General features: G+C 43.0%; 74 protein-coding genes and 1 other RNA gene. 26 read left to right on the top strand and 49 right to left on the bottom strand.

Features of this window, described 5'->3' with window-relative positions; genetic code table 11:
- Positions 1–107 precede the first annotated feature (107 nt).
- Both G8O23_RS07190 and G8O23_RS07195 read right to left on the bottom strand, forming a co-directional pair.
- A complete protein-coding gene (locus tag G8O23_RS07190) occupies positions 108–2,651 on the bottom strand; it encodes a M1 family metallopeptidase (RefSeq protein ID WP_166363242.1) in 2,544 nt (847 codons plus the stop codon).
- Positions 2,652–2,743: 92 nt separating this feature from the next.
- Positions 2,744–3,637, bottom strand: coding sequence for a DMT family transporter (locus G8O23_RS07195; RefSeq protein WP_166363244.1), 894 nt, complete (start codon positions 3,635–3,637; stop codon positions 2,744–2,746).
- A gap of 115 nt (positions 3,638–3,752) precedes the next feature.
- Here G8O23_RS07195 and G8O23_RS07200 point away from each other — a divergent pair, with 115 nt between their 5' ends.
- From G8O23_RS07200 to G8O23_RS07220, 5 genes are all read left to right on the top strand, one after another.
- Positions 3,753–7,799, top strand: a complete 4,047-nt coding sequence (locus tag G8O23_RS07200; RefSeq protein ID WP_166363246.1) for a sensor histidine kinase — start codon at positions 3,753–3,755, stop codon at positions 7,797–7,799.
- A complete protein-coding gene (locus tag G8O23_RS07205) occupies positions 7,792–8,547 on the top strand; it encodes a LytR/AlgR family response regulator transcription factor (protein WP_166363248.1) in 756 nt (251 codons plus the stop codon). Before G8O23_RS07200 ends, G8O23_RS07205 begins: the two co-directional genes overlap by 8 nt.
- Before the next feature lie 145 nt (positions 8,548–8,692).
- The gene (locus G8O23_RS07210; RefSeq protein WP_166363250.1) at positions 8,693–9,187 is read left to right on the top strand and encodes a LytTR family DNA-binding domain-containing protein; all 495 of its coding nucleotides are present in this window, start codon (positions 8,693–8,695) and stop codon (positions 9,185–9,187) included.
- A gap of 28 nt (positions 9,188–9,215) precedes the next feature.
- Entirely contained in the window at positions 9,216–13,049 is a 3,834-nt protein-coding gene (locus tag G8O23_RS07215) for an InlB B-repeat-containing protein (RefSeq protein ID WP_166363252.1), read from the top strand.
- Between the two features lie 87 nt (positions 13,050–13,136).
- On the top strand, positions 13,137–13,817 hold the full coding sequence (locus G8O23_RS07220; protein ID WP_166363254.1) for a hypothetical protein: 681 nt from the start codon (positions 13,137–13,139) through the stop codon (positions 13,815–13,817).
- A gap of 398 nt (positions 13,818–14,215) precedes the next feature.
- Here the strand turns inward: G8O23_RS07220 and G8O23_RS07225 are convergent, their stop codons facing one another.
- On the bottom strand, positions 14,216–15,754 hold the full coding sequence (locus tag G8O23_RS07225) for a DUF4301 family protein (protein WP_166363256.1): 1,539 nt from the start codon (positions 15,752–15,754) through the stop codon (positions 14,216–14,218).
- A gap of 109 nt (positions 15,755–15,863) precedes the next feature.
- Here G8O23_RS07225 and rimO point away from each other — a divergent pair, with 109 nt between their 5' ends.
- Positions 15,864–17,177, top strand: a complete 1,314-nt coding sequence (gene rimO, locus G8O23_RS07230) for a 30S ribosomal protein S12 methylthiotransferase RimO (RefSeq protein ID WP_166363258.1) — start codon at positions 15,864–15,866, stop codon at positions 17,175–17,177.
- Between the two features lie 118 nt (positions 17,178–17,295).
- Here rimO and tpx read toward each other — a convergent pair whose 3' ends face one another.
- Positions 17,296–17,802, bottom strand: coding sequence for a thiol peroxidase (gene tpx, locus G8O23_RS07235; protein WP_166363260.1), 507 nt, complete (start codon positions 17,800–17,802; stop codon positions 17,296–17,298).
- Between the two features lie 120 nt (positions 17,803–17,922).
- Entirely contained in the window at positions 17,923–20,463 is a 2,541-nt protein-coding gene (locus G8O23_RS07240; RefSeq protein WP_166363263.1) for an ATP-dependent Clp protease ATP-binding subunit, read from the bottom strand.
- A gap of 319 nt (positions 20,464–20,782) precedes the next feature.
- Between G8O23_RS07240 and gyrA the strand changes: the two genes are divergently transcribed.
- From gyrA to G8O23_RS07255, 3 genes are all read left to right on the top strand, one after another.
- Positions 20,783–23,278 (top strand): DNA gyrase subunit A, encoded by a 2,496-nt coding sequence (gene gyrA / locus G8O23_RS07245; protein WP_166363265.1) that lies wholly within the window; start codon positions 20,783–20,785, stop codon positions 23,276–23,278.
- 64 nt (positions 23,279–23,342) lie between these two features.
- The gene (locus tag G8O23_RS07250; protein WP_166363267.1) at positions 23,343–24,659 is read left to right on the top strand and encodes a tetratricopeptide repeat protein; all 1,317 of its coding nucleotides are present in this window, start codon (positions 23,343–23,345) and stop codon (positions 24,657–24,659) included.
- 298 nt (positions 24,660–24,957) lie between these two features.
- Complete coding sequence (locus tag G8O23_RS07255) at positions 24,958–25,281, top strand: hypothetical protein (RefSeq protein ID WP_166363269.1); 324 nt, start codon at positions 24,958–24,960, stop codon at positions 25,279–25,281.
- On the opposite strand, the gene G8O23_RS07260 is transcribed toward G8O23_RS07255, so the two are convergent.
- The 5 genes from G8O23_RS07260 to G8O23_RS07280 form a co-directional block, all read right to left on the bottom strand.
- A complete protein-coding gene (locus G8O23_RS07260; protein WP_166363271.1) occupies positions 25,278–26,180 on the bottom strand; it encodes a hypothetical protein in 903 nt (300 codons plus the stop codon). The genes G8O23_RS07255 and G8O23_RS07260 overlap by 4 nt on opposite strands.
- Positions 26,181–26,200: 20 nt before the next feature.
- On the bottom strand, positions 26,201–27,232 hold the full coding sequence (locus G8O23_RS07265; RefSeq protein ID WP_166363273.1) for a quinone-dependent dihydroorotate dehydrogenase: 1,032 nt from the start codon (positions 27,230–27,232) through the stop codon (positions 26,201–26,203).
- A 60-nt stretch (positions 27,233–27,292) separates the two neighbouring features.
- A complete protein-coding gene (locus G8O23_RS07270; protein ID WP_166363275.1) occupies positions 27,293–27,700 on the bottom strand; it encodes a helix-turn-helix domain-containing protein in 408 nt (135 codons plus the stop codon).
- A gap of 1,047 nt (positions 27,701–28,747) precedes the next feature.
- Positions 28,748–29,141, bottom strand: an RNA gene (gene rnpB, locus G8O23_RS07275) — RNase P RNA component class A.
- Positions 29,142–29,181: 40 nt separating this feature from the next.
- Positions 29,182–30,279 carry a Smr/MutS family protein gene (locus G8O23_RS07280; RefSeq protein WP_166363277.1) on the bottom strand — a complete coding sequence of 366 codons (1,098 nt, stop codon included), beginning with the start codon at positions 30,277–30,279 and terminating at the stop codon, positions 29,182–29,184.
- A 63-nt stretch (positions 30,280–30,342) separates the two neighbouring features.
- Here G8O23_RS07280 and G8O23_RS07285 point away from each other — a divergent pair, with 63 nt between their 5' ends.
- Together G8O23_RS07285 and G8O23_RS07290 are read left to right on the top strand one after the other, a co-directional pair.
- Complete coding sequence (locus G8O23_RS07285; protein ID WP_166363278.1) at positions 30,343–31,560, top strand: S-adenosylmethionine:tRNA ribosyltransferase-isomerase; 1,218 nt, start codon at positions 30,343–30,345, stop codon at positions 31,558–31,560.
- A gap of 41 nt (positions 31,561–31,601) precedes the next feature.
- A complete protein-coding gene (locus G8O23_RS07290) occupies positions 31,602–33,392 on the top strand; it encodes a YgiQ family radical SAM protein (RefSeq protein WP_166363280.1) in 1,791 nt (596 codons plus the stop codon).
- A 54-nt stretch (positions 33,393–33,446) separates the two neighbouring features.
- On the opposite strand, the gene G8O23_RS07295 is transcribed toward G8O23_RS07290, so the two are convergent.
- Positions 33,447–34,982, bottom strand: coding sequence for a M20/M25/M40 family metallo-hydrolase (locus G8O23_RS07295; protein WP_166363282.1), 1,536 nt, complete (start codon positions 34,980–34,982; stop codon positions 33,447–33,449).
- A 186-nt stretch (positions 34,983–35,168) separates the two neighbouring features.
- Between G8O23_RS07295 and G8O23_RS07300 the strand changes: the two genes are divergently transcribed.
- Entirely contained in the window at positions 35,169–37,496 is a 2,328-nt protein-coding gene (locus G8O23_RS07300; protein WP_166363284.1) for a GAF domain-containing protein, read from the top strand.
- Between the two features lie 76 nt (positions 37,497–37,572).
- On the opposite strand, the gene G8O23_RS07305 is transcribed toward G8O23_RS07300, so the two are convergent.
- Positions 37,573–38,610 (bottom strand): DUF6588 family protein, encoded by a 1,038-nt coding sequence (locus G8O23_RS07305; protein WP_166363286.1) that lies wholly within the window; start codon positions 38,608–38,610, stop codon positions 37,573–37,575.
- Between the two features lie 179 nt (positions 38,611–38,789).
- On the opposite strand from G8O23_RS07305, the gene G8O23_RS07310 reads away from it, so the two are divergent.
- Positions 38,790–40,064 carry a replication-associated recombination protein A gene (locus G8O23_RS07310; protein ID WP_166363288.1) on the top strand — a complete coding sequence of 425 codons (1,275 nt, stop codon included), beginning with the start codon at positions 38,790–38,792 and terminating at the stop codon, positions 40,062–40,064.
- Positions 40,065–40,097: 33 nt separating this feature from the next.
- The gene (gene kdsA, locus G8O23_RS07315; protein ID WP_317168999.1) at positions 40,098–40,919 is read left to right on the top strand and encodes a 3-deoxy-8-phosphooctulonate synthase; all 822 of its coding nucleotides are present in this window, start codon (positions 40,098–40,100) and stop codon (positions 40,917–40,919) included.
- Here kdsA and G8O23_RS07320 read toward each other — a convergent pair.
- The 10 genes from G8O23_RS07320 to G8O23_RS07365 form a co-directional block, all read right to left on the bottom strand.
- Positions 40,906–42,465 carry an ATP-binding protein gene (locus tag G8O23_RS07320; RefSeq protein ID WP_166363290.1) on the bottom strand — a complete coding sequence of 520 codons (1,560 nt, stop codon included), beginning with the start codon at positions 42,463–42,465 and terminating at the stop codon, positions 40,906–40,908. The two genes, kdsA and G8O23_RS07320, sit on opposite strands and share 14 nt — an antisense overlap.
- A gap of 167 nt (positions 42,466–42,632) precedes the next feature.
- Entirely contained in the window at positions 42,633–43,313 is a 681-nt protein-coding gene (locus G8O23_RS07325; RefSeq protein WP_166363292.1) for a porin family protein, read from the bottom strand.
- A gap of 97 nt (positions 43,314–43,410) precedes the next feature.
- Positions 43,411–44,886, bottom strand: a complete 1,476-nt coding sequence (gene cls / locus G8O23_RS07330) for a cardiolipin synthase (protein WP_166363294.1) — start codon at positions 44,884–44,886, stop codon at positions 43,411–43,413.
- Positions 44,887–44,996: 110 nt separating this feature from the next.
- On the bottom strand, positions 44,997–45,536 hold the full coding sequence (locus tag G8O23_RS07335; RefSeq protein WP_166363296.1) for a DUF4252 domain-containing protein: 540 nt from the start codon (positions 45,534–45,536) through the stop codon (positions 44,997–44,999).
- 16 nt (positions 45,537–45,552) lie between these two features.
- The gene (locus G8O23_RS07340; protein ID WP_166363384.1) at positions 45,553–45,933 is read right to left on the bottom strand and encodes a thioesterase family protein; all 381 of its coding nucleotides are present in this window, start codon (positions 45,931–45,933) and stop codon (positions 45,553–45,555) included.
- Positions 45,934–46,116: 183 nt separating this feature from the next.
- Positions 46,117–46,917 carry an ABC transporter permease gene (locus G8O23_RS07345; RefSeq protein WP_166363298.1) on the bottom strand — a complete coding sequence of 267 codons (801 nt, stop codon included), beginning with the start codon at positions 46,915–46,917 and terminating at the stop codon, positions 46,117–46,119.
- Complete coding sequence (locus tag G8O23_RS07350) at positions 46,914–47,507, bottom strand: ABC transporter ATP-binding protein (RefSeq protein WP_166363300.1); 594 nt, start codon at positions 47,505–47,507, stop codon at positions 46,914–46,916. Before G8O23_RS07350 ends, G8O23_RS07345 begins: the two co-directional genes overlap by 4 nt.
- A 21-nt stretch (positions 47,508–47,528) precedes the next feature.
- Entirely contained in the window at positions 47,529–47,876 is a 348-nt protein-coding gene (locus G8O23_RS07355) for an acyl-CoA thioesterase (protein WP_166363302.1), read from the bottom strand.
- Between the two features lie 104 nt (positions 47,877–47,980).
- Entirely contained in the window at positions 47,981–49,066 is a 1,086-nt protein-coding gene (locus G8O23_RS07360) for an alanine racemase (protein ID WP_166363304.1), read from the bottom strand.
- A gap of 3 nt (positions 49,067–49,069) precedes the next feature.
- The gene (locus tag G8O23_RS07365; RefSeq protein ID WP_166363306.1) at positions 49,070–49,516 is read right to left on the bottom strand and encodes a GNAT family N-acetyltransferase; all 447 of its coding nucleotides are present in this window, start codon (positions 49,514–49,516) and stop codon (positions 49,070–49,072) included.
- Positions 49,517–49,789: 273 nt separating this feature from the next.
- Between G8O23_RS07365 and G8O23_RS07370 the strand changes: the two genes are divergently transcribed.
- Entirely contained in the window at positions 49,790–50,260 is a 471-nt protein-coding gene (locus tag G8O23_RS07370) for a hypothetical protein (RefSeq protein WP_166363308.1), read from the top strand.
- Positions 50,261–50,274: 14 nt separating this feature from the next.
- Here G8O23_RS07370 and G8O23_RS17690 read toward each other — a convergent pair whose 3' ends face one another.
- From G8O23_RS17690 to G8O23_RS07400, 6 genes are all read right to left on the bottom strand, one after another.
- On the bottom strand, positions 50,275–50,511 hold the full coding sequence (locus G8O23_RS17690) for a VF530 family protein (RefSeq protein ID WP_166363310.1): 237 nt from the start codon (positions 50,509–50,511) through the stop codon (positions 50,275–50,277).
- Positions 50,512–50,527: 16 nt separating this feature from the next.
- Positions 50,528–51,877, bottom strand: a complete 1,350-nt coding sequence (locus G8O23_RS07380; protein WP_166363312.1) for a DEAD/DEAH box helicase — start codon at positions 51,875–51,877, stop codon at positions 50,528–50,530.
- A 310-nt stretch (positions 51,878–52,187) separates the two neighbouring features.
- Positions 52,188–53,441, bottom strand: a complete 1,254-nt coding sequence (locus G8O23_RS07385) for a DEAD/DEAH box helicase (protein ID WP_166363314.1) — start codon at positions 53,439–53,441, stop codon at positions 52,188–52,190.
- 68 nt (positions 53,442–53,509) lie between these two features.
- On the bottom strand, positions 53,510–53,956 hold the full coding sequence (locus G8O23_RS07390; RefSeq protein ID WP_166363316.1) for a PIN domain-containing protein: 447 nt from the start codon (positions 53,954–53,956) through the stop codon (positions 53,510–53,512).
- A complete protein-coding gene (locus G8O23_RS07395; RefSeq protein WP_166363318.1) occupies positions 53,956–54,156 on the bottom strand; it encodes a hypothetical protein in 201 nt (66 codons plus the stop codon). Before G8O23_RS07395 ends, G8O23_RS07390 begins: the two co-directional genes overlap by 1 nt.
- A gap of 180 nt (positions 54,157–54,336) precedes the next feature.
- A complete protein-coding gene (locus G8O23_RS07400; protein WP_235942264.1) occupies positions 54,337–56,445 on the bottom strand; it encodes a M3 family metallopeptidase in 2,109 nt (702 codons plus the stop codon).
- Positions 56,446–56,681: 236 nt separating this feature from the next.
- Between G8O23_RS07400 and G8O23_RS07405 the strand changes: the two genes are divergently transcribed.
- The 3 genes from G8O23_RS07405 to G8O23_RS07415 are packed head-to-tail and all read left to right on the top strand — an operon-like array spanning position 56,682 to position 60,574.
- Positions 56,682–58,871 carry a KamA family radical SAM protein gene (locus tag G8O23_RS07405; RefSeq protein ID WP_166363320.1) on the top strand — a complete coding sequence of 730 codons (2,190 nt, stop codon included), beginning with the start codon at positions 56,682–56,684 and terminating at the stop codon, positions 58,869–58,871.
- 43 nt (positions 58,872–58,914) lie between these two features.
- Complete coding sequence (locus tag G8O23_RS07410) at positions 58,915–59,973, top strand: AOC03_06830 family ribosome hibernation factor (RefSeq protein ID WP_166363322.1); 1,059 nt, start codon at positions 58,915–58,917, stop codon at positions 59,971–59,973.
- Between the two features lie 46 nt (positions 59,974–60,019).
- A complete protein-coding gene (locus G8O23_RS07415; protein WP_166363324.1) occupies positions 60,020–60,574 on the top strand; it encodes an HdeD family acid-resistance protein in 555 nt (184 codons plus the stop codon).
- A gap of 74 nt (positions 60,575–60,648) precedes the next feature.
- Here G8O23_RS07415 and G8O23_RS07420 read toward each other — a convergent pair whose 3' ends face one another.
- Positions 60,649–61,089 carry a hypothetical protein gene (locus tag G8O23_RS07420; RefSeq protein ID WP_166363326.1) on the bottom strand — a complete coding sequence of 147 codons (441 nt, stop codon included), beginning with the start codon at positions 61,087–61,089 and terminating at the stop codon, positions 60,649–60,651.
- 265 nt (positions 61,090–61,354) lie between these two features.
- On the opposite strand from G8O23_RS07420, the gene G8O23_RS07425 reads away from it, so the two are divergent.
- Positions 61,355–63,808, top strand: coding sequence for an RICIN domain-containing protein (locus tag G8O23_RS07425; RefSeq protein WP_166363328.1), 2,454 nt, complete (start codon positions 61,355–61,357; stop codon positions 63,806–63,808).
- Between the two features lie 71 nt (positions 63,809–63,879).
- On the opposite strand, the gene xerD is transcribed toward G8O23_RS07425, so the two are convergent.
- Complete coding sequence (gene xerD, locus G8O23_RS07430; protein ID WP_166363330.1) at positions 63,880–64,782, bottom strand: site-specific tyrosine recombinase XerD; 903 nt, start codon at positions 64,780–64,782, stop codon at positions 63,880–63,882.
- A gap of 153 nt (positions 64,783–64,935) precedes the next feature.
- Between xerD and pyk the strand changes: the two genes are divergently transcribed.
- Both pyk and G8O23_RS07440 read left to right on the top strand, forming a co-directional pair.
- The gene (gene pyk / locus G8O23_RS07435; RefSeq protein ID WP_166363332.1) at positions 64,936–66,354 is read left to right on the top strand and encodes a pyruvate kinase; all 1,419 of its coding nucleotides are present in this window, start codon (positions 64,936–64,938) and stop codon (positions 66,352–66,354) included.
- Positions 66,355–66,416: 62 nt separating this feature from the next.
- Positions 66,417–67,619 carry a tetratricopeptide repeat protein gene (locus tag G8O23_RS07440; protein WP_166363334.1) on the top strand — a complete coding sequence of 401 codons (1,203 nt, stop codon included), beginning with the start codon at positions 66,417–66,419 and terminating at the stop codon, positions 67,617–67,619.
- Positions 67,620–67,621: 2 nt separating this feature from the next.
- On the opposite strand, the gene G8O23_RS07445 is transcribed toward G8O23_RS07440, so the two are convergent.
- The 16 genes from G8O23_RS07445 to G8O23_RS07520 all read right to left on the bottom strand — a co-directional run bounded on the left by G8O23_RS07445 (position 67,622) and on the right by G8O23_RS07520 (position 84,249).
- Positions 67,622–68,380, bottom strand: a complete 759-nt coding sequence (locus tag G8O23_RS07445; RefSeq protein WP_166363336.1) for a tetratricopeptide repeat protein — start codon at positions 68,378–68,380, stop codon at positions 67,622–67,624.
- 36 nt (positions 68,381–68,416) lie between these two features.
- A complete protein-coding gene (locus G8O23_RS07450; protein WP_166363338.1) occupies positions 68,417–70,231 on the bottom strand; it encodes a BatD family protein in 1,815 nt (604 codons plus the stop codon).
- A gap of 12 nt (positions 70,232–70,243) precedes the next feature.
- Positions 70,244–70,951, bottom strand: coding sequence for a tetratricopeptide repeat protein (locus G8O23_RS07455; protein WP_166363340.1), 708 nt, complete (start codon positions 70,949–70,951; stop codon positions 70,244–70,246).
- Between the two features lie 53 nt (positions 70,952–71,004).
- The gene (locus G8O23_RS07460) at positions 71,005–72,045 is read right to left on the bottom strand and encodes a vWA domain-containing protein (RefSeq protein WP_166363342.1); all 1,041 of its coding nucleotides are present in this window, start codon (positions 72,043–72,045) and stop codon (positions 71,005–71,007) included.
- A 49-nt stretch (positions 72,046–72,094) separates the two neighbouring features.
- A complete protein-coding gene (locus G8O23_RS07465) occupies positions 72,095–73,078 on the bottom strand; it encodes a vWA domain-containing protein (RefSeq protein WP_394351919.1) in 984 nt (327 codons plus the stop codon).
- A 5-nt stretch (positions 73,079–73,083) separates the two neighbouring features.
- Entirely contained in the window at positions 73,084–74,124 is a 1,041-nt protein-coding gene (locus G8O23_RS07470; RefSeq protein WP_166363346.1) for a hypothetical protein, read from the bottom strand.
- A gap of 21 nt (positions 74,125–74,145) precedes the next feature.
- Positions 74,146–75,033 (bottom strand): DUF58 domain-containing protein, encoded by an 888-nt coding sequence (locus G8O23_RS07475; RefSeq protein ID WP_166363348.1) that lies wholly within the window; start codon positions 75,031–75,033, stop codon positions 74,146–74,148.
- 18 nt (positions 75,034–75,051) lie between these two features.
- The gene (locus G8O23_RS07480; RefSeq protein ID WP_166363350.1) at positions 75,052–75,480 is read right to left on the bottom strand and encodes a hypothetical protein; all 429 of its coding nucleotides are present in this window, start codon (positions 75,478–75,480) and stop codon (positions 75,052–75,054) included.
- Positions 75,481–76,482, bottom strand: a complete 1,002-nt coding sequence (locus G8O23_RS07485; RefSeq protein ID WP_166363352.1) for an AAA family ATPase — start codon at positions 76,480–76,482, stop codon at positions 75,481–75,483.
- Positions 76,483–76,730: 248 nt separating this feature from the next.
- On the bottom strand, positions 76,731–77,180 hold the full coding sequence (locus G8O23_RS07490; RefSeq protein WP_166363354.1) for a V-type ATP synthase subunit K: 450 nt from the start codon (positions 77,178–77,180) through the stop codon (positions 76,731–76,733).
- Between the two features lie 58 nt (positions 77,181–77,238).
- Complete coding sequence (locus tag G8O23_RS07495) at positions 77,239–79,044, bottom strand: V-type ATP synthase subunit I (protein ID WP_166363356.1); 1,806 nt, start codon at positions 79,042–79,044, stop codon at positions 77,239–77,241.
- The gene (locus G8O23_RS07500; RefSeq protein ID WP_166363358.1) at positions 79,041–79,643 is read right to left on the bottom strand and encodes a V-type ATP synthase subunit D; all 603 of its coding nucleotides are present in this window, start codon (positions 79,641–79,643) and stop codon (positions 79,041–79,043) included. The genes G8O23_RS07495 and G8O23_RS07500 overlap by 4 nt, the downstream gene beginning before the upstream one ends.
- Before the next feature lie 12 nt (positions 79,644–79,655).
- Positions 79,656–80,981 (bottom strand): V-type ATP synthase subunit B, encoded by a 1,326-nt coding sequence (locus G8O23_RS07505; RefSeq protein ID WP_166363360.1) that lies wholly within the window; start codon positions 80,979–80,981, stop codon positions 79,656–79,658.
- Positions 80,981–82,738, bottom strand: coding sequence for a V-type ATP synthase subunit A (locus tag G8O23_RS07510; RefSeq protein WP_166363362.1), 1,758 nt, complete (start codon positions 82,736–82,738; stop codon positions 80,981–80,983). The genes G8O23_RS07505 and G8O23_RS07510 overlap by 1 nt, the downstream gene beginning before the upstream one ends.
- Before the next feature lie 31 nt (positions 82,739–82,769).
- The gene (locus G8O23_RS07515; RefSeq protein ID WP_166363364.1) at positions 82,770–83,630 is read right to left on the bottom strand and encodes a DUF2764 family protein; all 861 of its coding nucleotides are present in this window, start codon (positions 83,628–83,630) and stop codon (positions 82,770–82,772) included.
- Position 83,631: 1 nt separating this feature from the next.
- Positions 83,632–84,249, bottom strand: a complete 618-nt coding sequence (locus tag G8O23_RS07520; protein WP_166363366.1) for a V-type ATP synthase subunit E — start codon at positions 84,247–84,249, stop codon at positions 83,632–83,634.
- 442 nt (positions 84,250–84,691) lie between these two features.
- On the opposite strand from G8O23_RS07520, the gene G8O23_RS07525 reads away from it, so the two are divergent.
- From G8O23_RS07525 to G8O23_RS07535, 3 genes are all read left to right on the top strand, one after another.
- Positions 84,692–85,579 (top strand): universal stress protein, encoded by an 888-nt coding sequence (locus G8O23_RS07525; RefSeq protein WP_166363368.1) that lies wholly within the window; start codon positions 84,692–84,694, stop codon positions 85,577–85,579.
- 77 nt (positions 85,580–85,656) lie between these two features.
- The gene (locus G8O23_RS07530) at positions 85,657–88,767 is read left to right on the top strand and encodes an ATP-binding cassette domain-containing protein (protein ID WP_166363370.1); all 3,111 of its coding nucleotides are present in this window, start codon (positions 85,657–85,659) and stop codon (positions 88,765–88,767) included.
- 110 nt (positions 88,768–88,877) lie between these two features.
- Positions 88,878–89,336: a hypothetical protein gene (locus G8O23_RS07535; RefSeq protein ID WP_166363372.1), complete on the top strand. Its 459-nt coding sequence runs from the start codon at positions 88,878–88,880 to the stop codon at positions 89,334–89,336.
- A 22-nt stretch (positions 89,337–89,358) separates the two neighbouring features.
- Here G8O23_RS07535 and G8O23_RS07540 read toward each other — a convergent pair whose 3' ends face one another.
- Both G8O23_RS07540 and ung read right to left on the bottom strand, forming a co-directional pair.
- The gene (locus tag G8O23_RS07540) at positions 89,359–90,555 is read right to left on the bottom strand and encodes an alpha/beta hydrolase family protein (protein WP_166363374.1); all 1,197 of its coding nucleotides are present in this window, start codon (positions 90,553–90,555) and stop codon (positions 89,359–89,361) included.
- A gap of 51 nt (positions 90,556–90,606) precedes the next feature.
- A complete protein-coding gene (gene ung, locus G8O23_RS07545) occupies positions 90,607–91,278 on the bottom strand; it encodes a uracil-DNA glycosylase (protein WP_166363388.1) in 672 nt (223 codons plus the stop codon).
- Positions 91,279–91,441: 163 nt separating this feature from the next.
- On the opposite strand from ung, the gene G8O23_RS07550 reads away from it, so the two are divergent.
- Positions 91,442–93,817, top strand: coding sequence for a TonB-dependent receptor plug domain-containing protein (locus G8O23_RS07550; protein ID WP_166363376.1), 2,376 nt, complete (start codon positions 91,442–91,444; stop codon positions 93,815–93,817).
- Positions 93,818–96,436, top strand: coding sequence for a tetratricopeptide repeat protein (locus tag G8O23_RS07555; RefSeq protein WP_166363378.1), 2,619 nt, complete (start codon positions 93,818–93,820; stop codon positions 96,434–96,436).
- 109 nt (positions 96,437–96,545) lie between these two features.
- Here G8O23_RS07555 and G8O23_RS07560 read toward each other — a convergent pair whose 3' ends face one another.
- Complete coding sequence (locus G8O23_RS07560) at positions 96,546–98,126, bottom strand: peptide chain release factor 3 (RefSeq protein ID WP_166363380.1); 1,581 nt, start codon at positions 98,124–98,126, stop codon at positions 96,546–96,548.
- Positions 98,127–98,465: the final 339 nt, after the last annotated feature.

The raw sequence follows: 98,465 nt of genomic DNA on the forward strand, positions 1-98,465 counted from the left end.
AAAGAAGGCAAATAATGAATTTGGTGCTAGTTCAAGTGAAATTCTAAAACGACAAGACTTTATAAATAAAAAAGAGGGTGCCAGTTTATGGACACCCTCGTTTCGTATTACTCACTTTGCCTATTGTTTGCCCTATAAAGCATATCGGCCGATTGGAGTAGCTTCATTTTTAGATTAGGCGAAAGGTTGGGGTTTGCCTCAAGCCAACTTTCAACCACCTCTAGTGCTTCGGGCGATGAGTGTCCCCATAGGGTGGCATCGAGCCAACTCTTAGGGAAGAATATATCGCCCGTGCGCTGGATTTCGGGAAGCATATTGAGCGAGGGCTCAATAAACCGAATGCCAAAATCGGAGCGTAGGGGATGATGTAACCACCTGAGCGCTTCGGCAACCCAAGGTTCGGGCTTTCGGTTTGCAGGATCTGCCAATTTTTCGAAAAAATCGACCCTATGGCTTGGGTTGGGCGAAACGGCATTGAGAGTAAAATCAAACTGCGCCACCCTGTCGGGATTGTTTATACGTTCAATTTCGCCAAACGCAATGGTATGGTAAAGATCGGGTTTGCGTATCATTAGCTCGTAAGCAAGACGGGTACGCTCATTCTCGCTTAGCGGAATGCTGCACACCTTTTGCTGAGCCCACCCCGAGTATAACCTGCTAAACGATTCATTGGATGTAAAAACCGAAAACAGAGTCGATAGGGCTGCTCTGCGTTGCTCTATAGGCTGTTTACTGTTAACCATACTCCAAAGCATTTCTTCAATACTATCGGCCAAATTGTCGCGAATCTCCTGATTTGTGAAGCGCCAGAATACGTTGGGTAGCACGTTAAGCAGGTAGTTTTGTATCTGTGGCTCAGTCTCGGTTTTAATACAAGCAGTAACCATACGGATGTATTTATCAACATCGATATGACCATCGAGCAGCATCTCGTGTAACGATAGGTGCTGAGCTGCTCGTGCAACAGCATTTGCCGAAAACAACCCTTTCTGCAGCATCTTGATTAGCGTTAAGCTGTCGGGCATAAAGTACCCGTAGGCCATTCCACCGCTATTCACTGTTAATGCAATTGGCCTGTCAGCCGGCGGCTCAACCTGTATCGAGGCAGGTAGTTCCTGCAGCCAAAGCTGCTGGGTTTGCTCCACTTTGTTGCCAAAACAAATATCTATATGCATGGGAGGGAGGGGGGTAGCATTTAAGGCCTCAAATCTTAAAATATTTGAGTTGTTTGCTAGCGAGTAGTATGCTGCAGGGCGACCAACCCTTTCAGTCCATATTTGAGCCCAATCCTTCAAATTTATATCAGTGTACTTGTCAAGTATATCCACAAGCTCACTCCAGCTGGCATTGCCCATCTGGTACGATTTAAGGTAGTCCTGCACCCCTCTTTGGAAAGGTTCGTGCCCCATGAGCATCACCAGCTGCTGCATCATTATAGGCGCTTTATGATATATTATATCGCCGTAAAGGGTGCCGGCATTAAGCATATTGTCGAGCTGCTGCACAATGGGGTTTGCCCCTTTAGTTCTATCCACAGAGTAGGCACTGGGAAAATGCGATAGCATAAAGCTTAGCTCATGGTTAATTGATGGGTACTGTGGGTTGACTATTTGATCGGCCATAAAGCCTGCAAAAACCTCCTTAAGCCACACGTCGTTGAACCATCGCATGGTAACCAGATTACCAAACCATTGGTGTGCCACCTCGTGTGCAATTAGATTGGCCTGCCTAAGTTTCTGGCTCTCGGAGGGGTGCTCATCGAGCAGCAACCGACTATCGCGGTAGTAAATTGCTCCGGGGTGCTCCATTCCGCTGTACTGAAATCCGGGAATAAGGATAAAGTCGAGCTTTTCGTATGGATATTTAATGCCGGTGTACTCCTCGAGCCAGCCGAGCGATTGTGCGTGCAAATCGAACAGTATGGGCAAATTTCTGTCCAATTTTTGCTGATCGGTTTCGCGATGATACACAGTAAATTCATAACCACCAACTGATCTGGTCACGTAACCAAAATTTCCAACGGCAAAAGCAAAAAGGTATGTGCTAATAGGCTTATTGTTAGCAAACTGAACGTTCTTAATCTCTTCATTTACATTTTCAACATTATGAATTGTCCCATTCGATAGTGCGTTCCAGGCAGAAGGAATGTTTAGGGAAAGGTTAAAAGTTGCCTTTAGGTCGGGCTGATCGAAGCAAGGAAATACTGTTGATGCCCTATCGGGAACCAACAGCGTGTATAAAAAATCGTTACGCCTATTAAGCGACCCATCGTTGGAGATAAATTTAACTCGGTAGGTATTTATACCAGCATCAACATGCTTTTTGGGAATTATAATATGCCCGTTCCGAAACCTATACTCAATGGCTTTACCCTTAAGCATAACCGATTTAACCATAGATTTTTTGGCTCTAAAATCAAGTACTATGGGAATTGCTTTAACCGTTTCGAACGATATTTCTACCTCTCCAACAACGCTATCGGATATCTCACTTGGGATATCGAAGTGAAGCTTATACTCTATGTTACTAATGGAGGATTTGCGTTCTTGAGCAAGGCTTAACGATACACCTTCCTCAATTTCGATGGATGAGCATGCACTAAATAGAACCATTGCCACCCCGCAGAGGATAATACTTATCTTTTGTACCATGTTTTATCTTTTTAGGCAAGTTAACTAAATTGATAGACATAAAATGCTGGAGCCAAAAAAGATTAACGAGATAGATATGCCGTAGGTTTCTTCTATACTCTTTTCACCCTTTGCCTTCGGTTTACCATGTAAACGCCCAGCAGAACGATTATGATGCCAAGGATTTGTACAAAGTTTACCGTTTCTCCATCGGAAATGCCCCACAGAATGGCAAAGAAAGGGATGATGTAGGTTACCGAGCTGGCAAAAAGCGCATTGGTGTAACGAATTAGATTGTTGAATACGAATAGCGATAGCACCGAGCCAAAAGCCGATAATGCTAGCACCGCCCCAAGGCTTTGCCAAAAATAGGGCGATTCCCATGCTGTCCCTAAATCGGTAAATAGTAGGATTACCCCAGCAACTGGCCCAACCGTTAGGAACGATAAGCTGGTGATTTGAATACCATTCATATTGGGCAGCTTAAACTTTACCTCGTTCACATTAATGCCATAGCCAATGGTTGCAATTATTACGTATAGCGCATAGGAGTTGGTGCCAAAAATGGCGCTAAAGTCTCCACCCGTTATCAATGCTAATGCACCAATAAAACCAATTATTACACCTACTACTTGGTTTAGGGTTGGCTTATTCTTGTAAAATAGTATACCCACAATTAGCGCAAAAAGGGTTGCTGAGCTGTTTAGCATACCCGATAGGGCGCTAGTGATATGGGTTTGCGCAAGCGCAAAGAGGAATGCTGGAAAGAATATGCCAGCGTACCCCACAATGGAAATGTTCTTTAGGTTTGCCTTGTTAATTTTACCCAAATGCCTATAGATTACAGGAAGCAGTAGTACAAACCCAAAGAAAACCCTGATGGCGGCAACCTGTGTAAAAGAGAAAGCAACCAACCCCTTCTTCATGAGGATAAACGAACTTCCCCATATAAGGGCCAGTGCAAGCATGGCAATCCATTGCCATAATTTCTTATTTAAGTCTATCATACTTTTTTGGTTGCGCAAGGTGCTCAAAAGTAGCAATTTGTTGTTTTGCCTAACTATCTAAAGATGATTTTTAGATAAAAAAGCTTAATTTGGCAAAGGATTTAATTCTTTTGCAATGATCTCTCCCCGAATCAAGGCCTTTTTAGCCATATTGTTAGCTTTCACATCAACAGCTTTCACACAGCAAGTTGATGTTGATAGATTTTCGCGTTTTGCTAATTATACTGTCCAGGATGGTCTTAGCCATAATACTGTTAACGATATTATTCAGGATAAGAATGGGTTCATGTGGTTTGCGACCGAGAATGGTTTGTCGCGCTACGATGGCTATTCGTTTGTAAACTTTTTTCATAATCCCGAAAATCCAAACAGCATACCTGGGAACTCAGTGCTAACTTTAGCCATTGACAGCCAAGACTTTCTGTGGATTGGAACCACGGATGGGCTATGCCGATTGAGCTTTGACCATGGAAATATCCAACATTTCCAAGCTACTATAGGCGATCCAAACTCACCCCGTACAAACCATATCCGTAAGCTATACTTTTCAGCTAAATCTAATACATTGTGGATTGAAACCCTGGGTGGGGTTCTATCATCTTTTGATATAAAAACAGAGAAATGGAAACACTACTCACACATAGCCAGTGCCCAACCTTACTACCGCTATCATACCATTTTTGAGGACAGCCATGGAGATATTTGGGTTGGCGGCAGGAATACACCAATCATAAAACTTAACAAAAGGAATGAAACAATACACAATATCTACTCAGGTGATATAAATACAGGTGGTAAGCGCGAAAACGATTTGGCCGACATTTACGAAACTTCAAAAGGTAAATGGTATGTGATGGGGCTTGATGGAATTTACGAGTTTTTCCCCTATACTGAAAAATTTAATAGGATCCATTCCTCATCGAGCTACTCAGCGGTTGAAGATACCGCAGGTGCTTTATGGTTTGGCTCTGGATTTGGTTTACTAAAATACGATGATGCAAAAAATCAATTTGTAGCATACAGGAATAATAAAAACAACCCCAAGTCAATTGTTCATAATCATATTAATAAGGTTTATATCGATAAGGCGGGCAATATCTGGGCAGGGACACGCGAAGGGGTAAGCCTGCTTAGCCAGCGTTCCAAAAATTTTAGCTACTATTTTCATATCCCTGGAGATGATAAAAGTCTGTCGGACAATAACGTGACTGCCATTGCCCAGGATACTGATGGAACGCTATACGTTGGTACAGCACACCATGGACTTAGCATTCTCGAGCCTGGACATAGTGAATTCAAGCAGATTCAAGGGAAGCGAGGAAGCGACAATTGGCTTTCGTCGGAGCGTATTTCATCGCTTTACTTCGATTCGGAGGGTATTCTATGGATTGGTTTATGGTCCGGAGTGGGCTTCAATAGCTACAATCCTAAAACAAAGACATTTAAACGATATGCCCTCGAGCAAAATACGTTGCGCTCCGACTGGTACAATGCGTTTCTCGAAGATTCTGAGGGTAATTTTATTGCTGGCCTTTGGGGAGCAAGAGGAGTAATGTATTTCGATAGGGATAAGGGAATGTTTACGGGAGACCATTACATAACCTACAATAAGCCATACAATTTACCCGTAGAAAAAATTATGCATGACGGAACGGGTAACTACTTTATGCTATCGAGGCCTACCACAGGTTATCTTTATCACTATTCCGATGATAATAGCAGGTATAAGTCATATGCCTTCAGCCCACATCCGGAACGGGGCGACGTGTCGAATAGGGTTAGCAAAACGAACTTGCCATTTTCATATACCACCCTAAATGGTATGGCTAATAACGGAAGGGGGCTATCTGTTTTCAGCACAAATTCGGGACTATTCACCTGGGATCAAGGAAATGGTTTTCAATCGTTTTATGAAAAAAACATTGAGCCCATTGATGTCAAAATATCAAGCCAAAACAGGGTGTTGCTGCTAGAACATGAGCAGTTAACAATTTTCGACAGCTCTGGCAGCGTTGTGTTTACCTCACAGTTGCCTCCTGGCAGGATAAAACAACTAGAGTTAATAAGTTCCGATACCCTTGTGCTTATTGGCGAAAAGGAACTTTACATTGGAACTATTGATTACCAAAAGCCTCTCGACTCATACCAAAGAATTCTATTCGATGAGTTTGGGCCCATAAACCACATTGAAGTGGTTAAAGGTGATCTATGGCTTTCAACATCAAGCGGTTTGCTTCGGGTTAAACTCAATGAGATTAAAGTCTCTGATTCGGGTCGTTGGGAAGGTGACTTGGCGCTTAGCGTACCTGTTACATCAACACTAACTATGAACGATAAGCAGCTTGTGGTATTTAGCCCGCTGGGGATATACAAATACAACCCTACCACAGGCACAAGTAGCCCTATACAATTTAGTAATGTCCCCGAGGGCTTTAGAACGTCCATACAGTCGGCTACGCTGTATAACAATAGCACAATTTGGGTTGTGGGGGAAGTGGGCCATTACCAAGTAAACATTAATACAGGTGAAATAATCAATACAAACCTTCCCGATTCCGATAGGTTAAGCTCTCATCTCACCTCATCGTTAATGGAGGATGCTAATGGCGATATTTGGGTTGGAACAACTAATATGGGGCTAAATAGGATAAGCAGATCCACCGGTATTATTAAGCATTTTTATGAGCCCGAGATTCCCAGCAACTATGTTAATACAACCCTGGAGGCAACCGACGGGAAGATTTGGGTAGCCACCCGTAATGGGCTGTGCTATATTGTTGATGATTTTGTTATAAACATCTCGAATATTCCATCAGGGCTCGATATCCGATCGCTGGTTGAAGACCATAAAGGCAATGTATGGGCAGGTACCAACAATGGTCTTCTGGTTGTAAACCCATCAACCTTTAGTTTTGATGTTTATAACGTATTTAATGGCTTTCCATCTACCAATTTTTCTAAGGCCTGCGTCAAGCTAAACGACAACAGGTTTGCTTTTGGCACCTCGGAGGGGGTGGTGGTATTCAACCCAAATCAAATTTTAACTGTAAACAACACCTCTACGAATGTTGCTTTTACTCATTTCGATTTGTTTGGGATCCCTCAGAACTTCTTTATGGTAAGCAACGATACAATCCAGCTTACTCATACGCAAAACTTTTTCACAATTAACTTCTCGGCGGCCGATTTTGGCTTTGGAGACGGAACAACATACTCTTACAAACTACAAGGTGTTGATCCAACCTGGACACTTACTCAGTCGTCTAGCGTGTCCTACACCAATGTAAGGCCCGGAAGATACCTTTTTCAGGTTGCACAGCTAATGCCCAATGGGAAAATATCCGATAAGAGCTCAACCCTAATAATACGGATTAAACCTGCCCTTTGGCAAACACTTGGGTTTAAGCTGGCCATAGTGTTCCTGGTTCTTGGAGGCATTGGCGCCTATGCTTTCACGTACATTCGACAGCTAAAGGCTGCAAGGCTAAACGTGGAGCTGGAGCAACGCCTGCTAATATCACAAATGAACCCCCATTTCATATTCAACAGCCTTTCGGCTATTCAAAGCTTCATGTACCGCAATCAGCCCGAGGAGGCGGGGAATTACCTCTCTTCATTCTCGCGATTAGTGCGCTTAATACTTGAGAATTCCCGATCCGCTTTTATATCGCTAGGGCAAGAGGTACAAACGCTAGAGCTTTACCTCACATTGCAAAAGTTGCGTTTCCCTAATAAGATTGATTACGCCATTGAAGTTGACCCTAATCTTTTGGGGGCTGACTTATGGCTACCCCCAATGCTAGCCCAACCCTTTATCGAAAATAGCATTGAGCACGGTATTATGCATAAGGAAGGGAGTGGAAATATTCAGGTACGTTTTATGGCCGAGGGTAGCAACATTATGATTGTTGTAGAGGATGATGGCGTTGGGCTTGTTAAATCAAAAGAAATCAATAAAAGCAAACGGATGTCGCATACTAGCTACGCCACATCAATTACACGCGATAGAATTAAGGGCTTTGCAGGTAAATATGGAAAAAGCGCAGGGGTAAATATTATTGACCTCAGTGACCATGGCAGCCAAGGCACACGTGTGGAAATAACCATACCAATTGTAGACCATAAGATTAGTAACAATAATAATAGAGTTAGCAATGATTAAAGCATTACTGGTTGATGACGAACCAAGGGCTAGGGAAACGCTAAGGGCAATACTTGAACGCTTTTTTCCTGATGTTTCTGTGTTGGGTGAGGCTTCGGGGGTTGAAGAAGCATTTGTCGCCATTACTAACCTTAAGCCTAACACTGTTTTTCTAGATATCAATATGCCCGACGGCACAGGATTCGATTTGCTAAAGATGTTCGATAACGAAATGGACTTTAAGGTGGTATTTGTTACGGCCTTCGAAGAGCATGCCTTGGAGGCCATTAAGTTTAGCGCTTTCGACTATATCCTAAAGCCCATAAACACCAATGAGCTAAGGGCTGCCATTGAGAAGCTAAGTACTACCCTCGAGGAGTCCGATGAAATATCGGTAAAGCTAAAAGCTTTTTTCGAGAACGTTGAAACACCCAGTCAGGGCAAAAAGAAGATAGTGCTCAAAACCAACGAGAGCATCCATCTGGTGCCCATTCAAAGCATTGTTCGGTGCGAGGCCGATGGCAACTACACCAAGGTACTTCTCGATAATCAGCCCAAGCTGCTGATATCAAAATCACTGAAATACTTTGAAGACATGCTGCAAGAGTTTGGTTTTGTGAGGGTACACCAAAGCCATTTGGTTAACATTAACCATATAGTACGAGTTGATAAAATAGATGGGGGAGTACTGGCGTTTGCCGATGGTGCACAGGTGCCCATATCAGTTCGTAAGCGCGAACAGCTGCTAAAGATGCTTAGCAACTTGTAATTATACCTACTTGAGCAGCATAATGGCTTCCATTCAAAAATCAAATAATAAATATATCCTAGCGAATAATAGCTCAACCCAGCCAAATAATAGCTACCCCTTTTTTTAGCAAACCGTTACTGCTACTTTGTGCAAAATTTAGCTTATGCCCAAAGTTATACTTGCAGCACAAACGGGTATTGATGCCACTTGCGAAGATGTCAATACTTTGACATTACTGCTGTGGTTCGATGCTGATGTGAAAGCAGTTAGCACCCTACCGCTGCACAGGTGTAACAGCGATACCCCATTGCTCTTTCACTCCAACCAAAAAACAGAGGTTTTAACCAGAGGATGCGTGTATAGCGTACTTTCAATCAGCAATGTAGTACGTGTTGAGTGCGTTGGTAAGGAATGCACGTTTCATCTCGATACGGGTTTGTTCCTAACTGCCAGCATATCCATAGAAACTCTTGCAGAGGCTTTGAGTGATTATAGTTTTATCCGAACACATCCTTCGCACCTAATCAATATAGCATACTTAAAAACCTACGTTAATTGCAACGCATTTGTTACCCTTAGCAATTCCGATGCAGTACCAGTAAGCCAAGGGAACAACCAGCTAATTATCGACTTTTTAAATTCACAAACCCTACTATAAATCAAGCAAAATACTAGGAGGAATAATTATGAAAAAAACTCTACTCACAATTGTAGCCTTAGCATTTCTTCTCATAACAATTGGAAGCAGTGCGCAAACAGCCAAAAATACAGATTGGTGGATTCCAAATACCTCAGTAGGTCATATTGTAAGCGATGACACCTACACCTATATTGGTGGTGATTTTACTTATATAGGGCCAAAAACAAGAGGTGGTACTACAGTTAACATAAATACAGGTTTAGTTGCAACCGATTTACCTGAAGTAAACGGATTTGTTCGTATAGCAGTGCCTGACGGCAATGGCGGTTGGTATATAGGTGGCCACTTTACAAGCGTTGGGGGGATATCGCGAAACCACATAGCACATATAAAGTCCGATAAAACCGTTAACTTAGATTGGGCTCCGAATGCAAATTTCAGTCATGAGTACGATATACCCGAAATTTATACAATCGCCATTTCTGGTGATGATATTTATGTGGGTGGAAGCTTTAGCTCTATCGGGGGACAAAGTAGGAACGGTATTGCAAAACTTAATAAAACCAACGGAAATGCTGATGAAACATGGAACCCAAATGCAAGTAGCTCAGTATATACAATTCTTGTGTCTGGCGACGATATTTATGTAGGTGGATACTTTACCTCTATTGGCGGACAACCCCGAAACCGAATCGCCAAGCTTAATAATACCAACGGTGATGCTGATGAAACCTGGAACCCAGATCCAAACAATGGAGTTTCCTCAATCGCTATCACTGGTGACGATATCTACGTAGGGGGGTATTTTACCACTATCGGCGGACAGTCCAGAAACAGAATAGCTAAACTCAATAAATCCAACGGGAATGCCGATGAAACTTGGAATCCCAATGCTAATGCTGGAGTAAATACAATCGCTATATCTGGTGAGGATATATACGTAGGTGGGGGGTTCACCTCTATTGGTGGTAAAAGTAGAAACCGAATAGCAAGGCTCAATACCACCAACGGAGATGCCGATGCTACCTGGAACCCGAATTCAAATCAATGGGTTTCAATAATCGCAGTTTCTGACGATAATATATATGTAGGCGGAGGCTTTACAACTATTGGTGGACAAAACCGAAACCGAATTGCAAAGCTCAATAAAACCAACGGGAATGCCGATGAAACCTGGGATCCAAATGCTAACGGAGGTGTAAGTGCGATTGCAATAACCAGCGAAAATATATTCGTAGGTGGGGATTTTTCCTCTATCGGAGGATTAACCCGAAACCATATAGCTCGCTTTCGCAATTTGGACGGAACTCTCGATGAAACATGGAACCCGGATGCAAATAGCAGGGTTTCTACAATTGCCTTGTTTGGTGACGATATATTAGTAGGGGGTCTGTTTACATCTATTGGTGGGCAACCCAGAAACCATATTGCCAAACTTAATAAAATTGATGGAGCGGCTGATGCTACCTGGAACCCAAATGCAAACAATTCAGTTTCAGTAATCTTAATTAATGGCGACGAAATTTATGTAGGCGGATCGTTTTACGGAACAAATAGTATCGGCGGGCAAACCCGAAATCGAATAGCTAGACTCAATAACACTGATGGTGCCGCAGATCCTTCGTGGAATCCAAATGCCAGTGGAGCAGTAACCACAATTGCTATATCTGGCAACGATATTTATGTAGGTGGATTGTTTAACGGAACAAATAGTATTGGCGGACAAACCCGAAATCGAATTGCCAAACTCAATAAGACTGATGGTACTGCAGATGCTACATGGAACCCAAATGCAAACGCAACAGTAAATACAATCGCTATTTTAGGTAGCGATATTTATGTTGGGGGGTGGTTTTACGGAACAAATAGTATTGGTGGGCAAACCCGTAATCGAATTGCCAAACTAAATAATACCAACGGAAATGCCGATGCTTCCTGGGATCCTAATGCAGAGTATTATGTTACTACATTGGCCATTTCTGGCAGCGACATATATGTAGGAGGGGGGTTTAAAATTATTGGCGGAGAAAACCGAAACGGTATTGCCAAACTCAATATTACCACTGGAGTTGCAGATGAAACTTGGAACCCAAACCCTAACTATGCTGGTGTTAGTTCAATAGCCATATCTGGTTATGATCTTTATGTAGCAGGAACTTTCCATTCTATAGGAGGGGAAAATCGACCTTATATTGCTGTTTTTGACAATCCATCACCAATACTTGTTTGTACTGACAAGTTAACACCATTTACAACCCTAGCAGGTACAGCTTCTAATGCAGAAACTTTTTCATTATCAGCCAGAAATTTAACTACCGATGCAACTATTACCGCTCCAACCCATTTTGAGGTTTCATTAGATGGTAACACTTATGCACAGAGCTTAACGGTATCTCACACTGGTGGAGTTATCGCTGATCAAATAATTTATGTACGAATTGCCGCTTCGGCAAGTTTAGGTGATCATTCTGGGAAAATTACCGTTGAAAGTGCAGGTGCTTCAACACAAAACATAGCAGTTAGTGGTTCGGTATTGCAGCTTTATACAATAACCTACCATGCAGACGGCGGAACACACGCCAATCCTGCCACCTTCACCATAGAGGATTTGGACATTACCCTTGCGAATGCCACCAAGGATGGCTACACCTTTGCGGGTTGGTTCGATAATGCAGAACTAACAGGCGATGCCGTAACGCAAATCACAGAGATTGGGAATGTGGAGCTGTGGGCCAGCTTTGAGGCCATTGAGTACACCATCACCTACCATGCAGACGGCGGAACGCACGCCAATCCCGCCACCTTCACCATAGAGGATCTGGACATTACCCTTGCGAATGCCACCAAGGATGGCTACACCTTTGCGGGCTGGTTCGGCAATGCCGAGCTAACGGGCGAGGCCGTAACCCAAATTACCGAGATAGGCGACGTGGAGCTGTGGGCCAGCTTTGAGGTCATCGAGTACACCATCACCTACCATGCAGACGGCGGAACGCACGCCAATCCTGAGAACTTCACCATAGAGGATTTGGACATTACCCTTGTGGATGCCACTAAGAATGGCTACACCTTTGCTGGTTGGTTCGATAATGCAGAACTAACAGGCGATGCCGTAACGCAAATCACAGAGATTGGGAATGTGGAGCTGTGGGCTAAGTTTGAAGCGATTGTTTATAACATTACTTACCATGCAGACGGCGGAACGCACGCCAATCCCGCCACCTTCACCATAGAGGATTTGGACATTACCCTTTCAGATGCCACCAAGGATGGCTACACCTTTGCGGGTTGGTTCAATAATGCCGAACTAACGGGCAATGCTGTAACCCAAATTACTGAGATAGGAAACGTGGAACTGTGGGCTGGCTTTGAGGTAATTGAGTACATTATCACTGCAAGCACAGGTGATAACGGAGGCATAAGCCCTGAAGGCAATGTAGTGGTTGAGCACGGAAACTCACAATCCTTTGTGATTACACCCAATGAGGGATATGTAATTGCAACATTAAGCGTTGATGGAAATCAAATAAATTTGGAAAATGATGAAAACTGGGATGCTGAAACCTTAACCTACGAATTCGTTTCGGTTACTTCAAACCATACGGTTCATGTGGAGTTCGATACTGCTTCTGCAACTACTTTTACTCAAGCTGTAAAACCAAGAGCTTATCCAAATCCATTTTCAAATCATATTTCAATTAGTGATGCCGAAGGGAACGAGCGTGTTGTAATAACAAACATTGCAGGACAGCGAGTTGTTGATATATTTTTAAATGGGAATACCACTATTAGTACATCTACACTTAAATCAGGAGTGTATATTCTAAGCATTACGAATTCTAAGGGTGATACTTTTGTTTCAAGGATAGTTAAGAATTAAAAGTAACAACTTAATAATAAAGAGTATATGTGTCATAAACAAACAAATAACACTTAATAACCTAACAAATCACAGGAGGATTTAACTATGAAACGAATTACATTACTACTAGTAGCATCTATTTACTTTGGCCTATCGGCTGGATATGCACAGCTTTTTCCTCAGGTCGACAGACCCACTGGGGACGATATGAGCCTTCTTGTACTGCAATTTGGTCGCGAGAAGGCCGATGGCAGTGGCTACGAAATTGTGCTTAACAACAATGCCACCGGCTGGGCACCGGTTGTTAAGGGGCCTGATGGTGAAATTATCCCCTTTAGGAAGTACGATTCGGCGGCCGATGTGAACAACATCTTCTATTCGGAAAATTTAACGGCTGGGGAGTACACATTGGTGGGTTTTTACCACGTTTACGTTGACTATGGTAAGCTCGAGGAGTATAAAAAGGAGATTAATAACCCTAACTTTATAATGAGCTACGAACCGTTTGCCAACAATTCTTACCATATAAAGCAGCTGGTTGAACTTGACGAGCCCGTTAAGATTAATCTCGAAGCAGGTACCGTTAAATCGCTGGGTAACTACGCCGTTAAGTTCGAGTGGATAGCTGGCGGATTTGGTTCAACCGACGATCGTTGGAAAGCAAAGGACGGGGTGAAAATTGTTCTAGCCGAACCTCTCGACGAGTACATTGCCCGCTACATTAAAACCTGGAGAACTCGCTCTTGGAGGCCTTGGAACGAAAGAAATCCCAGCAGCGCTTTGTAACACTATTCCTGTTATAAACGCTAACCAACAAACCAACCCATATTGAGTAAGGGCTGCCGTTCTCGGCAGCCCTTATTTTTATCATCCTACAGTAGATCGCTCTCCCGTAAAAGTATTTGGACAAGTATTGCAAGCTTTGCTTTCAACCTTTTGTATCTAGGCAAGCAGGTTAGAGTAGCTAACCACTCGCAACTCGCAACTTGTCACCCGTGACCGTTTAAGTCACAATTCAATCACCCAATCACCCAATCACTCAATCATTCAACCTGCCCGCTCTACCCTGCCTACCGCAGACAGGCTGTAGGTAGACAGGCCACTGGCAGGTCAATCAATCATCCAGCCTGCTAGTCCGCCCTCTGGATGCTAACATATCCACAACCCGCTTCTCGTAACTCGCTTTACCCCTGATGCTCCTCACGAAGCAAATCGTTCACCGTTTTTACAGGGTTAAAGGTGATTAATGGAACCTCTACAAATATGGTAATCCAGTTGCTCATGGCGCCATTCCATAGTCCTGGCAACTCCTGAGCTTTTAGTGGCCTGCCATCCTTGCTTTTTAGGGAGATAAAACCCGTATTGGGGTCGCGAAACTTAAGCAGATCAAACTTTTCTCCATCCACATCAACTATTCCGCAAATAAGGTCAACTGGGTTAAAGTGGGTTGATGATTCAAAAATGTTTTTTTTCTGAGGATCACCCATATCAATCTGTGACGATTCCACAATTTGTAGCGAGATGGATCCATCGGGGTTTGCAGCCCAGAAAGGCCCACCACCTGGTTCGCCCACGTTTTTAACCATTCCGCATACGCGGATAGGCCTATTGAGTTTTTCGGTAAGGTAGGAGTGAAGCGCCATAGTATCGGATAGGTTTAAGCCAGTGGGTGGCAATATACATAGCTCCTCAATGGTAAAGTCGAGCACCTCATGCAGAAACTCTTCCGATGGAGTTTCCTGTTCCTGTAGCTGGCTTAGGTAGTCGAAAACAAGACTTTGGTAACTTACCAACAGTCCCGCCAAAGCCTTTTTGTAAAGCACCGTTTGTGGTTTAAGCCTATCGGGAACCACATTATCAATATTCTTAATAAAAACTAGCTCCGTTTCTAACTCGTTCAAATTTTCGATTAGCGCCCCGTGGCCACCCGGACGAAACACCAGCCCGCCATCCCCATTGCGGAAAGGGTTATTGTCCTCTTCGGCTGCAATGGTATCTGTAGATTGTTTTTGTTCGGAGAACTGAATGGTAAAGTTTACGCCATGAACCTCTTGATATCGAGGCAATACCTCTGAAACCAATTTTTCAAATCCAGCTCTATGCTCTGGCGAAACGGTGAGGTGAATATCTACATCGCCATTGGGCATACGGGCGTACTGTGCGCCTTCAACTATATGTTCCTCAAGGGCTGTGCGTGTGTAGTTGGGGTAGTTGTGAAACTTAATTAAACCCTTAGGCAAATTTCCATAGTTCAAGGCGTAGGGCTGGAGCAAGGCTTTTACTATTGTGGTATAGTCCTTGTGCTCAATAAGCTCATCAATATTATATTTATTCTTTACTAGCTCTGCTTTTAAATCGGAATAAAAAGCAAATTTTCTGATATTCTCAAAAAAGTTCCAGGTTGAGTCAAAGCCCTTATCTTCAAAACATTCTTCTTGTTTTTCGGGATACTCATCAATAAACTCGAAAAGATGCTTAAACATCCTTGTGGCTGCACCCGAGGCGGGCACAAACTTGGTTAGCTTCCCCTCGTAGCTTTTAAAGAGGTCCGCTAAATCGTCGACCTCGCTACACTCCAAGCGGATTATGCCATCACCCACCACGGCAGGCTTTATAATATCGAGGAATGGGAATCCCTTTACAAAGTTGTTAAGCTGCTGCTCAACCGTCTCTTTAGATATACCTGTTTTCTGAAGCTGCTCAATGTCCTTTGTCGATAGCATAGCTGATTTTTTTGGTTTATATGGATTTTCGTGGGTAAATATCGTTATTTTTTAACTATTCTTACCTTTGCATTTTGTTTTTCGCAGCATAAATAGCAAATAAACATATATGGGTAATAGAAAGATAAATGTAGTTACCATGGGCTGTTCAAAGAACGTGGTAGACTCGGAATATCTGATGAAGCAGCTGGAGGTTGGGGGCTGGGAGGTGGTTTTCGATTCTAACGACACCTCTGCAAGGGTTGTTGTTATTAATACCTGTGGATTTATTGCCGATGCCAAGGAGGAGTCAATCGACACCATTCTATCGTTTGTAGAGGCAAAAAAGCAACACCAAATCGATAAGGTTTTTGTTATGGGATGCCTATCGCAACGCTACAGGGAGGAGCTAGCAGAGGAAATTCCCGAGGTTGATGGCTTTTTTGGAGTTACCGATATGCCAGAAATCCTAAGAAGTTTGAATACCAGCATTAGTGATAAGCATCTAAACCAAAGGCATATAACCACACCAAGCCATTATGCATTTCTAAAGATATCCGAGGGATGTTCTTGGGGCTGCTCATACTGTGCCATTCCACTAATTCGGGGTAAGCACGTATCTAAACCAATTCCTGATCTGGTGGAGGAGGCCCAATTTCTGGTTAACCAAGGAGTTAAGGAGATTATGCTAATTGCCCAAGATTCAACATTTTATGGAAAAGATATTTATGGGGAAAGAAAGCTCCCCGAGCTTATAACTGAGCTGAGTAAGGTAGATGGGTTAGAGTGGATTAGAGTCCATTATGCATACCCAACGGGTTTCCCAATGGAGCTGCTTACCGTGATGCGGAGCAATCCCAAGGTTTGCAAGTATATCGATATCCCTTTTCAGCACATTAGCACCAACGTGCTAAAGGCAATGCGACGTGGAATAAACCGCGATGAAACACTCCAATTCATCGAAAGACTGCGAAAAGAAGTTCCCGAAGTGGCCATTCGAACAACACTACTAGTAGGGCATCCAGGGGAGAGTGAGGATGATTTTAACGAGCTGCTTGAGTTTGTTAGAGTGATGAAGTTCGATAGGCTTGGCGTATTTGCCTACTCCGAGGAGGAGGGAACCCATTCGGCAACCTTACCCGATGATGTTCCTGAGGAGGTAAAGCAGAGTAGAGTTGAACAAATTATGGACTTACAACAGCAAATATCGTTAGAAAACAATAGGTTAAGGCTCGGTAAAATATTCAGGGTAATTGTTGATAGGGAAGAGGCTGATTACTATGTCGGACGCACCGAATTCGACTCGCCCGAGGTGGATCAGGAGGTACTTATTGCTAAAAACCAATCGGTTATATTAAAATCTGGCGATTTTGTAAGCTGCAGAATTGTGGATGTAGCCGACTACGATCTCTACGGCGAATTAGTCTCTTATTGCATCCTATAAAGCACGAAAGGCTGATGAAAACTCATAACTCATCAGCCTTTTGCTTTCAATAAATCAATCCTTTATTAGCAAACTGGATCAATGCACATTGATACCATATAACACTGCATACTAAAGGCTAAACCAACTCCTTAAGCTTGCCAATGGCAGCATCGTAGTTGGGCTCATTGCCAATTTCAGGAACTATTTCAACGTATTGAATCACATCGTTAGCATCAATAATAACAACTCCTCTGGCCAGAAGCCTTAGCTCGCTGATGTGAAAACCATAGTTCTTTCCAAAATCCATCTCGCGATGATCCGAAAGGGCTACAAGGTTGTTAATACCTTCTGCTCCGCAGAAACGCTTTAGCGCAAAGGGTAAATCGGCCGAAATGGCCAGAAATGCTACCTTGTCGCCAAACTGGGCTGCCTCTTGATTAAACTTGCGGGTCTGCATTGAGCAAACGCCTGTGTCAATGGATGGGAATATGGAAAGCAACTTAACCTTACCTTTGTAATCATTTAGATTTGAGGGCTTAAGCGCATCATTAAGCAGGTTAAAACCTGGAGCCTTATCGCCAACCTTAATCTCGTTCCCAGTTAGGGTAACCGGGTTGCCTCCGAATGTAATTTTCTTACTCATAGCTGTATCTCGTTTTTAAGTGTGTTATTGATTTTTGTTTTACAAACGCCATACTGCATTCGTTTGTTCAGCGTTTATACAAAAAAACGCCCTAAAAAGGGCGTTTAAGCATAAAAGATTCTAGTTAGTCGACTCAGGATCAGGTTTTACCTCTTTAGGGTTCTCATTTTTCTTTATTTTGATTACAATCTCATCCTCCTTCTTGTTGTAATCAACGCAAATGGTATCGCCAACCTTAATCTCGCTCTTTATAATTACCTCAGCCATCTCATCCTCAAGGTATTTTTGTATTGCGCGTTTCAATGGTCTGGCTCCATACTGCACATCGTAACCTTTTTCGGCCACAAAATCCTTAGCGGTTTTTGTCAGCTCAATGATATATCCCAAATTATGTATCCTTTCGAATAGTCCCTTAAGCTCAATATCGATAATCTTGTGTATATCATTACGAGTAAGCGAGTTGAACATAATAACATCATCAATCCTGTTAAGGAATTCGGGAGCAAACGCTTTCTTAAGGGCCTTTTGAATTATGCTCTTGGCATAATCGTTATTGGCCGACTCGCTAGTGTTGGTTTTGAAACCTACACCCTGACCAAAATCTTTCAGCTCTCGGGTACCAATATTTGAGGTCATGATGATGATGGTATTCTTAAAGTCCACCCTGCGCCCCAAGCTATCGGTTAGCTGACCTTCATCGAGCACCTGAAGCAGAATATGGAACACATCGGGGTGTGCTTTTTCAATCTCATCGAGAAGAACTACGGAGTAGGGCTTACGCCTAACCTTTTCGGTAAGCTGGCCACCTTCCTCATAACCCACATAGCCTGGAGGCGCTCCAATAAGGCGCGATACAGAGAATTTCTCCATATACTCACTCATATCTATGCGGATAAGGTTATCGGTGGTATCGAACAAATATTTTGCAAGCACCTTAGCCAGCTGGGTTTTACCAACACCCGTTGGCCCAAGGAAAACAAAGGTTCCAATGGGTTTATTGGGATCCTTAAGCCCAGCACGGTTACGCTGAATCGATTTTACTATCTTTCCGATGGCCTCATCCTGCCCAATAACCGAGTCCTTTAGCTCTTCGCCCATCTTTAGCAATCGTGTACCCTCGGCTTGGGCAATGCGCTGAACCGGAACACCGGTCATCATGGCAACCACCTCGGCCACCTTTTCGTCATCTACTATCTCACGATGCTTAACCAGCTCACGCTCCCAACGCTGCTGCTCACGCTCGAGTTGCTCTAGGAACTGCTTCTCGCGATCCCTGAAGCTGGCAGCCGATTCAAAATCTTGATTCTTTACAGCCTTAAGTTTCTCGGCCTTAGCCTCTTCTATCTGCTTTTCTAAAGCAATTATTTTCTCAGGAACCTTGATGTTTGAGATATGTACTCGCGACCCCGACTCGTCTAGGGCGTCAATGGCCTTATCGGGCAGGTGCCTATCGGAAATGTAGCGCATGGTGAGCTTAACGCAGGCATCAATGGCCTCTGGTGTGTAAGAAACATTATGGTGATCCTCGTATCGTTCCTTAATCTTGTTGAGAATTTCAACGGTTTCATCTGGCGAGGTTGGCTCAACCATTACCTTTTGAAAACGACGCTCTAAGGCACCATCCTTCTCAATGTGCTCACGGTACTCGTCGAGGGTAGTTGCCCCAATGCATTGCAGCTCGCCACGGGCAAGCGCTGGTTTAAGCATATTGGCAGCATCCAACGATCCTGTGGCACCTCCAGCACCAACAATGGTATGAATTTCATCGATGAAAAGGATAACATCCTGGGTTTTTGAGAGCTCGTTTAGAATGGCCTTCATCCGCTCCTCAAACTGACCACGATACTTAGTACCTGCAACTATTGAGGCCAAGTCGAGGGTTACCACGCGCTTGTTAAACAGTACGCGAGATACTTTACGCTTGGCTATTCGCATAGCTAACCCCTCGGCAATGGCCGATTTACCAACACCTGGCTCCCCTATAAGTATTGGATTATTCTTCTTTCTACGGCTAAGAATTTGGGCAATGCGTTCAATCTCCTTTTCGCGCCCAACAATAGGGTCGAGCCTATTCTCCTCTGCGGCCTTGGTTAAATCAATGCCAAAGTTATCTAGAACAGGTGTATCGCTAGCAGGTTTTCCGGGGGTGGGCTGTGGCCCTCTGGGTGTTCCTCCAAACGATCGCTCATCGTCCTCATCGGAGAATTCTGCTTTTGTTTCAATAATCTCAGGTTTCATCTCTGCTTTAACAGTATAGTAATCAATATTTTTTTCATCAAGCATCTGTGTTACCAGGCTATTCTCGTCTTTAAGTATAGCAAGTAAAAGATGCGCTGTATTAATATTTTCAGTTTTGAGCTCCCGGGCAACTAGTGTTACCAGTTTAAGCACTCTTTCGGCTGATTTGAAAAGCGGGAGGCTATCGGGATCGACTAGAGGAGAGGATTGTTCTGCCCCCCTAATCTTGGTTTCTATTTGATCCTTGGCTTCGGAAAGGTTGATTCCAAGCTCAAGCAAGATATTAATGGCCATACCCTCACCATCGCGAAGGATACCCAAAAACAGATGTTCTGTTCCAATGCTCGAGTTTCCTAGTCTTACAGCCTCTTCGCGGCTATAGCTCAACACCTCTTTAATCTTATTTGAAAATTTGTAGTCCATTTATTCATTAAATTTTTCCGATACTAAAGTAATACAGTATAACAGATTTACCAACTCTATGTTGCCAAATTGAGCTAACATTTCGTAAAATATTTCTTTATCAAAAACCAAACTTATTGCTTACCATTGAAATAGCTCGCTGCTTAGCTCATATGATTTTCAGAGAAAATTAAGCATAAAAACCAGCAACGGAGTAGCCTGTAAATATGTTGATAAATAGTGTGTAGCTTGGGCTGTTTTATAAGATAAAATTGGTACATTAGCGGGTTTTAAATTTGGTATGAAGTAAACCGTTTTTATTAAAGTAATACTTTTATAAATGACTGGAGAAGATAAAATTAAAGTGGTTAACATCGAGGAGGAGATGAAGACTGCCTACATTGATTACTCAATGTCGGTAATTGTATCAAGAGCATTGCCCGATGTTAGAGATGGATTAAAACCAGTTCACCGCCGCGTTTTGTTTGGTATGACGGGGTTAGGGTTATCATCAGGAAAATCCTACAAGAAATCGGCCCGTATTGTGGGTGAGGTTTTAGGTAAGTATCACCCTCATGGCGACTCGTCGGTATACGATGCTATGGTTAGGATGGCTCAAATTTGGTCGCTTCGATACCCACTGGTTGAGGGGCAAGGTAACTTCGGGTCAATTGATGGGGACAGCCCCGCAGCAATGCGTTACACGGAAGCGCGCTTGCAAAAGATATCGGATGATGTCCTGGCCGATTTGGATAAGAACACAGTCGATTTTAGGCTAAACTTCGATGACTCGTTGGAGGAGCCTACTGTTCTACCCACACGAATACCCTTATTGCTTGTTAACGGCACCTCTGGTATTGCAGTGGGAATGGCTACCAATATGCCTCCACATAACCTGTCGGAGGTGGTAGACGCAACCTGTGCATATATCGATAACAAGGATATTGATATTGAAGATCTTATCAAGTATCTGCACGGACCCGATTTCCCAACTGGAGGTATTATTTACGGTATTCAGGGCATCAAGGATGCATACCGCACCGGCAAGGGTAGGGTTGTTATTCGCTCTGCCACCGAGATTGAGCAAACCGAGTCGGGGCGTGCAAAAATTATAGTAACCGAAACCCCATACATGGTGAATAAGGCCGATATGATCAAAAAGATCGCCGACCTTATTAACGAGAAGAAGATTGAGGGGATCAGCTACATCAATGACGAATCGGACAGGAACGGAACACGAGTTGTAATAATACTTAAGAGGGAGGCTGTTGCCAATGTTGTGCTGAACAACTTGTTCAAACAATCTCAGCTACAATCCTCTTTCTCAATAAACAACATAGCCCTGGTTGATGGAAGGCCTAAGCTGCTAAACCTTAAGGATCTCATCAGGTTGTTCGTGAGCCATCGACATGATGTTATCATTCGTCGTACACATTACGAGCTCGATCAGGCGCAGAAACGTGCTCATATCCTTGAGGGTTTACTAATTGCCATCGACAACATCGATGAGGTAATTGCAATTATCCGCGCAGCACAAACCCCCGAGGAGGCTCGTGAGAAATTAATGGAGCGCTTTGACCTGTCGGATCTACAGGCCCGTGCCATCATCGATATGAGGCTAAGAAGCCTAACCGGTCTTGAGCGCGATAAGGTGAAGGAGGAACACGCCGAGCTAATGAAAATGATTGAGTACTACAATCAGGTTCTCCAGGACGAAACACTCCAGATGAAAATAATAAAGGATGAACTGCTCGAGGTGAAGGCTAAGTATGGTGATGCTCGAAGAACACAAATAGTTCCCGATGCCGAGGAGTTTAACCCAGAGGATTTTTATGCTGATGAGGATGTAGTAATTACCATTTCGCATCTCGGGTACATTAAGCGTACTCCGCTTACTGAGTACAGGTTACAGGCAAGGGGAGGGGTAGGCACCAAAGGTGTAGCAGCTCGCGATGAGGACTTTATAGAGCACCTTTTTGTTGCCTCAATGCACAACACCATGCTTTTCTTTACCGAGAATGGGAAGTGCTTCTGGCTCAAGGTGTACGAGATTCCCGAAGGCGCCAAATCATCTAAAGGTCGCGCAATCCAAAACCTTATCAATATTGAGCCAGAGGATAAGGTTAAGGCTTACATCAACGTAAAAACTTTGAATGATCCCGAGTATGTGAGTAAAAATTTCATCATTTTGGGAACAAAGAAGGGCATAATTAAGAAAACCTCGCTTGAGGCTTATAGCCGTCCACGACAAAATGGTGTAATTGCCATCACCGTAAAGGATGGTGATCAGCTGCTGGAGGCATGCTTAACCGATGGCAACTGCCATATGATGCTTGCTGCAAAGAATGGCAAAGCCATTAAGTTCCCCGAGAACCTTGTTCGAGCCATAGGAAGAACTGGAGGAGGAGTGAGGGGAATATCCATAAGCCCCGATGACGAGGTGATTGGCATGGTTTGTGTTAACAATGAAGAAAAGGTTGATATTCTGGTGGTTTCAGAGAAGGGGTATGGCAAACGTTCAAGTTTTGATGATTATCGAATTACCAATAGAGGTGGAAAAGGAGTAAAGACCATCAATATCACCGAAAAAACTGGTAAGCTAATTGCTGTTAAGGCTGCTTCGGACAGTAACGACCTGATGATTATCAACAAAAGCGGCATAACCATTAGGCTTGCAGTTTCCGATGTTAGACTTGCTGGTAGAGCAACACAAGGCGTTAAGCTAATAAACCTTAGGAATGGCGACACCATTGCAGCAGTAACAAAGGTAGATGCAGCTCCAGAAGTGGATCAAGACCAAGCTGTTAATGAAGTACAAGATGAGAGTGAAAACTAACCATTACTTTACATAGTATTGTACTAGAACAATAAATTGATTATTAATCATAAACCAAAACATGATGAAACGAATAATTTTATTTTTATCTGTAGTTGTTATGGCGAGCAGCGTGTTTGCCCAAACATCAAAGCAGGTTAACTTCAGCTCATTAGAGAGAAAAATCGAAAAAAGTAATAGTAACCTTGAGCACGAGAAACGCAGCACAAGGTACAAAACATGGCTTTCGCATGGCGAACTTATGTTTGATATATACGATGCAATGACATTAAGTGCCACAACAGGTATGTCGATTAGTGAATTTAACATAATTGTTGGAACGCCCAAGGAGGAAACTGAAAAGGAAATTGATGGCCAAATGGTTACTGAGTACAAAATGGATAGGGTTAATTTCTACTTCATTAATGGAGTGCTCGAGTACTGGACTTTCACCGACGAGCTAGTAGAAAATCCACTTAGGGTAGCCTACGACAGCTTCCTAAAAGCAAAAGAGCTCGACGATAAGGGAAGGGCAGACAAAAGCCTTTCTGAAAATCTTAACAAGCTTAAGTACATGTATGTAACCGAAGGAACAAGCAACTATACCAAGAAAAATTACCTGAAATCTGCGGAGTACTTTGAGATTGCAGTGGAAATAGGTGAGCATCCTCTTGTTAACTATGTTGATACTGTTGTTATATACTATGCTGGACTATCGGCCCAGGTTGGTGGCGATAATGAAAAGGCTATTAGACTATACAAGAAAGCCTTAGAATATAATTATGGTACCGATGGCAACATATATTACAATATATTTGAAGCTTACTCTCAACTTGGTAAAGCCAAGGAGGGAGTTGAGTACCTTAAGGAAGGGTTTGTAAAATATCCTAAGAACCAAGCAGTTTTGTATGGTCTAATTAACTACTACATTGCACAGGGTGATGACCCACAGCTAGTGCTCGAGTATATCCATCAGGCAATGGAGACCGACCCCAATGAGCCATCGCTTCATTTTGCTGAGGGGACACTTCACGATAAACTAGATAATACCGATAAGGCTATGGCTGCTTACATTAAGGCAATTGAGCTTAATCCAGAGTTTTTTGATGCACAGTACAACCTTGCAGCCCTTTACTTCAACCAGGGGGTAAAACTGCTGGAGGAAGCCAATAAGGTTCCAGCCAGAGAAGTTGACAGATATGACGAGGTTATGGCTAAGGCAAATGCTGAGTTTAAGAAAAGTATTAAACCCATGGAAAAGGCTTACAAGCTAAATCCAAGCAGCCCTGAGGTTGTTGAGACCCTTAGAAACCTTTATTTCCGGTTCCGTAATGAGGATGAAAGTTTCCAGAAGAAATACGAAGAGATGAATGAAATTCATCAGAGTATGAAAGAGCAGTAGAGGTTAACTTTATCATAATGGGGCTAGCATTAATTTGCTGGCCTTTTTTTTTATAGCGTAAACCCAAGTAATAGAATAGGGTAATAGCGAAATCATCTATTTAACATAATATGGATTATGTAACAATAAAGGAATTGCAATAAATAATTAAAATCATTGAAAATGATTTCTCACAATAGCTTTTATAATTATTGAAAATACTTATTTTTGGCAAGCAATCTGTTTGAAAAAATCCATTGCGTGTATACTCTGTTTTAATAATTAATGTATTATTGTAATATAAATATCATATCTATCTATGAACAAGAAGAAACTGGTAATCAGCTACAAAAACCTTTCTCCAGAGATTTTGGCATTAGTTAAGAAGAAGTATCCATACGGATATCAGGATCACGTTATTAAGGTGACAAAACCAAACAACGAGTTTTTTTATGCCATCACGCTCGATACTGAAGATGCAAGCTATTTGATTAAGGTAAATGTAAAGATTGATACCAAGCCAAAGGACGATGACGATGAGAAAGGATTCTTTAGCGATTCCGATAGCATTGGAACGGATAATGATTCATTCCCTGATGATGTTGAGGATGAGCAGGATGACGATTACTCCGATGATGACTAATCGATAAATTCGAGCTTAGGTTTCCCTTTTCTAAACCCTACAACCCGGCACTTTAGTCGGGTTTTGCTTTTTGCCTCACTCGCAATACGTTCGGTAAGCTTTATACCACAGCGTTTGCCCGAGATATCAATTAGAGTGAGAACATCACTTCCTACATCATATCCTTTATCTGAATAGGTGTTGGTTTTTGCTATTTCGAATTCGTAAGTCTCACCAGTCTTGTAAAAGGGATTCTCAGGCTCAACTCTAAGTTCACCAAGCCCAGTGTAGCCATAAACCTCACATTTGATGGTGTCGCCAACTTCGAAGCCGTAACTACTAAAATGCTTAACTTTTAGGGATGCTTTGTAGCCACTTTGGCTCTTCAATATGTATAGTTCATCACTTTCAGGCATTTTATCCACCTTAATTATATTAAACACCATTTCCTGTCCCATAAGATCGCTTAATGCATCAGGTATTTGATCGCCTTTGCAATATAGTTCAGGAATCCCCTTCCGTACACGTGCAACTACTAGTCGAATTTTCGCCTTCTTGTAAGGATCGTTGCAGGCACATAGGACAGATATTGTATTCCGAAATACATCCTTAACAAGCAAAATGCTTCCCACCTGCCCCCCCTCTACAGCCTGTTCTCCAATGCAATCGAATTCGTATTCTTTTCCCTCTGTATAAACAGGATGCAAGGGCTCTAGGTAAACCTTTCCGGTACAGCTAACCTTGTCAACCTTACAATTGACGGTAGTTCCAGGTTCAATACCGTAGAATGTATATGGCTTCTCGGGTATAAGAAGTCGTCTACCCGATTGATGTCTTAGAAGGAAAAACTCTCCCTCCTCGGGAATTAAAGTTTTTTTGAGTACCTGAAACGGATACACTTCACCTTCTATTAACTTCATATTCTATTACTTAATCCGTATTATCTCAACAGTTTATTGCAGATACGCTTTACTAACGCGGGACCTTCATAAATAAAGCCTGTGTATAGCTGAACCAAGCTGGCTCCAGCCTCTAACTTATCGAGAGCATCTTTCTCCGACATAATCCCTCCCACCCCAATAATGGGCATTTTTCCTTGTGTCTTACCATGGATATACCTTATAACCTCGGTGGATCTGTCTCGTATTGGAGCACCACTTAAACCTCCATTACCAATCTGGCTAACAGTTGTTTCGCTTGTTTTAAGCCCTTCCCTGCTGGTTGTAGTATTAGTTGCAACAAAACCATCCAGCTGCAGCTCTACAGCTATGTCGATATTACTGTCCAGCTGTTCTTTACTTAGGTCGGGCGATACTTTTAAAAGTACTGGCTTGTGCTGTGGCTGTTGTTTTCGGTGATCTGTTATTGCTATTAAAATGGCCCTTAAATTATCGGTGTCCTGCAAAGCCTTAAGATCCTTAATATTAGGACAACTAACGTTAACCACAAAATAATCAACAAAGGGATATAACTCGGTAAAGCACTTAAGGTAATCGCCTACAGCCTCCTGATTGGGCGTTAGCGTATTTTTACCAATATTCCCCCCAACAACTACGTTACGGTTAGCTCTTCGGGCCAGCCTATTTCGCGCCTCAATAACCCCCTTGTTATTAAAGCCCATACGATTTATTAGGGCTTTGTCCTTTTTAAGGCGGAAAGAGCGTGGTTTGGGGTTACCCGGCTGGGGTTTTGGTGTTACGGTACCAATCTCAATAAATGAGAAGCCAAATGCATCAAAATGATCAAACAGTTCGGCATTCTTATCGAACCCTGCGGCTAAACCTATGGGGTTTTTAAAATCTATCCCAAATACTTTTCGAGTGAGATTCGGATTCGACTTTGTGAATATCTTTTTAACTATGAATTTGACTCCAGGTAAAGCAAAAAATACCTTAATAAGGTTCACTACCAAGGAGTGAACTGCTTCAGGAGAAATAAGAAAGAGGATAGGACGAACAATATACTTGTACATAAAATTTTTTCGCAAAACTAATGCATTGCGAACTACTAACAAAACATTTAACCAATAATGCTACTTTGGGTGGTACTCTGTAAACGTCTTGTCGCAGTAAAATACGATCACCCGTTCAACATTCCTCTCGGATATCGCATTCTCAGAGGGTTTATCTTCAGGAGTGCTTTGCGAGATGGCAACTTGTTCGGCTGGAATGTCTTTAGGTGCATTAAGTTTGGGTGGTTCTGATGAGTCGAAAAGTGAGGTTTGTACCACTTTCCGGTACATATCACCGGTTCCCATTATTAGCCAGTCAGGATTGAGCTTAGGGAATTTGGCCAATATACTTTGCACCATATCAAATGAGGGTTTGTTTCTCCCTGATAGAATATGAGATATAGAACTGCGCTGAACCCCAACGATTTCAGCAAAACGAGTGGGTGCAATACCCTCTTTTGTCAGCAATTTTTGCAATCGATCCTTCATACGCCAAAGGTTTTTACAAATGTAAATATTAATGTTAACATACGCAAACACTGTAAGTTTACAGGTGGCAACTTCTCGTGTTTACGGATGTAGCGCCTGTTGTGTTGTTGTGTTTTGTTTTATCGGTAATTAGTTAGTGGCTAATTGGTAGTGAGTTCTTATTGGGTAATGCTACTTAAAGACGTGAAGGACTTTGTTAGGCATATTGAACCTATGGGTTGAGTCCTTTCACTTCAGGTGTCGTTAATAAGCAGGTTGCTGTCCATATTTTCAACTTGCAGACAATTAATTATTCGGGTTATAAGCTGCCATATTAGTTGAGATATCATAAATCAAACGAATATTATACCCTTGCATTACTTTCCGTCCAATTTAGCCCTATTTAACGCCTACTAGTTAAGGTTAAACATCCCGGTATTGCATCGTTTATCTAAAATCGGATGTTTTTTTAAGATTAACCTATGTTTTAACCCTTGTTTACAACTACTTACAGGTTAGTTCAGCATATTTAAGGATGCTTCAACAAAAACCCTTTCGATTACTGTACTGTAATTAGAAGCCCTGTAATTACAAGGTCTAGGGCGATGAATTATCCATATTGCCACACAAATAAAAAACACATTTAAATTTACCAGTTAGGTAATCCCCCTATATTACTGGATATATGAATTATAAACATAACCAAAACGCTTAAAGGTTAAAAATAGTACGTAAATGCTCGAGTATAGTTAAATAATATGTGTATTTAAATATCGTATAGCACTGATATACAGTTATTAAAACGTATTAAATTATAGTATTTGATGTGTCATACAATAGTATGTCTCTAATCGCTGGTTTCAGTCGTGTTGTGTTCACATTTGTACCTTTAGCCTGTGGGTAATTTCACATAATGGCGTTTACTAGTGTGTACTCTGTGTAATGGTGTCTGAATACAAGTTTACGGATGTAACTTAATGCGGATGGTGTAAATCAAAACTAGCCCAAAGGCACCTTTAGGCTAGTTAACATAATTAATACGGTATCTGAAAGGAAATTGTAGTTGTAAAAGTCAGCAGATCTGTAAGCCGGGTTCTGTATAACTAGCAAAGCTAGCCAATCTACCATTTATCTAGGCAGTGTGTCGCCACACTGCTCATGCGACCTACCCCTCGCAACTCTCCAAAGAGATCAGAGCGAGCAGCCCTGTAGCTAGGTTGCCCTAGCAATTACGATGTACATGGTCTTGCACCCCATTAGGCGTACGGCTTCCTTTGTCGCCAAAGGAACCGGTAGGCTCTTACCCCACCTTTTCACCCTTATCGCGTTAGCAACTAACGAGACGGTTATTTTCTGTTACGCTACTATACCCTCACGGGTATCTTCCCGTTAGGAAGAATGGCGCTCTGCGGTGCCCGGACTTTCCTCATCACCAAGGTGACGCGGTAGAACGATCTGCTGACTATTTAAAGGACGATTAATCGAAAATATGTTTAGGCTTACTACTTAATAGCCTTAAAGAAAACAATGGTAGCACCGTATCCATACTCCTTGAATGAAGCATCCTGATAGCGGAGCTTTGGATAGTTTTTATCTAACTCCTTACGCAATTCAAGCTTAAGTTTACCATTACCCACACCATGTATAAAAACCATTTTTGTTGCCTTCGATTTGAGGCCACCCTCAAGTGCAACCTTAAACCTTGCTAGCTGCATTTCAATAATTTGCCCGGCTGTAAAATCATTCGGATTGTCAACCAGCTCCTGGATATGAAGGTCAATCTCCTCCACATCATGCTCTACTCTTTTACTCGTAGATTCTTGATGTTTTAAATCTTTTTGTTTAATAACATTGTCTATATTACTATCAGTCAATGTTTTTAGTAATTCTTCCTTTTGCGAATCGGCTATCGAGTATATGATTGCTCTCTCCTCAAAAAAATCATTGTCGGCAAAGCTACCTGCCCGGAAAAACTTGGTTGGATTAATGCGTAAATCGTAGTACTCTGGTTGTTGTGGAGAAAAATCAATGTTTTTAAAGAATATACACTGAATGTTTAGGGTGATATCAGCATTTAGACTCTCCCTGTCAAACTCCTTCACCAACTCCTTTGAGTCGGGATAAAGGAATCCGGCCCTTAGCGGTTTTACTACACTTCCCTCCCAACGCGAAATGCTGTAGAAGGCTCTGTATGGGCTATCGTTGATAATGTAAAGTTCCTGAGGCGAATCAACTACTTTTGCCTGATCAGCAGGTACAAATGCGAGGTGTAATCCCAGCATATCGCCCACAGCATCCTTATCATCATCTAAAAAATCAATCGAGGCCAAATCCTCATAGTCCAAATTTGGTTGGATTTCAGACTCCTTAATTGTTCCGCCTTGACTATGATTTGTCGTCAGACCTGTATCACTGCTGCTAGAATCTCCGGAATATCTCGATTCCGTAGACTGGTTAACAACTATAATATCATTTATTAACGCAGGAACTTCAAAGCCATTCGCATCGAGCACGTACACTGTGTTCTTCACAATACGAGTAACCTTTCCACCTCCCACATCGTTAAGGAATCTCACCTTATCGCCAACTTTACACTTCATCTTAAATCAATTAAATTGTATTACTTTTGCCCGCAAAGTTAATCATTTTAAAGTAGAATTAGTTTGGACGCTTCATATAAGCATATAGCAATATCGGAATACGAATATGGGCTAGATGAAAATAGGATTGCTAAGTTCCCTCTTAGTCAACGCGATTCATCTAAACTATTAGTATATAAAGGTAAAGAGATATACAATTCAACCTTTACTTCAATTTTAGATGAAATTTCAGCTGATGACCTGATGGTTTTTAATAACACCAAGGTTGTTCAGGCAAGGCTTAGGTTTACAAAGGAAACGGGCGCAAGTATCGAAATATTTTTGTTGAATCCTGTAAACCCAAACGACTACCAGCTGTCGTTTATGCAAACTCACACATGCCGATGGAACTGTATTGTGGGTAATATCAAGCGCTGGAAGGGTGAAGTGCTTAGGTTAGTAATTCATGATCTGGGTATTAGCCTAAGCGCCCGAATGGTTGAAAGAACAGATGATGGCGCTTTGGTTGAGTTCTGCTGGGATGAACAAGAAGTAACCTTTGCTCAGGTAGTTGAGCACGCCGGAGAGGTTCCTATTCCACCATACTTAAACCGCAGCCCCGAGGCCGACGATAAGATGCGATACCAAACGGTTTACGCCAAACCCGAAGGCTCAGTGGCCGCTCCTACCGCAGGACTCCATTTTACTGATAGCGTACTGTCAATGCTTAAGCAAAAAGGGGTGCAACTTGCTGAAACCACGCTCCACGTTGGTGCAGGTACTTTTAAGCCTGTGAAAAGCCCAACCATTGAGGAGCATGAAATGCATACCGAGCGTATCTACATTACTATTGATATAGTAGATAGCATTTTGCAAAGGAAGGGCGATGTAATTGCGGTTGGTACAACATCTTTACGCACAATTGAGAGCATGTACTGGCTTGGTGTAAAGGTATTAGAGAATAAACTCGAGGATAATGTCTACAAGGTTGACCAATGGGATCCATACACCCTAAGTCAAAGGTATACCCTAAACGAAGCGCTAAAGGCTCTTAAAGAACGTATTCTCGAGCAAAAACAGGGATATCTAAGTGCAAGTACCCAGATGCTAATTGTACCTGGGTACCAGTTTAAGGTGGCAAAACGACTGGTGACCAACTTTCATCAACCGCGTAGCACCCTGCTGCTTCTTGTAGCTGCCTTTATTGGCGACGATTGGAAAAGGGTATATCAGTATGCCCTGGAGAACGGCTTCAGATTCCTTAGCTATGGAGATAGTTCCATACTTACCCGAAAAGATTAGTAGAATAATAATTTGGCAATCCATCATTCAAAACAAATATGATGAATAAACAAAGTACAGGTAGTTTCCTACCCACGTCAAAAAAAGAGATGGATGCCTTGGGGTGGTCTCAGGCAGATGTAATTCTGTTTACAGGCGATGCCTACATCGATCACCCCTCCTTTGGGGCAGCTGTGGTTGGGCGGGTTTTGGAAAATGCTGGCTACAAAGTGGCCATTGTGCCACAGCCCAACTGGCGCGATGATTTACGTGATTTTCGTAAGCTCGGCGAGCCTCGGCTTTTCTTTGCCGCAACATCGGGCAATATGGACTCGATGGTGAACCATTACACGGCGAATAAACGACTGAGAAGCGATGATGCCTTTACTGCAGGTGGGCAATCGGGATTTCGACCCGACTACGCTGTTAAAGTTTACTCACAGATTATAAAGAAGTTATTCCCTGATATCCCATTGGTTATTGGTGGTGTTGAGGCTTCGTTGCGCCGCCTAACGTACTACGATTACTGGGCCGACAAGCTTCTGCCCAGCATCCTGTTCGAAAGCAAAGCAGATATGCTGATTTATGGAATGGGCGAAAGACCCATTGTGGAGCTTGCCCGTAGGGTTGAAAATGGCGAAAAGATTAGCAGCATCACCAATTTACCACAAACTGCATTTATTTCTAACGAAACCTATAGTGCTAATAGTGAAACCATTATACTACACAGCTACAACGATTGCTTAAAGAATCCCTCCAAGCTTGCAGAAAACTTTAAAATTATTGAGGAGGAGTCGAATAAAATGGCTCCGTGCAAGTTGATTGAACCGATTGACGGCAGTAGCATAGTAGTAAATTCGCCCTACCCCATAGCCACCTCAAAAGAGATGGATGCATGGTGGAACTTACCCTATGTAAGAGCACCACACCACAGGTACAAAGGAAAAAAGATACCCGCCTGGGAGATGATAAAATTCTCGGTAAATATTCACCGTGGTTGTTTTGGTGGTTGTAGCTTTTGCACCATATCGGCGCATCAGGGAAAGTTCGTATCAAGTCGTTCGGAGGAGTCAATTCTAAAGGAGGTTGATAGAATTACGCAAGATCCAGAGTTCAAAGGTTACCTCAGTGACCTAGGTGGGCCATCGGCCAATATGTACCGAATGCAGGGCAAAAACCTTAGTATATGCGCAAGGTGTAAGAAGCCCTCGTGCATTTACCCGTCGATTTGTAACAATCTGGATACGAACCATGAACCACTCCTTAAGCTGTACCAAAAGGTAAGGAGTAATCCTAAGGTAAAAAAAGCATTTATTGGTAGTGGTATTAGGTACGACCTTTTTGCCGACTGGAGCAACGCGGTGAATAGACAGTATTTTGATGATGTGGTGCAATACCACGTGTCGGGCAGGCTAAAGGTTGCACCCGAGCACACCGAGGACAACGTACTAAAGTACATGCGTAAACCACCCTTTAAACTCTTTGAGGAGCTTAAAGTAAAATTCGACAACATAAATCGCAAGAATTCACTAAATCAGCAACTTATCCCTTACTTCATTTCGAGTCATCCTGGGTGTACGCTAGAGCATATGAATAGCTTGGCCAAAAGAATGGAGAAGATGCGTATTCATCCAGAGCAGGTGCAAGACTTCACCCCAACCCCAATGACATTAGCGTCAACAATCTTTTATACTGGAGTTGATCCCTACTCAGGTAAACCTGTGTTTGTTGAACGAAGTAAGGAAGGTAAACTTAAGCAACGAGAAAACTTTTTTTGGTACAAAAAGCCCCCTGCAAAAAGATTTGAATCAGGGAAAAAAGGTAACCTACCATACAGGAAGCGTAAAGCATAAAAACAAAGGGGATGACATCACAATCATCCCCTTATTCATTGTGGGGTGAATAGTCTACAGCTTCTTACGCGGTAACTTTTCGGGATGGTTAGCCGTTTGGTAAACCAGCGTGGCCACAACCACAGCTGCCTGCTTTAAGTCGGCTAATTGAATTCTATCGAAGGTGTCCATATTGGTATGGTAACCCCTACCGTAATCTATTCTGTCTTGAATAAGAGCAAAGCCAGGTATGCCCAATCTATTAAATGCCATATGATCGGAACTACCGGGGTTACGTGTTGATATGGCTTTTGCTCCCAAATCGTGAACAGGCTTGAGAAACTCCTCAAAAATTGGTTTTAAGGCAAGGTTATCCTGTAGGAAAATTCCTCGTACCCAGCCCGTTCCATAGTCAAAATTATAGTATGCAGATAGCTTATCGTACTCAGGCCCTTTGGTTTCTGTTTCGGAGTCATAAATATTGGCCTTTACCCAGTTGCGCGAGCCATGCAACCCCTGCTCCTCCGCACCCCAAAGGGCAATACGAACGGTTCTGTCGAGTTTAACCCCTGATTGCTTGAGTATTCGCATCACCTCCATCATTACAATTACACCAGACCCGTTGTCATTTGCTCCAGTTCCGGCATGCCATGAATCGATATGGGCGCCAATCATAACAACCTCATCCTTTAACTTCCTGTTTGTTCCTTTAATCTCACCAATCACATTATAGCCCATTTTGTCGTCGGTTACCAGCCTGTTTTGGATATCGAGTTCCAACTCAACAGGTGTTTCCCGGTCAATAAGCCTTACCATTCTGCCATAATGCTCGTGGGTCATATCAATTACGGGAAGCCCCAATTCGGTTAGATTCCTTCCGTTACGGGCACCCCCACTGCGAACAACCCCGTACGAGCCAGAATTACTGATTAGTGCAATGGCACCTTCCGATTGGCAAAACTCAACCAAATCGTTAGCACTAAGCCCTCGTTGCCGGGAGGCCCTTTGCCTATCGCGAATAAATGGATCCATATCGGGTCTAATTTGCGATATCTCATTCTGTTTTGCCAAATCTTCATCAGTAAATCTTGAGGCCAATGGCTCGAACGAAACCTCAAGATCTTTTTCGTAGGGCGTAATAACCACCTTGCCGTGTAATTTTCCCTTGTACTGCTCCAATTCTTGGGCAGAACTGGCATTAACCATAACCACCTCGGCTTTAACAAGCCCGTTTGTACTGCCAGTCCAAGCCTGTGGAACTGCAACAAGAGGTTGGTAGTACGGTTTGGTTTGTGCTATGTAAAATTTCTCCATCTTCCAACCATTTCCAAACTCGCCCCAGGTCTCAACCCTTGCATTCTCAACGCCCATAAATTGCAAACGATTTTTTGCCCATACCACCGAGTTCAGAAAACCTTGAGTTCCACTTAGGCGAGGGCCTATCCCATCGGTAAGTTCAATGGCCATTTCACGAAGCTCCGATTTTGAAAATGCCTGATCTCTGATTAGCTGAAAATCGGCATACTGGTCAACTTGAGAAATTGATTGTAAAGGAGCGAAAACTACCAGGAAGGAAGCTAATAACAATAATCTTAACCTACTATAAATCATATTATAAAGAGTTTAGTGTTTGAAACCATATGTTCAGCATCTATACCCTTTGAGACACTATTCTGCAGCAACAGTTTAATGCACAGTAATTCTTCATCAATTATATTTTGCGATAATGGAAATATTGCTGTATTTTCACAATGCTAAAGCACGTATTTAGGGAACCATCTAATAAAAACCGTGGTTATGAAAATTCGAATGAAGATTCGCAGCAAGCTAATGCTTTCCGTTTTACTTGTCACTTCAATTACATTTGCACTATCCGTTGGTTATCTTATTTTTAAACTTCAGGACATTTCTCTAAGAGAATCGTTTGAAAAGGCAGATTTAAGTGCTAAGGAAAGTGCAAATCTGGTTCGCACCCACCTTAACCACGATATGGACATCTCTAGGGCTATGGCTCACTCAATGCATAATTTTAGGGAATTTCCAAAAGATGATCTCATAGCCTACTTCAAAGAGATGATTTATGGAATTGCCTATAAAAACCCTGATATTTTATCGGTTTGGGGTAGTTGGGAGTTGAATGCCTTAGACAGCAATTACGCTAAGCCATATGGACGCCATCGATTTACGTACTATCGAGAGAATGGTGTACTGAAGTACCAGGAGGCAATTCTAAACCTCGAAGGCGACGATATAGGTAGTGGTTACCACAACATCAAGCTATCGAAGCAAGAAACTATGATTGACCCCTACTGGTTTAGCTACACCGACGATAGCGAACAACTCCTTGAAGCAAGCACAGCTGTTCCACTTATGGAAGACGGAGAATTCCGAGGCCTTTTTGGTATGGATATCGTATTGAATAGCTACCAGAATATTACTACCTCAATTCACCCCTTTGAGGGGAGTTATTCCATTATGCTTTCCAATAATGGCACCATTGTAGGCCACCCCAACGAGGATCTACTGGGCGAGTCATTTGCTAAACATTTTAGTGAGATCAATACACATAACAACGTGCTAAGCAATGTTTTGAAAGGAAATAACTTTTCGTTTAGCATGGTTGACTCTCTGAGTGGCGAGGAGTACTACGCAACCTTTGCAGCTATTCCCATTGGGCAGTCAAGCACTCCCTGGTCGTTTGGAATTGTAGTTCCTGTTAGCACCTTGCTAAAGGAGGCTTCTAGCATAACACAAAATTCGCTATGGCTAAGCTTTATTGGAATCATTGTTCTAGGCTTAATTGTTTGGTTATTAGCATACAACATTACACGGCCACTTGTAAATGCCAAAGATGTGCTAGGTGAGTTAGCAATGGGAAAGATTGACGAACAGAAGAAGATTAGTTTAAAAACTGGTGATGAGATTGAAGATATAAGCATTTCGATAAATACATTGATTGATGGATTGTCGAAAACCGCTCACTTTGCTCGTGAAATTGGCAAGGGAAACCTAAACGAAACCTATACGAAGCTTAGCGATGGCGACGTACTTGGCGACTCGCTGCTGGGTATGAGAAAAAGCCTTATCCAGGCCAAAGAGCAGGAAGATATACGAAAGGTTGAGGACGAAAAAATTAACTGGGCAACAAAGGGGATGGCTCATTTTGCTGAGATCCTCAGACAAAACAACGATAATATGGAGGAGTTCTCGTTCCAGATCATTAGCAGCCTCGTGAAATATGTAGGGGCTAATCTGGGGGGGCTATTCCTTTACAACGAAGACAACGCTAAAGACCCACATTTCAATCTAGTTGCATCATACGCCTACGAACGAAGAAAGTTTGATGAGCAACGCATTGAAATTGGAGAGGGATTGATTGGACGGTGTGCACAAGAAAAAGAAACCATATTCATGACCGAGCTACCCAGCGATTACATAAAAATTGCCTCGGGACTCGGCTACGATAATCCAACCTGCCTACTAATTGTGCCTCTGAAAATTAACGAAATGGTTTATGGAGTAATTGAGCTTGCCAGCTTGGAGGTTTTCGATAGGCACATTATAAGCTTTGTTGAAAAGGTTGGCGAAAGCATTGCGGCTACCATAACAACCGTTAAAATCAACCTTAAAACGATCAAGCTGCTTGAAGAGTCCCGAATAAAATCGGAGGAGTTGGCCTCGCAGGAGGAAGAGATGCGACAGAATATGGAGGAATTGCAAGCAACCCAGGAAGAATCGGCCAGAAAGAGCGCTGAGACCGATAGCCTAATCAATGCGCTAAATGTATCGAGCTTTGTAATAGAGTACGACACAAAAGGCGTGGTTATTAGCGTAAACGATGAGTACTTAAGGCTAACAAACCAAACATCGGATCAGCTTGTTGGTACACATCATTCCGATAATCTGCTGCTGGATGAAGACCAGCTGAAGAAATACAACCAATTTTGGACAGATTTAAATAACGGAATAATAAAGAAGGAAACGAGCCAGCTACAGCTTGGCGATAAGATTTACACCTTTATTGAAACCTACTCTCCTATTTATGACGAAAACCGTAAGGTGGTGAAAATCTTGAAAATTGCCCACAACATTACTGATTTTATCGCTGAAGATAAAATAAAGTAATAAACTGCTAAATAATACTTTATGACATAAAGAAAAGGGGCAAAGCCCCTTTTCTTTGTTTAGAAAAAACTAATTACTACCTAAAGCTTATACCAATACCACCAGAGTACAAAGCATATTCACCAATGGTGTAATCGGCATGTATTGAAATAACCCCTAACCGTATGCGAGCGCCTACATTGGCACTAAATGAGTTTTTTGGGAAATCGAGCAATAGTGGATCTGTGTATACATCCGATGCACTAAATGGAGCTACGCCTATAGCATAGTTCCCCTCTAGACCTAAGCTTGTAACCGCATGGCTATAGCCTAAGCCAGCATAAACAGAGATAAATGGGATGGTTTTACCAACAAGGATACGACCCGTAAAACCCGATGCCCTAAGGAACATCTTCTGATCAGCAAAATCGGCCTGAGTATAGCCAGTGGGCATTTCCTGAGGAACGTAACTAATATCGTACTCGTAATTGAAGTTTGTATAGCCCACCATTAACGAAAGATCAATGGGTACATGCTTGAGGCCAGGTATAAAATCTTTAAATTGATTTTTAGCACCTATCCCCCAAAGGTTAACCCTACCGTACTTACCCAAATCTACTGGAGGTAGGAACCTAACCGTCACCTCTGTACTAAATGGTAGCCCTACACCTGCCTGTACAAAGGGTATTGGCATGAGAGGGAGTCCTGCGCCTTGAGGTAAATCAAACTCAATATCTTCACCCTCAACCTCAAACATTACAGTTGGGCCTGCAGTAGCTTCACCTGCAATGGTAGGTGCTAGGTTATTCTGTGGATTTTTTAGCTGCAGAGTTTGCAGACCAAGTGCCGAAACGTCAAAAGTTCTAGCACTAACTGGTGCAACAGCAGCACTGGTTGTTAAAGTAAGATTAAAACCTAGCACTTTGTGGGGACGAGCTGCCTGGTACCACCCTCCGTTGAGTGCAGTTCCAAACATATTGCCAAAAGGTTCGAGGTAAGCGGTTCCCAGCTTCTCGGCATCATCCAATCCTCCCTTCAGGATTTGTGCAATCTGATCTTGAGCAATAGATACTTGCAGTAAACCGAGGGTTAAGGCTAGGGTAACCACAAGCTTTTTAAATGGTCTTGTTTTCATATCTGTTCAGGTTTGGTTAGACTTGCAATTGTTAACAATAGTTAAAAACAAAAACTATGCAACTTTAGTTTAGTAATATACTTTAATTTATGGATTAAATAAGGCTTTACTGCAAATTAGTTTTACAATATGACGAAATTAAGCCGCAAACATTCATAAATTTGCACAAACAAAACATCATGAGTAACATACCATTAGCAGAACGCTTAAGACCCAAAACGTTAGACGAATATATAGGACAGTCGCATTTGGTTGGTAAGGGAAATATTATCCGACGGATGATAGAATCGGGCAATATCTCATCATTTATTCTATGGGGGCCTCCAGGTGTTGGTAAAACTACGCTTGCCAAAATTCTAGCCAACGAGCTTAACAGGCCTTTCCATACCCTGAGCGCGGTAAACTCTGGTGTAAAAGATGTGAGAGAAGTGATAGAAAAAGCCCGCTCTCAGCGATTTTTTAATCACCCCTCGCCTATCCTGTTTATAGATGAAATCCACAGGTTTAGCAAATCGCAACAGGACTCGCTACTTGGAGCTGTTGAGGAGGGTGTTGTTACACTAATTGGTGCCACAACCGAGAATCCCTCCTTTGAGGTTATTGCCCCTCTACTCTCACGATGCCAAGTTTACGTCCTTAAATCGTTGGAAAAAACCGACTTGGAGCTACTGCTCAACCGGGCACTTACGTTGGACTTTGAGTACAAGCAGCTTGAAGTAAAGGTTGAAGAAACCGAAGCGCTTTTTCGGTATTCAGGTGGCGATGCTCGTAAGCTGCTTAATATCCTAGAGATAGTAATTGGCTCACAGGAAACCGATGAGAAGCAGATAAACAATACAATTGTCACCGAAAAGCTGCAGGAGAATATTGCACGGTACGATAAAAGCGGAGAGCAGCACTACGATATAATATCAGCCTTCATTAAGTCAATTAGAGGGAGTGATCCCAATGCTGCTGTATACTGGCTTGCCAGAATGATTGAGGGCGGTGAGGATCCAAAATTCATTGCCCGGCGGTTGTTGATACTGGCGTCGGAAGACATTGGTTTGGCAAACCCAAATGCTCTGCTCCTGGCCACCAGCTGTTTCCAAGCCGTATCGATGGTGGGGTGGCCCGAGTCGAGAATTATCCTTTCCGAAACGGCTATATACCTGGCCACAAGCCCTAAGAGCAACTCGGCCTACATGGCAATAAACGATGCCCAAACCATAGTGAAAGAAACTGGCGACCTTTCAGTGCCTCTTCACATAAGGAATGCGCCTACCAAGCTCATGAAAGAGTTAGGTTACGGCAACAATTACAAGTACGCCCATAGCTACGATGGAAACTTTATTGACCAGGAATTTCTGCCCGATGAGATCTCAGGTAGAACAATTTACACCCCTCAGGATAATGCTAAAGAGAAAGAAATAGCCTTAAGGCTAAAGCACCAATGGGGCGATAAGTATAAATAGTTTGCACAAGTATCATATTCTAAAATTCTTAATGTGAGCTCATTATCACGCCAAGAAGTATATAACACAACTTCAGATACCTTCTTTCTAATGGCGGGTCCCTGTGTGGTTGAGAGCGAAGATACGACTCGTCGAATTGCAGGAGAGCTAAAGGAAGTATGTTGTAAACACTCTATTCCACTGATCTTTAAAGCCTCGTACCGTAAAGCTAATCGAACAAGGTTCGATTCTTTTGCTGGAATTGGGGATGAGCTTGCTCTCGAAATTCTTGCCAGAATTGGACAGGATTACAACGTGCCCATAATGACAGACATACACACTCCACACGAAGCAGAAAGGGCTAAACAATATGTTGATATTTTACAGATACCAGCTTTCTTATGCCGACAGACAGACCTGCTTCTGGCTGCCGGCGATACAGGATTACCCGTTAATATTAAGAAGGGGCAGTTTGTATCGCCAGAAACAATGCGACACGTAATTCAAAAGGTTATAGAAACAGGGAATACAAATGTTATAATAACCGAAAGGGGAACCACTTTTGGCTATAACGATTTGGTAGTTGATTTTAGAGGAATTCCAACTATGAGATCGTTTGGTTACCCAGTGGTTGTAGATCTTACCCACTCACTCCAAAAGCCCAATCAATCGAGTGGCGTAACGGGAGGAGATCCCCAGCTTATTGAGACAATGGGAAAAGCAGCCATTGCTGTTGGTACCGATGGTATTTTCATTGAGACTCACCCCAATCCGAGCGAAGCGCTTTCTGATGGCAAAAGTATGCTTCAATTAAACGTAATGGAACCCTTACTAACCAAATTGTTAAGGATAAGGCAAGCTGTTAGTGAACATTGAGTTTGCTATTCTGTAGCTGAATATCAATTTTTTCGAGAAGGAGCTGAGTGTTTATGGGCTTCGATATGTAATCGTTACAACCAGCTTCTATGCACTTAATATTATCGTTTGGCATCGCGTAAGCTGTTTGAGCAATAATTTTAATGGAGGGGTTTTGCCTTTTAATAATTGATGTTGCTTCGTAGCCATCCATCACGGGCATTTGGATATCCATTAAAATCATATCAACATTGGAATTATTATGGCAATACGATACAACCTCTTCGCCGTTGCGTGCCCAAATAATATAGGCTTTAGTTTTCTCCAGCATAGCCCTAAGGAACTTGTAGTTCGTTTCGGCATCCTCGGCAATCATAATGGTTTTGCCTTCCCAATTGTAGTTTTTATCGGCTGGAGTAAACACCTTCACAGCATTCTCGCGCTCGTAAACAGTAGCGTAAGGCAGAGTAAAATAGAAGGTTGACCCCTTGCCTGTCTCCGACTCTACCCAGATATCGCCCCCAAGCAAGTCAACAATATGTTTGCTTATAAAAAGTCCAATGCCTGTGCCGCCATACTTTCGAGTTGACCCCTCCTCAATCTGCCTGAAACGCTCAAAGATGATGTCAACCTTCTCCTTGGGAATACCAATCCCTGTGTCGCGAACGAAAAACTCGATATGTTTCTTCTCCTTGTTATTAACGTATCCAAACTCAACGGCTCCTTTGTCGGTAAATTTAATGGCATTACCAATTAAATTGGACAGCACCTGACGTAGTCGTTGCTCATCGGTAAAAAGGAGGTTATTCTCATCGTCGTTAAGGTTTAGCAGGCGCAATGTGAGGTGTTCCTTCTCCTGCTTAAACTTGGCCTCGTTGAAAAAGGTGTATAAATCGAAGAATAAATCATCGATATTAACATCGGACTTGTTAAAGGCAAGCTGACCAGCCTCAATCTTCGATATATCCATTATGTCGTCGATAAGGTTTACCAGCATTGCGCCGTTGTGGCATACAATATCGAGATATCTGTGCTGCATCTCCCCATCAAGCTCATCATCTTTAAGTAGTTGGGCAAAGCCAAGGATACCATTCATGGGTGTTCTGATCTCATGGCTCATATTCGCCAAAAAGTTAGACTTTAGCATATCGGCCTCTTCAGCTATTCTCTTCGCCTCTACTATATCTTTTTTGGCTTTCTCGAGCTCCACTAGGTTCATTGCATTCACCTTAAACAGATGATTGTATTCGGCCTGGCTGCTCTCAAGATCCTTTTTAAGCTGCTGTATTTGATCAACAAGAAAATCCTTTCCCTTATCAAGTTGCTGCAACTCTGCCGTTAGCTGCTTACTCCTTCTAATATTCAAAAACAGTAGCACAACAGCAACAGCTAGTGCTATAATTAATATGGCAATCATCAGAAGATAAATGGTACTACTCGAGGGAGTTGCAAGCAAGAATATTGACATAGACGACAGGCGATTAGGTGCATATGTAGCACTAGGCAAAAACACCTCTCCTTGGTTTTGGTAGGTGATAAAGCATCCTATATGGCTTGTCCTGTACATTTTAGCTCAACAGCAATTCTTTTGTCTTAAAACAGTTAGCTTTTATCAAAGATAAAAAAAATTAAATTATAACAAAGGTTCAACATAAATCTTAACTGTATGATGATAACCATAAGACACAAAAAAAGGGTTGATAGTTTAATCAACCCTTTGGTAACCTATTTGGTCTAGAAGAATATTCCCAAGCTAAATATCCACTGGGGGTTACGCTGGTCTAAGCTAAAGTTCCTGGTCCCTATTGTTAGCTCATCGCCGAGTTTACTCAAATTGCCCTCGTACTTAATATCAAACGTGGCAAACTTAAAAATATCGAGGCCAACACCAACCTGATAGCCAAAAACAGCATTCTTTATGGAGTTGTCAACGGTAGAGTTCTCTCCAACAAAATCGGCCATCTGGTCTCTCAAACCGTCCTTCTCGCTAAGGGTAAAGGTGGCAACGGGTCCCAAAAAAACCTTGGCTGGGCCAAACTTATAACCTGCCATTACTGGAATATCTAGCCTATTAAACTTTTGCTCAACTATTGCATTGTAAGCGCTTTGCGCATTTTCCTGGTCGGTAATAACGAAATTTCCCTTAGCCTGTGTAAATAGCACCTCTGGCTGGATAAAAACACCCATAAGCTGAATACGACTAAAAAGGCCGAAATGAAGCCCGAATTCAGAATCGCCTTGCTCAAGTAAAAAGGTTTTGGCACCGTCTACCGTGCTAACATCATCCAGCGTGGTTTTGTCAATTTTCATGGTTGATGAGTTAAGACCACCCTTAACCCCAAAGCGAATGAACTGAGCGTTGGCAACACCTACAATCATAAATGCTGCGATAAATAGTAGTGATAATCGTTTCATAATTTGACTATTAAATTAAACAATATGGAAACCTAAGTTATTTACTGTTGAACACTTATGAGACCTACCAAACATCGTGCCCAAAACAGCTCTAGTATTAGAATAATGGGCTAAACATTCGTGCTAATGACTCCTTAAAATTTTGTTTAGCTGACCGTTGAGCCCATTTCTTGGGATTTACCTGCTTGCTTCTACGCAAATCCTTGTGAAACTGTTTCTCTAGTCGCTGTGTTAATTCCTGATCGTATATCATCGTCAGCAGCTCAAAGTTATCCTCAAAGCTCCTAATGTCCATATTGGCCGAGCCAACAGAGGCAAAGTTACCATCAATCATCAGAATTTTGGAGTGGTTAAACCCATTTTGGAATAAGTACACCTTTATGCCCGCATCAAGCAGCTCGGAAACGTACGACATGGAGCTCCAGTACACCACGGTAGAGTCGGACTTGCCAGGGAGGACAATACGCACATCGACTCCGCTTAACGCGGCAGTTTTAAGAGCCGTTAGAATACTTTCGTTAGGGATAAAATAAGGTGTTGAGATGTAAATATGCTTACGAGCCCTTGTTATGGCGGCAAAAAATGCTTGCATTATGGATGCCCAATCGGAATCGGGGCCACTAGCAGTTATCTGAAGCGAGTGCTGGCTAGTAACATTATGCTCTGCAAAGCACTCATCCTTACTAAACTCAAGTTTATTGCTAACAAAATACCAATCGACTAAAAAAATTATTTGGAGCATGCTTACCGCATCTCCCTCTATCCTAAGCACGGTATCGTACCATGTACCTAAAAACTCATCGCCTTTCAGGTACCTGTCGGCAATATTCATCCCTCCCATAAAAGCTACTTCGCCATCAATCACAATAATTTTTCGATGGTTTCTATAGTTTACCTTGCTAGTTAGCAAGGGGAACTTCACCTCCATGAATGGATATACCTCTACACCTGCAGAGGTTAACTCTTTTATAAAGTTTTTAGGAAGATGCCAACTACCCACATCGTCGTATATGAGCCTTACCTTAACCCCAAGCTTAGCCTTAGCAATTAGTTTTTCTTTAATCGTATTGCCTATCTCATCATCGGCAATAATGTAGAACTCAAGGTGTATCGATTTCTCTGCCCTGTCGATGTTGTCGAGTATTGATTTAAACGTTTTGCGACCCGTTTGAAAGATCTCAACATGGTTGTACTGGGTGAGCAATGCTTTGCTGTTGTTTAGCAACAGGGTAATAATGCCAAGGTTATCGGCAACGCTAGGAATATCAAAAAACTTTTCGGTGTGAATGTCAACCAGCTGGGTTTGGCTAAGTAGCTCTATTTGCTGGAGGTCTTTAATCCCTTTTCGGTTAAAGATCTTCTCCTTTCTATGATTCTGCCCGAAAAAGATGTAAAAAATTAGCCCAACAATTGGGAGAAGTATTAGGATAAGCACCCATATGCTGGTTTTGGCAGGGTCGCGTTTTTCATGTATTACCATTACTGCTGTAGAAATAATGGTAAACAGGTATATCAGCAGTATGATGAGTGGAAGGTTGGATAAGAATATGTTATTCCAAAAATCGTAAAGCATAACCTTAAGATGTAAGACATGCTAAAGGTATTAACATTTTTTGAAATATTTTATTAATTACCCACTATGTAAAGTGATAATTGCAACACTTGCCATTTGGAGCAATTGTACTAGCGGTTAAAACGATTGAGGTTGGTTACTACCTCAAGATTTTCTGGCCTTGTAAGTTTAGCAATCTTATCGAGGCTAATATCACCCTGAAAGCTAACGCAGAATATGCTTTGCGCATTCGAGACCATAACTATCATTTCGCTAACATTCACCGAGTCGGTTGGTAGAATTTTCACAATTACAAGCTCATTGCCATTATTTATCGAGGCTAAATCCTGAAATTGAATGTTATCGAGCCTTTCGTTAATATCTGTGAAATGGTTCTCATCATCGCTGCTTGAGGCGTTGGGGATAATTAGGAAGTTTAGGTGTTTAATATCCTCAAGCAGCAGTTTTAGCTCAGCATTCCCTGCTTTTGATTCATCGAGAAAAATGGAGACCATACTGGGTGGAACGGAAAAGGTTTTGCCCACGCCCTTGTCGCGATAGCTTAAGTAGATATCCTTAGATGTTTTATCAGTGTGCTCAGAACTATTGTTACACCCAACAGCTAAAAACATTACCGAGAGTATTGACACTAAAAAAAGTCGATTAACCATAATTTTTCAATTGCTGCTACTTAGCCTCTAAAACCTTGTCCATAAACCCCATGGTATCCACTATGTATCGGGTGTGAATACCAGAACCTATCTCACCCTCCTCGTCGTATGCCTTTACCTCAAAAACCAATTTATTACCCTCAATTTGGGTTAATACAGCTTTGCTCTCCACTTTCATTCCAATGGGAGTTGCTTTTATATGCTTAATATCAACCTTTACGCCAACGGTAGTTTGCCCCTGTGGCAGATGAGGCAAAACAGCATTCATTGCGGCATTTTCCATAAGGGCTATCATGGCTGGCGTTGCAAACACAGCTAACGCTCCCGACTTGTAATGAATTGCCGAATTCTCCATGCCAACTACAAGAGTTGAAGTAAAATTTAGACCAGTTTTCATATCAGTATTCATAACAAATATTTTGCAATAAAGTTATGGAATTTGATTTACTATGGGGATTAAGTTCATTTCTATTTCATAAAAAAACAACGAAAGCAAACTAACTAAGCAGAATATCAGCGGACTTACAAAAATAAGTAAGCCATTAAAACCTGTATCTTCTATTGAAAAACGTTTACTAGCTTAGTCAACTTTAGTCCTCAGCACTCCCGGAGCTATCCTATCCATCCTATCAAAAGCAGACTTGTTACCCAACATTATGCTTAGCATTAGGTTGATGCTACAGCCTGCAAATATTGCCAGCATTATCATTATTTGGTATCGAATGGCAGTAGCAGGCGAATTCCCCCCGAGTATCTGGCCCGTCATCATCCCCGGAAGCGATATAAGCCCCATTACCGATGTATTGGCTATCATTGGGTTAAGGGCTTTGCGAATGGCTTGCACAATGAATGGGTTTATGGCAGCCTTCTTGCCTTTCCCGTTGATAAGCAAGAAGTAATATAAGTTTTGGTTTTTAACCAGCCCCTCGAAGTATGCATTTAGCCCCACAATATTATGATTCATTGCATTACCAAGTATCATTCCCGAGATGGGGATAAAGTACTGCGATTCGAATACGTAGGGCAGCTTGATAACAAACCCCAGAAAGAATGCATCAACAATTACTATGCTGGTAACCCCCGATATTACTAGCGGAACAGCCAACACCCTATGGTTTAAGCCACTCCGCTTAAGGGTTGTAAAAACTCCTACCAGTATCATAATTAGGACCCAAGCTGAATTGAGGAAGGCATTGTTCTGCTCAAAGATAAACTCGAGGTATAGCGCAACCGCCGAAAGTTGAATAACCATTCGGGTTATGGCAATAAGGGTTGATCGGGTTAATCCCACCCTGTAGTACCAGAAACCAGCTAATGGAATTAGTAATATTAATAGGCTAAAGGCCAAACTGACCCATGAAATATCCTGTGCTGCGCTCATAGTTCAATTATTTTATGGCATTTGGCATTCCATTGGTCACTATGCGAGGTTGAAATAACGGTTAGCTCTTCCCTACCCCAAATTAACTCCATAAGCACATCTGTTGATGTTTGATCGAGAGCCGATGTTGGCTCATCGAGAAGCAAAATTGGTCTATTCAAGCTTAAGATTAACGAGATCAACAGGCGTTGCTTTTCCCCTCCGCTCAAATCGGCAAAGGGTTGATAAAGAGCTTCCTCCTCGAGTTTAAGCTGCTTGAGTATTGTCACTGCCGGTAAAATATCTATTGAAAGTAAGTCGGCTAGCTCCTTACCATTGGTTGCCATAAGTTCTACTCCCTGAGGGAGGTAAGCAATTTTGCTGCGGATATCTTTGGCGGTTTGCCTATTGAATGGCTCACCATCAAATGAAACACTACCCATATTGGGAGGAACAATACCTGCTAAAATGCGCAAAAGGGTTGTTTTGCCCCTACCCGATACACCCGTAATTGAAACCTTCTGCCCCTGCTCAATAGCAAAGTTAATATCGTTGAGAATAACCTTGCTACCAAAGGTTACTTGTATTCCGTTGGCCTCCACTTTGTGCATAGCTGTGCAAAATCTGTTTAATTACAACCTTACTGGGCGACCATCTTCGCTAACTGGCGCAAGGCAAAAAGAGCCGCTAATTACCTTCTCCTTCTCATCACCTTTAACTACAAAACCACTCACATCAACATCTACCTTAACCCTTCCTTTGGATACAATGGCCGCTGTGAACTCAACAACCTCGTTTTGGTGAACCGGCTTTAAAAACTTTACAGAATCAACTTTAACTGTCACAAAATCTTTTTGATATGCCTGCGAAACGGCAATAAAAGCCAGCTCATCCATCCATTTAAGGGCTTGCCCCCCGAATAAAGTTTTATGGTGATTGGTATACTTTGGAAAGATAACACGCGTCATAGTAGCAGCCATAGCTTTTTGCGGCAAATTTAGGCTATAAAATGGATTAATGAAAAGAATGCGCCATAAAGATATATCATCTTCACAGCGCATTCTTAAAAGTTTTTCTGATACTTCTAAAGTATTGTCTTGTCGATAAACTTTGAGTTCATAAGCCTGGCTACCGCCATATACGATGGAGAAAACCTAACCTTATCGCCCACCTTGTACCTACACTTTTTATTCTTATCCACAGGGCCAAGGTCGTATACGCTCATATCGGAGGTAGTGCCCGCGAAGCGAATCTCAGGATCCTTTGGGGTTAATTCGTCCACATCCACGTCGAGGATACCAAAGTCCAGAATTGCGCGATAGCTATGATCCCAGTCAAAATCTTCGGAGGTGTGGCCAATGTTGCCCTCGGTTAGAATACCATCGGGGCTGGTCTCCTTAAGCTCCAACTCGATAACGTTCCCCAGATACTCAAAAGCATCGGTGGAGAGGTCGAGAAATTGAGTACCATCGAACGGAGATGTGCCCAGGAATGGTGTTTCGCCAATGCGCAAATGGTTAACATTTTTTGGCATTGCCGATTTACCCACCAATGGCAGGGTAATGGAGCTACCACCAGAGATAAGGGGCAGGTTGGTATTAAACTTAGCATCAATTAGCTGCTTGTAAAGCGACATCTGCAGCAGCTTATCGTATGTAGGCTGAATGCCATACATACAGCCAAGGTTGGTGCCAATACCCTCAATATCGATATTCTTGAGTTCAAAAACTCGTTTGTAAAAATCGATTACCTTTTCGCGTAGGATACCCTCGCGCAGCTCACCCAGCTCAATCATGATGATAACTCGGTGGCGTTTACCCTGACGGCCTGCCTCGGCATTTAGCGCCTCAATAGTTCGATACGATGAGTTAAGCGAAATGTCGGCATAGCTAACAATGGCCTCAATGGTATCCATTGCAGGAGGCTTAACGTACATGGTAACAATCTCGGGGTTAATCTCCTTGATAATTTGAAGCCCCGAAATTCGAGAATCGCCAACGCTATGCAGATTTTTCACAATGGGGTGAAAAAGTAGCTTCTCGAGAAACTCACGATGCCCTGAGAGCACCTTTACCACCAAGCTCCACGTTACGTTATGCTTGTCGAGAAACTTATTTAGCTTCTCAACATTTTGAATAATATCATCTGACTTAACAACCAGTTCTGCCATGGTTTACTTCTTTTTAACGTAACGCATCTCGGCGTACTTTGTGGTGAAACCAATGCGCTCGTAAAGTCTCTTGGCAGGATTATCGTACTCCACGTGTAGTTTCACATCACCTTCGGCACGATTAATAGCCTCCTCCATCAGCTGTTTGCCAATGCCTTTTCCTCTAAGGCTAGCGTCAACAGCAATGTAAACCAAAATGTTTTCGGGAATAAAACCTTGCATACCCGTTTTATTCATTACAACAATGCCCACCAATTGGCCATCGTAGTGTCCAGTAAGAACAAAGCCTCCCTTGCCGCTATCCTTTGCAAAGGCATAGTCGAGGCATTTGCCTATTGACACCTTATCGTCGCGAAAGCGATCGAGGTGTGTATGTAAAAAGTTAATAATCTCGTCTCTGGAAGTTTCTTTAAGGTCGTTCTCGTTGTTAATCTGCTTTACTTGTAGCATAATTTAAGTTTTGGTTAAACAATAACTGCTTTTTTGATAGTATAGAAAACTATTAAAGGTAAAATGTTAAGCAGCGGAGATATGTATTTATGCAAATATAGTAATTTTTGGTGAAGAATCAAAGGTGTTAGCTACTAGGTCAATACGATTAACCAGCAGCATCTCATTCTTAGGTAAAGAGTTTAAGCCGATTAGCCAGCCAGAATTTTAGGCCAAAAAAGTTGAGTTTTCATTACTTTTGATGAGCTGAAAAGAACCAAACACCCATTGACGATGAAGGCTGCTTCAATTCATAATATTAAGACAGAGCTAAAGGTTTTACCACAGCCAGTGCTTGTTGATATTTGCATTAGGCTGGCAAAATACAAGCTTGAGAACAAGGAATTGCTATCGTACCTTTTGTTTGAGGCGCAGGATGAGCAAGCCTATATTGCCCAGGCCAAAGCCCTTTTGGAGGAAGATTTCAAATCGCTTAACAAAAGCCGACAGTTCCTTGCTAAGAAGACGATTCGCAAGGCTCTGCGCACAACCACTAAGCACATTAAATACTCGAGCAGTAAGCAAACCGAGCTGGAGTTGCTTATCCATTTCTGTAAGCAATTACGCAAAACGGGGCTTGCGTTACGAGCCAATACGGTGATTGGAAATATTTACCTAAAGCAGTATTTGAAAATTAAAAAAACGCTTGAGAGCCTACATGAAGATTTGCAATACGATTACAAAGAGGATGTTAGGCTGCTATAAAAATAGCAAAGAAGTTATACCTCCCTTTTACTTTTCCTAAGCATATATAAGTATAGGCTCTCCACTTTTTCGCGTGCCCAAGGAGTTTTCCTAAGAAATTTTAGGCTTGATTTTATAGACGGATTTGATTTAAAACAATTAAGATTGATTTTGCCATAAAGTTCTTCCCATCCATAGTAGTTAACTAGTTGGGCTAAAATTGACTCTAAGGTGAGCCCATGTAGCGGATTGTTCTTTTGACTTTCAGCCATTCTAATATTTAAGAAGTTAAAACCTTGTTTTCTTGGGTTTGTTTGGATTTTTTGCTTTTTGGAGTTTCTCGTACTTCTCCTTCCTATTTTTGGGCCCACCAAGGTTTACCTTTTTGTTCTTGTCCTTCTTCTCATGCTTATGTGCTTTGGGTTTGGGCGCTTTTCGGGTGATTTTTGAGAGATAATCCTTATCGCCTAAGTTTACTGGTTTTTCCTCGTCAATAAGCACGTTCGATATTTCCAGATTACTGGGAAGCGGCAGTATTTCGATATGCTTTCCCATAAGCTGCTCAACTCCAAATTGGTACTCCTGCTCCCACTCGGCAATAAACGAAATGGCCTCGCCATCCTTATTGGCCCTTCCGGTTCGTCCAATGCGATGCAGGTAATCGCCCGAAGCTTCTGGCATATCGAAGTTTACCACGTGGGTCACATCGGTGATGTCCATACCTCGAGCTACAATATCGGTTGCAATGAGGATACGGTGAGTTCCATCTTCGAACTGCCTTAAGGCTGTAAGCCTTGTGTTATGCGCTTTATTGGAGTGTATTACGCTAATCTGCTCGGGGAACTTCTCTCCCACCTTCTCAAACAGCCTATCGGCAGTTTTCTTCGATTTAACAAAAACCATCACCTTGCTTAAGTCGGTATTCTCATTGAGCAGCAGCTCAAGCAAGTTGGCCTTGGTATTAAAGTTGGGAACAAGATACCCGGTTTGCTTTATCCTTTCAATTGGTGTTCCGTGGGGATTTACTACAATTCGTTGTGGTTCAATAAGGCTATTGGAAATAAACTCATCAACCTCGGGGGTAATGGTTGCCGAGAACATTAGCGTTTGCCTTTTCTCGGGTAGTAGCTCGATCACATTGGCCAGCTGCGGACGCAACCCAAGGCTAAGCATTTCATCAACCTCATCTATTACTAGTTTTTTTATTGATTTTAAGCGCAGTACGCCCGTAAAGGTTAAATCGATTAGCCGACCAGGCGTGGCCACCAGAATATCGAGGCCATCGTAAACCAGCTGCTTTTGGGTATTTATATTGGTATCGCCGTACACACCAGCCGAACGTATATCGTAGTACTTGGTTAGCTTCTTAATCTCCTCCACTATTTGTACTACCAGTACCCTTGTGGGGGCGAGAATAAGCACGCGGGGCTCACGTTGCTTGGAATATGTTAGGGTATTAAGCAATGGCAATAGGTAGGCAAATGTTTTTCCTGTTCCGGTTTGGGCGATGCCAATGGCATTTTTACCCGACATAATCACGGGAAATGCCTTGTCCTGTATTGGTGTAGGATTGATAAACTCCAAATCGGCTAGCGCCTGCAGGAATGGTTTTTTGATATTTAGCTCTTCGAAGGTCACGGTTTGTCAGTTTTCAGTAATCGGTAATCAGTATTCGGTAATCAGTAATCGGTAATCGGTAATCAGTAATCGGTAATCAGTAATCGGTAATCGGTAATTGGTAATTGGTAATTAGTCATCGGTTGGTAGTTGAAAAGTCGAAAGTCGAAAGTCAATAGGAAAGTTGAGAACTCTAACTCTATGAACTTTATGAACTTTATGAACTCTATGAACTTTATGAACTCTATGAACTTTATGAACTCTATGAACTTTATGAACTCTATGAACTTTATGAACTCTATGAACTCTAGTCACTCTATGAACTTTACTCCTACCTCTTTTTCTTCTTTTTAATGTTCTTTTTCAGCTTCTTGTTTGCCTCAAACTCCTCCTGATCCTTAATAAGCGATTGCCAATCGTGTGATGATTCTTCGGAGAAATCGATGGTTGCCTGATACTCGCTATTGCTAATGCCGAGAACCGAGATGGGGTTATGCAAATACTTCTCTATCTCTTTTAGAATAGGTAGCTCCTCGGTGCTACAGAACGAAAGGGCTTTTCCCCGCTGTGTTCCGCGACCAGTTCGGCCTACTCTATGCACATAATTTTCGGCTACCTCGGGCAAATCGTAGTTTATAACAAACTCTACGTTGGGAATATCTATACCTCTAGCGCTCACATCGGTGGCAATTAAAACCCTGTTCTTTCCGCTTTTGAAGTTATCCATCACCTCGGTTCGCTCACCTTGATCTTTGCTGCTGTGGATGGTTTGACTTGCTATTCCAACCCGTTCCAACGCCTTAAGCACTCGCTCGGCGCGAACCTTGGTACGAACAAAGACCAAAATCTTGCTCTCAGGATTTTCGTTGATAAAGTGCTCAAGGAAGAAACGCTTGTCGTCCATCTCGATAAAGGCAACGGAATGGTCGATATTCTTCGACACGGGATCCTTGGGCGATATATGAATCCGAACCGCGTGTTGCACTAAGCCGTAGGCTAAATCCTTAATTCTATCGTTGATAGTTGCCGAGAAGAATAGCGTTTGCCTATACCGTGGAATACGGCGAATAAGCTGCTCCATATCGTTAATAAAGCCCAGCTCCAGCATATGGTCGGCCTCATCAATAATAAGTATCTCAACTGCTTTAAACGACAGGAAACCCTGACTGGCCAAATCGAACATACGACCTGGAGTGGCAACCAGCACATCTACCCCACTCTTTAGAACACCTATTTGCGGATCCTGCTTTACGCCACCGTACACGCCTATAATATTTAGACCTAGCCCCTTGTTTAGCGCTCTATACACATCGGCCACCTGAATTGCCAGCTCGTGCGTTGGAACCATCACCAGACAGCGGGTTTCGTATTCACCAATACGGACTGGTTTTGAGCATAGCATCTGAATTGTGGGGATGGCAAAAGCTGCGGTTTTACCCGTACCGGTTTGAGCAATGGCCAGCACATCCTCGCCCTTTAGCGTGGGTGGAATGGCTTTGAACTGAATATCGGTAGGTCTTTTAAAACCAAGGTCGGCAAGGTTCTGCTTTAGTGCGGGTACAAAATTGTACTGTTCAAACTTCATATAAATATTGAATTGGGGAATTGGTAAAAATGCTTAACCCTTACTTCCCCCAGTTGTGTTATTACTTTTTACTTTGTTCTTCTAACAAGCCTTTCAAAAAGATCATCGGTTGTGATAAATTTATTCCACCCTTTTTTACTTAACCCTTTTTGCAATTCCTTATCTCCACTCCATAACCTCCCCTTGATGTGTTCGGTTAACGCGACGAATTCAGTATCATCAATATCCACATCTTTTGTCAGCGATTCAGCAGTTTCATATGACTCTTTTGGGATAAGTTTAAGGTTTATAAACCTAATTTTGTTGGTTATTAGAGTAATAATTCGGTCTAGTTCGTTATCTGAATAGTTGGAGATATCCTTAATCTTCGTCTTGTGATTTTGTATTTCAATAGAGAGCTGTTCTGTTGAGTAGAAATTTAGCCTACTTTTTGGTTGAAGAAGTATTCTGGCAATTTTGCTGTTAGTGTTAAGAATTGCGCTAAAAGCAATATTTGTGTCAACAACTATTCTCATCAGTCAAGTTGCTCCTTAGTTTTGTCCCAACGCCCCTTTTTAATCGTTTTAACTAAATCATCAACCTCTCTTTGTGATGTTTTTGAATTCTTTGTTAACTCTTTATATTCAAACAAATCGGTTAGATCTTGTAGGTCATCCAAATTCATACTTTTCGGAAACCTAAAGATTATCTCGTTGGGTGTTCGTTCAATAATCATAGTCTTTTTCTTTGAATGTACGAATTTTGCAACAAATAGGTTTTATCAACCAAAAATCGAATTTCTGCTTTTCACTGCAAAGATAGTAAAATGTTTTATCTCTATGGTAATTCGCTGAAACGCAAAAGTCCGGGTGCGACTGATAGCCGAACCCGGACTCCTACAATAATTGTATGTTTCTTACTTCTTCAAGCCACTTCTCTCCAGCAATGCATCTACCGATGGCTCGTGGCCACGGAATCGCACGTATAGCGTCATAGGGTGTTCGCTCCCACCCTTCGAGAGGATATTGTCGCGAAGCGACTGGGCGGTTTCCTTATCAAAAATCCCCTTCTCTTGGAAAAGCGAGTAGGCATCGGCATCGAGCACCTCGGCCCACTTGTAGCTGTAGTAACCTGCAGCATATCCACCGCCAAAAATATGGCTAAAGGCTGGGCTAAAGGCAGTTCCCTCAACGTGAAGCATCACGTTGGCTCGAGCCATATGCTTGTTCTCAAAGGCAATTACATCGCCTTTAAATGGCTTGTCTATTCCGTGCCAAGCCATATCAACCAGTCCAAAGCTAAGTTGACGGATGGACAGGTTTCCAGCCAAGAAATTGCGGCTATCGATAATGGCCTGTACCATTTCCTGCGGAATGGGCTCTCCGGTTTGGTAGTGAATGGCAAACATATCCAAGTACTCCTTCTCAACTGCCCAGTTTTCCAATACCTGCGAGGGCAGCTCCACAAAATCACGATAAACCGATGTTCCCGAAAGGTTTGGATAGGTTGTGTTGGCGAAAATGCCGTGCAGCGCGTGTCCAAACTCGTGCAGTAAGGTGGTAAACTCGTTAAATGTTAGTAGCGAAGGTGTATCCTTGGTGGGTTTGGTGAAGTTTGTAACAATTGATATGAATGGCCTAACATTCTCTCCATTCTTCACAAACTGGTTGCGGTAGCTGGTCATCCAAGCACCACCGCTTTTTCCCTCGCGGGGAAAGAAATCCAGGTAAAGCAGCGACAGGAATGAACCATCGGCATCGAGCACCTCGAAAACCTTTACATCGGGATGATAAACAGGAATATTCTTTACAGACTTAAACGATACGCCAAACAACTTGTTGGCAAGCATAAATACGCCTTCCTGCACCTTCTCAAGTTGGAAGTAGGGCTTTAGCTCCTCCTCGTTAAAGTTGAAAAGCTTATTCTTCAACTTCTCGGTGTAAAATGCCCAGTCCCATTTCTCGATGCTGTGGTTTACGCCCATATCCTTGGCAAGTGCCTGAACCTGCTTTAGCTCATCGTTGGCGGCGGGCAACGATTCAACCAAAAGCCTTTCCAGAAAACTCATCACCTTATCGGACGACTCGGCCATACGGTTTTCCAACACGTAATCAGCATACGATTTGTATCCAAGTAAATTGGCCAGCTCAAGCCTTAGGTTCACTATGCTTTTTACTAGCTCGGTGTTATCGTTCTCGTTACCATTAAATCCACGCTTGGAGTATTCTCTATATATCTTTTCACGCAAATCACGACGCTCCGAGTATTTAATAAAAGGTGCATACATAGGCATATGCAAAGTGATTACCCATCCCTCAAGATTTTTCTGCTGAGCCGCTTGTGCTGCAGCATCCACAAGGCTTTTGGGTAAGCCTGCAAGTTCGTCCTCACTGGTAAGATGTAAAAAGTATGCATTGGTCTCTGCCAGAACGTTCTCCTCGAACTGCAACGAAAGCTCCGATAGTTTTCGAGTAACCTCGCGATACTTCTGCTTATCGTCCTCGTTTAGGTTGGCACCGCTGCGTACAAAGCCCTTGTAGGTTTTTTCGAGCAGGGTTAGTTGCTCTGCTGAAAGCGAGTCTTTATCAACCGAACTATATACCTGTTTCACCCTTGCGAACAGCTTTTCGTTTAGGTTAATATCGTTTTGGAAATCGGTTAGCTTTGGGGCAACCTCACGCACAACCTTTTGAAGCTCCGCATCGGTTTCGGCATAGTTAAGGTTAAAGGCAATGGTGGTTATATCGCCAAGTTTTTGCCCAGCAAAAGCCAGCGCCTCGATGGTATTGGCAAAGGTTGGTTCCTCTGTGCAGTTTAAAATAGTCTCGATATCGGCACGGGCCTCAGTCATAGCCGAGTCTATAGCCGGAATGAAATGCTCACGTGCTATCCTATCGAATGGTGGTGAGTTGTATGGGGTTGTGAATTCAACCAGAAGCGGATTTTGGTTCGATTGTGGTCCGTTGCACGAAACCATCGTAAATCCAATAATTCCTGTCATAATAATTGTGCTTAATGTTCTCATATTTCAATTTAAAAATTTCGCAAAGTAAGCAAATATTTGGCGTTTGCTCCAATGACTTTAGGCATTATCAACCCCATTGGGTTCGATTTGTTTGGCTGGCAGGGCATTTTTTTGTATATTGAGGGGATTGAAAGTTTAGAGTTTAAAGTTCATAGAGTTCAAGTTGAAGGAGTAACTCTAATGCACTTGCTATTACTAACAATATATGGTGTAAAAATATCAAAAAGCAATATAATATGACTGAAAATCAGAAGTTAGACCAAATTGCGATTACGGTAAAATCGCATAAGCTTCTTAAGAAATTGCTGAAGGAGAACCCCAAACTGGAGGAGATAATGCGCAACGCCCGTAACGAAACAGAGGCGCTTATTGGGGTGCGAAACTGGGTTATGGCTTACCTAAAGGGCAAACCCATAGCCTATGAGTTTTACAAACGGACTAAGCAGGGGCGCGAGTGGTTCGAGCAACTTACCTGGCAGGATTACGCTGCCATTCGAATACTTGATTATATTGATAATGCAGGTCGTGAATATGAGGATTTAAACCTCCGGGGTGAGATTGCGATAAGTAACCCCATAAAGCTAATATGGTTAGCCGTAAACTTTGGAACCGGAGGAGCAAAGCCCTACTTCTTCGAGGATATGCTATACCTTTTTCGCCAGCTGGCTGGAACCTACGAGCGCAAGCTGCCAACAAAGGACAACCTTACCGAATGGATGGATCGGTTCCCCAGCGGACTAGATCCCCGCATTGTGAAGCTACGCGAGGAGAACCGCGAGCGTATAATCAATATCCTTATAGATAAGATTGATAGCGGCGAGATTAAGAGCGAGCGGTACAGCTTTGAGCCCAAGATGTCGCAGGAACAAAAGTTTTTGAAGATGTTGGAATGGTGGGACGACCATCGTTTTCACCTCAGCTTTGCTGTACGCTCACCAAAACTTCTCAACGAGCTGCTTGGCAACTCGTTGGATCCCGATACGATGAAAGTGCTATTCGAAGCCGAGAAGGCGGGTATTCCTTTTTTTGTTAACCCTTACTACCTATCGTTATTGCATGTTCGTGTGCCCTACTTTGCCATTGGTGCCGATTTGGCCATAAGGCATTACGTAGTTTACAGCCAGCAGCTTATTGATGAGTTTGGCCACATTGTGGCCTGGGAAAAGGAGGATAAGGTAGAGCCCGGTAAGCCCAACGCAGCAGGTTGGATACTTCCTACGCACCACAATGTACACCGTAGATACCCCGAGGTGGCCATACTTATTCCGGCCACTATGGGTCGAGCCTGCGGAGGTCTTTGCGCATCGTGCCAGCGGATGTACGATTTCCAGAGAGGGAACCTAAACTTTAACCTCGACAAGCTAAAACCCACCGAGAGCTGGGATAGCCAGCTGGAGAAAATTATGGAGTACTGGGAGAACGATGCCCAGCTGCGCGATATTCTTATCACCGGAGGCGATGCATTGATGAGTTCCAATACATCTATGCAGAAAATGCTCGATGCTGTATTAAGTATGGCAATTCGCAAGAAGAAGCGGAACGAGACCTTGCCCGAAGGGCAAAAACTGGCCGAGATTGTTCGAATTCGCTTGGGGACCCGCTTGCCAGCATACCTACCACAGCGCATCACCCCTGAGCTGGTGCAAATACTTGCCGATTTTAGAGACAAAGCCATTGAGGTGGGTATAAAGCAGTTTGTAATGCAAACCCATTTTGAATCGCCTATGGAAATCACACCCGAGGTTAAAGACGGTGTAAAACGCTTTCTTGAGTCGGGCTGGACGTTTACTAACCAGCATGTTTTCACTACCGCCGCCTCGCGGCGAGGGCACACCGCCAAGCTACGCCAGGTACTTAACGAGATAGGCATTCTCCCCTACTACACCTTCTCGGTTAAGGGCTACATGGAGAACTACTTCAACTTTGCCACCAATGCCCGTGCTGTGCAGGAGCAAATTGAGGAGAAGGTTTTTGGAACCATCAGCGACGATAATATAGAGCGAATTAAAGAAGTATCGCTTGACCCCAAGCACATGGACGATAACCTATCGGGTATGATGATTAAGAATGGTTTACCATTCCTCGCCACCGACCGCAACGTGCTTAACCTGCCTGGCGTGGGTAAAAGTCTAACGTACAGAGTTATCGGAATTACTCGTTACGGAAGGCGTGTGCTTGAGTTCGACCACGACCAAACCCGGAGCCATAGTCCCATTATTCACAAGATGGGCAAAGTGATAATTATCGAAAGCAAATCGATTAGTGAGTATCTGCGTCAGCTCGAGGATATTGGTGAGGATATCACCGAATATGAAAGCATTTGGGGCTACTCCATTGGCGAAACCGAACCACGATTACCAATATACGAGTATCCTGAGTACGAGTTTGAAACAACGCAAGAGCTCACCAACCTCGAGATTGAGTAGAAAGAATTTATCATCCAAAGAGATAACTAAAAAACAATATACTATGAATGATTTTTTGAAGAAGTACAAAGATGTAAAGGCCGAAGGTTGTGTATCGCTAATTTTAAACACCCATCGAACAAAGCCTGATAACCAGAAGGATGCTATTACGCTTAAAAATATGATAAAGGACGCAGAGGTACGGCTGCTAAAAGAGATGGACAAGAAGTTGGCAACAAAACTTATTAATAGAATTAATGATGTTGCCAAATCAATTGACCATAGCCATAACCTTGAGAGCCTTGTGATATTTGTAAATTATGAAGTGGCGGACTACACTAGGCTTCCGGTGGCTGTTGCCGACAGGGTAATTATTGAGGACAATTTCGCCACTCGCGATTTAATAAGGGCTATGCACCAAGAGGCTGGTTACTACATTGTAGTAATAAGCAGGCAGAAGGCAAGGCTGTTAGAGGCTTTTAATGATAAAGTGGTTGCTGAGATAAAGGACGACTTCCCAATCGAAAACAATCTTTACGCCACCGATAAGGTTAAGCTATCAACTGCTAAAGGGCAAGATAACCTTACCGAAGAATTTTTTAACAGGGTGGATAAAGCTGTTTTAAAGGCCATTAAGCAAAACCCAATGCACGTTCTGCTGGCTACAGAAACCCGAAACTTTGAACACTACAAGAAAATTGCCGATAAACCCGAGCTCATAATTGGCCATATCAACAGAAATAGGGACGACGAAGAGCCGCAGCACATAATACCCGATGCTTGGGCCGAAGTTAAAAAGATAATAAAGCAAAAAAATGAGTTGAGGCTAGCAGAGGTGGACAACGCCATTTCGCAGGGCAAACTCCTAACAGATATAAACCAAATTTGGAAAGCTGTTAACGAAGGCAGAGGACAAACCCTCTTCGTAAAAAAGGGCTATTTCCAACCAGCAATAATTGAACAAGGAAATGTTAAACCTGTTGATGAGAAGATGACAGGTGTTACTATTGATGATATAGTAGATGAAATGATTGAGGTTAACCTCTCGTATGGTGGCGACACAGTGTTCTTCGAAAAGGATTTAGCCACCCTAAAGAATATTGGGTTAATACAACGATACTAGTATATATTACTGGTTACATGAAGTGCAAACTAACAAAACGATTAAAATGAAGCTGAACAAATTTGGAATGTGGGGACTCTCCTCGCTCAACGGAATATTGATGGTTGGATTTGGCATAATTGCCATTGCTTTCCCAAGCCTAACCATAGCGGCCATTGCCATATACTTTGCCATTGCCATTATGGTTGGCGGGTTGGTATTGAGTCTTTTTGCCTATCGACACAGGAAGGAGCTATTGAACTGGAAAGCACGCTTAATTGAAGGATTGCTGAGCTTAGCATTAGGATTGGTTATCGTTTTTAACCCGCAATCGGCAGCTGCTTTTCTTCTTATAATTGTTGGCCTATGGGCTATATTTATTGGAATTGTTTTTATTGCATCGTACTTCAACAAAAACACTCCCGATTTAACCAGAACCTTTAGCTTAATAGTGGGATTGATATCACTGGTACTAGGGGCAATAATTGTATTTAATCCTTTCGAAAGCACACGCTTTGTGGTTGTGCTAATCGGTATTTATGCCCTGGCTTTTGGGGTGTTCACAATGGTTTACTCGTCAAAGTTTTTCAACACTCAAAAGGAGAACGATATCCTCGAATAGTTTCTCAGAATACATTATAGCAAAGGGCGCATCCAACAATTGGTGCGCCCTTTGCTATGTAGCTGATAATAGAACTATTCTTTTCCCATCTCCTCGTTAAACTTTTCAACACTTTCGTCAAGAGCTTTTCTTAACTTCTTAATGTCTGCCTTAATCTCTTCCTTCTTCTCATCGGCAGCCTCTTGGTACTCCTTAACCTTATTGTTCAGCTCCGTAGATTTTTGCTCAATATCCTTAAGCCTTTTATCTAGGCGCTCCTTGAGCTCACCTTCGGCATTTTCAACCTTTTTTGTGTAATCGGCTATCTTAGCTTCCGTTTTACTTTTAAAGGCTTCCAAATCGCTCATCATTTCATTAAACTGATCTTCTAGGTAGCTTTTAGTTGTTTCGTAGGCTTCCTTTGCCTCTTTCTTTACATCATCCTTGGTTGTTTTATCTTTTTCCTGCTGCCCAGCGCATGCAAATAGGAATATGGCCGATAGCATAACTGCAAATAATTTGATTGTGGTTTTCATGGTCAAAATAATTTTTATGGTTTACTAATCAATTAAAAATGCAATGTAGTGAATTTTATTGACTTACGCAAATATCAAAACTTGAGAAAACCATTATAGATTGAATTTCGTGTAAATCCAAAAAGGAATTATTCAGAATTTCACTATAATTACAACTATATGTAACAATGTAGTTGAATAAAACTTCAACAGCATTATATTATTAGCAGACAAACAGTTAGAACCAAAAATAATCCAGAGAAAATCAACCCTAACGTAGCAATTTATGAGAATTAGATCTTTTCTTGTTTTGGTAGCAGCAATGGTATTGCAGCTCCATCTTGCCAAAGCTCAGAATGAGCTGGCTCCTGGCCTCGATATCGTAGGCTATGGCTACAATATTTTTGGCAAATTTGCCGATAACGAGAGCCTTAAACCCTACCCTCTTTTCAATTTTGGTGATGATAGAGTTGTCCCTGTTGGCGCCCGCCGCTATGATGTTCCTGAATATGTAATGCTGGAGAACATTGGGAAAAAAGAAGTTACAGAGGTATCTGGCTCGAATGAGCGAGAGTTTACTAAGAATTTTGGAGCATCGATTGGGCTCGAAATTGATGCTGCCGTATTTGGATCGTCTGTTAATACTGCCTTCGAGCGAACCTGGGGTGGTGCCGAACGTAATTTTTTCCATACCATCCGCGATGCCAACCGCACATGGAGGATAAGCATCGACAGAAGGGCTAACCTTAGGGATATCTTAGACCCAATGGCCAAGAAGGATATTGACAACATGGACCCATCGGAGCTATTCGATCTATACGGAACGCACTTTGTTGCTAGCGCATTCCTGGGAGGGCGATCCGACTACACAACAGTTACCCGAGTAACCGAAAAATTTACCGAAGAAGAAATTAAGGTGGCTGTTTCGGCAAAGTACAAGGTGGTGAGCGCCAACGTGGAAACAAACTTCTCCCAGAAGGAGAAGGAGATTGAGTCGAACACCCGAACCGACCTTACCGTTACCGGTGGAAACTCTGAGTATGCTGGTAATATCCATAATTTTGAGATGTACCGACTTTGGGCCGATGGAATAAGGACACTACCCGTTCTTTGCGACTTTGAAAAGGGAAGCCTTCGTCCAATTTGGGATTTAGCAGGAAACCCTACTCGTAAAGCTCAGCTTGAGGCCGCATTTAACGAACTAATACAGATGTACCCTATACCCGAAGCTATTGCCGACTTGGTATCGATTAAAAATGAAGCGTTTATGGTAAAGAACAAGGCCGCTGGTTTGTACTGGGATTTCGCTGGCAATAGCGATAAAGCAGAGAAGAAAGGAGGCAAACTAAGGCTTTGGGCAAAGGATAAAGGCTCAAATAAAAACCAAGGATTTGATAGGGTTTTTAGGATTATCCCTCATGAGATGGAGGCGGGTTGGGTTTACATTCAGCCACAGCATACGTACCATGTGCTTGATGTATCTGGTGGTGTGAAAACCCCAAATGCCGAAATTCAACTTTGGGACTTAGGTAAAGCCAATGCAGGACAACTATTTAGAATGGAGCCTGTTGACCGAGAGCCTAACACGTTTTTCCTAAAGGCAAAGAATAGCGAATTGTATCTTGAAGCTCCAAAAAATGAACAGGGGACTGTGATTGTTCAGAATAAATTTACTGGAGCTGATAATCAGAAGTGGTTTTTTGAGGAATTTGATCCAGCCAATATTGCTCAACCAAGCCAAGACTACTACGCAATATACCTTGCTGGAACCAATAAAGCATGGGATTTCCCTGGAGCCTACCCCGATGTGAGGGAAAACAAGCTGCAGCTTTGGAATGCTAAAGGCGACCAGATTGGAGATAGGCTTTACCGAATAGCAAAAGACAAGGACTTCTTTGTAATTCGTCCCGATCATCACAACACCTTTTTGCTTACTGGTAAAAAGAATGCGCAGCTCACTACTGCTGCACAAAAAAGGGAGGACGATCAGCTGTTTACCTTTATATACGGTGGCCAACCAATGGCATACCATATCGTTCATAAGGAAACAGGTCAGGTAATTGGTGCCGAGCCCAACAGGCTTCGGGCCGATGGTTGCCAGGTTAAGCTCTATGAGTTGAATGGTGGCGAGAGCCAGCGCTGGGAACTTCGTCAGCAAGAGCGAAAACGCCCACTCCATGAAGGAACTTACAATATTAAGGTTACGCACTCCAATAAGTATATTGACCTGTCAGGAAACGATCAGGTAAGCAATAAGAATGGTGCCAATGTACAAATTTGGGATATGGACGGAGGAAAGGATAGAATTGTTAAGTTTATCCCCACCGACCATCCACAGTTCTACAAAATTCAGTTCCAAAACGGAGGACGTTTCCTTGATGTTGGTGGAGCATGGAGCGTAAAGGACATGAACGTTGCCGACCAGGCAAAATGGCAGGCGTGGGATAAAAGTGGCCGCAAGGGAGGCCGCCCCGACAGGCTTAGAAAGGTTGATGAGGGAGCAAATATTCACGTTTGGGAAAACAATAACAGGAACAACCAAGTCTGGAGAATAATACCCCTTGGTAATAACGGTTTTGCTTTCATAAACAGGCATAGCGGCAAAGCTATGGATGTTCAGGGTGGCAAACTTGATGCAAATGGCACCAATGTGCTGCAGTGGCACTACAATAAAGACAGTAGAAACCAGCAGTTTAAACTTATACAAGCTGAGGATAAAAAGGAATACAAAGCAGATTAAGTATCAATAAGCTCAAAGAAAAGCCTTCGGTTACTAGTAGTCGAGGGCTTTTTTTTTGAAATCACTTAAGATTACCTTCCTTTGCGTGGGTGAAACCTAATAATGGTATCCTTTAGGTATTCCCTATCGAGGTGGGTATAAATCTCGGTGGTAAGTATCGATTCATGCCCTAGCATCTCTTGCACAACCCGAATATCGGCGCCGCCCTCAACAAGGTGCGTTGCAAATGAGTGCCTAAGCGTATGCGGGCTGATATTTTTTTGTATTTCAGCATCGCGCGCTGCATTCTTTACTATGGTGAAAATCATTTCACGGGTCAATTTTTTCCCTCGTCTATTTAAAAAAACAATATTTTCCGATGATTTATCGATCTTTGGCAAGCTATGCCTGTCGGGCATATACAGCTTTATCTCCTTAATAGCCTTTTGCCCAATGGGCACCAACCGCTCCTTATCGCCCTTACCCAACACCTTAACAAAACCCTCGTCGAAATGCAAATCGGTAAGGCGCAAGCCTACCAATTCCGATACGCGTAAACCACAGCTGTATAGGGTTTCGAGTATGGCCTTATTTCGTTGGCCTTCGGGTTTGCTCAAATCGAATGTTGAAAGCATCTTGTCAATATCATCAACAGAAAGCACATCGGGTAGCTTGCGAGTCATTTTGGGGCCTACAATCTGCTCGGTGGGGTCAATATCTATCACCTCCTCCACCATAAGGTAACGATAAAATCCTTTAACCCCCGATAGTATCCTGGCCTGAGAGCGATGGTTGTACCCATTGGTATGAATAAACTCAAGGAATTGGCTCATATCATCGGCGCTAAGGGTTTCGGGCTCTTTCCCCAAATGATCCTCGGCAAATGTGCGCAGCACCTTTACATCACGAATATATGCATTAACCGAGTTCTCGGCCAACGATTTCTCGAGGCGCAAAAACCGGACGTAATCATCAATGGCAAGTTCCCAGCTCATATACGTAAAATTGGATGGCAAATTTAACCATTTGTTCATTAGAAAATGTAATGTTAAGAAATTAGCCGTTCACACTAACCACTAGAATTTGTGTTTGAAGCTAATGGCAAATCAACTATCTTTGCACTGCTCTTCACCTAAATTAAAAACCATATGCTTAAGAAAACCAAAATAGTAGCCACCATATCGGATAAGAAATGCGATGTGGACTTTATCCGCGAGCTCTTTGATGCAGGAATGAATGTGGTGCGCCTAAATACTGCTCACCAAAATTTCGAACAGGCCAAGCTGGTTGTCGACACAGTTCGTGCCGTTTCCGATAGGATAGCTATTCTGGTGGATACAAAAGGCCCCGAGATTCGCACATCGGCTTATGGTCAGGAGATAGAGGTAAATACTGGCGATATCGTTAGGGTTTATGGTAATCCTAATGGTCATTCAAACAGTGGAGAGCTATACGTTTCATACCCTAACATCACCAAGGAGGTACCCAAGGGTACGTACCTGCTTATTGACGATGGGGAAATTGAGCTACGAGTAGTAGCAAACGAGGGCGAGTACCTCGAATGTCAGGCCACAAATGCTGGAGTAATTAAATTCAAGAAAAGCGTAAACATTCCCAACGTATCAATTAACCTACCCTCGCTCACCGAAAAGGATAGGCAGTTTATTGAGTTTGCCATTGAGAATAATCTCGATTTTATAGCCCACTCCTTTGTACGCACCAAGCAGGATGTTATTGATATTAAAAATATCATAAAAAAGCACAATAGCCCCATAAAAATAATTGCAAAGATTGAGAACCAGCAAGGGGTTGATAATATCGACGAGATACTCGATCACACCTATGGTATCATGGTGGCTCGTGGCGATTTGGGCATTGAGATCCCTGCCGAAAAGATTCCTACCATCCAGCGATATCTTATAAACAAATGTGTTGAGAGCAAAAAGCCCGTGATCATTGCCACGCAGATGCTCCACACCATGATTGAACACCCAAGGCCCACCCGTGCCGAGATTAACGATGTGGCCAGCGCCATATACAATCGTGCCGATGCCGTGATGCTTAGCGGCGAAACAGCTTATGGGCAATACCCTGTTGATGCGGTTAAAACCATGACTCGGGTTGCTCAGGAGGTGGAGTGCATGCTCGATGCCGATCCCGATATCCCCCTAACACGAATTCATAATGAGGTGACGGCAACACTAGCACGTAATGCCGTTAGGGCTTGCGGATCGTTACCCATTAAGGCCATTGTGGTGGACACCATGTCGGGGCGCACTGGTCGTTACCTTTCGGCCTTTAGAGGCAAAGTGCCCGTTTACGCCATGTGCTACAACCCCACCGTAATGCGGCAGCTTGCCCTTTCGTTTGGCATCATGGCCAACTACATGGAGCTTATTGAAAGTCGCGACAGCTTCCTAAGCGATGCCATATCAACACTTATTGATAATAACAAGGTGAAAGAGGATGATATGGTGCTAGTGGTTGGCGGCAGCTTTGGCCCTGGTAATGGAGCATCATTCATGGAGATTAGCGAGGTGAAAAATTTGATGGTAAAACATTACTAAAGCACTAAAAGGGGGAGTACCACGTTATCAACAATAACCAGCTAAATCAATCTATCCTCTGGATGCGTCGTTTATCCTTTATCGTAGTACTTATTTCAATAGCCATATCGGCATTTTCGCAAAAGTTCCCCGAGCATTACTACCGTGCCCAAGCTGCAGTGCAAGCCAACCATCTCGACCTTGCTCTGCAGTGGATTGACTCCGCAACCATCGCCTCGCCTAGGTTGCCCAACATATGGATTAAAAAGGGCGAGATATTCTACCTAAAAAGTATGCCCGACAGTGCGCTTGCATACTTTACCAAAGCCGAAACCATTAGAAATGGGGTAGCCGCCTACTGGATGGCACGATGCCACAGCCTACTTGGCGACACAACCAGTGCCCTTGCTGAGCTGGAAAGACACCTCTCCTCCACCCCAAAGGAGTTTGAGGCGACAATACTGCTCGACACTGCATTTACCCCAATTAAAGGCACAAGGCAGTGGCAAGACCTTTGGCTAAATCATTGGTACAACAACAACGAGCTACTTGCCGCCGATGTGGCATACCACTTTTCGCGTGGCGAATGGGACTATGCTTTAGATTTGCTTAACGAGAGAATGCATGGGCGCAATGTTCGCCACTCCTTCTTCGCCCTGCGTGGCGAGGCATATTTCCGAATAGGTAGTTACAAGGCTGCCGAAGCCGATTTTGCCCAGGCACTCAAGCGTAGTAGGAGAAATCATAGCTACATGGCGTGGCGTGGCAAGTCGCTTGCACAGTTAAACAAGCACCGAAAAGCCATAAGGTTGCTAAATCAGGCCATAGAGCTATCGGGTGGCGAACCCGAGTACATTAAAGCACGTGCTATGGCATTCGCCAGTAGCCAGGAATACGACAAAGCCTTTGCAGATATAAAGGAATACCTCACATTTTACCCCACCGATACGGAAGCCCTAGCTATTAATCTTGATATATCGCTTAAGGCAAATCGCAATATCGATGCGTTGCTCACAGTGAATAGGCTTTTAAAATTGCAACCCGATAAATGGCAACACTACCTTACAAGGGGAAGCATCTACATTAAATCGAAAAACTGGGAGGTGGCAGAAATAGATTTAAATCGTGCCATTGAGCTGGGGGCAGATAGTAAGGAGGCATTCCTTTGGAGAGGGAATTGCCGTTTCAACCTAGGGAATCGTTCGGGGGCATGCGCCGATTGGAAGCAGGCCGTAAAGCGGGGTAGCTTCCAATCGCAGGAACTGGTTTACAAGCACTGCCCCTAGCACTAAATTAATTCAAGCGTTTCGCTTGGAATCCACCCCTTATTCCCATCGGCAATACGAATCTCTACCCATTGACCAATGGCTTTGGTAATTTGCACCTTGGTTCCCGAATGAAGAATGAATATCTCCTTACCAGCATCACCAGGTGAACTCTTAACGGTTACCACCGGTTGAAAAATTATGGCCTCGTCCCTGAGCATCACCCTCTCCTTTTCCTGAATGCTAAAAACAATCGATGATACGACAAATAAGATTGACATAATGCCAAATGTAAAGGACAACCGTTTGACCCAGGGCCTAAAGGAAAACCAAAACACCAGACCAAGTGTAAGTGTTACTGTAAGCCAGAAAAGGCTAATCCAAGCCCAGCCATTGGAAGATAATATGCCTCTTACCGAACGATACCATTTTACAAGAAAAAACACTGGCAAAGGTTCAATCCTATCAACGGTGAATGAGCGGGCATACTCTAAATTGAACTCAATATCCTCGTTGTTGGGTTTAAGTCGGTGCGCTCTCTCGAAGTTAAGTATGGCGTAGGCATTCTTGCCCAGCTTAAAATAGGAATTACCTAAATTGTAGTACAACTCCGCATTGTAATAGCCACTATCGACAAGGGTTTGGTATAGCTCTGCAGCCTCGTCGAACTTACCCTCGATGTAGTGGTTGTTGGCAACATTGAGAAGTGAATCGGGAACAATTCTGGCGCTTAGGCCAGTGCTACCTAAAAGTATGATTATTGAAATAATAAGGTATCGCATATTCATTCAGGTATCAATATGGTTTCGTAACAAGCTTTACTTTCCAATTATCTCTTCGAGCTTTGATATTAGGGCGATGGCACTATCGTAAAGCTCCTTCATTTGCGAATGCTCACCCCTTGGGGCATACCGAGCGTATTCGCAAACTGAAATAATTCTCAGAAACTCTTCGGCATCAGCATTATCAACGCTATTTTTCAGTAGCGTTTCCCTTGCGCTATCGCTCGATAAGCTAGCAACAGGAATGCTTAGCTTATCGGCAATGTATCCCCACAACGCCTTAAGCAGCTCCTCATGGAATAGCTCAGAATTCGATTGCAACAGATGTTTTTGAGCCTCCTGCAATCGTTTCCTTGCAACTTTCTTAGCCCTCTTAGTTTTTACCAACATTATATTGTTTAGCAACATTCGGCGTTGGTGGATATACCAGAACGTAGCTGCAAAAATCACAAGTATTATAATGATAAGAAGATAATACTTGCTGCTTCCAATTAGAATTGGAAATCCACGGCTAAGCTTAAATCCGTCGGTTTTAATAAACCGAATGTCCTGGCCAATAAACCGAATGTCTTCGCGCGCAAAGCCCACAATTTGCGTACCCTTATGCTCACTTCCATCGGCTTCGACAGTTAAAGCAAGTGGTTTCGATTTTAGCGTGATGTATTTCTCCTTAATTGGATCGAAGTAAGAAAACTCCATAGCTCCTAAATCGAAATTTCCTGGGCCGCGGGGTATGGCAACATACTCAAAGTTTTTTGAGCCTGTGGCACCCTGGGAGGTAGTGTTTATCCTATCGCTGGTTTTTGGGTCGAAAACCTCGAAGCTACTAGGAAACTCGAACCTTGGGGTTTCAATAAGCCTTAAGTTTCCACTACCGGCTACCCTTACCTTTAGGTTTACCGCCTCATTGGTCTTAAGTTCGGTTTTATCGAAACCAGCCTCTAGGTTAAAACTCCCAACTGCTCCGGTAAATGAGGCGGGTGCATTGGGTGGTAAATCGCGAATTTTAAGCGTTTTCTCCTTGCTGGCCAAGCGAACCCTCACGTTTTGATGCGACCCGAAAAACTCATCGAAAATGGACTGTGGACGACCACCCTGCTGCTGAGCCACAACTACTATTTCAAACGGTTCGATCTTAATATCGCCGGTACGCTGTGGAAATAGCAGATACTTTTTAAGAACGCCCATATTGTAAATACGGCCATCCACGTTTACCCTCTCGAAACGAATATTGTTTGGAGTCTCCACATCCTGACTCCAAAAACCGTTGAACGAGGGGAACTTAATATCCTCAAAACCTGCAATATTCGATCTTGTATAAATCTTTAGCGTGGCAAGAATGGGCTGTCCACGATAGGCTGTTTGCCTATCGAATTCAATATCCACAAAAATGTTATCAGCAGGTTGCTCTGTCTGGGGTTGACTTGAAGTTCCGGGTTGAGTTCTCGAGGGCTGCGATGGTTTGCTACCCTGTACTACCTCAATCTCTATGGCTTCGGTTTTGTAATCTCTTTTCGATACGGTTGCTGTAGCAGGGCTAATGGTAAATTTTCCAGCCTCGGTTGCCTCAAGTATGTATGTATAGGTAAACTCGTAGGTTTGGGTCATCTGCCCATTTATAATTTGAATGCTACTGCTGGTTGATGTACTAGGCCCTGCCAAAATATAAAAATTATCGAAAGCAGGTGGGTTCAGCTCCTGAGGACGGGCATTGAGTTTGTAAACTACCCTAAACTGTTCGCCTACGGCCACCACGTTAGGAGCCGACACACTAAATTCTACATCCTGCGCAAAAATATTTACACATGATGACAGAAATAGTAAAACAAGGGTTAATCGCTTTAAATACATATCGATATGGTATTACCAATTCTTTTCAACCTGAACTCTAGCTCTTTTAGCCTTCTCCTCCTGAACACGCTCTTGCACCTGCTGCTCATTGTTTTGAATTGCTTCAAGCATTCGGCGAGCGTCCTCGGGTGATATCTGTTGCTCTCGCTCCTGCTGGTTCTGATCCTGTTGATCCTGATTTTGATCTTGCTGCTGGTCGTCCTGATTCTGATCCTGTTGCTGATCGTCGTCAGAGTTATCGTCCTGATTTTGATCCTGTTGCTGATCTTGCTCTTGCTGCTGCTGTTGCAGCATACGCTGTGCTTGGGCAAGGTTATACTTGGTCTCCATATCGTTGGGGTTTTGCCTCAAAGAATTCTTGAAGGCCTCCACGCTCTCTTCGTACATCTCCTGGCTAAAGTAGCTGTTCCCCAGATTATGGTATACATTTGCTAACTCATTGGCATTGGCAGAAGTGTTAGCCTTAGCCATATCGGCATACAGGTTAGCCGACTCCTCGAACTTATCCTGCTTGTACAAAGCGGCACCTAGGTTGAAATTACCTTTGAAAGAAGCTGGATTTAGCTCCAACGCCGACCGATAGGATATTTCGGAATCGAGGTATTCACCCTTCTTGAACTCCTTATTCCCCTTACGCACAGCCTTACGCTCCGACTGGGCATAACCAACGGTGACAAAAAGCATAAGTATGAGAGAAAGTACAACTATGGTGCGTATCATCTTAATATATTTTAAATCGCTTACAATTAAAACCTAGTCAATTTATTCTGATTCTAATTCAAATCGTCTCTATCGCCAAAAAGATTAAGCCTTTGGATAACCCTGTTTCTTCGTTCCAGTATAAAGAAGTCGATAGCTAGCAAGATTAACGCCAGACCAAACAGGTACTGGAACTGATCGTCGTACTCAGAAAAAACTTTCTCCTTGAGCTCAGTTCGCTCCATTCGGTTAATCTCATCGAAAAGGGGCAACAGACCAATTTGGGAGTTCGATGCCCGAATATATTTTCCGCCAGCTGACAGCGCAATTTTCGACAGGGTTTCCTCGTCGAGGCGGGTTACCACCACATTTCCATCCTTATCGCGAAGAAAGTCTCTACTATTTGGGCTAGCAGGAATGGGTGCACCCTGTGGAGAGCCTATGCCTATGGTATGAACAACAATACCACGGTCGGCTGCACGTTGAGCCGACTGAAGAGGGTCGTCTTCATGGTTCTCACCATCAGAGATAACAATAATCACCTTGCTCGTATTGTCACTTGGGCTAAAAGAACTTGCTGCCAAATCGATGGCTGCACCAATTGCGGTACCCTGCTTAGGAACTATCCCAGGCGATATGGATGAGAGGAACATCTTGGCCGAGGTATAGTCGTTGGTAACAGGAAGCTGCACATAGGCATCGCCTGCAAAAACGATAAGGCCAATCCTATCGTTGGTAAGCTGATCGACTAACCTTGAAATGGCCTGCTTTGCCCTCTCTAGCCTATTGGGCTGAATATCCTGCGCCATCATACTGTTGGATACATCGAGCGCTATCATGAGCTCAATACCCTTGCGCTTGGCTTCGGTTAGCTTAGAACCAAACTGTGGGCGAGCAATGCCAAATACTATGGCCGTGTAGGCTAGCATATAGATAATGAATTTTATCCATCCCCTTCGGGGTGAAACGCCAGGCATTAGCTGCCGGATTAGCTCCATATTTCCAAACTCCGATAGTTTCTGCCTCCTAATAAACGACGAAAACAGGTATAGCCCAAACAGCGCTGGTATTACCAGTAGAAGGTAGAGATATTCGGGGTTAGCAAATCTAAACATCTTATAATCGAGTATTATAGTGTATTATCAAACAAAAGTTTACGTTCAATTATGGCACACTCCTTAGCACTGTGGTACGCAATACTATATCGAGGGTAAGCATAAGCAGTGCCAATAAAGCGAAACGCAGAAACTCCTCACTTTTCCTTGTGGTTTCAATCACTTCAATCTTTGTCTTCTCCAGCTCATCTATCTGCTCGTACACACGTGCCAGCCCTTTCCCATCGGTTGCTCTAAAGTACTGTCCGCCTGTAATGTCGGCAATCTGCTTGAGTACATCCTCGTCAATTTCAACCTTCATATCCTGCATACGTGTGCCAAATGGAGTTTGAACTGGATAGGGAGCTGTTCCGTGAGTTCCTACGCCAACGGTGTACACTCTCACACCAAAGGTGCTGGCAATATCGGCGGCTGTTAATGGTGCTATTTCGCCCATATTGTTTACTCCATCGGTGAGCAGAATAACCACCTTACTCATAGCATCGCTTTCTTTGAGCCTAGCCACGGCATTGGCCAGCCCAACACCAATTGCTGTTCCATCTTCAATAAGACCTAGCTCAATACTGTTGATTTGATTGGCAACGGTTCGCAAATCGGAGGTTAAGGGACAAAGGGTAAAGCTCTCGCCGGCAAATATCACCACTCCTATCCTATCGTTTTGCCTTCCCGACACAAACTGAATAGCAATATCCTTTGCTGCCTCAAGCCTGTCGGGCTTAAAATCCTGGGCTAGCATACTGCTCGATATATCGAGCGAAATCATTATATCGATACCTTCAGTTTCAATATTTTGGGTAACATTAAACGATTGGGGGCGGGCAAGCACCAGCACCACCATTACTAAAGCTACCATACGCAATACAAATGGCAGGTGGCGTAAATACACCCTAAGCGATGCGGGAACTCCCCCAAAGGGCATCAGCGATGACATTTGAAGGCTTGCCCTGGTATCCTTTTGCTTCCAAATGTACCAAGCAACAAATGCTGGAACAAGCAAAAGCAGAAAAAACATTTTGGGATGCACAAAGGTTATTCCACTCATTTGTCGTTGGTTTTTGCAGATTCAACGGGTAAAGTATCTTCGTTTGCTATAGCATCTATGGGCAAATCGTTTCTCACGGCGGTTTCCTCTTCAACAATTTTGGTTTCATTCACAAAGGCAAAGCCGAACTCCAAACTTGCCAGATTCTCCGACGCGTCGGGGGTAAACTTGGCAAACTTAGTTAAATCGGCCAGCGCAAGTATATCCTGCAGCTTTTCGAGCAAACGCCCCTCAAGTAGCTTAGCCTTTTGCAAGTTTTGAATAGTCTCGAATGTGGTTTGCTCCATTGCTGGCACAGCAAATCGACCCTCAATGTATGTTCGTACAATATCAGTTAAATGCGATTGGAATTGCTTAGGGTCTTGGGTGCTCCAAAGCTTTTGCGACTTAATCTGCTCCAACTCGCGCAAGGCAACAATGTGTGGTGGTTCAGCCGGCTTAAGGTTAAAGAATACGGGTTCACCCTTCCTACGTTTTACTACAATGTAAATCAGCAGTGCAATTAGCGCAGCAAGTAAAAGCCCACCACCAACCCAAGGAGCAACCTCAGCAAATGTATAGGGTTCAGCCAAAGGATGCTTTATGTCGTATATAGTTGCCAGAGTGCTATCGGGTGGTAGGGTGTTTACCAAAAACCAAATGGGCGAGGTTTGGGCTGTATCTTGCTTTACGCCATCGGTAAATGGCAAGCGAAATGGTGGAATGCGGTAGTAGCCCTCATCAAAAGATGTTATCCTCATTCGATACACAAAATCTTTATCGCCCGTTTTTTTGGTAATGGTATCAAGCCTTGGTTGCCCCAACACCTCAATTCCAGCTACCAGCGTATCGGCAAAAATGGGGAATTGCACCTTATAGTTTTGCGGAACAGAGGCTTCAATAGTCAATTCCACCTGATCGCCAATTAGAATGCTATCGGCACTTACCGATGACTTGAACGCGTATGTTGGATTTTGTGCCGACACAGATAACCCTTGCAGTATGCAAAGCGTAAGAGCAAGAGCAGTAGGTATAGTATATTTAACGAATCGAATCATTAATCCTTTATTTGATTTGATTTATGCACGTTGCTTAAACAGCTTGATTAGCGGCTTTACGTAATCCTCATTGGTTGCAATGGCTACTGAGTCTACCTTACACCTTGAGAAGGTTTGCTTAAGCGAGCCCTCGGTATCGCGCCACCACTTTGCGTAAGCATTGCGAACCATACTGCTCGAAGTATCGACCCATGAATACTGCCCACTCTCAGCATCCTTCATCTTCACCAGGCCAATGGGAGGCAGCTCTACCTCGCGGGGATCGTAAACCCTTACCCCTACCACATCGTGCTTGTTTCCCGCAATGGTTAGAGCATTGAGAAAGTTGGGTTCAACTGTATTGGCCTTAAAATCCATAAAATCGCTCAGGACAAAGGCTGTACAACGCTTCTTTATAGCGTTAGTTAGATACCTTAACGCCTCGGACAAGTCGGTTCCCTGGCTGGTTGGGGTAAAGTTGATAAGCTCTCGAATGATATGCAGTATATGGGTGCGACCCTTTTTCGGTGGAATAAACTTTTCTACCTTATCGCTAAACATGAGTACTCCAATCTTATCGTTGTTCTGAATTGCCGAGAAGGCAAGCACAGCAGATATCTCGGTAACCAGATTCTTTTTAAGCATATTGGTTGTACCAAACATTCGCGAGCCGCTTACATCAATGAGTAGCATCACGGTAAGTTCACGTTCCTCCTCAAAAACCTTTACGAAAGGCTGATTAAATCGGGCGGTAACATTCCAGTCGATATTGCGAATATCATCGCCGTACTGATACTCTCGCACCTCGCTAAAGGCCATCCCCCGACCCTTAAAGGCACTGTGGTACTGGCCAGCAAATATCTGACGCGACAGTCCGCGTGTCTTAATCTCAATCTTACGTACGCGTTTTAGTAATTCTGATGCTTCCACAGCTAAATTCCTGATTATTCAATTACTATTAGTTTTGCAGGGTCGAGTAACAACGGTTACAAACCAGTCGCCTTTAATCAGTTCAACCTCATAATTAACTCCCTCACGCTCCTCAATCCATTTGAGCTTATCCTGTTTGCCATACCTAGCGTTTAGCTCATCCTTTAATCGATTAAAGTGCCAAGTGTTGTACATGCGAGATACCGAGGTGCAGTAACCATCGGCATTTAGCATAAATATTAGGGTCTGCTCTTCAAATGTATTCTCGAACTTAACAAAGCTTCTGTTGTTGTTAAAAACCTCCTTGCTAAACCTAAAACCCGGAAGGTCATCACCTACCTTTGTCCTAATCTCTTCCTTATGCAGTCCTATGTAGTTCTGTCCGAATACAGAACAGAAGGTAAGCAAGAAAAATGCGACTAGGATAGTAGGTTTAGCCTTAGCCATTTATGGAACTTCTATGGTGTTTAGTATTTCTGTGATTATATCCTCGCTGGTTATGTTTTCCGCTTCGGCCTCGTAGGTAAGACCAATACGATGACGCAGCACATCATGGCAAACCGAACGAACATCCTCAGGAATGACGTATCCTCTACGCTTGATAAAAGCGTATGCTTTTGCAGCCAGCGAAAGGTTGATACTTGCCCTAGGCGAACCACCGTAGGCAATCATATTCTCAAAACGCTCCAGCTTGAAATCCTTTGGAAAGCGAGTTGCAAAAACTATATCCACAATGTATTTCTCAATCTTCTCGTCCATATAAACCTCGCGAACCACATTGCGGGCTTTGATAATTTCCTCAGGCTGAACCACCTTACTTGCCTTAGGAAATGATGATGTAACATTCTGACGAATAATCAGTTTCTCCTCCTCGACCTTGGGGTAGGTTATCTTTACCTTAAGCATAAAACGGTCTACCTGAGCCTCGGGTAGCGGATAGGTTCCCTCTTGCTCAATGGGGTTCTGAGTGGCCATAACGAGGAATGGTGATGGGAGTTTAAAAGTTTCCTCCCCAATGGTAACCTGTCGTTCCTGCATAGCCTCAAGCAGGGCACTTTGCACCTTTGCAGGGGCACGGTTTATCTCGTCGGCCAAAACAAAATTCGTGAAAATTGGGCCTTTCTTCACGTTAAACTCCTCCCGCTTCTGGCTATATACCATGGTACCAATCAGGTCGGCAGGCAGCAAATCGGGAGTGAACTGAATACGCGAAAATCCAGCATCAATGGAGCTTGCCAGGGTGTTAATTGCCAATGTTTTGGCCAGCCCGGGAACACCCTCGAGCAGGATGTGCCCGTCGGCCAAAAGGCCAATAAGCAGAGACTCCACAAGGTGCTTTTGACCAACAATCACCTTGTTCATCTCCATATTGATAATATCAACAAAAGAGCTCTCAATCCTAATGCGCTCGTTTAGCTCTTTAATGTTCACCGTTGAAGTATCGCTCATTTGTAGAAGTTTTAAGAGATATTTTACTTATTAATATTTTGCTGTTTTCGAACACAAATATGCAGAATTAATGGGGGTTACAGCGTTAAAAAGCGTTAAAAAAAGTAAAGGTTTGTTATATTGTTAAAACTTCATAAATACGACTCTGCAAGGTTTACACAATAGTTAAAAAGTGATAATTTGGATGTAATAAACAAAAAAATCCCCCTGAACGAATGCTCAGGGGGATTCAACAAACAATGTTCTATCTATCCTAAAGATTGTCCGATTAGGAATACTGCTGCAAGCGATACAATGGCGTAAAGCTCTGGGAATACGGCAAGAATCATGGTGTTACCCAAAACCTTATGACCCGATCCGATGGCTGCAATACCATTTGCACAAACTTGTCCCTGGCGAATACCTGAGGTTAAGCCTACAACACCCATTGCCAAACCGGCACCAAAAATGGCGGCAGCAGTTGCCCAGGTCATACCTGGCACAAGGTGTACTGAAAGCATAAAGTAACCTGCAAATCCGTAAAGTCCCTGTGTTCCGGGAAGAGCGCTAAGTAGCATGTAGCTACCAAAACCCGATGGATCCTTTTTAAGAGCTCCGATAGAGGCATTACCTCCGTATGATACACCAAACGCGCTTCCTGTTCCAGAAAGCAGAATCATAAGACCGATTCCAAGATAAGCATACACTAGTGGTTCCATAATTTACTTTTTATTAAAGGTTATTATTATTTGTCAATTAAATACTGTTATAAAAACTCTATTTCACTTCTTTCTTCTGAAAAGGTTGGTAGGCCTTTCCACCGCCTACAAACCCAGCATTCTTGTAAAACTCCACAAAGGTTAAACGCATGGGGTGAACCAGCGAGCCCAAAGCGGACATAAACAGGTTAATGGAGTGTCCGAACACAAGAATGATTATAGTTACAAGCACTCCTACCACAGGAATATCGGGAGATAAACCAAAGGCCATGCTGTTGAAAACGCTGCCAAGTATTGCACTCGATAGTCCAAGGGCAAACAGACGAATGTACGAAAGCACATCGCCAAATAGGCCAGTAACCATATTGTACACATTCCACAGGCCTAGCCCTGCATTTACAAAAGGATTTTTGCCAGGGCTATTGAAGAATAGGATGCCAATACCTGCAACTCCTAATAGCACCTTATGGGCAGTTCCAAGCAGCTCTACATTAAGACTCTCCACCTGCGAAAGGCCATAGAATACACCTGAGCCAATAAGTAGTAACAACCAGCTAAGGGTGGTGATGGCATGCATCCAACCCCACATTTTCACCTGATTGGCAGCCTTAACAAACATGGCAAAGATTATTTGTAGAACTCCCACTCCCAGCGCAAGGGTAAACATTTGATTTTGGTCCAAGAACATCGACTTAAACTTTTCAAGGAAAGCTATGTCTGCTTGAACTAAATCAATCCCAAAAATGGTTCCTGTAAGCACCCCAAACACAACTGTTGATAAACCAAGCAGTTGAACTAGGGTCATCAAGGGACGCATCTTTTTATCGCCCTTAAGCTTGTAAATACCTGCGCCAACAAGGAAAATCAATCCGTAACCCGCATCGCCCAAGCAAAACCCAAAGAACATCATAAAGAATGGGGCAAAAAACGGAGTTAGGTCGAGCTCGCTGTATGTTGGGCTGGTAAAAAAAGCGCCAATGGGCTCGAAGAGCTTAGAGAACTTACCATTCTTGAGCAGGATTGGAGCATCCTCATGCAGCTGTGCTTTCTCGGTCACATATGCAATGTTCTCCTTATCTAGGAACTCCTGCAGGTTATCGTTCTTAGTTACTGGTATCCAACCTTGAAGCACCATTAGGGTTTGCTCGGCTTGCTTATCGGCGCTAGACTGAACGGCAATAAACTCAAGTTTATTAACCAGCTCGTCCTTTGCCTCCTCCATTGCAGGAAGTAGCTGTGCCAGCTCCACAAAACGGGTCTCAATCTCATTGAGGCGAGACCGGTATCTCTCTATCTCGTTTTCCTTCTGATGAAACGAGAATGAGGGCAGCTTAACCTCCTGTACGTCAAATGGAAAATCAATTTTTTCGCCATGCTGAAGCAGCACAAAGTACACATTTCCGCTTTGGCGTAGTATAATTTCAACAGGATTCTCAGCAGCCCACTCGTTATCGAAACCTTTGTCGGAAGCGATTAGAAAGCGCATTTCGATACCCTGAGCCTCGATGGCCTTAACGGTATCGGGATTGAATTCGCCCCAAGGGCGAGCGTCAGCAAGGTCTTTTTGGGCCTTGCGAATGGAAACCTCCAGCTGCTCCTGCTCCTTCTGCAGCTCCTCTATCTCGGTTAAAACCTCCTCGGCATTTGCCTTATGGGAAGCCGTCTCCTTATCGAGCTTGGAGCTTAGCGAATTGATGGCAGTAGTGTAGCGGTTTACCAAACCTAGCATACCCCTCTCCTGCTCGGTTGGTGTATGGGTTTGTTTGATAATATCAACAACCCCCAACTCCTGTAGCTTGGCGAGGAACGAGTCGAAATCGCGGTGATATACCAGGAATCCGTATTTAATCATTGGTACTATCATGCCTCTACCTCCATATTCTGCTGACGGGTTTTCACAATCTTCATCGATGATTTGGCGAGGTTCTCCTCATCCTCCATAAATCGCTTAATCTTCATTATGGCGGACTCAAATCCTGGAATTTGAACCTTCTCGTAAAGGTTAACCTTCTGCGTGGTTTTTTTCCGCGCATGATCGAGCAAACGCATCTTCTCGCTATAGAAAACACTCTCGATGCCTATGCTTGCCAACTCCTTTAGTATTTGCACCCCTGCGGGATACCAGAATGGGCGAGCAAACAGGCTGTACTCCTTCACTTTAAAGATGACATCTTCCAAAACAGGAATTCGAACCCCGGCAATCTTTATCATCCTAAGCTTAACATCTTCAACGCTGATGAGGTCATGCTCAAACTCACCCCAAAGGCTCACCATGTAGTCGAAATCGCGCATTTTCTGCTGAAGTTTTTCCTCCAACTCCTTTGCTTGATCCTTGGCGCGCTTCACCTCGGCACGTAACGCCGACTCCTTATTCTTAAGGGTGGGCAATGCACGCTGGCGAACCTTTAGCTGCTTGTTTAGGTCGTTAAGCGAAGTTTTATTGAATTGAAATTTAATTGCCATACTGTAAGGTTTTTATTGCTCCTTTGGCCAATACTTGTCAACTAGTTCCTGACGAATGGCAACCTCTGCCTTGGTAAAATACTTGGCAAATAGTTCCCACGCCTGAATAAGCATAGTTTCTATCTCGATATTAACGTCGATTGCAAGTAGCTTCACGGAGTAATCATGTGCAAACTTAAGGCATCGCTCATCGTAGTCCGACAGGTCGAAACCATTCTCCAACTTAGTCTTGGCGTTTGCGGCATCGGCGTATAGCCTAACCGCTGCGTTCATCACCTGTGGGTGATCTTCGCGGGTTTTCTTACCAATAACCAGCTGCTTTAGTCGCGACAGGCTTCGGAATGGGTCAACAATTACCTTGTTGGTATCGGAATCGGTACGTAGGAATAGCTGCCCTTCGGTGATGTACCCTGTGTTATCGGGGATAGCGTGGGTAATATCACCACCCGAAAGTGTAGTAACCGCCACAATGGTAATTGAACCGCCATCGGGGAACTGAACCGCCTTTTCGTAAAGCTTGGCCAAATCGGAGTATAGCGAACCGGGCATTGAGTCCTTTGAGGGAATTTGATCCATACGGTTCGATACAATACTCAACGCATCGGCGTATAGGGTCATGTCCGTTAAAAGTACTAGAACCTTTTCGTTCTTTTCCGTTGCAAAGTACTCGGCTGCGGTAAGCGCCATATCGGGAACAAGTAGACGCTCAACGGGTGGCTGCTCGGTGGTATTCACAAAGCAGATAATCCTATCGAGTGCACCTGCGTTCTCGAAAACGTTCTTAAAGTATAGGAAGTCGTCGTTAGTAAGTCCCATACCACCAAGGATAATTTTATCGGCCTGTGCACGAAGTGCAACATTTGCCATTACTTGGTTAAATGGCTGGTCGGGGTCGGCAAAGAAAGGGATCTTCTGACCCGTTACCAAGGTGTTATTAAGGTCGATACCAGCAATACCAGTTGCGATAAGTTCCGATGGCTGCTTACGCTTAAGCGGGTTTACCGATGGCCCTCCAATTTCGCGATCAATTCCTTCAACTTCGGTCCCGCCAAAAAGAGGCTGACCAAAAGCATTAAAGAAACGTCCTGCCAAATCGTCTCCCACCTTTAGCTTTGGGGGCTCACCGTAGAAAATAACCTCAGCATTGGTTGGAATACCCTCGGTACCACCAAACACCTGAAGGGTTACCAAATCGCCATAGATTTTCACTACCTGTGCCAACTTCCCGTGCACCATAGCCAGCTCCTCGTTGGACACACCCTGCGCCTTGAGGGTACAGGTTGCTTTGGTAATTCCAACTAGCTGCGTATATATCTTCTGAAAAGCTTTTGTTTCCATTATTCTGCCTTTCTTTCGTTTAGTAAAGTGTCAATTTCTTTCTCGTACTTATTGAACTCATCGCTCTCAAAAACGGAGTAGTTCATCTGCCTTAGTGAGTTAATACCTCCCTTGTAAAACTTAGAGCAATCCTCAAAATGTTCAAACTTGAAGTTCATTTCGCATATGCTAAGCACCTTTTCGAGCATATATTTCTGACGGTTCAGCGGGCAAGATGAGTCAATTTTATCGAAAGCATCCTGCTGTAGGATAATGAAATCGATAAGCTCTGCTTTCCAGAAACGATCATGGTACTCGATGGGTACCCCATCGTCACCTAAGATGTTTATTTGCTCGTATGCCTCTTTCCCTCTTTGAACGATGTTCTTTGCCTTTAGCACCTTGTCAACCCAGTTCTCGTCGATGGTCTTGTTAAGATACTCCATAATCTCTGGATACTCGAGATACTTTGAGTAAGATTCCATTGGGTCGATTGCGGGGTAGCGCTTGCTATCGGCACGTTGCTGCGAAAGGGCGTAGAAACAGCGAGCGGCTTTCTTAGTCGATTCGGTTACAGGCTCCTTAAGGTTACCACCAGCAGGTGATACTGTACCCATGAATGTTACCGAACCTGTTTCGCCATTGTTTAGGTAAACCAATCCGGCTCTGGAGTAGAAGTTTGCGATAACTGCGGGAAGATCCATTGGGAACGCATCGGGACCAGGTAACTCCTCCATACGGTTACTCATTTCACGAAGTGCCTGAGCCCAACGCGATGTGGAGTCGGCCAGTAGAAGAACCTTTAGTCCCATTGCACGATAGTACTCGGCAATGGTCATGGCAGTGTAAACCGATGCCTCCCTAGCCGCAACGGGCATATTAGAGGTGTTTGCAATAATGGTTGTACGCTCCATGAGCTTACGTCCGGTACGGGGGTCATCGAGGTGAGGGAACTCGGCAAAAATCTCAACCACCTCGTTTGCACGCTCACCGCAGGCAGCCATAACTATTAGGTCGGCTTCGGCTTGCTTCGAAATGGCGTGCTGAAGTACCGTTTTTCCACAACCGAATGGGCCAGGAATAAACCCTGTTCCACCCTCGGCAATGGGGTTAAATGTATCGATGGCTCGAACGCCAGTTTCCATAATCTTAAATGGTCTGGGTTTATTCTTAAATGCTGTAATAGCCATTTTTACTGGCCATTTCTGCTCCATCGTTACATCTATATCCTTGCCATCGTTATCGGTTATAACCGCAATGGTTTGGTTAATCTTGTAGTTACCCTTATCGACAATTGATTTAAGGGTGTACGATCCGTTAAGTTTGAATGGCACCATAATTTTATGGCTTGCCCAATTCTCGGGTACCTCGCCCAGCCAATCGCCAGCAGTAACCGTGTCGCCTACTTTGGCAATGGGGGTAAACTCCCACTCCACGTCATAGTCGAGCGCCTCGGTGTAATCGCCAGCCTTAAGGAATACACCGTCCATTTTGGCAAGGTCATGCTGCAAACCGTCGTAGTTCTTGGAGAGCAAGCCTGGCCCAAGGGTTGCCTCAAGCATATGTCCTTCAAAATCCACGGTATCGTTAACCTTTAGCCCTCGGGTGCTCTCGAACACCTGCACATAGGCAAACTTGCCGGTAACCTTAATTACCTCTGCCATGAGCTTGGTTTCACCGCGGTAAATGTAACATATCTCGTTCTGTGCAACGGGGCCGTCAACCTCTACTGTTACAAGGTTGGCGATAATGCCTGTTACTTTTCCTTTGGTTTTCATTTATTTACTATTTGAATTATTATCCTTCTGTTTACTTCTCAAATTCTTTGGGTAGCTCGTAGGTTTCGCGCAGCTCCTTAACCAGCTTTTCGAACATCTCGGCCCCAACCTTGGCGTCGAGTTTTGACCAACGGTGAACCATTCCCGCTTTCACAAAGAAGGCAAGAATTCGCTCGATGTTGAAATAATCGAAAGTGGTAAGGTCATCGGCCATCTCCCATTTCAAAAGGTCGAGCCGGCGTTCACGCTCCATAATATCGTTTACTTCGGTTATCTGCAGCAACGGTTCGATGTAATCGACCTCGCGCTTAAGACCGAAATCGGGGGCTTGACTACGGGTTAGAGTTTCCACCAGTTCTCCACCGCCCACCATTTGTGGGGCAATTTCCATATTGTGCTTGCGGCAGCTAATGGCAGTAAGAACATTGTTGAGGTTTCGGATAAAGCTGAACCACCGACTAATAAACCTATTGTCGAACTGCTTTATGTAGCTGTGAAAAGCCTCTTGAAAACGCACTTCGGGGTTCTTCTCTATCTTTTCGCCAGCGTAATCGGTGGTTTCTTCTGGTTGCTCGGCATTTCCTTTACCTTTATATAGTAGGTAAAAGGATTTTATGTACTCCGGAAAGGAGTCAAGGTTATCCTCAAGCTCGTTGTACACCTCCTGTGGAAACTTACCCAGCGGACTAAATTCCTGCTTGCGCTCGAAAAGAAAGTTTTGGAAGTTATAGTTATCGTACTCAAAGAAAAGGAGTTCCACCAGCTTGTAGTCATCGGGGTGTAGCATCTCCTTCATCTCATCCTTGAGCTTGATAAGATTAAAATCCTTTCGCTCCTGATCGAGGAAGATATCGGGCAGTCCGGCAATTAGGTAGTAGTACTCTCTCGCCATACTATTTACCTCCAAAGAGCATTTCTAGGATTCGTGGACGCATATACTCCCGGAAGAGATTCTCAAAATCCTTGTCGGAAAAGCTTATTACGTAGCTGCCATCCTTAGGCCCTATTTTGAAACCATACTTAAGATTCTTGTCGGCTACTACCTCAAAATCCTTATTAAGGGTTGCTATTACCTTGTCGGACAAATACCCTTTAAGCTCCTTCTCGTTACTTTCGGGGAGTAAAACCTGCAGGGCAATCTTCTCGTTAGAGTTGGGATCCCAGTTCTTAATGGCTGCCTCAATAATACCCTTGATGAAATTGGTGTCCTTTAAGGCTTCAATTAGAGGGGTTTCAATTACCTTTGCCTCGAGCAGATTGGCTATATCCTGCTTAAGTCCGCTTACCACCTGACGCGCTGAAATCCCAACTTCTGTTTCAACGTTTTTCTTCAGATCTTCGGACTCTTTTTTCGCTTGTGCCACAATTTGCTCGGCTTGCTTTTTGGCATCGGCAATAATTTGTGCGGCATCGTCCTTGGCCTTGCTTACAATCTGATTGGCCTCCTCGGTACCTTTGGTTAAGCCCTCCTTGTATATCTTTTCGGTGAGCTCTTGAAGCTTGTTCTGCATAGCTTGTCCTCCAGAGATTAAATTATTATATTAAAATTACGTTATTTTCTGAAATGCAAATACCTTAATACTTGATCCAAACAAAAATAACTTATTTTTAGAGTTTAACAATGTGATTATTCTCATTAATTGACACCTTACACTATCAGTAAGGGAAACTGCCAGATATAGACAAATCAGATACGATTCTGATAAATAGTCTGTTAATACAAAACTCACTGTTAATTGAATAACAATATATTTTACAACATATATCACCACCTATAATTGCTTATTTTGCAATTACCAAGGATGTAGCAGAGGGGTGTAGATGAAAAGAATGATTTAAATCACTCTCCGGTGCCGTTGTATATATAATTGCTGTTTATACGGTCAAATATCCCAAAAAACTTTAGTATTTTTACAAGCAAACAGTGTAAATAAAAGTTAATAAAGGTTAGCTATGAGAACCAACAAAATACTAGTTTGTATCGATTTTCAGGAGCAGTCGCTTGCTGCACTGCATCAGTGCTACGATATCTCTCGATTTTTAAAGGCCGAAGTAGTATTACTATACGTAATTGAATCGACCGATCTGTTCTCAAAACTTTTCAACACCGACACGGATCGAGCCAAGGCAGAGGTTAAGCAAAGGCTTGTAAACTTGATTGATAAAGAATGTGCTGAATCGAAGCTTACATTTAGCTACGTTATTAAGGTTGGCAAGGTATCTGAGAGTATTATTGAGACTGCTAATGAGATAAATGCCCGATTCATTATTATGGGTAAGAATGGATCGACTAGTGGGTTCAAAAAATTTCTTGGATCCAATATAACAAAGGTAATTAGCGAGTCCGATTTCCCTGTAATATCCATAAAAGGATCGCATAGCATTGGATATAAAAACATTGTGCTACCGCTTGACCTCTCAAAAAGCACCAAGGAAAAGGTTGCAAGCGCCATATCATTCAGCAAGTTTTTCGGTTCGCACATACACATTGTTACGGTTCATTCCGTGGGCATTATTTTCCAAGCCACCAATCTTTACAATAGGATTAAAAAAATCGAAAAGGTTTTCCATAACAATGGTATTGAATGTACCCACAAGTTTATCAAAAAAGCTGATAAGGATAATTATGAATATGTGCTGGAGTATTCAAACCAAGTAAATGCGGACCTTATAATGATTATGACCCACCAGGAGGGGAAGGTACGCGACTACTATATCGGGGCTTTTGCTCATCATATTATAAACGAGTCTGAAATACCGGTACTTAGCCTTACCCCCACACTACCCCAGAACGAGGAAACCGTGATTGACGCCTTAGTTGATCCATTCAATCTATTCTAAAGATTTGGTGTACACCAGCTAAGTATATTCGAAGAATAAATCAAAGCGTCCATTTTCTCTGAGATCTTTTTTAATCAATGAACGAATCGCTACTAAAATCACTTATTCAATTATTTGCAATAGTAGTTGAAACCGAAGAGGGAAACGTATCGGAGTCGGCACATAGGGTTATAGCTGATTTTCTGAGCAGAGAGCTTAGTCGAGAACAAATAGACGAATACCTTAATGCATTAGGTTTCTTTCATCCTCACCAAATACGCGATAAAAAGAGTTCGTCGAAGCAGCATGGAGAGCAAACCCTAGAGGAACGCATTAACTCTATATGTGAGGATATTAACGCAGAGTTTGAACAGCACCAAAAGGTTTGGCTGTCGCTTCAGCTGGTAGAATTTGTTGTTGACACCGATTACGCCTCCGATTTCCAGCTATCGTTCATACAGTCGATTGCAGCCAAGTTTAACATACCAAATGATGAATTTATAAACGGACGCGACTTTATTCTGGTCAAGTCTCCCGAAGATGTTCCTCAAAACGTAAACATCATTCAGCTTTCAGGAACCGAGGAAACCACAAGTTCGGCAAAACACATTTATCAACAGAACCTACAAGGCAAGCTCTGCTTTATTCATATCCCAAGCACCAATACTATCCTTGTAAAATACTTTGGTGAGAGCAACGTATTCCTCAACAGCAAAGCGCTAAAACCCGGAAGGGCATATATTTTTGGTGTAGGAGGGGTAATTCGTAGCCCTAGAGTTGAGCCAATTTATTACAGCAAAATATCGGGACTGTTCTTTCAGTCGTGGAGCAAAACAAACATCAGGATAACTGCCGAAAACATTGAATACCGCCACAAAGGCAGCAAGGATGGAGTACACCCATTTACCTTTGATGCGCATTCGGGCCAACTTGTGGCCATTATGGGCGGAAGTGGAGTGGGGAAATCGACCCTACTTAACCTTTTAAACGGAAACCTTAAGCCTGCCAATGGCCACATCTATATTAATGGTTATCATCTTAACAAGGATCAGGATAAGCTAAAGGGTGTAATTGGCTATGTACCCCAGGACGATCTTCTAGTAGAGGATCTAACAGTGTTTGAAAACTTATACTTTGGCGCTAGGTTCTGCTTTAACGACAAAACTGAAAAGGAGATAGTAGAACTTGTAAACGAAACGCTGAAGGATTTTGACCTGAATGAAGCCCGTGACCTTAAGGTAGGAAACCCAATAAATAAATTCATTAGCGGTGGACAGCGAAAGCGATTAAACCTAGCCATGGAGCTAATTCGCGAACCGGCCATTCTGTATGTTGATGAGCCCACCTCGGGTTTATCGTCGTTTGACTCGGAGCGGATAATACACATGCTAAAGCGACAAACCTTTAAGGGAAAAATCGTAATAGCCAATGTACATCAACCATCATCGGATATCTATAAGCTTTTCGATAAGCTTATAGTGATGGACCATGGCGGCAGGGTAATATTTCAGGGAAACCCTATGGATGCTGTGGTGTACTTTAAGCATGAGGGGCAGTTTTTAAAAGCCGACGAGAGCGAGTGCCAATGCTGTGGCAACGTGAATACAGAGCAGATCCTTCGGATTATTGAGGCAAGGGTTGTAAATGAGTACGGCAAGCTAACCCGGAAAAGGAAACGTTCGGCCAATGAGTGGTACGAGATGTATTTGGAGAAACTCCAGAGCAGTATAAATCCAAAGTCGCATTTAAATAGGATTAAACTCCCCGAGAATAATTTTAGAACGCCCCCTAGGAGCGCTCAAACCTGGCTTTTCTTCAGACGTAACGTGCTTAGCAAGCTGGCCAACAGGCAGTACATGATGCTATCGCTCCTGGAGGCACCTATACTAGCACTTGTGCTGGGGTTCTTCTCGAAATACATCAGCGGCACATTAAACAATCCCAACACCTACATCTTTAGCAATAACGATAATTTACCGAGCTTTCTGTTTATGAGCGTGGTAGCGGCAATTTTTATGGGGCTAACCATTAGCGCTGAGGAGATTATACGAGATCAGAAGGTTAGGCAAAGGGAGAAATTCCTAAACCTGAGCTACTTTAGCTACATCAACTCAAAAATACTAACCCTGCTAATCCTCTCGGGGATGCAAACCCTGATGTTCACACTTATTGGCAACTATATCCTCGAAATCAATGGGCACTTCTTTAGCACTTGGCTCATACTCTTCTCCACAGCTGTTTGTGCCAATGTAATAGGACTTAACATATCGGCAGCCCTAAACTCTGTGGTTACTATTTACGTTTCCATTCCACTTATCATAGTACCCATGATGCTGCTGGGAGGGGTTGTGGTTAGCTTCAACAAGCTGCATAAGTCAATATTACATCCGGAGTACGTTCCTTTGGTTGGCGATATAAACCCTGTGCGCTGGTCGTACGAAGCTCTTTGTGTGCAACAATTTAAAAACAATCGATTCAACAAGCATTTCTACGATATTGATAGGGAGATAAGCAACAATACCTACTATGCAAGCTTTCTGATTCCTAAGCTACAAATCAAACTCGATGAGGCTGCCAAAGCCATCACAATAGGAAAGGTTACCCAGGTTACAAGGAATGACCTACGGACTATTCAAAATGAGTTGTCTTTACTATCGCGCGACTTTAAAGTGGACGACCTTAGCTACCCCGACACTACGAGGCTGAATGTTATGATTTTGAGCTCAAATGACATAGCAGATTACAAATCGTTTTTTAGCGAGCTACGTAACCATCTGCTTGACAAGAACAGGACTCTAAACCAATCTAAAGACTCCATATACCTTAGGCTAACTGAAATCAAAGGCGGTAACGACCAAGTGTTTGCCTTCAAAAGGCGATTCCATAATGCTGCTTTGGAGGATTTAGTGCTAAATAAGAACGAGGTTGAGAAGATTACAAACGTTGACCATAGGTTTATTCGAAAGTTTAACCCTGCCTACGCAATTCCCACTGCTACCAATGGTCGTGCACATATGTTTGCCCCGGTTAAGCGTATTGGTAATTTGAGTATCGATACGCTTTGGTTCAACACGCTTGTGCTTTGGTTAATAAGTGGGTTGTTTTACTTTGCCCTGTTAACAAATCTATTCAGAGCAATAAACAGGTACCTCGAACGGTTCAGGTTCAGAAGAATGGCACGACGAATTGCAAAGTATATTCCTAAGTAAATGATATTGTGCCATTACAAATAACCATTTTGTGTGAATATTTAATAACTATTACTATATTGCCGTATTGTTTAGGATTACTTTAAACTACTTTTGAAAAAAAAGACCCTATGAAACTTGGGATGATGACCAAGAGCGAGTGTATTAATTTTATTGAATTCAACATTACTGGGAATAATGAGAATTACAATAAATGCGATGAGGAATCGCTTTACCTAAACAGTAACGTGTTTAATATATTTGCCAGCTGCTTTGAGCAAAGCAATCATCTTTTCGAGTTCATTGGACAAACCATGTACAACTCGCGTAAAATAATACCCTTGCGCAATGCATTGGACAGTAACCTAGGGCGATTGGTGCTAATTGAGAGTATTGATGAGTTCAAGCGATATGTAACAGGAATATTCCTAGGACGCGATTTGCTAATGGATTTAGCCCAGGCCGACCCACTTTGGGAGCAGTGCTGGAAGTTTTACCTACGTCGACTTATCTTAATCAACAGAGATCTTATTAAACTTATCGATCGTTGCGTTGATGAAGAAAAAACCCTTTGGGTAATAGGCTACTAGGCATCACATTTCACACCCTCAACTACTGTGGCATTAAATACTGAAAGAAAAAGCTGAAAGTACCCGCCGCATACTCCATTACCGAGGTAATATGATCGCCATCCTCTATAGTGATTAGCTCCACATTGTTTGCACCCAGGTTAATCATTGCGCTATAGGCCGACTCTGAATTGAAGTAGGGAACATAAGTATCGGTATCACCATGATATAGCTGTATAGGCGATTGGGGCAACCAGTTGTAGCAATTGTTATCGGCAACAGCCAATAGAAAATCGGTATCAGAGCCAGTGGTTACACCCTCAATAAACTCCTGTGTGAAAAGCAACGATGGATTTGTCTCAATTTCGGCAAACACACCCTGCTCCTCAATAACTGAGGCCCACGGTTCGTTCAAATAGAATGAGTATGGTCGTTGCAGCTGAGGATATATACTATTATAGGTGTCGAGCACCCAAAGGTATGAATTGATATACTCCAAGGGCTCAGCCGACGAAACTACCCAGTTCATAAACTCCGACTTATTGTAAGCACCTGCACCAACGGTTACAGCTGTCACACCGAACTCCGAACTATGGTTCTGCTGCATGAGTTGGAATGCCGCCATAGTAGCCGAACCACCCTCTGAATATCCCGTTAGAAATAGCTTACCATCGAGCTGATCAAAATTGTTCAGCTTAAAGTACTCACGGGTAGCCCTAATCATATCGCGCGTTGCATAAGCCAATGTTGCTCTATGTTCGTATGGATGAGGCAAATGTGCCGACACCCCATAGCCAATATAATCGGGCATAGCTATTACAAATCCTGTGGAGGCAAACATAAAGGCCATAATTTCGGCATCGGAACCAAAATTCGATGGAGCTTGGGCGTTAGAGGTAATTGTGCCATGCTGAAAGCTGATTAAGGGTTTTAAAAAGTTTCCAACGGGAACAAGCAACGCACCCGATAATTCCACACTATTACCCTGGATATCGTTTGTGGTGTATGTAAGCCGTATGCCCTTCACTCCGTATCGGATCAGAAACTCAACCTCGTTGGGTAGCATGCCGCTCCCCCCTAGCTGGGTCAATATTTCTTCCTTAGATAGCTCTACAACCTGCTCAGAGGTAACAAGGTACTCTGGGATAAACTCATCGGGAGTATCATCCTTAGAGCAAGAGGAAATGACGATGATAGATAAAACAATGATAATGTATTGCTTGAAGTTAAGGGCTTTCATTGTATGTAGTATTTTTAATTGATTCTTTAACAAGTTGATAAATATTAATGTTTAATCCAAACACCAATTGATAGGATCATATCCCATTTTCTCCAGGTAAGCATTTGCCTGGGAGAAATGCTTACACCCAAAAAACCCTCGGTATGACGATAGTGGCGACGGGTGGGGTGCTTTAAGCACAAAGTGCTTTTGCGTATCGATTAGCTTTATTTTTGCCTGTGCATACGATCCCCAAAGAAAAAATACGATTTGCTTTCGTTGCTCCGAAAGTTTGGTCATGGCAGCATCGGTAAATTGCTCCCACCCCTTACCCTGATGGGAACCAGCCTGATGCGCTCGAACGGTTAGCGTAGCATTGAGCAGCAATACTCCCTGATTGGCCCATTCTTGCAAGTTCCCGTGACTAGGCACAGCTATACCCAAATCGCTCTGAATTTCTTTGAAAATATTGACCAGAGAGGGAGGTGGTTGAACACCCTTAGGCACTGAAAAGCAAAGACCGTGCGCTTGCCCTGGCCCATGATAGGGATCTTGTCCCAATATTACCACCTTAACCTTATGGAATGGGGTGCTATTAAAGGCATTGAAGATTTTGCCTCCCGAGGGGTAAACCTTGTACTTACTTTTCTCGGCAATAAGAAAATCTTTAAGCTTAGTAAAGTATTCCTTATTGAACTCATCTGCTAAAACGTGTCTCCAACTCTCTTCAATTACTGGGTTTATCGTGATTTGACTCATAAATCAAATTGATGACATTGTGAAGTCCAAATGTACCAAAATACTAGAACTTAAAAAAAGTATTCCGACATAGGTCAACAAATATAAGTTAGTATTGAAATGAGAGTCATAATTTAATAACTTGCAGGTACAAACACAAATAGCAGCCATGGGAGTTTATACTAAAACCTGCGCTACGGTATTCTTTCTTCTACTATGTTTAGCGTCGGGTGCTCAGGTAGTAAACGACAGCTCATATAACCATTACCTCACCCCTGCTATTCTTGACGCATCGAATGTAGTAAACACCATAGACACTACAAAGGTTAGTGTAATTTCGGCTAGCAGAAGCGCTAAATACTTAAGCGACTTACCGTTAACCATTTACGTTATTAGCCATGAGGAGATTTTATTATATGGCCACACATCTCTAGCAGATGTGCTTAAGAACCTTCCGGGCATAAGAATTTCACAGCCTGGAACTGGTGAATATGGTGAGGGTTTCCAGCTAAGAGGGTTACCCGGTAATCAATACGCTAAAATTTTGATTAACAACGTACCCGTCAAACCTTCGGTTGTTGCGGGTATGCCCATTGGGCAACAGCTTCCGGTAAGACAAGCGGAGAGAATTGAGGTTATTTACGGTCCTGCTGCAGCAGTTTATGGTGCCGATGCAGTTACAGGTGTAATTAATATTATTTTGAAGGAGGCAGATAAAGGCACCTTTGTAAGGGGAGATGTGTTTGTTGGTGAGGGAAACTATAACTACGCAAACTTTACCGTAGGAGGAAAAGCTGGGAAAAACAGGAATATTCTAGATTATTCATTCTACGCCAACAAGAGTGAAATACCAAGAGTAGACATTCTTGATGGCCACAATCAGGCTTACAATCCATTGGCTATTCTTCAGCTATCTGGCAAGAAAATAAACCTTAACGGTGATATTTACGATCCAATTGAAATAACCCCTAGCCTGCTCTCAAGCTATGGGGTAAGCGAACAACAATTTGTAAGACAAGAATATGGCCCCTCTTACAAAGGATCTTTAACCTCGCCTGATTTTGAAAACATTGCATCTACTGGGCATTTAATTGGTTTAAATGTGAGGTATAGAGGAATTGGATTAACCTACAACACGATGTACCGAAAAACCCATAGTTCACTTGGGCTTAGCCCTGTAAACTTTAGATACGATAATCCCCAAAACTATTGGGCCGATAAAATACATCAGTTTTCCCTGTCGTATGCACATGATTTCAATCGTTTCTCATCCTCAACAAATCTTTCTTTTCTGAACTATTCAATGGATAACTCATCGAGCATGGGGCTAACCAAGCTTGAAAGTGATAGAGCGTATCTATATTCCGAGTCGGTCGACGTACTTTTTGAGCAACTGCTAACCTACTCTCCTACAACCAACTCAGAGATTGTTTTAGGAGGAAGTTACCAGGCCTCCAGCAGTTTGCCTCTTACCAGCTATATGGATAGGCCTTTCAACCCCAAATGGTTTAACCACTCTGGAACTTCAACCATTCCAATTCATCCTGTTATGGGCTACTTTGGGTTTAACCCCGTTAGCTACCACAACTTATCCGTTTTTAGCCAGGGTTTCGCGATGTATAGGAACTTTAATTTTCTAGCGGGTTTACGATGGGATGCTAACTCCATGTACGGTCAAAGTTTTAGCCCAAGAATTGCATTATTATATAAACTAAGCGAAAAAGTTACAGCCTTAAGTTCGGGTGGATTTGCATTTAAAGCACCACCTGCATCCATCACCTATCGATCGCTTGCCTACACGCCTCACGATGAACCCAATAGAATAAAATACATAGCTATTCCTAGTCCATCACTTAAACCGGAAAGCTACAAATCACTCGAGCTGGGGTTAAAAACTATAATAAACCAAAAGGTATCGGCCAATATCACCGCATTCTACAACCAGATAACAGACCCAATTGTAAACACATTAGTTCCTATCGACTTGGCAAAATACCCACTAGCAACTGCAGCAGGCGACAGCCTCTGGGCATCAACCTACTACAACTCCGAGAAGGCCATATCAAGGCTTTATGGTTTACAAGCAACTTTGCTATTCAACAATATAATTCCTCGTTACAAGCTTAACGGAGAGCTTAACCTTTCGCTAGCACGCCAATCGGATGAGGCGCCTGAACTTGTTGAGTTCATAGTATCGAACATTCAGCTTATGCCTGCCCATATGGGGCAGTTCAGAATAACCGCACAACCTCATAAGAACCTGTTTTTTAGAGCAGATATGATATGGATGACCAAATGGCTAAGGGTATTAATTCCCTTCGAAGAGATGTACTCCAAGCTTTTTTCAAATGTTGACGGTTTTTTTACCATCGATTTTTCAGCGAACATCAATCTCGATCATAACTTGATGGTCACAATAAAGGGAATCAATATTCTTGATGAGAAGTATGGCGGTTTTGTAACCCCGGGGCTCGACTATGGGTTACCCTACAATCCTCAGATTGGCAGAAGTTTTTCAATCGGGTTATCATACAGATTCAACTAAATGGCAATTGCAACCACATACCGAGCCAAACGAAAATGGATTGAGATTTGCATTTTTGCATTCCTTCTCCAGCTGTTTAGTCATTCTGTTTTTCCTCAAGCCCTAGAAATCAATCAATCATCTTGCATTGAAGCAGAAATCCATATTCAGAATGCCAAAGAGCTTTTCTTAAGAGGCGAGTACGAACGCACAATAATTGAGCTGCTGGAAGTTATTAACTTGGGGATACAGGACAGTTGCCCCAGGCTGCTTATCGAAGCATATTCAATTCAAGCACAGTCCTTTGAAAAACAATTGGATATCGAAAACACACTGATTGGCTACCTAAATGCCATTTCCATTGCCGAAAAGTATGGTTACAATACAACTTCAATTGAGCTATACAGAACCGTTGGTGATATATTTTTTCAAAGGAAGGTGTTCCCCAAGGCTGCCGATTACTACTCCCAAGCCCTTGAGCTAATTGATGATAATGATACTGAACAGCGGCTTTTTTATCTCGAAAACTTCAGTCTATCTAGCTTAGGATATTACAATTATGAGGAGGCTGCTAAAGCTTTACAACACATCCTCGAAATAAGCGAACCAAAGCCGTTTTTACCCATACGCTCAAGAGCATACTTTCAGCTCTCAGAGATTTATCGAAAGCAAAAAATGTGGACTAAGGCAATTGAGTACTGCAACCTTTTAACCCAATATATGCAAGAGGTAAAGGATACTCTAGGATTGGTGATCGCACTCAACAATCTTTCATATAATCAGATATCAAACAAAGAGTTTTCCAATGCCGAAACCGCTATAAATAGAGCATTAGATTTATCTAAAAAGATTAGCTTACCAACCACCTTGGTAGCGGGACTGTATACCAACTTAGGTATTTGCTACCAGAATCAGGGTAACTATCCAAGGGCATTGAATAACCTAAACAATGCAAAAGCTTTTGTTGATCCCGTTTTGTCACCGAATGAAATGGCCAACATATACAACACAATGGCTTGGGTATACTACCGTAGGAGCGATTTGTATAACGCATCGCAGCACAGTCGGCAGTCAATTGAATGGGCATTAAAATCGGACGATGCGGTAATTCTTGCAGAATCCTATAAAACGTACAGCATCCTCCTACGGGAGGGAAACGACCATATTGGAGCTTTTGATTACTTTGAGAAATATTCTTCAATCCGCGATTCCATTGACATTGCGAATAGGGTTTCTGAACAAAGCAAGGAAGAGCTGCTAGCCCGACTTGAAAAGACTGAAAAGGAGCAACGCCTATACATAGCCGATAAAGAAATGCAATTGCTTATGCTCAAACAGCTCCGACTTGAGGCGGAAAGGCAAAGACAAGAATTAGAACTGCTAAAAAAGGAACGTGACCTAGAACAACTTGAGAGACATAGAGCCTACCAGAACTTACAACTTGTTAAACGTGAGCAAGAAGCTGCTTTGCAGCAATCTACCATTCGAAATTTAGAGCAGGAGAATGCCATTAAGGAACTTCAAATTAAGCAAAAGGAAGCCGAGGAGCTGCAACGCGAGAAGGAAATTGCGCTGCTACAGAGCGAAAAGGAAAAGCAACAACTTCAAATAGAGAAGGAGACCGAAACCCGGAAAAGAGCCATTTGGATGTTGGTTTTAAGTTTTCTTATCCTAGTAGTTGTTATTACAGGGCTAATCACAACAAGAAGAAAGAATGCCCTTTTAGCTCACCAAAAAAATGTAATTGAGGAAAAGAACGAAAACCTAGAGCAAGCAAACAAAGATATTATAGATAAGAATGTGCAACTTAGCGAGCTGGCAGAGGAGATAAGAACTCAAAACGAAGAGATAACAACCCAAAAAGAACTTATCGAAGAAAAGAACAAGAACATCACAGATAGCATTCAGTATGCAAGCCTCATTCAAACTGCTGTTCTCCCAACACCAGATATCCTGAGCGAATCGTTTAACGACTATTTCATTCTGTTTAAACCAAGAGACATTGTAAGCGGCGATTTTTGGTGGTATCACAAAAATAGCCAAAGGGTTATACTGGCAGTTGCCGATTGCACGGGACACGGGGTACCCGGAGCCATCCTTAGCATGCTAGGCACAGCTCTTTTGAATGAAATTGCAAGTCAAAATCATAACATTAAGGCAAACCTGCTGCTAAACCAACTAAAAACTAAAATAATTGAGGCGCTTGTCCACAACGATAAAAGCAATCCTCGACGAGATGGAATGGATATCGCCGTCTGTATTTTTAACCCCAATTCAAATGAGGTAGAAATTGCAGGTGCAAACAACCCTGTATATGTACTTAGAAACGGAAGCATTGAAATTATAAAGGGCGATAAAGCACCCATAGGGGTGCATCAGGGAAAAACCGATTCTTTTTCTCTTAAAACCTTTGAACGTAAGGCAGGTGATAGGTTCTACCTGTTTTCCGATGGTTTCCCCGACCAATTTGGAGGAGAAAAAGGTAGAAAGTTGATGTACAAACACTTCAGAGAATTACTTATTGAAAGTGGAAACCTACCCATGAAGGATCAATGCGAATTCCTCAACTACTCATTTACAAAGTGGCAGGGTTACAACGACCAGGTAGATGATGTGCTGGTAATTGGCGTTACGCTATAAGCACAACACTTGTAAATAGTACATTTCAGCCCCAAATCAAAATAGTTCTACTACTCCCCTTACATATTTAATTCTCCCTATGATATTTATAGGAATTTTCTGCGTAGGGCTAAAACTCCGATGTGAAGTGAAACTTGATGTCGGTGAATTTCTCCTGAGCCATCTGGAGAGCATAGGGCGATTCGGCAAGGAACACTTCTCTCCCCCTCTTATCAGTTGCAAGGTTGGCGTATTTTCTGATCCTAAAATCTTTAAGCTGCTCCTGATTGGTCGTTTCAATCCAGCAAGCTTTGTAAAGGTTTATGGGTTCGTACCTACACTTAGCAGTGTACTCATGCTCCAGCCTGTACTGTATAACATCGAATTGAAGGGCGCCTACGGTTCCAATAATTTTGCGACCATTCGCCTTGGAGGTAAAGAGCTGGGCAACCCCTTCGTCCATCAGCTGGTCAATACCCTTGGCTAGCTGCTTAAACTTCATCGGATCGGCATTCTCGATATATCTAAAGAGTTCAGGCGAAAAGCTGGGGATTCCTTTAAATTTAAGACTTTCGCCTTGCGTAAGAGTGTCGCCAATTTTAAATGTTCCCGTATCGTGCAGTCCCACAATATCACCGGGGTAGGCTGTGTCAACTATCGATTTCTTATCGGCCATAAAGGCGGTGGGGCTCGAAAACTTTATCTTCTTGCCCGTTCCGGTATGTAGATATGGCTTGTTTCGCTCAAACACTCCTGAGCAAATTTTCAGAAAAGCCAACCTGTCGCGATGATTTGGATCCATGTTGGCATGAATTTTAAAGATAAAGCCTGTAAGCTCCTCCTCGAAGGGCGATACCTCGCGGGTTTCAGTTGCAATGGGCCGGGGATGTGGCGCAATATCAATAAAGCAGTTCAGAAGTTCCCTAACCCCAAAGTTATTAAGGGCACTACCAAAGAAAACTGGTGCCAATTGGCCCTTTAGGTAGGGTTCATTATCGAACTCGGGGTACACACCGTTCACCAATTCCAAATCGTCACGAAGAGACTTTGCGTAGCCTCCAATATGTTTATCAAGAATTTCGGAATTAATATCTTCAATCTCCACCACATCATCGGCAACTGTTTGCTTGTCGTCGGCAAAAAAGAGGTTCAACTTCTGCTCAAACATATTGTAAACCCCCTGAAAGGTTGGTCCCATACTTATAGGCCAGCTAAGAGGCCGTACGCTAAGCTTTAACTCCTCCTCAATCTCATCAAGTAGGTCAAAGGGATCTTTACCATCTCTATCGAGCTTATTCACAAATACAATTACAGGGGTATTACGCATCCTGCAAACCTCCATCAGCTTTCGGGTTTGAGCCTCAACACCCTTGGCACAGTCAATCACAATTATTACGCTGTCAACTGCTGTAAGCGTTCGGTAGGTGTCCTCGGCAAAATCTTCGTGCCCCGGAGTATCAAGTATATTAATCTTAATGCCTTTGTACTCAAATCCCATAACCGATGTGGCCACCGAAATTCCCCTTTGGCGCTCAATCTCCATAAAGTCGGAAGTGGCCCCTTTTTTAATCTTGTTACTCTTAACCGCACCGGCCACATGTATTGCACCACCAAACAGCAAAAGTTTTTCTGTAAGTGTGGTTTTACCCGCATCGGGGTGGCTAATAATTGCGAATGTACGACGCCTTTTTACCTCTGTATTTAATATCATCTCCTAAAATTTACGGGGTGCAAAGGTAGAAAAATTAGCTTAATTAATGGAGTTTTCACTTAATTGAATTAATCAACATCTTGGGAGCAACATACTATGCATATATTAAAAATGTGATAGTTACCAGAAACGAACCAAGTCTCATAAATACTTTACTCTACATTTCTTTCCGTTAATCAACTATAAGATAACAATATGACTTTAGTTAACGAATTTTTCAAAGCATATTAGGCTAGTAATCACTAGCATCCGAAAGTACGAAATTTAAAAATGCCCTCAGAATCCCCTATTTTTGAGTTCGACAAAAAACTTTAAAATTATGGGACTCTTCAGGCGAAA

It is taken from the genome of Perlabentimonas gracilis (assembly GCF_011174675.1).
GTDB lineage: Bacteria > Bacteroidota > Bacteroidia > Bacteroidales > Tenuifilaceae > Perlabentimonas > Perlabentimonas gracilis.

What these genes read in the sequence shown, in the direction of transcription:
- G8O23_RS07515 (WP_166363364.1), bottom strand. Translation starts at nt 83,630, where the DNA reads ATGGCGAGAGAGTACTACTACCTAATTGCCGGACTGCCCGATATCTTC.
- G8O23_RS07525 (WP_166363368.1), top strand. Translation starts at nt 84,692, where the DNA reads ATGAGAACCAACAAAATACTAGTTTGTATCGATTTTCAGGAGCAGTCG.
- G8O23_RS07445 (WP_166363336.1), bottom strand. Translation starts at nt 68,380, where the DNA reads ATGCGATACCTTATTATTTCAATAATCATACTTTTAGGTAGCACTGGC.
- G8O23_RS07560 (WP_166363380.1), bottom strand. Translation starts at nt 98,126, where the DNA reads ATGATATTAAATACAGAGGTAAAAAGGCGTCGTACATTCGCAATTATT.
- G8O23_RS07360 (WP_166363304.1), bottom strand. Translation starts at nt 49,066, where the DNA reads ATGGCAGAACTGGTTGTTAAGTCAGATGATATTATTCAAAATGTTGAG.
- G8O23_RS07480 (WP_166363350.1), bottom strand. Translation starts at nt 75,480, where the DNA reads ATGGCTAAGGCTAAACCTACTATCCTAGTCGCATTTTTCTTGCTTACC.
- G8O23_RS07530 (WP_166363370.1), top strand. Translation starts at nt 85,657, where the DNA reads ATGAACGAATCGCTACTAAAATCACTTATTCAATTATTTGCAATAGTA.
- G8O23_RS07355 (WP_166363302.1), bottom strand. Translation starts at nt 47,876, where the DNA reads ATGGCTGCTACTATGACGCGTGTTATCTTTCCAAAGTATACCAATCAC.
- G8O23_RS07485 (WP_166363352.1), bottom strand. Translation starts at nt 76,482, where the DNA reads ATGAGCGATACTTCAACGGTGAACATTAAAGAGCTAAACGAGCGCATT.
- G8O23_RS07460 (WP_166363342.1), bottom strand. Translation starts at nt 72,045, where the DNA reads ATGTTTAGATTTGCTAACCCCGAATATCTCTACCTTCTACTGGTAATA.
- G8O23_RS07320 (WP_166363290.1), bottom strand. Translation starts at nt 42,465, where the DNA reads ATGTACAGGACAAGCCATATAGGATGCTTTATCACCTACCAAAACCAA.
- G8O23_RS07440 (WP_166363334.1), top strand. Translation starts at nt 66,417, where the DNA reads ATGCGTCGTTTATCCTTTATCGTAGTACTTATTTCAATAGCCATATCG.
- xerD (WP_166363330.1), bottom strand. Translation starts at nt 64,782, where the DNA reads ATGAGCTGGGAACTTGCCATTGATGATTACGTCCGGTTTTTGCGCCTC.
- G8O23_RS07205 (WP_166363248.1), top strand. Translation starts at nt 7,792, where the DNA reads ATGATTAAAGCATTACTGGTTGATGACGAACCAAGGGCTAGGGAAACG.
- G8O23_RS07210 (WP_166363250.1), top strand. Translation starts at nt 8,693, where the DNA reads ATGCCCAAAGTTATACTTGCAGCACAAACGGGTATTGATGCCACTTGC.
- G8O23_RS07540 (WP_166363374.1), bottom strand. Translation starts at nt 90,555, where the DNA reads ATGAAAGCCCTTAACTTCAAGCAATACATTATCATTGTTTTATCTATC.
- G8O23_RS07250 (WP_166363267.1), top strand. Translation starts at nt 23,343, where the DNA reads ATGAAACGAATAATTTTATTTTTATCTGTAGTTGTTATGGCGAGCAGC.
- G8O23_RS07390 (WP_166363316.1), bottom strand. Translation starts at nt 53,956, where the DNA reads ATGAGAATAGTTGTTGACACAAATATTGCTTTTAGCGCAATTCTTAAC.
- G8O23_RS07280 (WP_166363277.1), bottom strand. Translation starts at nt 30,279, where the DNA reads ATGAAGTGTAAAGTTGGCGATAAGGTGAGATTCCTTAACGATGTGGGA.
- G8O23_RS07325 (WP_166363292.1), bottom strand. Translation starts at nt 43,313, where the DNA reads ATGAAACGATTATCACTACTATTTATCGCAGCATTTATGATTGTAGGT.
- G8O23_RS07195 (WP_166363244.1), bottom strand. Translation starts at nt 3,637, where the DNA reads ATGATAGACTTAAATAAGAAATTATGGCAATGGATTGCCATGCTTGCA.
- G8O23_RS07310 (WP_166363288.1), top strand. Translation starts at nt 38,790, where the DNA reads ATGAGTAACATACCATTAGCAGAACGCTTAAGACCCAAAACGTTAGAC.
- cls (WP_166363294.1), bottom strand. Translation starts at nt 44,886, where the DNA reads ATGCTTTACGATTTTTGGAATAACATATTCTTATCCAACCTTCCACTC.
- G8O23_RS07425 (WP_166363328.1), top strand. Translation starts at nt 61,355, where the DNA reads ATGAGAATTAGATCTTTTCTTGTTTTGGTAGCAGCAATGGTATTGCAG.
- tpx (WP_166363260.1), bottom strand. Translation starts at nt 17,802, where the DNA reads ATGAGTAAGAAAATTACATTCGGAGGCAACCCGGTTACCCTAACTGGG.
- G8O23_RS07400 (WP_235942264.1), bottom strand. Translation starts at nt 56,445, where the DNA reads ATGAGAACATTAAGCACAATTATTATGACAGGAATTATTGGATTTACG.
- G8O23_RS07450 (WP_166363338.1), bottom strand. Translation starts at nt 70,231, where the DNA reads ATGTATTTAAAGCGATTAACCCTTGTTTTACTATTTCTGTCATCATGT.
- G8O23_RS07495 (WP_166363356.1), bottom strand. Translation starts at nt 79,044, where the DNA reads ATGATAGTACCAATGATTAAATACGGATTCCTGGTATATCACCGCGAT.
- G8O23_RS07420 (WP_166363326.1), bottom strand. Translation starts at nt 61,089, where the DNA reads ATGAAAACCACAATCAAATTATTTGCAGTTATGCTATCGGCCATATTC.
- G8O23_RS07260 (WP_166363271.1), bottom strand. Translation starts at nt 26,180, where the DNA reads ATGAAGTTAATAGAAGGTGAAGTGTATCCGTTTCAGGTACTCAAAAAA.
- G8O23_RS07340 (WP_166363384.1), bottom strand. Translation starts at nt 45,933, where the DNA reads ATGAAAACTGGTCTAAATTTTACTTCAACTCTTGTAGTTGGCATGGAG.
- G8O23_RS17690 (WP_166363310.1), bottom strand. Translation starts at nt 50,511, where the DNA reads ATGGCTGAAAGTCAAAAGAACAATCCGCTACATGGGCTCACCTTAGAG.
- G8O23_RS07350 (WP_166363300.1), bottom strand. Translation starts at nt 47,507, where the DNA reads ATGCACAAAGTGGAGGCCAACGGAATACAAGTAACCTTTGGTAGCAAG.
- G8O23_RS07290 (WP_166363280.1), top strand. Translation starts at nt 31,602, where the DNA reads ATGAATAAACAAAGTACAGGTAGTTTCCTACCCACGTCAAAAAAAGAG.
- G8O23_RS07225 (WP_166363256.1), bottom strand. Translation starts at nt 15,754, where the DNA reads ATGCTATCGACAAAGGACATTGAGCAGCTTCAGAAAACAGGTATATCT.
- G8O23_RS07520 (WP_166363366.1), bottom strand. Translation starts at nt 84,249, where the DNA reads ATGCAGAACAAGCTTCAAGAGCTCACCGAAAAGATATACAAGGAGGGC.
- G8O23_RS07405 (WP_166363320.1), top strand. Translation starts at nt 56,682, where the DNA reads ATGACTGAAAATCAGAAGTTAGACCAAATTGCGATTACGGTAAAATCG.
- G8O23_RS07555 (WP_166363378.1), top strand. Translation starts at nt 93,818, where the DNA reads ATGGCAATTGCAACCACATACCGAGCCAAACGAAAATGGATTGAGATT.
- pyk (WP_166363332.1), top strand. Translation starts at nt 64,936, where the DNA reads ATGCTTAAGAAAACCAAAATAGTAGCCACCATATCGGATAAGAAATGC.
- G8O23_RS07535 (WP_166363372.1), top strand. Translation starts at nt 88,878, where the DNA reads ATGAAACTTGGGATGATGACCAAGAGCGAGTGTATTAATTTTATTGAA.
- G8O23_RS07370 (WP_166363308.1), top strand. Translation starts at nt 49,790, where the DNA reads ATGAAGGCTGCTTCAATTCATAATATTAAGACAGAGCTAAAGGTTTTA.
- G8O23_RS07215 (WP_166363252.1), top strand. Translation starts at nt 9,216, where the DNA reads ATGAAAAAAACTCTACTCACAATTGTAGCCTTAGCATTTCTTCTCATA.
- G8O23_RS07385 (WP_166363314.1), bottom strand. Translation starts at nt 53,441, where the DNA reads ATGAAGTTTGAACAGTACAATTTTGTACCCGCACTAAAGCAGAACCTT.
- G8O23_RS07240 (WP_166363263.1), bottom strand. Translation starts at nt 20,463, where the DNA reads ATGGACTACAAATTTTCAAATAAGATTAAAGAGGTGTTGAGCTATAGC.
- G8O23_RS07470 (WP_166363346.1), bottom strand. Translation starts at nt 74,124, where the DNA reads ATGATTCGATTCGTTAAATATACTATACCTACTGCTCTTGCTCTTACG.
- G8O23_RS07270 (WP_166363275.1), bottom strand. Translation starts at nt 27,700, where the DNA reads ATGAAGGATCGATTGCAAAAATTGCTGACAAAAGAGGGTATTGCACCC.
- G8O23_RS07255 (WP_166363269.1), top strand. Translation starts at nt 24,958, where the DNA reads ATGAACAAGAAGAAACTGGTAATCAGCTACAAAAACCTTTCTCCAGAG.
- G8O23_RS07510 (WP_166363362.1), bottom strand. Translation starts at nt 82,738, where the DNA reads ATGAAAACCAAAGGAAAAGTAACAGGCATTATCGCCAACCTTGTAACA.
- G8O23_RS07200 (WP_166363246.1), top strand. Translation starts at nt 3,753, where the DNA reads ATGATCTCTCCCCGAATCAAGGCCTTTTTAGCCATATTGTTAGCTTTC.
- G8O23_RS07415 (WP_166363324.1), top strand. Translation starts at nt 60,020, where the DNA reads ATGAAGCTGAACAAATTTGGAATGTGGGGACTCTCCTCGCTCAACGGA.
- G8O23_RS07295 (WP_166363282.1), bottom strand. Translation starts at nt 34,982, where the DNA reads ATGATTTATAGTAGGTTAAGATTATTGTTATTAGCTTCCTTCCTGGTA.
- G8O23_RS07550 (WP_166363376.1), top strand. Translation starts at nt 91,442, where the DNA reads ATGGGAGTTTATACTAAAACCTGCGCTACGGTATTCTTTCTTCTACTA.
- G8O23_RS07305 (WP_166363286.1), bottom strand. Translation starts at nt 38,610, where the DNA reads ATGAAAACAAGACCATTTAAAAAGCTTGTGGTTACCCTAGCCTTAACC.
- G8O23_RS07335 (WP_166363296.1), bottom strand. Translation starts at nt 45,536, where the DNA reads ATGGTTAATCGACTTTTTTTAGTGTCAATACTCTCGGTAATGTTTTTA.
- G8O23_RS07190 (WP_166363242.1), bottom strand. Translation starts at nt 2,651, where the DNA reads ATGGTACAAAAGATAAGTATTATCCTCTGCGGGGTGGCAATGGTTCTA.
- G8O23_RS07500 (WP_166363358.1), bottom strand. Translation starts at nt 79,643, where the DNA reads ATGGCAATTAAATTTCAATTCAATAAAACTTCGCTTAACGACCTAAAC.
- G8O23_RS07365 (WP_166363306.1), bottom strand. Translation starts at nt 49,516, where the DNA reads ATGCTACAAGTAAAGCAGATTAACAACGAGAACGACCTTAAAGAAACT.
- G8O23_RS07265 (WP_166363273.1), bottom strand. Translation starts at nt 27,232, where the DNA reads ATGTACAAGTATATTGTTCGTCCTATCCTCTTTCTTATTTCTCCTGAA.
- G8O23_RS07455 (WP_166363340.1), bottom strand. Translation starts at nt 70,951, where the DNA reads ATGATACGCACCATAGTTGTACTTTCTCTCATACTTATGCTTTTTGTC.
- rimO (WP_166363258.1), top strand. Translation starts at nt 15,864, where the DNA reads ATGGGTAATAGAAAGATAAATGTAGTTACCATGGGCTGTTCAAAGAAC.
- G8O23_RS07220 (WP_166363254.1), top strand. Translation starts at nt 13,137, where the DNA reads ATGAAACGAATTACATTACTACTAGTAGCATCTATTTACTTTGGCCTA.
- G8O23_RS07395 (WP_166363318.1), bottom strand. Translation starts at nt 54,156, where the DNA reads ATGATTATTGAACGAACACCCAACGAGATAATCTTTAGGTTTCCGAAA.
- G8O23_RS07505 (WP_166363360.1), bottom strand. Translation starts at nt 80,981, where the DNA reads ATGGAAACAAAAGCTTTTCAGAAGATATATACGCAGCTAGTTGGAATT.
- G8O23_RS07300 (WP_166363284.1), top strand. Translation starts at nt 35,169, where the DNA reads ATGAAAATTCGAATGAAGATTCGCAGCAAGCTAATGCTTTCCGTTTTA.
- G8O23_RS07410 (WP_166363322.1), top strand. Translation starts at nt 58,915, where the DNA reads ATGAATGATTTTTTGAAGAAGTACAAAGATGTAAAGGCCGAAGGTTGT.
- gyrA (WP_166363265.1), top strand. Translation starts at nt 20,783, where the DNA reads ATGACTGGAGAAGATAAAATTAAAGTGGTTAACATCGAGGAGGAGATG.
- G8O23_RS07490 (WP_166363354.1), bottom strand. Translation starts at nt 77,180, where the DNA reads ATGGAACCACTAGTGTATGCTTATCTTGGAATCGGTCTTATGATTCTG.
- G8O23_RS07345 (WP_166363298.1), bottom strand. Translation starts at nt 46,917, where the DNA reads ATGAGCGCAGCACAGGATATTTCATGGGTCAGTTTGGCCTTTAGCCTA.